This is a genomic window from Salinithrix halophila, assembly GCF_042650125.1.
GTDB lineage: Bacteria > Bacillota > Bacilli > Thermoactinomycetales > DSM-45169 > Salinithrix > Salinithrix halophila.
The window spans coordinates 516512-630269 of the sequence record NZ_JBHSAP010000007.1 but is presented as its reverse complement, the minus strand read 5'-3'; the positions used below and the strand labels follow the sequence as shown (position 1 = coordinate 630269).

118 protein-coding genes and 1 riboswitch (2 of these 119 cut by a window edge) are annotated in these 113758 nt (G+C 51.8%); of the genes, 87 read left to right on the top strand and 31 right to left on the bottom strand.

Translation table 11 applies throughout. The features are described from left to right. The 9 genes from ACFOUO_RS05190 to ACFOUO_RS05150 form a co-directional block, all read left to right on the top strand. On the top strand, window positions 1-429 hold the 3' portion of the coding sequence (locus ACFOUO_RS05190; protein ID WP_380702854.1) for a LysE family translocator. Its footprint begins 207 nt before the window's first position; the window shows 429 of its 636 coding nt (coding positions 208-636); its start codon lies off the left edge, out of view; it ends in the stop codon at window positions 427-429. Window positions 430-537: 108 nt separating this feature from the next. Further along, complete coding sequence (locus ACFOUO_RS05185; protein ID WP_380702852.1) at window positions 538-963, top strand: CBS domain-containing protein; 426 nt, start codon at window positions 538-540, stop codon at window positions 961-963. A gap of 145 nt (window positions 964-1108) precedes the next feature. Then, window positions 1109-1354 (top strand): hypothetical protein, encoded by a 246-nt coding sequence (locus ACFOUO_RS05180; protein WP_380702850.1) that lies wholly within the window; start codon window positions 1109-1111, stop codon window positions 1352-1354. 150 nt (window positions 1355-1504) lie between these two features. After that, entirely contained in the window at window positions 1505-2320 is an 816-nt protein-coding gene (locus ACFOUO_RS05175; protein ID WP_380702848.1) for a sulfite exporter TauE/SafE family protein, read from the top strand. Between the two features lie 19 nt (window positions 2321-2339). Continuing rightward, window positions 2340-3788, top strand: coding sequence for a bifunctional metallophosphatase/5'-nucleotidase (locus ACFOUO_RS05170; protein WP_380702845.1), 1449 nt, complete (start codon window positions 2340-2342; stop codon window positions 3786-3788). A 216-nt stretch (window positions 3789-4004) separates the two neighbouring features. Next, entirely contained in the window at window positions 4005-4262 is a 258-nt protein-coding gene (locus ACFOUO_RS05165) for a DUF6154 family protein (protein ID WP_380702842.1), read from the top strand. A 170-nt stretch (window positions 4263-4432) separates the two neighbouring features. After that, window positions 4433-4735: a YunC family protein gene (locus ACFOUO_RS05160; protein WP_380702840.1), complete on the top strand. Its 303-nt coding sequence runs from the start codon at window positions 4433-4435 to the stop codon at window positions 4733-4735. Between the two features lie 118 nt (window positions 4736-4853). Further along, window positions 4854-5186 (top strand): hypothetical protein, encoded by a 333-nt coding sequence (locus ACFOUO_RS05155; RefSeq protein ID WP_380702838.1) that lies wholly within the window; start codon window positions 4854-4856, stop codon window positions 5184-5186. A gap of 129 nt (window positions 5187-5315) precedes the next feature. Further along, a complete protein-coding gene (locus tag ACFOUO_RS05150; protein ID WP_380702836.1) occupies window positions 5316-5747 on the top strand; it encodes a hypothetical protein in 432 nt (143 codons plus the stop codon). 71 nt (window positions 5748-5818) lie between these two features. Here ACFOUO_RS05150 and ACFOUO_RS05145 read toward each other — a convergent pair whose 3' ends face one another. Next, on the bottom strand, window positions 5819-6751 hold the full coding sequence (locus ACFOUO_RS05145; RefSeq protein WP_380702834.1) for an RluA family pseudouridine synthase: 933 nt from the start codon (window positions 6749-6751) through the stop codon (window positions 5819-5821). 123 nt (window positions 6752-6874) lie between these two features. After that, window positions 6875-6984: riboswitch (TPP riboswitch) on the top strand. Window positions 6985-7062: 78 nt separating this feature from the next. On the opposite strand from ACFOUO_RS05145, the gene ACFOUO_RS05140 reads away from it, so the two are divergent. From ACFOUO_RS05140 to ACFOUO_RS05110, 7 genes are all read left to right on the top strand, one after another. Then, a complete protein-coding gene (locus tag ACFOUO_RS05140) occupies window positions 7063-7356 on the top strand; it encodes an MTH1187 family thiamine-binding protein (protein WP_380702832.1) in 294 nt (97 codons plus the stop codon). Next, a complete protein-coding gene (locus ACFOUO_RS05135; RefSeq protein ID WP_380702830.1) occupies window positions 7353-8141 on the top strand; it encodes an ABC transporter permease in 789 nt (262 codons plus the stop codon). The genes ACFOUO_RS05140 and ACFOUO_RS05135 overlap by 4 nt, the downstream gene beginning before the upstream one ends. Beyond that, window positions 8138-9148, top strand: a complete 1011-nt coding sequence (locus ACFOUO_RS05130) for an ABC transporter substrate-binding protein (protein WP_380702828.1) — start codon at window positions 8138-8140, stop codon at window positions 9146-9148. The genes ACFOUO_RS05135 and ACFOUO_RS05130 overlap by 4 nt, the downstream gene beginning before the upstream one ends. A 15-nt stretch (window positions 9149-9163) precedes the next feature. Next, window positions 9164-9913 carry an ABC transporter ATP-binding protein gene (locus ACFOUO_RS05125; RefSeq protein ID WP_380702826.1) on the top strand — a complete coding sequence of 250 codons (750 nt, stop codon included), beginning with the start codon at window positions 9164-9166 and terminating at the stop codon, window positions 9911-9913. 235 nt (window positions 9914-10148) lie between these two features. Next, a complete protein-coding gene (locus tag ACFOUO_RS05120; RefSeq protein ID WP_380702824.1) occupies window positions 10149-10892 on the top strand; it encodes a DsbA family protein in 744 nt (247 codons plus the stop codon). Window positions 10893-10911: 19 nt separating this feature from the next. Then, a complete protein-coding gene (locus tag ACFOUO_RS05115) occupies window positions 10912-11328 on the top strand; it encodes a disulfide oxidoreductase (RefSeq protein ID WP_380702822.1) in 417 nt (138 codons plus the stop codon). Window positions 11329-11557: 229 nt separating this feature from the next. Then, window positions 11558-12604 (top strand): hypothetical protein, encoded by a 1047-nt coding sequence (locus ACFOUO_RS05110; RefSeq protein ID WP_380702820.1) that lies wholly within the window; start codon window positions 11558-11560, stop codon window positions 12602-12604. A gap of 32 nt (window positions 12605-12636) precedes the next feature. On the opposite strand, the gene ACFOUO_RS05105 is transcribed toward ACFOUO_RS05110, so the two are convergent. Continuing rightward, on the bottom strand, window positions 12637-13146 hold the full coding sequence (locus ACFOUO_RS05105; protein ID WP_380702818.1) for a Crp/Fnr family transcriptional regulator: 510 nt from the start codon (window positions 13144-13146) through the stop codon (window positions 12637-12639). Window positions 13147-13251: 105 nt separating this feature from the next. Between ACFOUO_RS05105 and hmpA the strand changes: the two genes are divergently transcribed. Beyond that, on the top strand, window positions 13252-14505 hold the full coding sequence (hmpA, locus tag ACFOUO_RS05100; protein ID WP_380702816.1) for an NO-inducible flavohemoprotein: 1254 nt from the start codon (window positions 13252-13254) through the stop codon (window positions 14503-14505). A 60-nt stretch (window positions 14506-14565) separates the two neighbouring features. Here the strand turns inward: hmpA and ACFOUO_RS05095 are convergent, their stop codons facing one another. The 3 genes from ACFOUO_RS05095 to ACFOUO_RS05085 are packed head-to-tail and all read right to left on the bottom strand — an operon-like array spanning window position 14566 to window position 17007. After that, a complete protein-coding gene (locus ACFOUO_RS05095) occupies window positions 14566-16095 on the bottom strand; it encodes a pyridoxal phosphate-dependent decarboxylase family protein (protein WP_380702814.1) in 1530 nt (509 codons plus the stop codon). Between the two features lie 17 nt (window positions 16096-16112). Beyond that, on the bottom strand, window positions 16113-16667 hold the full coding sequence (locus ACFOUO_RS05090; protein ID WP_380702812.1) for a hypothetical protein: 555 nt from the start codon (window positions 16665-16667) through the stop codon (window positions 16113-16115). Between the two features lie 4 nt (window positions 16668-16671). Beyond that, a complete protein-coding gene (locus ACFOUO_RS05085) occupies window positions 16672-17007 on the bottom strand; it encodes a hypothetical protein (RefSeq protein ID WP_380702811.1) in 336 nt (111 codons plus the stop codon). 230 nt (window positions 17008-17237) lie between these two features. On the opposite strand from ACFOUO_RS05085, the gene yfkAB reads away from it, so the two are divergent. Beyond that, window positions 17238-18374 (top strand): radical SAM/CxCxxxxC motif protein YfkAB, encoded by a 1137-nt coding sequence (gene yfkAB, locus ACFOUO_RS05080; RefSeq protein WP_380702809.1) that lies wholly within the window; start codon window positions 17238-17240, stop codon window positions 18372-18374. Window positions 18375-18450: 76 nt separating this feature from the next. Here the strand turns inward: yfkAB and ACFOUO_RS05075 are convergent, their stop codons facing one another. After that, window positions 18451-18957, bottom strand: coding sequence for a hypothetical protein (locus ACFOUO_RS05075; RefSeq protein ID WP_380702807.1), 507 nt, complete (start codon window positions 18955-18957; stop codon window positions 18451-18453). Between the two features lie 162 nt (window positions 18958-19119). Between ACFOUO_RS05075 and ACFOUO_RS05070 the strand changes: the two genes are divergently transcribed. Continuing rightward, the gene (locus tag ACFOUO_RS05070; RefSeq protein WP_380702805.1) at window positions 19120-19884 is read left to right on the top strand and encodes a DUF3891 family protein; all 765 of its coding nucleotides are present in this window, start codon (window positions 19120-19122) and stop codon (window positions 19882-19884) included. A 23-nt stretch (window positions 19885-19907) separates the two neighbouring features. After that, window positions 19908-20300, top strand: coding sequence for a VOC family protein (locus tag ACFOUO_RS05065; protein ID WP_380702803.1), 393 nt, complete (start codon window positions 19908-19910; stop codon window positions 20298-20300). A gap of 61 nt (window positions 20301-20361) precedes the next feature. Here ACFOUO_RS05065 and ACFOUO_RS05060 read toward each other — a convergent pair whose 3' ends face one another. After that, entirely contained in the window at window positions 20362-20595 is a 234-nt protein-coding gene (locus tag ACFOUO_RS05060) for a hypothetical protein (RefSeq protein ID WP_380702801.1), read from the bottom strand. Between the two features lie 280 nt (window positions 20596-20875). Here ACFOUO_RS05060 and ACFOUO_RS05055 point away from each other — a divergent pair, with 280 nt between their 5' ends. The 4 genes from ACFOUO_RS05055 to ACFOUO_RS05040 all read left to right on the top strand — a co-directional run bounded on the left by ACFOUO_RS05055 (window position 20876) and on the right by ACFOUO_RS05040 (window position 23571). Then, window positions 20876-21430, top strand: a complete 555-nt coding sequence (locus ACFOUO_RS05055; protein ID WP_380702799.1) for a GNAT family N-acetyltransferase — start codon at window positions 20876-20878, stop codon at window positions 21428-21430. Window position 21431: 1 nt separating this feature from the next. Continuing rightward, on the top strand, window positions 21432-21998 hold the full coding sequence (locus tag ACFOUO_RS05050; protein WP_380702797.1) for a GNAT family N-acetyltransferase: 567 nt from the start codon (window positions 21432-21434) through the stop codon (window positions 21996-21998). After that, window positions 21958-22515 carry a GNAT family N-acetyltransferase gene (locus ACFOUO_RS05045; protein WP_380702794.1) on the top strand — a complete coding sequence of 186 codons (558 nt, stop codon included), beginning with the start codon at window positions 21958-21960 and terminating at the stop codon, window positions 22513-22515. Before ACFOUO_RS05050 ends, ACFOUO_RS05045 begins: the two co-directional genes overlap by 41 nt. A gap of 168 nt (window positions 22516-22683) precedes the next feature. Continuing rightward, window positions 22684-23571, top strand: coding sequence for a DUF3179 domain-containing (seleno)protein (locus ACFOUO_RS05040; RefSeq protein ID WP_380702792.1), 888 nt, complete (start codon window positions 22684-22686; stop codon window positions 23569-23571). Here the strand turns inward: ACFOUO_RS05040 and ACFOUO_RS05035 are convergent. Continuing rightward, the gene (locus tag ACFOUO_RS05035) at window positions 23527-24129 is read right to left on the bottom strand and encodes a hypothetical protein (protein WP_380702790.1); all 603 of its coding nucleotides are present in this window, start codon (window positions 24127-24129) and stop codon (window positions 23527-23529) included. The genes ACFOUO_RS05040 and ACFOUO_RS05035 overlap by 45 nt on opposite strands. Window positions 24130-24420: 291 nt before the next feature. Between ACFOUO_RS05035 and ACFOUO_RS05030 the strand changes: the two genes are divergently transcribed. From ACFOUO_RS05030 to ACFOUO_RS05020, 3 genes are all read left to right on the top strand, one after another. Then, window positions 24421-24567 (top strand): hypothetical protein, encoded by a 147-nt coding sequence (locus tag ACFOUO_RS05030; protein ID WP_380702788.1) that lies wholly within the window; start codon window positions 24421-24423, stop codon window positions 24565-24567. Window positions 24568-24749: 182 nt separating this feature from the next. Next, entirely contained in the window at window positions 24750-25061 is a 312-nt protein-coding gene (locus ACFOUO_RS05025; RefSeq protein WP_380702786.1) for a hypothetical protein, read from the top strand. Between the two features lie 196 nt (window positions 25062-25257). Next, window positions 25258-25395 carry a hypothetical protein gene (locus ACFOUO_RS05020; RefSeq protein ID WP_380702785.1) on the top strand — a complete coding sequence of 46 codons (138 nt, stop codon included), beginning with the start codon at window positions 25258-25260 and terminating at the stop codon, window positions 25393-25395. A gap of 175 nt (window positions 25396-25570) precedes the next feature. Here the strand turns inward: ACFOUO_RS05020 and ACFOUO_RS05015 are convergent, their stop codons facing one another. After that, complete coding sequence (locus ACFOUO_RS05015) at window positions 25571-25870, bottom strand: WGxxGxxG family protein (RefSeq protein WP_380702782.1); 300 nt, start codon at window positions 25868-25870, stop codon at window positions 25571-25573. A gap of 16 nt (window positions 25871-25886) precedes the next feature. Then, window positions 25887-26408, bottom strand: coding sequence for a DUF3231 family protein (locus ACFOUO_RS05010; protein WP_380702780.1), 522 nt, complete (start codon window positions 26406-26408; stop codon window positions 25887-25889). Window positions 26409-26643: 235 nt separating this feature from the next. On the opposite strand from ACFOUO_RS05010, the gene ACFOUO_RS05005 reads away from it, so the two are divergent. The 16 genes from ACFOUO_RS05005 (at window position 26644) to ACFOUO_RS04930 (ending at window position 46262) form a co-directional block, all read left to right on the top strand. Further along, window positions 26644-26973, top strand: a complete 330-nt coding sequence (locus tag ACFOUO_RS05005) for a hypothetical protein (protein ID WP_380702778.1) — start codon at window positions 26644-26646, stop codon at window positions 26971-26973. 192 nt (window positions 26974-27165) lie between these two features. Next, a complete protein-coding gene (locus tag ACFOUO_RS05000; protein WP_380702776.1) occupies window positions 27166-30456 on the top strand; it encodes a DEAD/DEAH box helicase in 3291 nt (1096 codons plus the stop codon). Between the two features lie 165 nt (window positions 30457-30621). Continuing rightward, complete coding sequence (locus ACFOUO_RS04995) at window positions 30622-31533, top strand: restriction endonuclease (RefSeq protein ID WP_380702774.1); 912 nt, start codon at window positions 30622-30624, stop codon at window positions 31531-31533. A gap of 248 nt (window positions 31534-31781) precedes the next feature. Continuing rightward, window positions 31782-35009, top strand: coding sequence for a type I restriction-modification system endonuclease (gene hsdR / locus ACFOUO_RS04990; RefSeq protein WP_380702772.1), 3228 nt, complete (start codon window positions 31782-31784; stop codon window positions 35007-35009). A 21-nt stretch (window positions 35010-35030) separates the two neighbouring features. Then, window positions 35031-36455: a class I SAM-dependent DNA methyltransferase gene (locus tag ACFOUO_RS04985; RefSeq protein WP_380702770.1), complete on the top strand. Its 1425-nt coding sequence runs from the start codon at window positions 35031-35033 to the stop codon at window positions 36453-36455. After that, entirely contained in the window at window positions 36452-38029 is a 1578-nt protein-coding gene (locus ACFOUO_RS04980) for a restriction endonuclease subunit S (protein WP_380702768.1), read from the top strand. Before ACFOUO_RS04985 ends, ACFOUO_RS04980 begins: the two co-directional genes overlap by 4 nt. 128 nt (window positions 38030-38157) lie before the next feature. Further along, a complete protein-coding gene (locus ACFOUO_RS04975; protein WP_380702766.1) occupies window positions 38158-39639 on the top strand; it encodes a DNA/RNA non-specific endonuclease in 1482 nt (493 codons plus the stop codon). Between the two features lie 5 nt (window positions 39640-39644). Beyond that, complete coding sequence (locus tag ACFOUO_RS04970; protein WP_380702764.1) at window positions 39645-40130, top strand: immunity protein YezG family protein; 486 nt, start codon at window positions 39645-39647, stop codon at window positions 40128-40130. Between the two features lie 86 nt (window positions 40131-40216). Further along, window positions 40217-40339: a DNA/RNA non-specific endonuclease gene (locus tag ACFOUO_RS04965; protein ID WP_380702762.1), complete on the top strand. Its 123-nt coding sequence runs from the start codon at window positions 40217-40219 to the stop codon at window positions 40337-40339. Between the two features lie 10 nt (window positions 40340-40349). After that, window positions 40350-40826, top strand: a complete 477-nt coding sequence (locus tag ACFOUO_RS04960) for an immunity protein YezG family protein (RefSeq protein WP_380702760.1) — start codon at window positions 40350-40352, stop codon at window positions 40824-40826. 258 nt (window positions 40827-41084) lie between these two features. Beyond that, a complete protein-coding gene (locus ACFOUO_RS04955; protein ID WP_380702758.1) occupies window positions 41085-42095 on the top strand; it encodes an HNH/ENDO VII family nuclease in 1011 nt (336 codons plus the stop codon). A gap of 2 nt (window positions 42096-42097) precedes the next feature. Then, on the top strand, window positions 42098-42541 hold the full coding sequence (locus ACFOUO_RS04950) for an SMI1/KNR4 family protein (RefSeq protein WP_380702755.1): 444 nt from the start codon (window positions 42098-42100) through the stop codon (window positions 42539-42541). A gap of 521 nt (window positions 42542-43062) precedes the next feature. After that, complete coding sequence (locus tag ACFOUO_RS04945) at window positions 43063-43980, top strand: hypothetical protein (protein WP_380702753.1); 918 nt, start codon at window positions 43063-43065, stop codon at window positions 43978-43980. A gap of 90 nt (window positions 43981-44070) precedes the next feature. Further along, window positions 44071-44391 carry a hypothetical protein gene (locus tag ACFOUO_RS04940; protein WP_380702751.1) on the top strand — a complete coding sequence of 107 codons (321 nt, stop codon included), beginning with the start codon at window positions 44071-44073 and terminating at the stop codon, window positions 44389-44391. Further along, the gene (locus ACFOUO_RS04935) at window positions 44388-45470 is read left to right on the top strand and encodes a hypothetical protein (protein WP_380702749.1); all 1083 of its coding nucleotides are present in this window, start codon (window positions 44388-44390) and stop codon (window positions 45468-45470) included. Before ACFOUO_RS04940 ends, ACFOUO_RS04935 begins: the two co-directional genes overlap by 4 nt. Next, window positions 45471-46262 carry a hypothetical protein gene (locus ACFOUO_RS04930; protein WP_380702747.1) on the top strand — a complete coding sequence of 264 codons (792 nt, stop codon included), beginning with the start codon at window positions 45471-45473 and terminating at the stop codon, window positions 46260-46262. It abuts the gene before it with no gap. A gap of 200 nt (window positions 46263-46462) precedes the next feature. Here the strand turns inward: ACFOUO_RS04930 and ACFOUO_RS04925 are convergent, their stop codons facing one another. After that, on the bottom strand, window positions 46463-46861 hold the full coding sequence (locus ACFOUO_RS04925; protein WP_380702745.1) for a PIN domain-containing protein: 399 nt from the start codon (window positions 46859-46861) through the stop codon (window positions 46463-46465). Beyond that, window positions 46861-47091, bottom strand: a complete 231-nt coding sequence (locus ACFOUO_RS04920; RefSeq protein WP_380702743.1) for a hypothetical protein — start codon at window positions 47089-47091, stop codon at window positions 46861-46863. Before ACFOUO_RS04920 ends, ACFOUO_RS04925 begins: the two co-directional genes overlap by 1 nt. A 467-nt stretch (window positions 47092-47558) precedes the next feature. On the opposite strand from ACFOUO_RS04920, the gene ACFOUO_RS04915 reads away from it, so the two are divergent. Next, entirely contained in the window at window positions 47559-47969 is a 411-nt protein-coding gene (locus tag ACFOUO_RS04915) for a hypothetical protein (protein ID WP_380702741.1), read from the top strand. 172 nt (window positions 47970-48141) lie between these two features. On the opposite strand, the gene ACFOUO_RS04910 is transcribed toward ACFOUO_RS04915, so the two are convergent. After that, complete coding sequence (locus ACFOUO_RS04910; RefSeq protein ID WP_380702739.1) at window positions 48142-50487, bottom strand: M14 family zinc carboxypeptidase; 2346 nt, start codon at window positions 50485-50487, stop codon at window positions 48142-48144. Window positions 50488-50728: 241 nt separating this feature from the next. On the opposite strand from ACFOUO_RS04910, the gene ACFOUO_RS04905 reads away from it, so the two are divergent. Further along, the gene (locus ACFOUO_RS04905) at window positions 50729-51367 is read left to right on the top strand and encodes an MFS transporter (protein ID WP_380702737.1); all 639 of its coding nucleotides are present in this window, start codon (window positions 50729-50731) and stop codon (window positions 51365-51367) included. A 392-nt stretch (window positions 51368-51759) separates the two neighbouring features. Continuing rightward, window positions 51760-55206: a pyruvate carboxylase gene (gene pyc / locus ACFOUO_RS04900; RefSeq protein ID WP_380702735.1), complete on the top strand. Its 3447-nt coding sequence runs from the start codon at window positions 51760-51762 to the stop codon at window positions 55204-55206. A 273-nt stretch (window positions 55207-55479) separates the two neighbouring features. Here the strand turns inward: pyc and ACFOUO_RS04895 are convergent, their stop codons facing one another. Then, window positions 55480-56085 (bottom strand): peptidase inhibitor family I36 protein, encoded by a 606-nt coding sequence (locus ACFOUO_RS04895; protein ID WP_380702733.1) that lies wholly within the window; start codon window positions 56083-56085, stop codon window positions 55480-55482. Window positions 56086-56345: 260 nt separating this feature from the next. On the opposite strand from ACFOUO_RS04895, the gene ACFOUO_RS04890 reads away from it, so the two are divergent. Next, window positions 56346-56909 carry a thioredoxin family protein gene (locus tag ACFOUO_RS04890; protein ID WP_380702731.1) on the top strand — a complete coding sequence of 188 codons (564 nt, stop codon included), beginning with the start codon at window positions 56346-56348 and terminating at the stop codon, window positions 56907-56909. 53 nt (window positions 56910-56962) lie between these two features. Here the strand turns inward: ACFOUO_RS04890 and ACFOUO_RS04885 are convergent, their stop codons facing one another. Then, on the bottom strand, window positions 56963-59116 hold the full coding sequence (locus tag ACFOUO_RS04885) for an ATP-dependent Clp protease ATP-binding subunit (protein WP_380702729.1): 2154 nt from the start codon (window positions 59114-59116) through the stop codon (window positions 56963-56965). 336 nt (window positions 59117-59452) lie between these two features. Here ACFOUO_RS04885 and ACFOUO_RS04880 point away from each other — a divergent pair, with 336 nt between their 5' ends. The 13 genes from ACFOUO_RS04880 to ACFOUO_RS04820 all read left to right on the top strand — a co-directional run bounded on the left by ACFOUO_RS04880 (window position 59453) and on the right by ACFOUO_RS04820 (window position 72218). Next, window positions 59453-59767: a hypothetical protein gene (locus ACFOUO_RS04880; protein ID WP_380702727.1), complete on the top strand. Its 315-nt coding sequence runs from the start codon at window positions 59453-59455 to the stop codon at window positions 59765-59767. A gap of 246 nt (window positions 59768-60013) precedes the next feature. Further along, window positions 60014-61714, top strand: coding sequence for a carbon starvation CstA family protein (locus ACFOUO_RS04875; protein WP_380702725.1), 1701 nt, complete (start codon window positions 60014-60016; stop codon window positions 61712-61714). Between the two features lie 61 nt (window positions 61715-61775). Continuing rightward, the gene (locus ACFOUO_RS04870) at window positions 61776-62051 is read left to right on the top strand and encodes a cory-CC-star protein (RefSeq protein ID WP_380702723.1); all 276 of its coding nucleotides are present in this window, start codon (window positions 61776-61778) and stop codon (window positions 62049-62051) included. Continuing rightward, window positions 61994-63037, top strand: a complete 1044-nt coding sequence (locus ACFOUO_RS04865) for an ArsA family ATPase (protein WP_380702721.1) — start codon at window positions 61994-61996, stop codon at window positions 63035-63037. The genes ACFOUO_RS04870 and ACFOUO_RS04865 overlap by 58 nt, the downstream gene beginning before the upstream one ends. 118 nt (window positions 63038-63155) lie before the next feature. Further along, entirely contained in the window at window positions 63156-64718 is a 1563-nt protein-coding gene (locus ACFOUO_RS04860; RefSeq protein ID WP_380703259.1) for an ATP-binding protein, read from the top strand. A gap of 16 nt (window positions 64719-64734) precedes the next feature. Further along, the gene (locus ACFOUO_RS04855; RefSeq protein ID WP_380702719.1) at window positions 64735-65442 is read left to right on the top strand and encodes a response regulator; all 708 of its coding nucleotides are present in this window, start codon (window positions 64735-64737) and stop codon (window positions 65440-65442) included. Between the two features lie 402 nt (window positions 65443-65844). Beyond that, window positions 65845-66792, top strand: coding sequence for a type I pantothenate kinase (gene coaA, locus ACFOUO_RS04850; protein ID WP_380702717.1), 948 nt, complete (start codon window positions 65845-65847; stop codon window positions 66790-66792). Window positions 66793-66898: 106 nt separating this feature from the next. Further along, window positions 66899-68704, top strand: coding sequence for a PAS domain S-box protein (locus ACFOUO_RS04845; RefSeq protein WP_380702715.1), 1806 nt, complete (start codon window positions 66899-66901; stop codon window positions 68702-68704). Window positions 68705-68889: 185 nt separating this feature from the next. Then, on the top strand, window positions 68890-69954 hold the full coding sequence (locus ACFOUO_RS04840) for a type III polyketide synthase (RefSeq protein WP_380702713.1): 1065 nt from the start codon (window positions 68890-68892) through the stop codon (window positions 69952-69954). Between the two features lie 19 nt (window positions 69955-69973). After that, window positions 69974-70555: an isoprenylcysteine carboxyl methyltransferase family protein gene (locus tag ACFOUO_RS04835; RefSeq protein ID WP_380702711.1), complete on the top strand. Its 582-nt coding sequence runs from the start codon at window positions 69974-69976 to the stop codon at window positions 70553-70555. A 183-nt stretch (window positions 70556-70738) separates the two neighbouring features. Continuing rightward, a complete protein-coding gene (locus ACFOUO_RS04830; protein ID WP_380702709.1) occupies window positions 70739-70996 on the top strand; it encodes a ChaB family protein in 258 nt (85 codons plus the stop codon). Window positions 70997-71172: 176 nt separating this feature from the next. Further along, on the top strand, window positions 71173-71406 hold the full coding sequence (locus tag ACFOUO_RS04825; RefSeq protein WP_380702707.1) for a ChaB family protein: 234 nt from the start codon (window positions 71173-71175) through the stop codon (window positions 71404-71406). Window positions 71407-71450: 44 nt separating this feature from the next. After that, window positions 71451-72218, top strand: coding sequence for a PRC-barrel domain-containing protein (locus ACFOUO_RS04820; RefSeq protein WP_380702705.1), 768 nt, complete (start codon window positions 71451-71453; stop codon window positions 72216-72218). 75 nt (window positions 72219-72293) lie between these two features. Here ACFOUO_RS04820 and ACFOUO_RS04815 read toward each other — a convergent pair whose 3' ends face one another. After that, complete coding sequence (locus ACFOUO_RS04815) at window positions 72294-73661, bottom strand: M20/M25/M40 family metallo-hydrolase (protein ID WP_380702703.1); 1368 nt, start codon at window positions 73659-73661, stop codon at window positions 72294-72296. Window positions 73662-73847: 186 nt separating this feature from the next. On the opposite strand from ACFOUO_RS04815, the gene ACFOUO_RS04810 reads away from it, so the two are divergent. Genes ACFOUO_RS04810 through arsC form a run of 3 tightly spaced genes read left to right on the top strand, consistent with a single transcriptional unit; the run spans window position 73848 to window position 75962 of the window. Next, window positions 73848-74189 carry an ArsR/SmtB family transcription factor gene (locus tag ACFOUO_RS04810; RefSeq protein WP_380702701.1) on the top strand — a complete coding sequence of 114 codons (342 nt, stop codon included), beginning with the start codon at window positions 73848-73850 and terminating at the stop codon, window positions 74187-74189. Window positions 74190-74205: 16 nt separating this feature from the next. Beyond that, window positions 74206-75507 (top strand): arsenic transporter, encoded by a 1302-nt coding sequence (locus ACFOUO_RS04805; RefSeq protein WP_380702699.1) that lies wholly within the window; start codon window positions 74206-74208, stop codon window positions 75505-75507. Between the two features lie 23 nt (window positions 75508-75530). Continuing rightward, on the top strand, window positions 75531-75962 hold the full coding sequence (arsC, locus tag ACFOUO_RS04800) for an arsenate reductase (thioredoxin) (RefSeq protein WP_380702697.1): 432 nt from the start codon (window positions 75531-75533) through the stop codon (window positions 75960-75962). Between the two features lie 75 nt (window positions 75963-76037). On the opposite strand, the gene ACFOUO_RS04795 is transcribed toward arsC, so the two are convergent. The 4 genes from ACFOUO_RS04795 to ACFOUO_RS04780 all read right to left on the bottom strand — a co-directional run bounded on the left by ACFOUO_RS04795 (window position 76038) and on the right by ACFOUO_RS04780 (window position 80831). Next, entirely contained in the window at window positions 76038-78137 is a 2100-nt protein-coding gene (locus ACFOUO_RS04795) for a heavy metal translocating P-type ATPase (protein ID WP_380702695.1), read from the bottom strand. An 84-nt stretch (window positions 78138-78221) separates the two neighbouring features. After that, window positions 78222-78551: an ArsR/SmtB family transcription factor gene (locus ACFOUO_RS04790; protein ID WP_380702693.1), complete on the bottom strand. Its 330-nt coding sequence runs from the start codon at window positions 78549-78551 to the stop codon at window positions 78222-78224. Window positions 78552-78689: 138 nt separating this feature from the next. Continuing rightward, window positions 78690-79157 (bottom strand): hypothetical protein, encoded by a 468-nt coding sequence (locus tag ACFOUO_RS04785; RefSeq protein WP_380702691.1) that lies wholly within the window; start codon window positions 79155-79157, stop codon window positions 78690-78692. 171 nt (window positions 79158-79328) lie between these two features. Next, window positions 79329-80831, bottom strand: coding sequence for an FAD-dependent thymidylate synthase (locus ACFOUO_RS04780; protein ID WP_380702689.1), 1503 nt, complete (start codon window positions 80829-80831; stop codon window positions 79329-79331). A gap of 312 nt (window positions 80832-81143) precedes the next feature. Here ACFOUO_RS04780 and yunB point away from each other — a divergent pair, with 312 nt between their 5' ends. The 9 genes from yunB to ACFOUO_RS04735 all read left to right on the top strand — a co-directional run bounded on the left by yunB (window position 81144) and on the right by ACFOUO_RS04735 (window position 91300). Continuing rightward, window positions 81144-81875 carry a sporulation protein YunB gene (gene yunB, locus ACFOUO_RS04775; protein WP_380702687.1) on the top strand — a complete coding sequence of 244 codons (732 nt, stop codon included), beginning with the start codon at window positions 81144-81146 and terminating at the stop codon, window positions 81873-81875. Window positions 81876-82337: 462 nt separating this feature from the next. Then, a complete protein-coding gene (hemA, locus tag ACFOUO_RS04770) occupies window positions 82338-83570 on the top strand; it encodes a 5-aminolevulinate synthase (RefSeq protein WP_380702685.1) in 1233 nt (410 codons plus the stop codon). Further along, entirely contained in the window at window positions 83567-84562 is a 996-nt protein-coding gene (locus ACFOUO_RS04765) for a DMT family transporter (RefSeq protein WP_380702682.1), read from the top strand. The genes hemA and ACFOUO_RS04765 overlap by 4 nt, the downstream gene beginning before the upstream one ends. A 145-nt stretch (window positions 84563-84707) precedes the next feature. Continuing rightward, window positions 84708-85724, top strand: a complete 1017-nt coding sequence (locus ACFOUO_RS04760) for an ABC transporter ATP-binding protein (RefSeq protein WP_380702680.1) — start codon at window positions 84708-84710, stop codon at window positions 85722-85724. After that, window positions 85690-86667 carry an ABC transporter ATP-binding protein gene (locus tag ACFOUO_RS04755; RefSeq protein WP_380702678.1) on the top strand — a complete coding sequence of 326 codons (978 nt, stop codon included), beginning with the start codon at window positions 85690-85692 and terminating at the stop codon, window positions 86665-86667. The genes ACFOUO_RS04760 and ACFOUO_RS04755 overlap by 35 nt, the downstream gene beginning before the upstream one ends. Before the next feature lie 93 nt (window positions 86668-86760). Beyond that, entirely contained in the window at window positions 86761-88377 is a 1617-nt protein-coding gene (locus ACFOUO_RS04750) for an ABC transporter substrate-binding protein (RefSeq protein ID WP_380702676.1), read from the top strand. Between the two features lie 104 nt (window positions 88378-88481). Next, window positions 88482-89492: an ABC transporter permease gene (locus ACFOUO_RS04745; protein ID WP_380703257.1), complete on the top strand. Its 1011-nt coding sequence runs from the start codon at window positions 88482-88484 to the stop codon at window positions 89490-89492. 5 nt (window positions 89493-89497) lie between these two features. Then, window positions 89498-90412: a nickel transporter permease gene (gene nikC / locus ACFOUO_RS04740; RefSeq protein ID WP_380702674.1), complete on the top strand. Its 915-nt coding sequence runs from the start codon at window positions 89498-89500 to the stop codon at window positions 90410-90412. A 132-nt stretch (window positions 90413-90544) separates the two neighbouring features. Then, window positions 90545-91300, top strand: coding sequence for a MerR family transcriptional regulator (locus ACFOUO_RS04735; RefSeq protein ID WP_380702672.1), 756 nt, complete (start codon window positions 90545-90547; stop codon window positions 91298-91300). A gap of 129 nt (window positions 91301-91429) precedes the next feature. Here ACFOUO_RS04735 and ACFOUO_RS04730 read toward each other — a convergent pair whose 3' ends face one another. Beyond that, the gene (locus ACFOUO_RS04730; RefSeq protein WP_380702670.1) at window positions 91430-93064 is read right to left on the bottom strand and encodes an SLC13 family permease; all 1635 of its coding nucleotides are present in this window, start codon (window positions 93062-93064) and stop codon (window positions 91430-91432) included. A 218-nt stretch (window positions 93065-93282) separates the two neighbouring features. Between ACFOUO_RS04730 and ACFOUO_RS04725 the strand changes: the two genes are divergently transcribed. The 4 genes from ACFOUO_RS04725 to ACFOUO_RS04710 all read left to right on the top strand — a co-directional run bounded on the left by ACFOUO_RS04725 (window position 93283) and on the right by ACFOUO_RS04710 (window position 97184). Next, window positions 93283-94230 (top strand): MBL fold metallo-hydrolase, encoded by a 948-nt coding sequence (locus tag ACFOUO_RS04725; protein ID WP_380702668.1) that lies wholly within the window; start codon window positions 93283-93285, stop codon window positions 94228-94230. Between the two features lie 128 nt (window positions 94231-94358). Beyond that, window positions 94359-94598, top strand: coding sequence for a glutaredoxin family protein (locus tag ACFOUO_RS04720; protein ID WP_380702665.1), 240 nt, complete (start codon window positions 94359-94361; stop codon window positions 94596-94598). Between the two features lie 965 nt (window positions 94599-95563). Continuing rightward, a complete protein-coding gene (locus tag ACFOUO_RS04715) occupies window positions 95564-97075 on the top strand; it encodes a sodium-dependent transporter (protein ID WP_380702663.1) in 1512 nt (503 codons plus the stop codon). Between the two features lies 1 nt (window position 97076). Continuing rightward, a complete protein-coding gene (locus ACFOUO_RS04710) occupies window positions 97077-97184 on the top strand; it encodes a MetS family NSS transporter small subunit (RefSeq protein WP_380702661.1) in 108 nt (35 codons plus the stop codon). 25 nt (window positions 97185-97209) lie between these two features. On the opposite strand, the gene ACFOUO_RS04705 is transcribed toward ACFOUO_RS04710, so the two are convergent. After that, complete coding sequence (locus ACFOUO_RS04705; protein WP_380702659.1) at window positions 97210-98250, bottom strand: M23 family metallopeptidase; 1041 nt, start codon at window positions 98248-98250, stop codon at window positions 97210-97212. Window positions 98251-98498: 248 nt separating this feature from the next. Here ACFOUO_RS04705 and lipA point away from each other — a divergent pair, with 248 nt between their 5' ends. Beyond that, window positions 98499-99386 carry a lipoyl synthase gene (gene lipA, locus ACFOUO_RS04700; RefSeq protein WP_380702657.1) on the top strand — a complete coding sequence of 296 codons (888 nt, stop codon included), beginning with the start codon at window positions 98499-98501 and terminating at the stop codon, window positions 99384-99386. 61 nt (window positions 99387-99447) lie between these two features. On the opposite strand, the gene ACFOUO_RS04695 is transcribed toward lipA, so the two are convergent. Beyond that, complete coding sequence (locus ACFOUO_RS04695; RefSeq protein WP_380702655.1) at window positions 99448-100101, bottom strand: YhcN/YlaJ family sporulation lipoprotein; 654 nt, start codon at window positions 100099-100101, stop codon at window positions 99448-99450. A gap of 195 nt (window positions 100102-100296) precedes the next feature. Here ACFOUO_RS04695 and ACFOUO_RS04690 point away from each other — a divergent pair, with 195 nt between their 5' ends. Further along, window positions 100297-100644, top strand: a complete 348-nt coding sequence (locus ACFOUO_RS04690) for a YutD family protein (protein ID WP_380702653.1) — start codon at window positions 100297-100299, stop codon at window positions 100642-100644. 33 nt (window positions 100645-100677) lie between these two features. Here ACFOUO_RS04690 and ACFOUO_RS04685 read toward each other — a convergent pair whose 3' ends face one another. The 6 genes from ACFOUO_RS04685 to ACFOUO_RS04660 form a co-directional block, all read right to left on the bottom strand. Beyond that, window positions 100678-100956, bottom strand: coding sequence for a hypothetical protein (locus tag ACFOUO_RS04685; RefSeq protein WP_380702651.1), 279 nt, complete (start codon window positions 100954-100956; stop codon window positions 100678-100680). A gap of 49 nt (window positions 100957-101005) precedes the next feature. Next, a complete protein-coding gene (locus ACFOUO_RS04680; RefSeq protein WP_380702649.1) occupies window positions 101006-101278 on the bottom strand; it encodes a DUF3055 domain-containing protein in 273 nt (90 codons plus the stop codon). Window positions 101279-101351: 73 nt separating this feature from the next. Continuing rightward, complete coding sequence (locus ACFOUO_RS04675) at window positions 101352-101996, bottom strand: MerR family transcriptional regulator (RefSeq protein ID WP_380702647.1); 645 nt, start codon at window positions 101994-101996, stop codon at window positions 101352-101354. Window positions 101997-102184: 188 nt separating this feature from the next. Beyond that, window positions 102185-103261: an acyltransferase family protein gene (locus ACFOUO_RS04670; RefSeq protein ID WP_380702645.1), complete on the bottom strand. Its 1077-nt coding sequence runs from the start codon at window positions 103259-103261 to the stop codon at window positions 102185-102187. 421 nt (window positions 103262-103682) lie between these two features. Beyond that, window positions 103683-104024, bottom strand: a complete 342-nt coding sequence (locus ACFOUO_RS04665) for a spore coat protein (protein WP_380702643.1) — start codon at window positions 104022-104024, stop codon at window positions 103683-103685. A 12-nt stretch (window positions 104025-104036) separates the two neighbouring features. Next, on the bottom strand, window positions 104037-104273 hold the full coding sequence (locus tag ACFOUO_RS04660; protein WP_380702641.1) for a hypothetical protein: 237 nt from the start codon (window positions 104271-104273) through the stop codon (window positions 104037-104039). A 122-nt stretch (window positions 104274-104395) separates the two neighbouring features. On the opposite strand from ACFOUO_RS04660, the gene ACFOUO_RS04655 reads away from it, so the two are divergent. From ACFOUO_RS04655 to ACFOUO_RS04630, 6 genes are all read left to right on the top strand, one after another. Further along, window positions 104396-104878 carry a DUF86 domain-containing protein gene (locus tag ACFOUO_RS04655; RefSeq protein ID WP_380702639.1) on the top strand — a complete coding sequence of 161 codons (483 nt, stop codon included), beginning with the start codon at window positions 104396-104398 and terminating at the stop codon, window positions 104876-104878. Continuing rightward, window positions 104875-105444 carry a hypothetical protein gene (locus tag ACFOUO_RS04650; RefSeq protein ID WP_380702637.1) on the top strand — a complete coding sequence of 190 codons (570 nt, stop codon included), beginning with the start codon at window positions 104875-104877 and terminating at the stop codon, window positions 105442-105444. Before ACFOUO_RS04655 ends, ACFOUO_RS04650 begins: the two co-directional genes overlap by 4 nt. Window positions 105445-105557: 113 nt before the next feature. Continuing rightward, window positions 105558-106289: a methyltransferase domain-containing protein gene (locus tag ACFOUO_RS04645; protein ID WP_380702635.1), complete on the top strand. Its 732-nt coding sequence runs from the start codon at window positions 105558-105560 to the stop codon at window positions 106287-106289. Then, window positions 106286-107062, top strand: coding sequence for a TIGR01457 family HAD-type hydrolase (locus ACFOUO_RS04640; RefSeq protein WP_380702633.1), 777 nt, complete (start codon window positions 106286-106288; stop codon window positions 107060-107062). Before ACFOUO_RS04645 ends, ACFOUO_RS04640 begins: the two co-directional genes overlap by 4 nt. A 27-nt stretch (window positions 107063-107089) precedes the next feature. Continuing rightward, the gene (locus ACFOUO_RS04635; protein ID WP_380702631.1) at window positions 107090-108049 is read left to right on the top strand and encodes an MBL fold metallo-hydrolase; all 960 of its coding nucleotides are present in this window, start codon (window positions 107090-107092) and stop codon (window positions 108047-108049) included. Window positions 108050-108170: 121 nt separating this feature from the next. Continuing rightward, the gene (locus ACFOUO_RS04630; RefSeq protein ID WP_380702629.1) at window positions 108171-109067 is read left to right on the top strand and encodes a DUF1028 domain-containing protein; all 897 of its coding nucleotides are present in this window, start codon (window positions 108171-108173) and stop codon (window positions 109065-109067) included. A gap of 41 nt (window positions 109068-109108) precedes the next feature. On the opposite strand, the gene ACFOUO_RS04625 is transcribed toward ACFOUO_RS04630, so the two are convergent. Both ACFOUO_RS04625 and ACFOUO_RS04620 read right to left on the bottom strand, forming a co-directional pair. Further along, window positions 109109-109681 carry a phosphatidylglycerophosphatase A family protein gene (locus ACFOUO_RS04625; protein ID WP_380702627.1) on the bottom strand — a complete coding sequence of 191 codons (573 nt, stop codon included), beginning with the start codon at window positions 109679-109681 and terminating at the stop codon, window positions 109109-109111. A gap of 71 nt (window positions 109682-109752) precedes the next feature. Beyond that, a complete protein-coding gene (locus tag ACFOUO_RS04620) occupies window positions 109753-109995 on the bottom strand; it encodes a DUF2621 family protein (RefSeq protein ID WP_380702625.1) in 243 nt (80 codons plus the stop codon). Window positions 109996-110081: 86 nt separating this feature from the next. On the opposite strand from ACFOUO_RS04620, the gene ACFOUO_RS04615 reads away from it, so the two are divergent. The 3 genes from ACFOUO_RS04615 to ACFOUO_RS04605 all read left to right on the top strand — a co-directional run. Next, window positions 110082-110867 (top strand): SDR family oxidoreductase, encoded by a 786-nt coding sequence (locus ACFOUO_RS04615; RefSeq protein WP_380702623.1) that lies wholly within the window; start codon window positions 110082-110084, stop codon window positions 110865-110867. A 129-nt stretch (window positions 110868-110996) separates the two neighbouring features. Then, a complete protein-coding gene (locus ACFOUO_RS04610; protein ID WP_380702621.1) occupies window positions 110997-112094 on the top strand; it encodes a phosphotransferase in 1098 nt (365 codons plus the stop codon). A gap of 270 nt (window positions 112095-112364) precedes the next feature. After that, on the top strand, window positions 112365-113758 hold the 5' portion of the coding sequence (locus ACFOUO_RS04605) for a sensor histidine kinase (protein WP_380702619.1). It continues 265 nt past the right edge of the window; 1394 of the gene's 1659 nt are visible here — the first part of the coding sequence; it begins with the start codon at window positions 112365-112367; its stop codon lies beyond the right edge, outside the window.

Genomic DNA, 113758 nt, shown 5'->3' with positions numbered 1-113758 from the left:
TGGATTCTTTGGTTAGGTGGCTCTGGTATGTTGCTTTATTTATGTGTACGAATGTTTTGGGAAACGTTCACTGCTAAAGCAGTTACGGCTGATGACTCCTCACCAAAAGAACTAACCTCTTCTTCTAACTTTTTTCAAGGTATTGTTCTTGCTTTAGCTTCACCGACTGCGATTTTGTGGTTTGCTGCCGTTGGTGGAAGTGTTATTGCCGCCACAAATCAAGACCAGACACAGTCCGCATTAATCCTTTTCTTTTTGGGTTTCTTTTCAGCTGGTCTTTTATGGGCAGTTTTTCTTGCACTTTTGAGTGGATGGGGAGGACGGGTCGCCGGTCCAAAGCTGGTTCGGATTTTTTCTGCGATTTCCGCGATTTTATTTTTCTACTTTTCCGTTAAGGTATTCCTTAATGGTTATCAACAACTGTTGTAAGGTAGACGATAAGTTTCTAATTATTAGGAATAAACCGGCTTTGCGTTTGGGTGATAGGAAGAGGGGATAAAGACAGGATAACCCTTTCGAAGACAGGAGTGATCGAGCATGAATGTATCCGAAGTTATGACGACGGATGTGAACAGCTGCACTCCCGAGAGTTCCCTTGAAGAAGTGGCCCAGAAGATGAAGGAGATCGAAGTGGGGGTCGTTCCGGTTTGTGATCAGGGAAAGTTGAAAGGTTTGGTGACTGATCGGGACATCGTTGTCAAAGGGCTGGCGGAACAATTGCCTTCTAACGCAAAAGTTTCCGAGGTGATGACAACCGAACAAATTACGGGAACCCAGGACATGTCAGTGGAAGAAGCCGCTCGTTTGATGTCCGATCATCAGATTCGTCGATTGCCCATCATGGAGAATGACAAGTTGGTGGGGATCGTTTCCCTTGGGGATTTGGCTGTTGAACATCCATCCAACGATAAAATTGGACGAGTTCTTGAGGAGGTTTCACACCCGGCGAAGCCTAACCAATAATTCAGGGTCGGCTTCAAAATCAGCAAAAAGCCCACTCTCAAAGTTAGAGAGTGGGCTTCGTTGTATTCGCCTGATGAAAAAGAGTCGATTAGGAGGAATCCGACCTCCCAAGGTCCAATAGTACCCGTCATAAGGGGTGAGCGCGATGGACGAGATGAAGGATATGATGAAAATGCTGCTGGAAGGGCAAAGCCGTCTTCACGAGCAGCTTTCGTCAATGGATCGGCGGATGGAGTCGTTAGAAAAGCGGTGTGAACGTTTGGAGGGAAAGATTGACAAGCTGGAACACCAGCTCAACGACGCCGCAGAGTCGATCAACCATCTTGTCTGGCGCTCCGCCAGCCAGGAACGGGAAATCCGCCGGATCAAAGTCCGGAAGCGGGAGGCGTAGTTTTGGAAGGGCATTCTCTTCTGTTCCGCTTTCGCCTCTGCTATGATGGAGGTAAGAGAAAAGAATGGTGCCGGAGAAGCCCTTCTCGGAGAGGGGTCCTTCTTTTTGCCAGAAGAGGGAAGATCGTTTCATGGGGAGGACACGATACTGTTGGAATGGTGGATATTGATTCTGGTTGGGTTGGTCTCCGGGACGGTGGGGAGCCTTGTCGGATTGGGCGGGGGCATCATCACGGTGCCGGCCCTTTTGTTTTTGGCTTCGACTTTCCCGGAGTACAGCCAAATTACGCCCCAAGTTGCCGTTGGGACCTCGTTGGTCCTAGTGATTATCACTGCTTTGTCCTCGACTTTCTCCTACCTCCGCCAGAAGCGGGTCGACTTTAGCAGCGGGTTAGTCTTTTTCGTCGGGAGCGGTCCTGGGGCGGTTTTAGGTGCTTACTTAACCAATTTTTTCAACCCCGAATCCTTCAACATCGGCTTCGGTATCTTGATGATCCTGGTCGCTGCCCTGCTCACCTTCCAAAATCGGCTCAAGCCGCCGGAGGTCAAATGGAGTGTAGAGAGGAAGTTTATCGACGCAAAGGGGAACATCTACCGATACGGATACCACCGTCCTACTGCTCTCGGTATGGCTTTTGTTGTCGGAACGGTGTCCAGCTTGTTTGGAATTGGCGGTGGTGCTCTCATGATGCCGGTCATGGTGCTTCTCTTCCGTTTCCCGCCCCACGTGGCCACGGCGACATCGATGCTACTGATCTTCCTCTCATCGGTGATGGGCTCGGTGACGCACATGATCCAGGGAAACATCGACTGGTTGGCTGTTCTTCTAATTGCCCCCGGTGCCTGGTTGGGTGGGCAAGCCGGTGCCTGGTTGTCCAACCGGATGAGCGGTAACGGGATCCTGATTACGCTTCGCTTGATGATCATCGGTATTGCTATCAAGATGGTTGTGGACGGTTTATCCTAACTTCGGAGGGAGGATGTCTGTGAACCGGACTCTTATACACATTCTTCATACCAATGATATACATAGCCACTTTGAGGAGATGCCCCGTATTCAGACGGTTCTCGACGGCCTCCGACGGGAGCTGAGTAAGACGGATGCAGTTTGCTTCACGGTCGATGTGGGGGACCATATGGATCGTGTCCGTGTGGAGACAGAAGGAACAAGGGGAAGGGCCAATCGGGCGGTGATGGAAACGGCGGGGTACCAGATGATCACCTTGGGTAACAATGAACTTCTCACCTTTTCCAAACCGGATCTGGATGCTCTCTTTACGGATGCACCCTTTGAAGTGCTGGCCGCCAATGTGGAAGAGGCGAAGGGGGAGCAGCCTCATTGGCTCCGGCGATGGACGGTGAGGGAGGCTGAGGGATTCCGGATCGGCTTTCTCGGCGTTACGATTCCTTTTCAAAATTTTTACCGCCTTTTGGGATGGAATGTATCCGATCCCTTGAGCTTACTGGCCCAAGAGGTGGCCCGACTGCGCCAGGAGGTGGATGCCGTCATTCTCCTCTCCCACCTGGGGTTGGGCAACGACCGCCGCTTGGCCGAGGCGGTTCCGGGAATTGACGTCATCCTGGGTAGCCATACTCATCACCTGTTGGAGGTGCCGGAACGGGTTGGCCCGACCCTGATTGCCGCAGCGGGTAAATTTGGCGGCCATGTCGGTCATGTTACTTTGGAGATGGACCCCGTGACCCGGAGGGTAGCGGCGTTGTCAGGCCGTTGTCTCCCTGTCCGAGAGGCCCCAGCCGATGAAAAAGTGCGGGAACAGATCCGTCGTTTCCGCCTGGAGGCAAAAAACACGCTCTCTGAGCCGATTTTAGAGTTGTCTGAACCCCTACCTGTGGATTGGCATCGGGAGTCCCCCCTTGGCAATCTCCTTGCCGACGGGCTTCTCGACTGGGTGGGGGCGGATTGTTCCCTGGTCAATGCGGGTCAGCTCCTGGGCGGTCTAAAGGCAGGGCCGGTCTCCCGCGGACGACTACATGAGATCTGTCCCCACCCGATCAACCCCTGCCGCATCCTGCTCTCCGGGGCATCCATTCGCTGTACGTTGGAAGAATCCCTTCTGCAGGAATATCAGGACAAAGGTATCCGGGGCTTCGGCTTCCGAGGCAAGCAATTGGGCACGATCAACATGGCCGGGATCAAGGCGGTTTTCGAACCGGCAGCTCCTCCGATGGAGAAACTGCGGGAAGTGAGGGTGGCAGGGGCTCCCCTTGAGGAGGACGAGTTGTACCGGGTGGCTACCATCGATATGTTTACCTTCGGGGTGGGTTATACCGAGATAAAAAAAGGGAAGGAAATTGAATATTTCCTCCCCGAATTTCTAAGGGACATCCTGGCCCACCAACTTCATCGACCAGGGGCCCTTCGGCAATGCTGGATCCCCCGTTGGCAACTTCAGGAAAGGGACACGGCTTTGTAGGCGGTTTTGGGCACCGGGAATCCGATCTCAGATGCAGTCAGGTTGCGTGCAGACATGGGATCATTTCCTCCTCATCTGTGCCGGTTTATTATACACGGGGGTGCGGCATGTTTTTCCATCCTCCGGGGCAGGTTATAACAACGGTGGATAAGGTTCCTCTCGCAAGCGGAGAGGAGTTGAGTTAGAATAAGCTGAAAGAGAAGGAGGTTATTACCGATGCGGTTCGTAGATGATATCTACTCCCTTTACCGAGAGCAACTGGGGGAGGACGAAGACAATGCGATCTCCGTTGTCCTCAGTATCCTCGAGGATCATTCTCGAGAAGATATGATGACGCTGATCAAGGAGATGGACGACGACGAAGTGATGCAGATGGTCGGTGTCTATCTGGTGGAGATGTTGAAGATGAAGATGGCCCAGGATGGCAAGCTGAGTGAATGGGAGTCCTCCCTTAACCCTCCCCGTTATCACTGAGGTAGTAACTTTCAGTGGAATGCCCCGACCTGCACCATGAGGCCAACGGCCAATTTATAAGGAAATTGTGCTTTCCCAATTGGTACTTATCCTTTTTTATCTTGAACACCCGCACCACGCGCTTCTTTCCATCATAACTTATAAAGACTTGGTGGATGGGAGGGGATCATGTGGTCCGTCTGCAACCTCTCGATGTGGAGGGGCGTCAGGTTTTAGGGGTCGAGGTGGCTTTGCCCAAGACCAATCTGCTGGTGGTCTCGACAGAGAAAGGCTACATCATGTGCGGGGCACTGGATGTTGCCCTACTCAACGAAAAACTGGCCGACCGGGGAATTCTGGCCGGGCGGGCCGTCGGCGTCCGTACCTTGGAGGAGCTCTTGAACGCCCCACTGGAAAGTGTCACCCTTTATGCACAAGAGCGGGGTATCCGACCGGGGATGACCGGGCGGGAAGCCATTTTGAAAATGTGTTGACCTTTATGGAGGACACCCAAAAGAGGTGCCCTTTTTTATTTTCGAAAACTCCGGTATACTGAAGCCGTCCAAGTGCATGAACGTTCAACTAATCAACAGAAAACAGGAGGCACACGGGATGACCACGCGGATTGACGGGAGGAGCCCCCAGTGGGCGGCAGTATCTCCTGAAGATTTTGAAACCCTGGAAGTATTTTTCACCCGTATCCTCAGTAGTAAGAAGGTAACCAAGGGAGAAATCAAAGTGATGGGTTACCTCGTCAGGAAAGCCCTCCACCTCGGTGAAAAAGGGGCCTATTCGGCTCGGATTCGGGAAAAGGACTGGGTGGAAGAGGCCGGTCTTTCTAAAAACGAAGTGGACAAGGTCCTGGCCAAATGTGAGGAGAAGGGATGGATCACCCTCGACAAACAAGCGAAACCCGTGGCGGTGGAACTCCGGTTGCACGGATGAAAAAGGGGACAATCGGATAGATAATCGGTCCATTTTTTTCACATGAATGCCATCCTCCGATAATGCTGTCTGTCCTCCGTTCGGTATAATGAAGATAGATCGTCAAAAAAGAGTGGAGGACCGGCATCAATGCTAAAAAAATGTTGCGGATTGGCCGTTGTCGCTTTCATCGGCACCGTTTCTGTCACCGGCTCTTTTGCCGGAATACAGCGAGATTGGGACAAAAGGTTATCGCAGGAAGCGGCGGGTCCGGAAACCGACGGGGATATAGCGAGACAGGAAACGCGATCTGACCGAACAGAAAGACGACAGCCGGGTAGCCCGGAACGGAAGGTAGCCGGTGAAATCACTCAATCCGCCCTCGACGTAAAGGATGCCATTCGCATCGCCCGCAGCAAATTACATTACCGGGGTAAAGTCGAGCGAATCCAAAAGGATGAATGGGATGTCGGGCCTGTTTATATCGCGGATGTGAAAGGGCTCAATACAAGGGGAAAGCTGACCATCCACGCCAAGACTGGCTCCTTAGTTGCCGTGGAATTCAGCGATGTGAGGGTTTAATTTTCTAAAGAAAAATATAAATGAAAGCGGCTCCTGTACCGTCACAGGAGCCGCTTTCATTTATACACACCTTAAACTTCCTCCGGCTTCTCCAATTCCAGGTGTCGGAGGAGCCGGTCCATCTCCTCCGGAAGCGGGGCGGTGATGTTGATTTTGGCTCCCGTGAGGGGGTGGGTGAAAGCAAGACGGAAGGCGTGGAGAGCCTGGCGGCGGATTTCACTGGCCGGACCGCCATAGAGGGTATCCCCGAAGAGCGGATGTCCGAGGTGGGCGAAGTGGACACGGATCTGATGGGTTCGTCCTGTTTCTAGTTCTGCGTGAACGAGGGTAGCTTTGTCGGTCCGAGATAGTACGCGGTAGTGGGTGACTGCATGATCGCCCGATGGAGTCACCTTCCGTCGCAGAGAATGGCTGGAATCCCTTCCGATCGGTGCGTCGATCGTTCCTTCCGAGGGATGCTCCCCATTCCCCATCCGTCCCTGGACGATGGCCACGTAATGCCGTTTAATGCGGCGGTTACGCAACTCTCGATCCATCAGCTGGTGGGCATAAGCGTATTTGGCTACCAATAGCAGTCCAGAGGTATATCGGTCCAGCCGATGAACGGGGCGTACCTTTCCTTCAAACCCCTGTTCTTTCCAACGGTGGAGAAGCCCGTGAGCCAGGGTTCCCGTATCTCCGGGCTTCACCGGATGGACATTGATTCCGGCCGGTTTGTCTATAACGATGAGATCTTCATCTTCCCATACGGTTCCGAAGGGGACGGGTTCCGGCTCCAGGTCGGCTTTTTCCCGGGGGCGAACCGCCACCTGAAGACGGTCTCCCTCTTGTAGTACCCGGTTGAGCCAAGGCATGGTTCCATTCAATCGGAAGCCCCGGGAGCGGGTGAGGCGGTTGATCATCCGGTTGGAGAGGAGGAGTGGCCCTTTCAAAACCTCGGCCACTGTCCGATTGCTCCACTCCGCGGGTACAACATAGGTGATCCATTTGGAATGAGGTTTCATTTCACGTTCCTCCGCAATCCATTCAACTTCATTCCATCGTAACCGATCCAGCGTTTCGGCAAAAGCTTTTTCCCCAACGTGAAATTTGTCAGTCTGGTTGGGGTGTGGTATAACTGGAAGCGGAACTCCACAATGGGGAACCGGGAAACCGGTTGAGAGGGCGCTGAATCGCGCCGACCCGACGAACCTGATCTGGATGATGCCAGCGTAGGGAACATAGGAAACGACGGCTACACCAAAGAGGCCGCTTTATGTGACCAACCGCCAATCCGATCCGGATTGGTTTTTTTATGAGGATGGGAGGAATTCGGATGGCCAATGCCAACGTCAGCCTTCAGGTTCTACCCCGAGCCTCCGGGGATAGGGAAATCTATGACCTGGTGGACGAAGCGATCCGAGTGATCCGGGAGTCCGGTGTCAAATATGAAGTCGGACCGATGGAGACGACGATGGAAGGGGATTACGATGAATTGATGGCTGTGGTAAAAAAAGCCCAGGAAGCCGTTGTCACAGCCGGTAGCGGACGGGTAATTTCCATCATCAAGGTCGATTATAAACCCGACGGCATTTCTATCGAGGAAAAGGTGGGTAAGTATCGCCGATGAGACAAGGGAGAGAGTGGATGCCCCCACTGGCGACGGTCCTCTTGTTGCTGGCGGTATGGGAGGTAGGTGTGCGGCTTTTTTCGGTGGAGGAGTGGTTACTGCCCACTCCGAGTCGGATTGCGGCCACTTTCATGGAAAGCGGTGATCTGCTTGTTCGGCATACGGGACCCACGCTGATAGAAGCCGGCCTCGGTTTTATTCTGGGCATCGGCATAGCACTCCTGCTGGCGACTGCGATCGAACTCTCCACTTGGCTGCGCCGGGGGATTTACCCCCTTCTCATCACCACCCAGACCGTGCCGGTGATCGCCGTAGCTCCGCTGTTTATCGTCTGGTTCGGCTATGGGTTGCTTCCCAAGGTGTTGATCGTGGCCTTGGTCACCTTTTTCCCTGTCGTGATCAGTACGGCTGATGGGCTTCGGTCGGCGGATCCGGAGATGGTTCGCCTCCTCCGGTCGATGGGGGCGTCAGATTGGCGCATATTCCGATTAGTGCGCTTTCCCCATGCGTTACCCGGTTTTTTTTCTGGAATGAAGATTGCCGCCACCTATGGTATCCTGGGCGCCGTAATCGCCGAATGGCTGGGGGCAGACAAAGGGTTGGGGGTTTTCCTGGTAAGGGCGCAAAATTCTTTTGCTGCCGATAAGGTATTTGTTGCCATCTTGGCGATCACCTTCTGGAGCCTTGTTTTATTCGGCCTTGTTCGGTTGGCGGCTAGATTGGCGGCCCCCTGGGCCTCTATGCATCCGAAACAAAAGCATCGTGAAGGAGTGGATAGAAGATGAACCGATGGAAACATGGAGCTCGGACTGCCTTGCTGACGGCAGGTCTGGCCCTTCTCCTGACTGCCTGTGGAGGTGGGGGAGGAGCGGATGAATCTGGAGACAAGAAGGTGAAGCTGCTCCTGGATTGGGTTCCTAACACCAATCATACCGGCCTCTACGTGGCCAAAGAGAAGGGTTGGTTCTCTGATGAGGGACTGGATGTAGAGATCGCCTCTCCTCCGGAAACGTCTGCCAATCAACTGGTGGGAGCGGGCAAGGCGGAATTCGGGATCAGTTCCCAGGAATATGTGACCCAGGCCAGGGCTGAAGGGGTGCCGATTGTCTCGATTGCCGCCGTTTTGCAGCACAACACTTCCGGCTTTGCGGCACCCAAGGAGAAAAACATCCGCTCTCCTCGGGACTTTGTCGGCAAAACCTATGGCGGATGGGGCACACCGATGGAAAATGCTTTCCTGAAGACGGTGCTCGCCCTGGACGGAGTGAAAACGAAAAATGTCGAGGATAAGGTGAAGGTAGTCAACATGGGAGAAGCCGATTTCTTCTCCGCCACCAAACGGAATGTGGACTTTTCCTGGATCTATTATGGATGGACGGGAGTGGAAGCCAAGCTCCGGGGGGAGCCTGTGGATATCCTGTACCTTAGAGACTTGGATCCAGCTCTGGACTTCTATACCCCGACGATCATTACCAACGAGAAGATGATCAAAGAGGACCCCGACACGGTACGTAAACTCGTGCGGGCCGCGGCTAAGGGGTATGAATATGCAATCGACCACCCTCGTGAATCGGCAGATATTCTCCTGAAGGCGGCTCCGGAAACGGATAAGAAGCTGGCCCATGCTTCTCAGAAATGGATGAGCCGTCAGTACCGGGCAGATGCTGATCAATGGGGGGTTCAAAAGAAAAAGGTTTGGACGGATTTCACCGATTGGATGTGGAAAAACCGGCTGATCAAAAAGAAAATCGACCCTGACAAGGCCTACACCAATCAGTTTTTGCCGAAGTAATCCGAGGGGTGACAAATGGTGACGAAACTCCAAGTGGAAGGACTGGTGCAGGCATACCCTTCTTCGGAGGGGGAGCGGCCAGTCTTGGACGGGGTCGACCTCTCGGTGGGGGAAGGGGAGTTCGTCAGTCTGATTGGCCCCAGCGGATGCGGGAAGAGTACACTCTTTAACGCTGTCAGCGGGTTGGAATACCCAAAAGAAGGTCGTATTCTACTGGATGGCCAGGAGATTACAGGGGAAGTGGGCCATGTGGGTTACATGATGCAAAGAGACGCCCTCTTCCCCTGGCGGACGGTGCTGGAAAACGCGATCCTGGCTGCCGAGGTAGACCGCCGTTCCCGCCGGGAAGCATTGGCCCGAGCCCGGGAGCTTCTTCCCGCCTTTGGCTTAGAAGGGTTCGGGGAGGAGTATCCCGCCCGTCTCTCCGGGGGAATGCGGCAACGGGCAGCCCTTCTGCGGACCGTCATGTCAGAGCGGGAGGTGTGGCTTCTGGACGAGCCTCTTGGGGCTTTGGACGCCCTTACCCGGGAACGAATGCAGGATTGGCTTCTTAGCATCCGGGAACGGTTTCCCCGTACGATCCTGTTTATTACGCACAGTATCGACGAGGCTGTCTACCTCTCTGACCGGATTCTTGTCCTCTCTCCTCGCCCCGCCCAGGTTCGGGGGGAGGTGGAGATCCCGCTGCCCCGCAAGCGGTTCCGTACATTAGAACGGGAGGAAACCTTCCTCCATTGCAAAGAAGAAGTTCGTCAATGGCTGTAGTATCTCGGCTCCCAATTGATTGAATCAGCTCCCTGCCACTTTTTCTGGGGGTTGTTTTTTTGGAGGTTTTCTTCGGTCTGGTGGAGAAAGGTTTCAGGACTCTGTTCACAAGACATTTAAATTGTGCGGAATCCGCCTTTTTACCCACTTCTTCTATCATTGAAAAGGGATAGGGACAAGGGTATGATGGGGATGGCAAAGGGCTGTAGGATGATTGCGAGACGGGAGGAGAACCATGGCCAAGAAGAAAAAAAGCCAGAAAAACACGAAGGATAAGATCCGGGAGAAACAAGCTCGGGAAAAAGCCCGGCGGATGAAGAGTTTGACGGTTACTACCTTGGTTGTTCTGTTGCTGGCGGCAGGAGTCTTCTACTTGGTTCAGTCGGCTTCCGATGGTGGGAGTGACAATCGGGTGGAGGCATCGGTTTTTCAGTATGACAAGCAACCAGTAATCGGCAATGACAAAGCCAAAGTGAAGATTGTGGAGTTTGGGGACTATAAGTGCCCGGTCTGCAAACGATTCAAGGACGAGATCTTCCCTCAACTGAAAAAAGACTTCCTGGACAACGATAAAGCAGGATTTTATTTTATCAATAACCAATTCATCGGAGAGGATTCCATCACGGCAGGGATCGCCGGGGAGGCCGTCTACCGTCAGAATAAAGAGGCATTCTGGAAATATTACCAAGCCGTTTATGACCATCAGGGTTCGGAGCAGCAGACCTGGGCCACGCCGGAGTTTCTCGTTGGGTTAGCCAAGAAAGAAGTGCCTGGTATCGACCATGGCAAACTAGCTAAGGACATTCAGCATAAAACCTATGAAGAGAATGTAAAGGCAGATAAAAAGATCGGCGAAGAAGCCGGGGTTAGCGCGGTGCCGGCCCTGTTCATCAACGGGAAGCCGGTTGAACTGGAAGTGATCTTCGATTATCCGAGGTTGAAGCAGATGATCGAGGATGAGCTGGAGAAAGCCCGGTAACGGTCGGGAGCGTATGCATATGACCGGATTGAGAAACTACAGTTTGTACCTGGCATGGCTGGTATCCTTGGTGGCCGTCGGAGGTAGCTTGTATTTTAGCGAATATGCCGGTTATATCCCCTGCCAACTGTGTTGGATCCAGCGGATCTTCATGTATCCGCTCGTTCTGATTTTAGGGATTGCCTCTTATCGAGAGGACCGGTCAGTCATTCCCTATGCCTTGTCGATGAGCCTGCTTGGAGGAAGCGTTTCTCTCTATCATTATCTTCATCAGATGGTTCCAGGCTTGGCCAGTTTAGCTCCCTGCAGAGAGGGAGTCCCCTGTAACACCGCCTATATCGATTGGTTGGGTTTTATTACCATACCACTCCTAGCGTTAGCTGCCTTCACACTGATTTCCGTGCTGCTGTTTCTCGAAAGGAAAAGGGTTGAATAAGGGAAGGGCGCCGGACAGTGCCGGGGCCCTTTTTTCCATCCTTACAGGCCTAACGAGGGGTGTTTGGGTGCTAATTTTTGTCAGTTGTGTTGCTGGCGTGGATTCTCTTTGATAAATTAAGTTTACGACTGACGGTTTTTGTGGCTATGATGAACGAACATTGCGGGATAACCCCCATTCTATAAATCGATCATATTGCCTACCATTATTTCAAAAGGAGAGGTGCAAGGTGAGTGAGGAAAAACCTCTGCAAGTTTTGCGCGTCAGCGATTTCCATACATCCCTGACCTTTTATCGGGACAAGCTCGGGTTTGAGGCGGAACGGATCGACCTCGAGGCCGGAGCAGCACTCCTCGTCGCTCCAGGGGGATCGTTGTTGCTTGTAACGGAGAATCCTGATCTGGATGCGGCGGCTTACCTAGCGGAAACAACGGTACCGGCCCAACTGTTTACCCATCGGGAGGAACCGGAAGGCGGAGACAACCCAGCTCTGCAGGAAGAGGATGCACCCAGCGAATTGCTGGAGGAGGATGGAGAGCCGGTAAGCCAACCGGTTCAAGCCGCAGATGAAACCTTTGCCGAGGAGAAAGAACCGGGGGAAAGGGAGGAGACTCCCGCCCCCCGGATCGTGGAAGTTGGACGAGAGGATCGGCTGGAGTTTCCGGGGGAAAACCTCTTATTCCATCAGGAGCGTCTGGCTGCCCTTGGTATCCGAGACATGCTTCTCGAGGAGTATCCAGCCGTTGAGCAAATTTTACTCCTGAAGGATCCCGATGAGTACCAGGTCGCTTTTCACGAGAGCCTTCGCCTCAGCGATGAAGAACTTCTCAGCCTCTATACGAAAGGGCCGGATTTGCTGGAAGGGGCCATCCTCGGTATGTTGGACGAGGATTTGGATCTCCCGGTGGAAGAAGGTGGGGAGACCATCCGCCGCATCATCCTCCAACTGGTTGACTTTGACCTGGAGATGACACAGCGGATCAAATGGGCCCTCGCCGAACCAGGCCACTCCTACCCCCTGCCCCTCTATGACCCCGATCAATGGGCGGAGTCTCTTCGTTATGAATCCCGCCCGATCCACGTGGAAGTGGGGATGTTACGCCTGCTTCGGGATCATATCCTGATTCTGTGTGAACAGATTCCAGACGCTCTGGACCGTCACCTGGTCTCTGAGCGGGGGACAGTGGAAGTTCGTACCATGCTTCAGGTCGTCGCTGAGACATCCCGTGAACAGATCCAGACAGTCCTCGACGTCCGGCATCAATACGGAAAATGATCTGAACTGCGGTCCCGTAAGGGGCCATTTTTTTATGAAGAAGACGCGCGTCGTTCCTCCCGCACCAATCGATTAACTGTTTCCCGGGTGAGGCCGAGGAGCTGGCCCAGTTCCTCCTGGGTGAGGAGGTCCTCGACGGGTTTGGAGGAAAAGTGATGATGGAGCCACTCTCGCAAGAGCCGGAGGCGGTTGGAAGAAGGGGCTGTCAGAAACCCGATCCGTTGCTGGACGGTTCGGAGAGTGTACTGGAGGGAGAGGGCGACTTCACGATACTTTTCCGGGCAGGCTTCCAGTTTCCGATACCAGTCTTCCGCAGGAATCCGTTCCACTTCACTGGTGGTGAGAGCGACCGCTGTCGCATAGTAAGGTTGCGGTGTCAAAAGCGAATGGTGGGGAAAGGTTTCACCCGGAACCAACAGGTTAAAAAGGAAAGAAGTTCCGTCGGGTTGCAGGCGGCTCACCTTGAACAGGCCGCTTTTCAGATGAAAGAGATAGCCTTCCTCTCCTTGGCGAAACAAGATTTCTCCCCGATGCAGGATCACAGTGTTCATCTCCTTGTCATAGGTGCTGTGATTTCGGTCACAGTGTCGGACTATCCTCCTATTGTATCCTTTACTTGGAAGCGATCCAATGAGGAGGAATGAGCCATGGATGCGAAAACGATTGAAATCGTAAAGAGGACTGCCCCTGTACTGAAGGAAAACGGCAAGGCGATCACCTCTTGCTTTTATCAACGGATGTTTTCCCGTCATCCCGAGTTGCATCACTTGTTTAACCGTTCCAATCAGCGTCAGGGCAAGCAGCAGCAGGCACTAGCCAATGCCGTCTATGCAGCTGCGGCTCATATTGATCGTTTGGAAGCGATCCTACCGGCGGTAGAACCGATTGCCCATAAACATCGGGCCCTCGGGGTCAAACCGGAGCAGTATCCCATCGTCGGGGAGAATCTGCTGGCGGCGATCAGGGAGGTGTTGGGTGAAAATGCAACAGAAGAGGTATTGGAGGCGTGGGGAGAAGCCTATAAAGAAATCGCCAGGGTGTTTATCCGAGTCGAGGAAGGCATGTACCGGGAAGCGGTGGAGCTTCCCGGAGGGTGGGCGGATTTCCGGCCCTTTCGCGTCACGAGGAAAGTGAAAGAAAGCGAGATTATTACTTCCTTTTATTTAAAAGCGGTAGACGGGGGCCCTTTACCTGCGTATCTACCCGGACAGTACATCACGGTGCGGATGAATATACCGGGAGAGACCTATACCTTCCATCGCCACTATAGCCTCTCCGATGCACCTCGTACGGACGAGTGGCGGATCACCGTCAAACGGGAAGAAGGATCGGAAAAGCATCCTCCTGGGGTAGTCTCCAACTATCTCCATGACTATGTAGAAGAAGGAGATAACCTCCATCTGAGCGCACCGGCTGGCAGTTTCGTTCTTGATATGGAAACGGATCGGCCCCTCGTCTTTCTCAGTGGCGGTGTTGGTCTCACGCCCCTGCTCAGCATGGCTACCCACCTTGTTCAAACGGGCTCCCGACGGGAAATTACCTGGATTCATGCCGCCAAAAACGGACGGGTTCATGCCATGCGTAAACCGATTGAACGGCTGGCTCAGGAACATGCCGCTTTCCGTTCGTTCGTCCTTTATGAATCCCCTACAGAGGAAGACCGGATCACCGGTGCTTTTGACAAAGAAGGGCGGATTGACGGCCCTTTGTTGGAACAAATCCTTCCCCGGAAAGAGGCGGACTGTTACCTCTGTGGGCCGCTTCCTTTCATGAAGGTGGTCTTCGGTGTGCTCAAGGAGCAAGGGGTGGACGAAGGGCGGATTCACTACGAGATGTTCGGCCCGTCTCATTCCTTGGACGACACGAAAAACGTCGGTGGGAGCCTGCAACCAACCCTATAACAATGCGTACGAAAGGCTCCCTAGTCTGATCCGGGAGCCTTTCGTGATCCATAATTTTTGTTACTGTTCCAGTGGGGAAGGCAGGTTCTCCCTTACCTTGGAGCCCAGTTCCTGCAGCATCTGCCATAGTTTTTGGATGTCATCCTCGGTGGTATGGATGTTTCCAATGGAAATCCGTATCATGTATCCATCCCGGATGACCCCATGGGAGGCAAAGGTGGATCCGGACTCGTTCAGTCGTGCCAGCAATTTCTTGTTGAGCTGGTCCACATATTGGCGGAGAGCAGCTCGCTGTTCCTCAGTTGCCTGTTTCCATGCTGCCTGAATGGACTGTGGCACATAGCGTAGGCAGACCAGGGCAAAGGGCGAGGTAGCAGGACAGATGAAATCCGGATGTTTGTCGACCTCCGAAGCCAGCCAACGGGCAAGTCGAAGACTCTCTTGCATCCGGTCGGCCAGTCCTTCCCGGCCAAAACTTCGAATGACCCACCAGAGTTTTAGGGCGCGAAAGCTCCGTCCCAATTGCAAGGAAAAATCCATATAGTCGATGCTGCCATCCTTTTTGACCGTTTGCAGGTATTCCGGGACAAGGCGGAAGGTGTTGGCAAGGGCATCCTTGCGGCGGCAGTAAAGTGCCGTCACCTCTAGGGGGGTATAGAGACACTTGTGAGGGTTGACCACCACGGAGTCTCCTAGGCTAAGATCTTCGGCATTTTTTCTAACTTCCGGCACTAGATTCCAGAATCCACCGTAGGCCGCATCGATGTGAAGCCAGATCCCATGGCGTTGACAGATGTTCGACACGGGAGTAACCGGGTCTGCTGCGCCTGTAGCGGTTGTCCCGACAGTCGCCACCACAGCCATCGGACGGTAGCCCCTCTGAAGATCGGACTGGATGGTTTCCTCCAGCTTAGCCGGGATGAGTCGGTAGTTCTCATCTGTCGGCACTCGGACGACATTTTGCGTGCCTATACCGAGGGCGATGGCCGCTTTATCTACCGAACTATGCGCCTGATCCGAGGTATAGAGGCGCAGGCGAGGGATCGTGCGGCCGGTCAACCCTTCTGTGCGAACGTTTAGGTCGGAGTGTAAGTCCCTCGCTGCTGCCAGCGCATAGAAGGTGGCGAGAGACGCTCCGTTGATCAGCACGCCATCTTCAGAAGGAGGATATCCAATCATCTCCGCCATCCAGCGGAGGACGACGGTTTCAAGAGCAGAGGCTGCCGGCGCTGATTGCCAGACCATGGCGTTGACGTTCAAAGAAGATATCAACAAATCTGCTAGAATCCCAGGGAAGCTCGCCGAGATGCTGAAGTAGGCATGAAAGGACGGATGGTTCCAGTGGGTTAGGTGAGGGATGACCTTGGACCATGTTTCATCGAGGGTGGATGAAAAGGGTTCAGGCTTTTCCGGTAGTGGTTTGTCAAAGAGACCGATAAGCTCTTTGGGTGAGATGTCGCTGGTAACAGGCAGGTCACGGATGTGTTCGAAGTGATCGCGAATCATGCGTAGCAATTCCTGACCGTGTGCTTCAAAGACGTGTGGATCCCAGTCTCCCAGGTTTATAGGGTGTGATTGCAATTCGGTCATAGACGATCCTCCAGTTTTCATTGAAGTCCGTCCTTCTCTGTTTCTTTCTTGTTAGCATAAAAATCCTTCAGGAGCGAGGCACCATCTTTGACAAACTTCTGACAGACGAGGGCATGGTGTTTTCGACTGTAAGCCTGAGCCGATAACAGGCGTGTCCAGGATTTTGCCACAGGAGTGGGCCATTGCTCCCGATTTCCCAGTTCTTCTTTCATCCTGCTACGAAGATGCTGAAAGCCCTCAAGCATCATCGTATGCTCGGTATTTAACTCACCGCTGAAGCCTGGGCTGATGAAGGGAGGCATCATGGACGGGCGGATTAGCTCTTCGTAGAGCGTGACAGGAAAGTCTGCAGCGTATTTCATGGTGGAGGTAGAGGCCTTATAAAGGGCGGTCAGCCGATCCAGAGAAGCGGTCAGCCGGGGCCAATCGCGTTGCTTCAAAGCGTCCATGCTCGCCTCTAGCATGGTATTCATCGTCACCAGAACCACATGAAAGACGTGGTGGCCCTGCTTCCAGCGGAGTGCCGCTTGTTGGTAAACGGAAGGGACGGAAGCCGTGGTGGTTTGTTCCATGGTGTTACCTCCTTTCCTCTTCGATTTCATATCCTTGAACCCATCTTTCCAGCGTCACTTGGAAAACGTTGATCCACCCTTTGAGGATCTGATACTTATCGGCCTCATCAAGGCTAGTCATGTCTAAATCCCGAAGGTGATTCTCGTATAAACCGAGGCAGGCTTTTGACCAATTGGCGAGATCGGGGGAGTTGCGTACCAGACGGAAGTACTGATCGTATTCCTCTGCTGTGGAATTTCCATGAAAGGGGTCGGGAATCTTTGATTCCGGCGGAATGGTCAGAGGCTGGATTAATCCATAGTCAGACGAACATTTCTTTTGGTTTTCATCCATCTCCAAATCGTACCTCCTTTAGGTTGCATAAATCTTTCCTTTGGCCAACTTAATTTGTTGAAGCCATTTTTTTTGTGCAGTGCCATTATATCGGAACAAGTAACATCTGTATACAATTACCAAAAGTTTTTTTGGGGAAATTCCCAACCCGCACGTTCATCCTCCCTGCATTGACGAAAGGGAGGCGGATGCGCTATACTTTTCCATTGATTTGATTGCAGAAAGGGGGCTGAACCGTGAAGGAAGCGGGGAGCAAGACAGCGGGTGACAAGCCGGGTTCGATTGAATGGGACCCCTGGGATCCGTGGCATATCCGAAAAGAAACAGGACAGCATCAGCTGACCAGTGTCGAATTTACCGTCACCCAGTTGTGCAATCTCCGATGTGAACATTGTGCCGTGGGGGAGATGCTAGTGGCAGAGGAGGGTGTCTCGATTCCGGTGGAGCGTTTGATTCACCGCTTGGACGAAGTGGATACCCTGCAGACGCTCAGCATCACTGGAGGGGAGCCTGTCCTTAGCCCACGGGTGGTGAAGGAAACCATTCGACCTCTCCTCCGTTACGCCCGTTCACGAGGGATCCGGACCCAACTCAATTCCAATCTCACCCTTCCTCTCTCCCGGTATGAAGGCTGGGTGGAGGACTTGGACGTTTTACATATCTCGTATAATTACCGAGATGCAGCCGATTTCCATCGGATCGCTTTCGAAAAGTACGGGCGGGATGTTACGCCGAAGGCGGCGGAAGCTCTGTTTGATCGCATGTTGGACAATGCCCGGGCCCTCTCCTCTGCCGGAGTTTTTGTTTCGGCGGAAACATTGCTTTCCCCCTTCACTTCGCCCCATATCGGACAGATGCACCGGGACGTGGCAGCGATGGGGTGTCGACGCCACGAAGTACACCCTCTTTATCCCAGTGATTTCGCCAAGGGGATGAACCTGGTTACGCTGGACACCTTCCGGGAAGCCATCCTCACCTTGGTGGAAGAGCGAGACCCATCGGTCTGGATTTTGTTTGGAACACTGCCTTTCTACCCCTGTAGCGACCGGATCGAGGACCGGGAACTGTGGCTCCGCCTTCACCAGGAGGAGAATATCACTGTCCGCCAGGACCCTGATGGGCGAAATCGACTGAACGTTAATGTCTTTAATGGCGATGTAATCGTTACCGACTTCGGGGATGTTCCACCCTTGGGTAACATCGAAACGGATTCTCTCCCCGTCATTTTCGACCGGTGGCTAGGCCACCCACTCGCCAAGAAATATCACTGTTTCTGTCCGGAAGCCCGTTGTACCGGTCCCAACATCCTGGTGGCCGACACCTACTATTCCGGTTGGAACTTCCGGGAGAGACGGGCGAAGATCCGACTGTAAAGGGGAAAACTGCAAATAAAAAAGAGCCTCCGGGAGAGTTCCGGGGGCTTTGTTGTTGTATCAGTGTCCAATCCGATCAGTAGGGACGGCGGGGACGGCGGGGAAAGCGGGGGGGATAGCGGAACGGTGGGCGGCGAAAGGGTGGGAAAAAAGGAGGGTAAAAGATGGGTGGGAAAATAGGGGGATAGTAGATGGGCGGGTAATAGGGAGGTGGATAATAAGGGGGTGGATAGTACTGGGAGGCATCCGCTTCCTCTTCAGGCAGGAAAGACGCCTGAAAGTTCCCGGGGTCCTGGTTGAAGTCGTGTGGTGCGGTCGTCGGGTCTTGATCAAAGCTGTACGAGCCGGCTCCCGGGCCCTGACCGTATCCGTATGGATCAACCGCCGGGCTTTGGCCAAAGCCATACGGGCTTGGGGTGGGATCGTAACCGAACCCATACTGGCTTACCGTCGGATGGGCCCATTCGTATCCATAGGGGAACGGAGCGCCGTAGTCCTGGGGCTGTTGTTGGCTACTCGTTTCCGCCTGGTTCGCCGTCTCTTGGTTATTTGTTGTTTTCGGTTCAAAATCTTGCTGGGACATAAAACCTCCTCCTCGGTCCAATCATAGTTCCTACACCACAAATGTATGTGTAAGATGCCGGTTTTTGTTTGTCCAGCCTAAACTTCTGCTTGTCCCTTTTCAAAAAGTGGAACAAGGAATTCTGGTGTATAAATCCGTGATACGGTATCGTGGAAGAGAATCATGAACCAGAAGCCTCCAGCCGGGGGATTCCGGCTTTCTAAATCCGGTGAGAAGGGAGAGGAGAACGTGATTGTACAGGAGACGGAGACCGGTTTTATACTGATTCGCCAGCATGACCACGGTCAGATATCCGGCGATTTTGCCGATCATTGGGTGGACGGGGGACGACCGGGCCCCTCTCTGCGGACGGCGGTTCGTTACCATGATGTGGGGTGGGAGGAACTGGACGGCGAGGTGCGGCGGCTCCATCCGAAAACGGGGAAGCCCTATTCCTTCGTGGATTTCCCGATGGCGGAGAAGCTGACTGCATACCGGCATGGGATAGACCGGGTGGAAGCGATGGATTCCTATGCCGGATGCCTGTGCAGTATCCATTACGCTTCCTTTTTCAAAGGGACGTCCGACCCTTTGGAGCTTCGTTTTCTGGAAGAGGAAAAAAGGCGACGGGAGCGGTTGAAAGAGAGGATGACGGAAAGGGAAAGAGAAACTCTTGAGAAAGACTGGGATTTCCTGCGTTTGTGCGACGACTTGTCCCTTTTCGTCTGTCTGAACCCTCCTGGGCGGAATGTTCATCCATGGTACCAAGAAGGGATCCGGTATCAGGAAGGGAAGCTCCTGCCCGAGTGGGAGGATGAAGGGACTCTTCGTATGAAGGAGGGCTTGATCCGAGGCTCCTTTACTATACGTATTCCCTTTTGCCAGGTGGATCACAGTGGTCAGCCTGAAGGGAAAGGGGAGCACAGAGTAGTGGTGAAAGCGGGATAATCCAGTAGAAAAGGGGAGATTCTGTGAGGGTGACGGGCTTTAACCATGTAACGATCCGAGTTTCCCATTTGGAGGAATCCCTTGCTTTCTATCAGGATATTCTTCAGATGGAGCTTGTCCATCGGGGTCGGACCGACGCTTACCTGGAGTGGGGAGAGGCGTGGGTCTGTCTCGTAGAGAAAAAAGGGGAGAAATCGTTAGCAGAGTCCTCTTTGGGTGTCGATCACGTGGCCTTCACCATCGATGAAGAGGACTTTGACAGAGCCGTCCACCGTCTCCATACTTGCCGTGTCCCCATTGTCCGAGGGCCGGAAGAACGGGGTGGAGGCCGGGTTATCAATTTTCTCGATCCCGACCATACCCAACTCGAGCTCAACACCGGCAATCTTCGGGAACGGATGAAGGTTTGGGTGTAAAGGCGTAAAACAGGCATGCTTCGCAATCGTTGCGGAGCATGCCTGTTCTTACAAGAGAGGTTCATTCGATAAAGAGCGTAATACGAGCTGGATCGTGGGGGTCAGGCCACAGGTTGATTACAGGGTAGGTGGTTCCTTTGCCCCCTTCGAACTGGACGAAGAGCTCTTGGCGGGAGAAGGCGTCCTTCATCTCTGTACTTTCTTCTTCGGCCAATCCGTGGACTTCTAGGCTGCGGCTCATACCAGGCAGGGCCAAGGGATTGAGTAGTTTCCGGGGCAGGGTGACGATCTTCATGATCTGCCTCCTCTTAGAGTGGTTTCAGCTGCCTTCGCAGTCATCTACTCCATTCCCCCTTAGTAGGAATTTTAAAAGATGGCTTCCGATGGGGAAGGGAAACCGACCTGGTGACTCACTCGTTTACCTGTTGGCGGCTTTTTGGACAAATGACAACAACCGGCTGGTTCAATTGTTCCCCGCTCATAATTAAGGTAGAATAAGAGCGATTTCAGGGTGGGAAAGTAGAAATAATTTTTACATAGCCTGTAGTCTTTGTAAAAGGGAGGGGTGGCTCGGAATGTTTGCTCATGTGATCGATGACCGGGTCTGTCTGCAGTTACTGGAGCATCGCCATGCTGAAGAATTGTATGGGTTGACGGAAGCCAACCGGGCACATCTTACTCCCTGGTTCCCTTGGGTGGAAACCATTCGCTGTTCGGCGGACAGCAGGACCTTCATTGATGGTGCGTTAAAAGGGTTTGCGGAAGGGAAGGGTGTGCACTGTGGCATCCGGTTAGACCGAAAGTTGGCTGGGGTGGTCGGTTCTCATACAATCGATCCTGTCGAGGGAAGTGCGGAACTGGGCTGGTGGTTGGGAGCACCCTATCAGGGGAGGGGCATAATGACCCGTGCTTGTGTAGCCCTTATCGGTTATCTGGTAGAACAACGGAGTTTACACCGTATTGAAGCGCGTTGTGCTGCTGGTAACCAGCGCAGCCAAGCGGTCATGGAGAGCCTTGGGATGCGCCATGAAGGGACACTGAAAGAAGGCTCACGAATCGGGGATACATTCGATGACACGCTGATCTATGGCCTGCTGGCTTCTGAATGGAAGAAGCAGAGGTGTTCCTAGGATGGTGAATCTTGAGCCGCTGTTACCAAAAGATTTTTCTCTGTTGATCCAATGGACCGACACCCCGATGTTTCTCCTTCAGTGGGCAGGTCCCGGCTTCCGTTTTCCCCTGACACGAGAACAACTGTTAGAGCACTGGGAGGGAACCCGTGGAGAAGATCCTAGTCGCCGCTGTTTTAAAGCGGTCCATCCGGAAACCGGCCAGATGGTGGGGCACATCGAGTTGAATCGTATCAACCGGACACACCGATCCGCCACCATCTCCCGGGTGCTCCTCGATCCACAAGTTCAAGGAGGGGGATTGGGAACAGCGATGGTACAAGAAGTGGCCCGGGTCGGGTTCGAAGAGATGAACCTTCATCGGATCGATCTGTATGATTTCGATTTCAATGATTCTGCCATCGCTTGTTACGAGCGAGTGGGGTTCCGGATGGAAGGAAAACTGCGGGATGCCCGGCGTATAGACGACCGATACTGGACGGTCTGTATCATGGGGATGTTGGAGCAGGAATGGAGGGAGCGAAGGGATGCTATTTCAAAAAGATCAACTCTTGGTTCGGGGAGTTGAGGTGACAGATGCCAAACTCCTCTCCAAATGGCTGTCCAATGAGCGGGTCCTGTTTTTTTTCGGGGGGAGGGATCAACCTCACGACGAGGAGATGATCCGTCACAAGTACCTGGCCAAGCGGGAAGGCTCCACTTATCGCTGTATTGCGGAATGGAAGGGGAAACCCGTCGGTTTTCTTCAATTTTATAAACTGGATGAAAACCGGTTGCGACTGTTTGGGTACCCTCTGGAAGTCCCTGTGTGGGGGATGGATCAGTTTATCGGGGAGCCGGATTGCTGGAACCAGGGGATCGGTACGCAACTCGTCCGGATGGGGACAGATTTCCTCGTTGAAGAGAAAGCGGCTGAAATCGTGATAATGGATCCCCAGGTTCGGAATACTCGAGCGATTCGCTGTTATGAAAAATGTGGGTTCCGAAAGGTACGGATGTTACCGAGACACGAGTTGCACGAAGGCGTCTGGCAGAGCTGCTGGCTGATGGAGTACGACAGTGAATACCCGGAATATTCCCGTTGATGTGTCCCCTCCATCGGAAGAGGGACTTTTTTGTTTGAGGGGCAGGGCAGGATGGACATCCGGGGTCGAAAGATGCAAAAATAAGAGGGGATGAACAGAGAATATTCAGGAGAAAATTTCCCCAGCTGCACTGTTTAATCCGTAATGGTTCAAAAGGAGTGACAGATTTTGCTGCAACCTGAAGAGTTTGATGTCAAACGGATCATCAGAGATAATCATTTTCAGCGGTTTGACGTCGTCGCTTCCGAACCGCTTGCGGATGTGGTACAACGAAAAAAAATCAAGCCAAAAGACGAGGTTCTGATCGTAGAACGGGCGGGTCAACGGCTGGCATTCTCTCTCTATCAGATGACCTACCATCACGTCGCCCAGGGTGAACTGGGGGGACAACCCTTTATCCTGGCTTTCTGTGCGATCTGTCATGGAGCGACCACGATGGTCCCCGTCCTAGATGATGGGGCTTTACACCACTACTCATGTATCGGGGTTTACAACGGGATGGCCTTGCTGCAGGATGATGAGACGGGCTCCTACTGGGATCATATTTCCGGAGAGTGCCTTCATGGCCCGATGAAGGGCGCCGTCATGCAACTGGTTCCTGTGGAGCATATTACCGTGGCCCAGGCTTTGAAGCGCTGGCCCGATCTAAAGATCGCCCTTTCCCAGCAACCTTGGTACCGCAAGCTATTCCTGGAACCGCTAATGAACTTCTTCGGGGACAGGGGCATTTTCCCGCCGTATTTCCGTTTTTCCATGGGGAAAAGGGATACCCGACTTTCCGACATGGTCAGTGGATTGGGCATCTATACCAAGAACACTAAACGCTTTTATACCATTCGTACCATTCAGGAAGCTGGTGGGGCAATCAACGATCGTATCGACGGACGAACTGTCTCGATCACTCTCAATGTGGACGGGCACCCTCAGGCGGTCTTTGACGACACGGGAGAAAAACCGATGCAGCTCTACTCCCGTTGGTACGGTTTTGCCTATACGTTCCCCGGTTGCGAACTATACGGAGATCCACCGGAAGCGAAGGAAGAGAAGGCCTCTTGAAAAAGAAAAGTCGGCACGGAGGGTGCCGACTACGCGTGATGGAACAATGGGTTGAGACCCTTCGACGCTCCAGCTGAGAAGGGAGTTACCGGTATGGCCCAAGCTTGTCATAAGGCCTGGAAGGGGCGAACCACCGGTCGCCGGTCTGGAACCTCGTCTATCGGAAAAAACCGAAGGGGGCTCCTTGTTCGGAAGAAATGGGTCTCCCGTCATAAGCATGGGGCCTTCCGACACCCGGCTGGCCAAAAGCGGGTAACCCAATACCAGGCCCGCCGAACCCAGGGCCAAAGCCAGGCCCGCCGAACCCAGGGCCAAAGCCAGGCCTGCCGAACCCAGGGCCAAAGCCAGGCCTGCCGAACCCAGGGCCAAAGCCAGGCCTGCCGAACCCAGGGCCAAAGCCAGGCCCGCCGAACCCAGGGTCAAAGCCAGGCCTGCCGAACCCAGGGCCAAAGCCAGGCCTGCCGAACCCAGGGCCAAAGCCAGGCCCGCCGAACCCAGGGCCAAAGCCAGGCCTGCCGAACCCAGGGCCAAAGCCAGGCCCGCCGAACCCAGGGCCAAAGCCAGGCCCGCCGAACCCAGGGCAAAAACCAGGCCCGCCGAACCCGGGCCCAAAGGGGAACTGGTTGGTATAAGCGGTGGAGCGGGGTTGGCCAAAGGCAGTGTTGGATTGGATCATGGGGAATTCCTCCTTGTATTCATCTACCCCTTCATGTTATGCATCGTTGAAAGGTGGGTGTCTGCGGATATCTACCCTCAGGATTGGATCTGGTTGGGTGCAGGAAGGTTCGAAAGTCTTTTCTGTCGAAGAATGAATATAAAGATGGGCAGGATCTCGATGGAGGGAAAATTATGATTGAACTGGTTGGCAACTGTGCACGATGCGGCAAGCCTGTTTTCTGTACCGACGGCTTCATCAACGGGGTCACCCAGGCGGACGGAAGTGTTCTTTGTTTCGAGTGTGATGGGGAGGAGTCGGTACAGGAGAAGAACGGGTGAAAGCGGGATCTTCCCGTAATTGAAGGGACCTGGGAGGAATCTTCCCGGGTTCCTTTTTGTATTAATGGAAAAACGGGCTTTTCCAATAAGTGATAAGAGGATCCGTATCATAAGGGGAAGGGTATGCTGAGAATAGGGAGCATTGAGCTCGCGGATTACCGACTCTCGGGGGGAATGAAGAGTTGTCAGCTGCCCGTATCATGAAATGGATCACCGGAGGCTTAGAAGCCTTGCTCGGCATCCCAATCCTCGGAGGCCTGATCGTCCTTGGAGGAAGTTATGCGCCTCTTGGTGTGATGCTCCTCCTCCATATTATTACCCTCATTATCAGCTCCAGCCGCAAGGTCGATAAGCATGGTAGTATTCTGGGTATCATTACATCTTGTCTCGCCTGGATCCCCATCGTCGGATGGCTCCTTCACATGATCACCGCCGTCATCCTGCTGGTGAACGCTTCTAAACCGGAGCCAGCTGATAAGGAGAGAACCGACTGACAAGCTGCAGCTATGCCCTTTGCCCTTGTTGAAGGGCAAGTCGAAGCTTGACCTGCAAAATCCGGGCAGGGTTCATTCCCTGTCCGGATTTGACATTGGAAAGCTTGAAACTCCAGCTTGGAACAGTAATTTCGGAAGGGTATGTACAATATGATCAAGTACAGGATCGGCTTAACCAAAGAGGAGGGTTTTGTTGATGACACGAAGTAAGAAAATGCTTCTTGCCCTGTCCTTGTCTTGTGTTTTAGCAGTCGGGGTTTGTTACGAAGTGCTCGCTTCGACTCACCAATACATCGCCAAGATGGCCTATCACGATGAACCGAAAGGTGGATGACGAGTGACAGCCGCTTCCACACTTACTTTAGGTGGTTTGGGTTGGAGCGTGACATACAAAAGCCGGGTAGGAGGGAATGAACCCTCACCCGGCTTTTCAAATGATCTTTTTCCCGAAGTGCTCTTTTTGTGTCTGTCTTCCTATCAGTTCCGGTAAAGGGGGGCTTTCTCCTGGATCAAGCTTCCCGCCTGCGGCGACCGGCCAGTCCGAGCAATCCGAGTACTCCGAGCCATCCCCAGTTGAAATCATTGCCATTATCGGCGGGGGTGGCCACTCTCCGGTAATCCCCATAGTCCGTCGTGCGGTTGATATTGGTTGTACCCCGCATGTTTCGGTTGATGTCCGTTCTGCGGGTCGTGACATTGTTATTCTCGCCGACCGGTGCCGCATTCACGTGGGTGTCGATTATTACAGCCTGGGTTCCCAGGGAGAAGGTCAGGGCGAGAGCGATCAGCAGGATTGTTTTTTTCAACATGGGCATATCTCCTTTTTCAGGCGTGAACCGGTTCCTGATGCTTTACGTGCATCGGAGGCAGAACCAGCCAGCCTTTTTCCTTGTTCATTCTAAGGATGCGATCCCCGTATTGGGCTTTTCTCATGTGGAAGGCACCGAACATGGCTCCGATGTCCTCGCGGGTGCACTGTCCCATGATCTGGCTGCACATCACCAGACCAGCGGCGAAATCCCTGGAGACCGCGGCGGCGATTTCCGGATCGTTGAACCGGGCCCCCGGAGGGATATCTTCCAGATTAGCGGTGGGTCGTTCCGGCGGGGCCGGAGGGAGAGCGATGCCATTTTGCTTCAGGAGCTCGGTTGTTTGCTCGATTTCCGGCCGGATGACGTTTTGGATGGTATCCTGCAAGAAATTCTTCAAGTCCTGGTCCCCGGCGTGGTTGATAAAGGTCTGGTAGCCAGCCACCATGGCTTGGGAACCCAAGGCAAAGCTCCAAACACCGAAGATTTCACCATAATGCATCGGTTCCTTTTGTTGGTTGCCACTTAAAATACCCATTATATTCCTCCTTGGTTTGTTGAATGTTGAGCACATCTCTATCGTGTGTTGGCCGGCTCTTCTTTATCCGCGAAGGATAAAAATGTTCCATTCGGAAAAAGGAATTCTTGACCCCGTGTAGAAATAGGATCAAGTCCAGACGTCTTCCCACTTTCCACAATTCCAAGGGAAAGTGGGTTGATTCTTTCTTAACCATCTGGATAAAAGCATCCACGATAGAAGGAGGAATTTTCATTTGTCATCCGTTCGGTTAATGAAGTGGATCACGGGAGGCTTGGAGGGAGTTTTGGCCATCCCCGTCCTGGGTGGTTTGATTGTGATTTCTATGGGATATGTTCCCTTGGGCCTCATGCTGATCTTACATATCGTCACCCTAGTTCTTTGTATTAAAAGCCAGGCTCCCAAATACGGAAGCATTCTAGGTATCGTCACATCCCTGCTAGCCTGGATCCCTTTTTTAGGTTGGATCATGCACGTGGTTACGGCCATACTCCTCATGGTTGACGCAGCGAAAAAAGAGGCCGTCATCGAAATCACGAACAACCAAGCAGGTACTCCGTCATGAAGAAACCCCCCCGCCAACATTTCAATTGGCGGGGGGGTTTTGCTTAGACATGACATAGTATTCACTGATATACAGAAAGTTATCGCCGTGGATCAGATTTAGACTATATTTTATTAGATGAAAGGCATGGAAATCACAACGAAAAAATATTATCATTATTTTTATAATGATTTTCGGGAAAGGGGATGGCTCTTGGATTACGCAAAGAAAGTGCTGAATTATTGGCGACAAAGCGTGGAAGACGGTGACCGATTGGATTTTAATGAAAAGGATATTGAGAAGGACGCTGTTCAACTTCCATTGGAGGAGATCCAAGCCGGGGAGTTGTCTCATTCTTCTTTCGAGAAAGTGGAGAAGAGTGCGGATTGGGGCAAAAAAACGGCGCTCGAGCTGATGATTTGCCCGTTCCCTTTGTTTCAGAAGAAAAAAGGCGAGAAAAACGACGTTCGTTTGTTTCCCTTAGTGATCCCTGCTTCGTTGGAAGAATATGGTTCTCTGCATCCGCAAAAGGATCATCCTCCGTTCATTCCGCGAAAGTACCTGGAGCCCAACGAACCCTCGTCTGAGGCTGTGGGACAATTGGCGGTAGCGGAGAAATTTCGGGATAAGCATCCCCACTCTCAAGAGGGAACGTGGGAGATGGTTTGGCGGGATGCCGAGCAATTGTTTAAAGCCGTGACCGGAAAAAAGCCCGAACGTTTCGAACTTCGAGCTTTTCAACCGGATTCAAAACCCTTCGTATGGTTTGGGAAGACGGCCAGTTTCGCTTATTGGCACATTGCTTCCAGTTACGAAAACCTCTCTAGACAAACGGAACTTCCCCAGTTGTTTGAGACGGTTACCGGTGCCAACCAGAAGAAGCAAACCTATCTATCCGATCACCATAAGTACGGGGTCCGCCATTACGGCCAGATGACGGATCAACATCCCCTGACCGAATCTCAGCGCGAAGCGCTCCATCACTTTTTGGCCCTTGACGAAGGGAATGTTCTCGGAGTGAATGGTCCACCGGGGACGGGGAAAACCACCCTGCTTCAAAGCGTGGTCTCTTCTTTGTGGATTCAGCGGGCGTTGGAAGAAGGTGAACCTCCGGTCATTTTGGCTGCATCCAGTAACAATTTGGCTGTGCTGAACATCCTGGACAGCTTCAAAAAAGCGGGGGCCTCCAAACCGGAAGCAGAAGACCTGCGACCTTTGGCTTCTCGCTGGCTTTCCGGAGTCGACAGCTATGGATTATTTTGTGCCTCAAAAACGCAATTTGATAAAAAGCAAGACAAATACCCTTGCATCAAGCGGGATTATAATCAAAGCCGTAACAGAAGCGAATGGGCCGGCTTTCATCCCGACTTGGAAAAAGGGAACAAACAGAGAGAAACGGACGATTTTCTCAACGAATGTACCCAATTTTTCGAGGAGCCTATCACTGAACTAAGTCAAGCACGATCGCGATTACACCAAGAGCTTGCCTTCACTTGCACCACCATCGAGGAGCGGGTGATCCACTTTGATGAGCGTCAGCGTCTCCAGCATCGCTTAAAGGAAGAATTTCAAACGAAGGAAGGATTGGAAGAAGCACTCTCCGAGATTACGGCCAAGGAAGAAAAAGCATGTGAGAACCACCGTCGATGGAGTGGTATCTACTCCGATTGGCTGGATGAGGTCAATCAGCGCTCGATATGGCGACGGTTATTCTCGTTTTTGCAAGGCTCGGCCAATGAGTCGTTTTTACGTAAAAAACAAGTGGACGAATCGTTCTCTACCTACAAAGATACGGATGTGAAGGTCGTTTTGTCCCGGAAGGACTCTGAAGCCAAGCAAGAACAGGAGTATCATCAACAGCGCCTTCACGAATTGAAAGATTTCCGAGACCGTCTGACAGAACTTGAAGCAGAGTGGGAAGCATGGACGAAGGATTACGAATCGCCGGAAAAAGACTTTTTTCACGAGCTGGATACATACTGGCGCTATCGGGCTTTTCTATTGGCTACTCACTATTGGGAAGCCCGTTGGTTGGAAGACCTCCAAGCAGAGGACAGGCCTTCCGTGGAACATGACGAAACCATCTGGAGACGTTACGCCAAGTTGACACCCTGCTTGGTCGCCACCATGTTGAGTGCCCCCAACTTCTTTCGCCGACTTCGCAAAGCCAATGAGTATTTGTATAGCTTCATCGATCTCCTCATCGTCGACGAGGCGGGCCAGGTGACTCCGGAACAAGCGGGGCCGGTGTTTGCCCTGGCGGATCAGGCATTGGTGGTGGGGGACACCGAACAATTACAACCCATTCCCCGCGTTCATGCCCAAGTAGACATCACCAACCTCAAAACATGCGGACTGATAACCGACGAGGAAGCGTTCGACCGCTACTGTGACAACGGGATGGCGGCTTCCAATGGCAGCGTGATGAAAATCGCCCAACACGTCAGCCAGTTTGGTAAGCCGGATTACTTAGGGGGCATGTTGCTTACGGAGCATTTCCGTTGTGCGGAAGACATCATCCAGTATTGCAACACCCTTTGCTACGACAATCAATTGGTCCCCTGCAGAAAAAATCCCATCCCCGGAAAAGAACTATACGGTGATTTACCCCGATTGGGTTTTCTCCATATTGAGGGAATCGCCGAACATACCGGAGGTAGTTGGGAAAATCACCGGGAGGCGGCCACCATCGCCTGGTGGATTTATCAGATGAAGGACGAATGGACGAAGCAGGGCCAACGACGTCTGGAAGATATCATCGCCGTGGTTAGCCCCTATCGTAAACAAGCGATCCTTATTCGCCGCTATCTGAAAGACGAATATGACATTCAAGGCCTGACCGTCAACACCGTCCACTCCCTTCAAGGAGCCGAAAAAGACATCGTTCTTTTCGCCGCCACATTGGGAGGCGAAGTCGAAAGAATCCCCTTTTACGATACTACCCGCTTCTTGCTCAACGTTGCCGTCTCCCGGGCGAAGGAATCCTTTTTGGTCTTCGGGGATATGAATTCCTTTGGAAAAGCCCAACGAAAACCTTCCGGACAGCTAAAGCCCCACCTGAACCCCATGCCGGAAAGCAGGGCGAACATCCCGGAGAAAGAGATCGAGTCCATGGTTGCCAAGATGAAAAAGAAGATGGGGAGAGAGAAGAAAATGACGAAGAACTATAACATTAATACCACGATCAATAACAATAACAACAGCACGATTAACAACGGCACAATTACCAACATTCATGGTGATCAAATAAACAATACGTACAATGGCCATTCAGAAGAACTGGGTCGACTGATCCAACAACTTCGCGAGGTCATGGCGGACATCGACAAGGTTCCCGAATCGCAAAAGAAAGAGACCTATGCAATGTTGGAGGATGTGAGACGAGGAGAGAAAAAATCTTTTAAAGGTAAAGTCTTGAAACGATTGGATAGTTGGCAGGGTCTTTGTGGAGCCACGTCTGCTGTCGGGCAAGTGATCTCCCTGGTAATGGATGCGGTGAAGTAATTGTAAGCAAGCGAGTAAATGGAAAGTGGGTGAGAAAAGAGCTCCATCGATTTCTTTTCATTTGGAGAAAATTGAGGGGGTGTAGCGATTGAAACCACAACTCCATCCGATTGCTAAAGCTTTTTTGTTAATGCAGTCTTTTATATAAAGAAAGGAGGAGTCGAGATGGCAGTACCAGATTACCAGAGTTTCATGTTGCCATTTCTGAAGATACTGGGTGATAACCAGGTACATACTTTATCCGAAATCAAGGAATGTCTCGCTAAGGAATTTTCATTAACGGAAGAGGATAGAAAGGAGTTTTTACCTAGTGGACGGCAACGAACTTTTGATAACCGTATCGGATGGGCTCGAACATATCTAAAGAAAGCACTGTTGTTAGAGAGTCCTGAACGAGCCAGATTCAAAATCACCTCCCGGGGACAAGAAATATTGGGGATGAATTTAGAAAAAATTGATGTTCAATTTTTGAGTCGATATCCTGAATTCCAAGAGTTTAAAAATGGATATAAGACAAATCAGATCGGTTCGGGAGTAGCTGAATCAAAGGAAAATGATAAAACTCCAGAAGAAAATCTAGAAGGAGTATACAAGGAATTGAGGAAAGAGTTAAATAAAGAAGTTTTGGAGGTTGTAAAAGAGTGCAGCCCTACTTTCTTTGAGAAGCTGGTAGTCGATGTGTTAGTCTCCATGGGATATGGTGGATCAAGGGCCGATGCCGGGCAAGCGATCGGACGAAGTGGGGATGAAGGGGTCGATGGGATTATTAAAGAAGATAAATTGGGCCTGGATGCTATTTACATTCAAGCTAAGCGGTGGAATGGAACGGTTGGGCGGCCGGAAATTCAAAAGTTTGCCGGTAGCCTAATCGGGCAGGGGGCCCATAAAGGAGTATTCATTACCACCTCTAGGTTTACAGATGGAGCTTTAGAATACGTAGAACGGATTGATAGGAAAATTGTACTTATCGACGGGGAACAGCTGGTGGAATATATGGTCGATTATGATATCGGAGTGAACGAATACGCTCGATATGTTATCAAGCGAATTGATACCGATTATTTTGTTGAAGATTGATTAAGTCGGGTGTGGCGGCAATTGCTGATACCGTGCCAACGTTCCCATACACATGAACATTCGGTTCAAGAAACCAAACAGTGAAAGGAAAGTAACCCTCCCGATGATAAGAAATCCGATATGGCCCTTCCTGTAGTAGGTTCTTTTATCTGTGGGTTAAATTTGTCAACCCATAAAAAATTGCCATTAACATGTTATAATGCATACAGACAACTATTTAGAATTACATAATGGGGAGCGGAAGCGTTATGATGGAGAGCAATTTTTCTTTTCTTCAAAAACGGTGGCCTCTTCTTGCTCATTTGGGAAAAAGGGCGGAAGAGAATTTGCACCCCGATCCCAATGGTACCCTTGTGAAATTGCGAATGTTTGGGGAAAGTATGGCCCGGATCATTTACGCGGAAGAAAAACTGGAAAAGCCTGAGCCTACGGAGCAGTTTAAGCGGCTGAAAAGGCTTCATCTTGAAGGAGAATTGCCGCAAGAGGTACTTGGCATGTTTCAATCGCTCCGTAAAAAGGGGAACAAGGCTGTCCATGACTTCGTCGGCACCTTTGAGGAAGCCCGTGAATTGTTGAAGATTGCCTATAAACTGGGCGTTTGGTTTATGCAGACCTATGGCGATTGGAAGTTTGAACCCGTGGGGTATCAAGAGCCTGAGCCGGTACCCGAGCCGGATGAGGTTCGACGGGAACTGGAAGCAAAGTTCCAGCGGGAAAAGGAACAACTAGAGAGAAAATATGAACGGGAATTAGAACGAACCCGGGAGAAGAACCGCACCCGACAAGATATCTTGGAACGGCGAAGGAAAGCTCGTTCGGCAGTCAATTCACTGGATTTGACCGAAGAGGAGACGCGCCGGATCATTGACAGCCAACTGCAACAGGCCGGATGGGAGGCGGACAGCCGCCACCTTCGATATGCTTCCGGTGCTCGTCCCCAAAAAGGGAAGAACCTTGCCATCGCTGAATGGCCTACCGCTCATGGAGAGGCGGATTACGCCCTTTTCGCGGGTTTGAAGTTAGTTGGCTTGGTGGAAGCGAAAAAAATGAGCAAAGACATCCCCTCCTATTTGGAACAAGCCAAAAAATACGCCCGAGCGGTCGTGCCCATATCTTCGGAGGAGATCACCGGACCTTGGGGGGACTATCGGGTTCCATTCATCTTTGCCACCAATGGCAGGGAGTATTTTGAACAGGTGGAAGAGAAATCGGGTATTTGGTATTTAGATCTCCGTCGACGGAGTAATCAATCACGTGCTTTGCCTGCTTGGTTTTCTCCCCAGGACTTGTTGGAAAAATTGGAGCAAGACGAAGAACAAGCACAATCTCTTTTGAAAGATGAACCGTTGAGTTATTTGGATTTGCGTCCCTATCAATATGAGGCGATCCAAGCGGTGGAAAAAGGGATCCGGGATGGACGCCGTAAAATTCTGTTGGCGATGGCTACTGGGACCGGGAAGACACGGACGGCGATCGGATTGGTGTATCGATTGATCAAGACGAAAGCCTTTCGCCGTATCCTCTTCCTCGTTGACCGTAACGCCTTGGGAAAACAAGCCGAAGATGCCTTTGCCGAATCGCCCTTGGAAAACTTCCGTTCCTTTACACAAATATTCGAATTGCAAGGGTTGAAGGACAAGGAACCTAACCCGGAAACCAAGGTTCACATCCAAACGGTTCAGGGAATGATCCACCGTCTATTCAAAGATCCGGAACAGAAGCGGGTCCCCTCTGTTGGGCTTTATGATTGCATTATTGTCGATGAAGCCCACCGCGGTTATAAGTTGGACAAAGAGATGAGTGAGACGGAGATCCTGTTCCGTGATCAACAGGACTATGTCAGCCAATACCGACGGGTGTTGGATTACTTTGATGCGGTCAAAATCGGGCTGACTGCTACTCCCGCCTATCATACACAACGGATCTTTGGCTCTCCGATTTACCAATACACCTACACGGATGGCGTAGTTGAGGGCTTCTTGATCGACCATACCCCTCCCCATCAAGTGACTACGAAATTGGCGAAAGAGGGAATACGCTGGGAAGTGGGAGAGTCGGTCGAGGTGTTTGACGCAGATCGCTTCACCGTCGAAACGATTGATGCTCTGAAAGACGAGGTCAATATTGAATTGGATCAATTCAATAAGGCTGTGCTTACCGAGTCGTTTAATGATACGGTGTTGGATGAATTGGCCCAATATATCGATTTGGAAAACGGAAAGAAAGCGTTGATCTTTGCCGCAAGTGACAAGCATGCCGATCAAGTGGTGAAAATCCTCAAGAAAAAATTGGCGGAGTATGAAGGTGAAGAAGACGACCGGGCGGTGATGAAAATCACCAGCTCCATTCACGATCCCCTCGGGACCCTAAAACGCTTCCAGAATGAAGAGTATCCCAAAGTGGCGGTGACGGTCGACCTATTGACCACGGGAGTCGATGTGCCGGAAATCTGTACGCTGGTTTTCCTCCGCCGGGTAAAATCCCGTATTCTATATGAGCAGATGATGGGACGAGCCACCCGTCCTTGTGAACGGGTGGGGAAGGAACATTTTGAGATTTGGGATCCGGTTCGCCTATATGAAGCATTGGAGCCTTTCTCCCAGATGAAACCGGCCACGGCAAAGCCGCAAACCTCCTTCTCCCAATTGGTGACGGAGATGCGGGAAGTCGATGACTTGGAGGCCAAAAAGCAGTATAGTAATACTTTGGTGGCCAAACTTAGCCGCAAGCGCCGATTTTTCCAGGAGGAGGATCGTCAAAGATTTCGAGATTGTTGCGGTCAGGATGTAGAGGAAGTATTAGGTTGGCTGAGGGAGGCGGATCCGGAAGAGATCGCCGACAAGTTGGTACAGGAGGAACTGCTCCTGGAGTTTCTGGATCAACGAACGCCCCAGCCTCGTCGCCAATATATCTCCAAGCATGAAGATCAACTGCTTGCTCACGGTCGAGGTTACGGGAACGCAGAGAAACCGGAGGAATATTTGGAAGGATTTCGCCGCTTTCTTCAGGAAAATGAAAACCGGATCCCCGCTTTGCGACTGGTATGTCAGCGTCCCTCAGACTTGACGCGGGAATCTCTCAAGGATTTGACCCGGGAATTGGCGAAGGCCGGGTACAAAGTGACCAAACTGAGAACTGCTTGGAGCGAAGTGACTAACGAAGAGATCGCCGCTGACCTCGTCGGTTTTATCCGCCAGCAGATGCTGCGGGAGCCTTTGGTCTCCCATGAAGAGCGGGTTCGTGGCGTCATGAATCGGATCCGTCGATCCCGTTCCTGGACTCCGAAACAGAAAAGATGGCTCGGCTGGATTGAAAAAATACTGATTCATGAAAGCGTATTGGGGCCCAAAGCCGAAGAGGTTTTCGACGATAAACTCTTTGAGGAATACGGCGGTTTTCAGCGAGCGGAAAAAGTGTTTGGCAAAGGAGAGGTACAAACCCTCCTTAACCAGATCAACCGTGATCTTTTTGCATAAGGAAAGGAAGGGCATCAGCGAATGACAACTCGAGAGATCGTCCAGAAATTGTGGAACCTGTGCAATGTCCTGCGGGACGACGGGATTACCTATCACCAATACGTCACCGAACTCACCTACATTCTCTTTCTCAAGATGATGAAAGAGCGGAAACAGGAGGCGGCGATCCCCGAGAAATACTGTTGGGACCGTCTTCGTGCCCTTCACGGGGAAGAGATGTACCGGCATTACCGAGAATTGCTCACCCATCTGGGGACAGAGGCCGAGGATGAACTGATCCGACAAATCTATCACAATGCCTCTACTAATATCGGTGAACCGAAAAACTTGGAAAAAATCATTCGCTCCATAGACGATCTCGATTGGTACAGCGCCAGGGAAGAGGGCCTCGGCAACCTATACGAAGGATTGCTGGAGAAGAACGCCAGCGAGAAAAAATCGGGTGCGGGACAGTATTTCACCCCCCGGCCTCTGATTAACGTGATGGTGAAACTAATCGATCCTCAACCCGGCGAACGGTGCAACGACCCCGCCGCCGGTACCTTCGGCTTCATGATCGCAGCCGATCAGTACTTAAGAGAGAAAACGGATGACTACTTTGAGGTACCGAAACTGAAGCCGTTTCAGATTAATCAAGCCTTCACCGGATGTGAGCTGGTTCAGGAGACCCATCGGCTCGCCCTCATGAATGCCCGCCTTCACGGAATCGAAGGGAAGATTTACTTGGGGGACACCCTTTCCAGCTTAGGTACGCAGATGGGGGGCATGGACGTCATCCTAACGAATCCCCCCTTCGGCACCAAACGGGGAGGGGAGCGGCCTACACGGAACGACTTGACCTTTGTGACCACCAACAAACAGCTCAATTTCCTGCAACACATCTATCGCGCGCTGAAAAAAGATGGGAAAGCCCGGGCCGCCGTTGTCTTGCCAGACAATGTCCTCTTTCAGGAGGGGGATGGTCGCCGGGTACGGGAGGACTTGATGGACAAGTGCAATCTGCACACCATCCTCCGCCTTCCGACGGGAATCTTTTACGCCCAGGGCGTCAAGACCAACGTCCTCTTTTTCAATCGGGGGACCAACGACACCGGCAATACGGAGGAAGTGTGGTTCTACGATCTGCGTACCAACATGCCCAGTTTCGGCAAACGGAACGCCTTGACGGAGGAACACTTCGGCGACTTCATCCGCGCCTACACCGCCGAAGACCGGACTCAGGTGAAAGATCCCCGCTGGTCCCGCTTCACCCGGGAGGAGATCCGCGCCAAAGGAGACACCCTCGACCTGGGCCTGATCGCCGACGAATCCCTCTCAGCCTACGAAAACCTTCCTGACCCCATCGAATCCGCCGAGGAAGCCATCGGTAAATTGGAACGAGCCGCGGGGTTGTTGAGTGAAGTGGTGGAAGAACTGAAAGCGGCGGAGGGGGGGAACCGCAAATGAGCCGAAAGAAGAAACAGGCGAAGTCGTTGGAGGAACTGGTGGAAGAGGCACTCGTTCCGGAAGAGGAACAGCCCTATAAGGTGCCGGAGAATTGGGTGTGGGTGAGGTTGGGGTCCCTTTCTTTAGTCACTGGAGGTGGAACGCCAAAATCTAAAAATGAAGAGTATTACAGCGATGAAGGGGGTATCCCTTGGATAACCCCTGCTGATCTTTCGGGGTATAGAGGAAAGTATATCAGCAAAGGAAGGCGTAATATTACTAAACTCGGTTTTGAAAATAGTTCTACAAAAATTCTTCCGAAATATTCGCTTTTATTATCGTCTCGGGCTCCTGTAGGGTATGTTGCATTAGCTGCAAAAGATCTGTGTACCAATCAAGGGTTTAAAAGCTTTCCTCCTACAAGGGCCTATAAGCCCGATTTCGGTTATTGGTATCTTCGCTACGCTAAGCGGATTATTGAAAGTTATTCCAGTGGCACTACATTTAAAGAGATTTCAGGAAGTAAAGCTACTAAAATTCCCTTTCCCCTCCCTCCTCTCCCCGAACAAAAAAGAATCGTCAACCGGGTGGAGTCTCTGCTGGAAAAGGTCGACGAGGCGAAGCAGTTAATCGAGGAGGCTCGGGAGACCTTCGAACAGCGCCGCGCCGCCATTCTCTCCCGCTCCTTCCGCGGTGAACTGACACAGAAATGGCGGGAGAAACACTCTGATGTCGAACCCGTTGATCAATTGCTGGAACGGATTCGGGAGGAAAAGACTCGCTCGGCAGAACCAAAGCGAGCGAGAAAGAAAGTTACCGATCTTCCTCCTATTGATCCGCCCTACGAGTTGCCAGAAAGGTGGAAGTGGGTGAGGTTGGCTGATATTGTAGAAAGTACAACTTATGGTACTTCTGCAAAGGCAAATGATGAGGGTGGGACCCCAGTGTTACGAATGGGGAACATTCAACAGGGTGAAATAGATATATCCAACATACGTTACCTTCCTACAGATCATCCGGATGTAAAAAAGTATACATTGGAAACGAATGATTTGTTGTTTAACCGTACAAATAGCATCGAGCATGTTGGAAAAACAGGTATGGTTAGTTCTGAATATGCAGGGGAGATGACTTTTGCTTCTTATCTGGTAAGAGTGCGTTTATTTGATAAAATAGTGTTAGCTCCATATGTTTGCAATTATATCAATAGTGCCGACGGTCGGGGTTATTTACTTTCAACTGTTACTCAACAAGTAGGTCAAGCAAATATCAATGCCAAAAAGCTACTTAGCTTACCTGTTCCATTGCCCCCGACGGGAGAGCTGATACAAATTAACTCTTTGCTGAAAAAAATTTCTGAAGCAGAAGAGAAAAGTAAAGGCTATTTAGCTGGTGAGGAGACAATTGATTCCCTCACCCAATCCATCCTCTCCCGCGCCTTCCGCGGCAAATTGGGAACCAACGATCCACAGGAAGAGAGTGCGTTGGAACTCCTGAAAGAAACCTTGGCTGAACAGCACGGATTTACCTATGAGCGCCCCCAAAATGAAACCTTGCAGGTGGCAGAACAAGGGGCCCTCTTTACCACGTCATGATCCACAGAGCCGATGATTCGGCTCTGTTTTTTCTATAACCAAAGTAGTAAATTGCAATAACATTGCGTTAAATGCTTTTCCTCCCTTACCAATTATCGTAAAGTATCTGGTGAGGGAGGGGTGCATATTTGAATTGGTTACGACGGATGGTAGAGTTTTTGCAGGATAGGAAAGGCGCTTCGACAATCGAGTACATCATCACGATGGCTGTAGGGGCATTGTTCGGTACGATTCTGCTCAATATCTTCTTTACATACGCTGTCGAAAAACCGATGAAATACGTTATCGAAATGCAGATTCATTGCATTAACCAAGACCCTGAATGTAGAGCCACTGATGCCGAAGATGGAGGGGACGCTCGGGGAGGTAGCTCGTCAGAGGGATCAGCATCCAACCACGACAAACCTTCCGAGGATGAAGGCTTTTGGGACAAACTGATGCGAGAAGCCGGGGAGAAATGGGATGGTTTTAAAGAGTCCACTTCCCGCATGGCTTCCGATGTGAAAAAGGACGCCCAAGAGTTTGCGGATCATCCGTGGGAGAGTGTGAAGAATTTTGCCTCCGACACTTGGGAAGGTATGAAGTACGCCGGGGAAGTTACCTGGGAGTGGACGAAGGAACATAAAGAAGAAATTGCTGTGGCAGCTACTATAGCGGCAGGAGTAGGGTTACTCTTTGTTCCTGGCGGTCAGGCATTTGGTGCGGGGATATTAATCGGTGCAGCTACTTCCGGGGGGATCGCTTACTTCTCTGGTGCAGATTCGAAAACCATTGCCCGTGAGATGACGTTTGGCGGTATAACCGGAATCATCGGTGGTGGAGTCGGATTTGGATTAGGTAAGGTAGCAGTGGTTGGTGCCTCACGAATGGCGACGAGCAGTTTTGCTCGTCGTATGTTTCCAAGGATTTTTGGTGTCGGTGGCGCTGGTGGTGCGGAGAGTATTGCAGATGATCTCCTGCATGGACGACGTGTTAATTGGAAAAATGCGACCATAGCTACCCTCACTGCGATAGGTGTATTTGGGGGCTCTTTCATCGGCGGTAAGATGCTGGGTGATCCGGTTGGGCCGATGGCTGGGATGAGGGCAGCTAATCAAGCAGATACTGCCCAAAAAACAGTAGGTAAAGTCCAAACAGTCGAATACGGACAGCAATTTACCCGCGTGAATCGAAAAAAGGCTTTAAAGCCAAATGTTAAATATACTCACCCTAAAGGATATTCTTATAAAACAGATGGTTCCGGACGAATAAACAGCACGAAGGGTGAGCTAACTCTAGAAACATCTAAGAGAAAGCCTTACTCTCAAAGAATAGTGGGCCGAGAAGACCGGGCGTCGAATGATCACGGAGGTCACTTGATCGCTAGTATTTTCGGAGGTTCAGGAGACATTGACAACCTTGTTCCGATGAACCAGAATTTAAATCAAGGGAGATGGAAAGCGCTCGAGAACAAATGGGCAGACTCTTTGAAAGCAGGAAAAAAGGTTGAAGTAAATATTAAACCAAAATACAAAGGTGACTCGCGCCGACCGGATCGGTTTGAAGTACGGTATAGAATGGATGGGAAAGATTGGATAAAGACTACACTCGAAAATTCACCGGAGGGATAAATCCGATGGATGACACAAAGATGGATCGTATTGTTGGGCACTATCAAAAAGTTGGCCAATTAGTGCATGAGATGATCCCAGAAGAATGGGAGAAAGTTTATATCTATGGAGAAATGGAGGCAGACGGAGGAGCAATTTTTTTTTACTACTATCCTTCGGAAAGCGACAAACCTGTATATAGTCTTGATATCCCTGAGTTGTTTGAAGTGGATGAAGAAGCATTTGAGGAGCTAGAAGACCAGCTCTATCCTACTTTGAGAGCTTCGTGGAAGGAGTTTAAAGACAGCCCCCAAGAACCGTGGTCGACTTTTACTATGATCATGGATCGGTCAGGAAAATATGAAGTGAAAAATGGTTACGAAGACTTATCTGGGATTGACTTATCTGACAGATACTTAGCATGGCGATACAAATATTTGGGCATTGGGCCGAAGAGTGATTATGAAAAAAAATGCTTGGAACAGTATTTGAAGAAAGTCGAGAATAAATAGAAAGAGCAGTTAATCAATTTTTTATTATTTATGTAATATACTGATCTTCACTCCGATTGTAGCATGAAAAGACCTAAGCGGATCTCTTGAAATGGCTCCTGTCCACAGGAGCCATTTCCTTCCTTTTCGGAGATTCAGGGGATATTGATAACCTTGCCCCAATGAATCAGAACTTGAATCAGGGGAAATGGAAACAGATGGAGAAATGAGGTTGTTCCGATGGATGATGAAAAGCTGGATCGTATTGGACATAAGTATCAACAAATTGCCCAATTGGCTCATGACATGATTCCTGAGGAGTGGGAAAGAGTCTATATCTGTGGAGAAATGGAAGAAGGCGGCGAAACCATCTTCTTTTACTATGTTCCAAAGGGAGGGAGAGACTCCATATACAGCTTGGATATTGCGGGCTTGTTTCAAATAGATGAAGACGAGTATGAAGGAATGGAAGATCAACTTTTTCAAACAATGGAAGACTTGTGGAACGAGTTTAAATATAGTAAACAAGAACCTTGGTCAACGTTCACTATGACTTTTGACAAATCAGGTAAGTTTGATGTGAAACATGGTTATGAAGATCTATCGAAAAGCGGACCCTTTCAAAGGCTGTTGGCGTTCAAATATAAATATCTGGGTATTGTTCCTACAGATGATTATGCAAAAACAGTACTGCATGAGTACTTGAAGGGAGAATGAACAGCAAGGCCTGTAAAACTATTTCTGGAACCATTTTTGTTTTGTGTACCCAATTGATATTGTCCCCTTTGAGTAGACAGTGCCTAAGAAGAGCACTACCGTTTACTTGGAGGGGATTTTTTCAAAGAGGACGCTCGGGGAGGTAACTCGTCAAAGGGATCAGCATCCAACCATGGCTCTGAGGATGAAGGGTTTTGGGACAAGCTGATGCGAGAAGCAGGGGAGAAATGGGAGGGTTTTAAAGAGTCCACTTGCCGAATGGCTTCCGATGTGAAAAATGACGCCCAAGAGTTTGTGGACCATCCGTGGGAAAGCGTAAAGGATTTTGCCTCCGACACTTGGGAAGGCATGAAGTATGCCGGGGAAGTTGCCTGGAAATGGACGAAAGAACATAAAGAAGAAATCGCTGCAGGAGTAGGGTTGCTGTTTGTCCCTGGCGGTCAGGCGTTTGGTGCAGGGATTCTGATCGGGGCCGCCTTCGGTGGCGGCCTATCCGCTGCCCAGGGGAACGACTTAAAAACGGTGATGTTGGACGCCACTATCGGAGGCCTAGCCGGAGCCGTTGGCGGTGGCGTTTCAGGAGGCGTAGCCAGCGGAATTCGGCGGTATGTCGGGCAAAAGGCTGCGCAGCTCATGGGGAACTCTATCGGTGGGGCTGCTGGTAGTATTGCTGACAACGTTTTCCGAGGGCATAAGATCAACTGGAAGAGTGCCCTTGTATCTGCTGTTTTGGCAGGAGCGATCACAAACGGCATTCATGCAGCTCAAAAGCCACCAGTATTCGGAATTACTCCAAAGGCGGAACAGGCAGCCAGTCAAGCGGCAACTAAAACTGAAAAAGTAGGTTTAGTCTATCAGGGCTTAAAAAACTCAAAAACATACAGCCCAGCTGACTTTGAAGGTACAGTTAAAGTAGGAGGTCAGGTCCGAGATGTGAGTCGGAGGGTATACCAAAGAAAGGATATCGATTGGAATGCTATGGACCCTGAAACAGGGTTGACAAATTTTCAATTAGCAAAAGCGGGAAGGCCACCCATAGGTACTGATGGAAAGCAAATTGAACTGCATCATGTTATCCAAAAGGAAGCAGGGCCTATGGTAGAGATCATGGAATTAACTCATGATCAATACCATAAACAATTACACGGGTTAATTGGGAATGGAAAGAGTTTCAGAAATGATCCGGTGTTGGGCAAACAGTACAATAACTTTAGAAAAAAATATTGGAGATGGAGGGCAAGACAAATGCAAGAGGAAGGAGGTAATTAAGCGTGGAAAAAGAAAAAATCCTAGAGATGATCCGTGAGTATGGGGAGAGTCATGATTTTACTGGCTCTGTAGATGAAACGCGGATTGAGCAGATCGAAAAGATGCTGGAGGTTCCTCTTCCCGAAGATTATAAATGGTTTGTTCGGAATTTTGGCCATGGAGGCATTGCTGGGGTTGAAATCCTTGGTGTTGCAAAAACAGAAATACCTCCCTGTGTTAGATATACGCATAGATACAGAGAATATGGTTTGCCTCATTCTTTGGTGGTCATCGAGAACTGTGACGAATGGGTTTACTGTTTGGAAACAAATGAAATAAGTAATGGAAAGTGCCCTGTTATTGACTGGGATCGTTTGGGTAATATTGGAGTGCAAAAATATGAGAACTTCTATAAATTCCTGCTTGATGAGTTTACTGAAGCGGTAGACAATCTAGATGATGATTAACTCTCTAACCGTTCCTTAAAGAGGAGCGGTTTTATTTGGCGCCAAGCGGGCACGATGCTGAATAAATGTATCGGGAATAAAAACAAAATGGCAAGTGTAAAACACTTGCCACATTTGCTCTTTACTCCTCTTTTGGCACAAAATCAATAACGTTCGCTGATATCCTCAATTTCCAGGACATCCATCATCTCGGGTGTCCTTGATTCATGGGGTTACTTTTCCCGGGCTGACGGTTGCTTCTCGCATTATTCCTAACTATTTCTAATTAAAATGGAAATCATTGACGCATGAATGATTCAAGTGGTATAGTGTATTTTAACGAAAGGTTATATTTATTCAAATTAATTTGAACTCAGCGGACAAAAAGAAAGCCCGGCAACGCCGAGCACCAGACACACAATTACAAAACCTTGTGCCTTCATGATACCGAAAAAGATTCGGACTTGCAAGGCATTATTTTCACCGAGTGAGATTTTGTGTCTGGCAATGGCTTTCTTTTTCGCGGAAAGCGGAGGGGAATAGTGAATCAGCGGACAAGTGTATATTACGCCGAAATGGCCCGGTCCTCGCTCTTTGATAGCGTGGCGCAGTTCAATGCGTTCATCAAGGACGTGCGGTACTATTTTGCGGATCAGTTGAACGAGACGGACCGGATGTTGCTAGATTACATGAGCAGTCATGCCGTGAAGTATCTGGGTGTGTTTGGGCAGAAGATTGCTACGATTGGACAAGCCTTGGAGAAAGGAACGGCCACGGTGCGGCGCAGTTTAGCGAAGATGGAGCGGTTGGGTTTTTTGAAGCGGGTGCCGTACATCCGTCCCAAACGGGGAGGAAACGGGGCCAATCTCGTCGTATTCGACCCGGAAGCCGTGCCCAGTGAAGCGGATGAAGCCAATGATTGGGCGACTGATTGCCCGGGTGATTGCCCGTCACTGATCGCCCGGCCAACGGGGGAAACTGTATCGGCCACAGGTAGAGAAGTGTCGAATGCCGTCGATAAAACTCATGATTCTTCCAAACCCCCTGATAAGGCTCCGGTAAAGAGAAAACGTTTTACGTATAGAGACACGGGTGGATTACATAGAGGAATACAGGATGAAGAAATGGATTGGAGTTACGCAGGTTACAACATTCCACCATCGTTTTTCAGGGCGATGGCTCCCATGGGGCGATCTCCGCGCTTTATCGCTTTTGCGTGGTCTAAGGTTCTCCTCGCTTATCGAAAGAGTAAGCTTAAGGTCTTCTACAGTCTGGAAACTATCCTGATGGATGACCGGTTGGTCACCCAGATGTTAAGCCGGACGAAGGCTGCTGTGGGGGCGGTGAAGTTTGGCAGGATTCGAAAGGATTTCGGAGCGTTGCTCTATGGAACGATGTTACAGTTGTTTAATGACACCGCTAAACCTTTGCAGTTGGAAATGGCCTTGATTCCCTTTTAAATCGGAATGGTAATTTAACCCATTGGTCGTATGGTTTGATGTCAGTATTTTCGATACAATCGCACCCGAAAAAGGGAGGGCTCCGATTGGTTGAAGCATTGTGGCAGTGGGGAACAACGCTTTTGGAATATGCCCCTACTTCCCGGTGAGCGTTTGTTGGAACCGCTGACGGAGTTGCTCACTATCCTGCAGGCGATTCCCCGAGGTCGGCAGGTATGGGCCCACATGATGCTGTTTACTCGGGAGAGGAGGCAGCTTGGCTTCTCCCTACTGGAGCCACCGATGGAGGAAACGACTGGTGAGAATGAAGGCTTGCGCCAGTCGCTACACCAACGATTCCTCGTCCTGAGTGGTGCTTTGGCAACCTTTTTGTTGCTATGGGTGACAGCGGATTTGGCTTCCATTCCATGAATGGAATAGAGGCGTATTTCACCGGTCTGTTGGACCGCCTCTCCGATTGGTGGCAAGGGTTGAACGGATGGGAAAAGGCCGGGGTGATCACCGCCGTTTCTGTGCTGGGCGGGATTCTAACGGTAGCGACGGGAGGCGGCTTCCTCGCAGGGGGATTTACTGCCCTGGGTGCTGCCCTCACGGCCAACGACATCCTGGAAAACCCCGATCCGACGAAGTCCTTCATCCAGGACCCCATCGGAACGATGAAGCGATGGGGAAAGGACCTGCTGAAACTTCCGCCCCAGGAAGCCGCTGTTGTGGTCCTGGCCGTGGCGGTGGATCAACTCTCCCGGCGTATCCCTGTGATCCGGGCCCTCGACGAACTCATCGATCGAGGGAAATCCACGCTTCAGCGATCCGCCCGCAAATGGATGCCTGGCGGCCAAGTGCAAGAGGCGGGTACCGGGGCACGGATGGATGGGAACGAGCCGGATGTGAGGCACTCTCGTGGGCCAGGCGATTCCGGTGGATCGGGAGGAGATGGCGGGAAGGAACCGAAGAAGAAAGAGAACGCCTGGGAACGGTTTGAGAAAGAGGATCTCTTGCCGGGGAGTGTGGGGGTTAATAAGACGAAGAGTTTGTTTAAACAAGTCCTGGATATGGCGTATAAAGAAGATCCAACGCGAAAAACCACTTATGGAATCCCGGATGATATTGTGATTAAAGATGGGCGTATTACGATTGTTGAGGAAGCGAAGATGTATTCGAAAAAGGATTTTGAGAGACTGGCTGAATTGGCAAAGGAGAATCCTGATAGATTTATTAAACGAGGAATTCCAGCAGAAAGCGATTTAAGACAAAATCGATATATCCAGTTTGCGAAGCATAAAGAGTCGGTAAACTATCTACTAAAAAACCTGGACAATATTTCTAAGGCAAAGGAATTGGGGATCACTAGTTCTGATTCAAAGGTGGAATATATGTTAAAAGTGCCAAAATGGGCCTCCGAAGAAAAATTGGAGATGATGAAAAGGGCATTTGAAGAGGAGCTTAATATAACCGTAAAATACCGTAAAATTGATTGGGGTGGGAAATGAATGGAAGAGGTCGAAAGGTGGTTAATGTTCTCCTATTGGGGTTCCTATTTGAAGAAGGATTATATGCAGGTCGGCTTAGATGTGACGGAAATCCTCATGAAACACTGGGGTCAAGCTAAATGGTTAAGGGGAGTTGCTTTTAGCTATAATGAAGGGCTTAGAGATGTCGATTCAGTTGATGTAATAAGAAGGGAAGTATTACATGATCGGGATCGTTATAAATTATATGATGTTACGTATTTTAACCCTTCTGTCACAGAAGAAATCTACGTAAATCGACTACATGTTGATGATGCAATGTTAACAGTTGAAGAATACGACGACTTGAAATATTTTCAAACCGACGATCCTAAACTTAATAAGCACCGAACCCAATTACTATTGGAAGTATTCACCGATATAGCAAGCCTTCGTACCATTGAAGAGCTGTGGATGATTAATCATGATCGAAATGCTTTCATGGGCAACCCCGCTTATCTGTACCGCCCTCGTCCTCTATATGAACAGGTCGAGGATACCCTCTGTACAATGAAAACACAAGACGAGGTTGCCCGGTTGGTAAACGAGTTTGAAGCTAACGTCCCGACAGACTGGGTGATCGATTATCTAAAGAATCGTCTTGGAGTGGACGCTGTCCAGAAGATGGCAGACGGCAAGCTTCTCATTTTGTTCTACGATGGGGAATTGACAAAAAGTAAAGTGAACACCCGAGAGTTTCTCCGTACCTTTGAACGAGATGTAGATTCTTTTTTGCTGGAAAAAGGGGTTCGGTTGTACAAGGGAGAATCCTGAGAATCTACCGATCTGAAGGCAGTATCGCTGTCCCTTTGTTTTTTGGATAACGCCCAAGTTGATGGCTGTTTTATCAGCCCATCTCATGCAGTAATGCGCTGAACGCCCGTTACCAGTGTTCTCCTTCCCAAAAGGTAAACGTCATCTTTGGAGTAGACTCATATAGCTATGTAAAGCCCTCTCAACAGGGGGCTTTATAGCTATAACTTCAAGAGTGGGAGGTTGAGTTCACTCTCAACAAAATTCATATCATTGTCTCGCGAAACTAGTGTGAGCTGATGTTCTAAAGCTGTAGCGATAATTAATGCATCAGGTGTTTTAAGTTTTCGGCTTTTCTTTCTCTGGTGTCGACGGAGATGTCCCGCTTGTTGTGCAATTTTAGAGGTAACATCTAAACATCTTTGAGAAGTGAATAGTTTAATTTTATGCAGTTCCAGATCGCTTTTTAGGCCACTCAAGACCTCGCATTCAGTAATTACTGAAAAAAATAAGGGTCTTTTGGCTTGGTGAGCTTGCTTGACAAAGTTAATGGCTGCTTCTTCATTGGCCAAAATAGCGATTGCGATATTCGTATCTACCAGATAGCCTTGGGTGGTCATCAGTCCCATTCCTCGCGCGATTTCTTGAGTTCCTGTTGCATCTCTTCAGCTCGTTCTGGTGTCAACGCGCCTGCAGATTCAAGAATGTCATCAATAGAATAATCATCCACTACTTCAATGGTGTCATTTTCTAAGTCAATCGTCACTTTGCTTTTTTTAATATTTAATTTAGACAAAAGGGAACGAAGTTCATTTGCTATTTGTTTATCGATTTTGCGAGGAATCGACATATAATCCAAACCTCCTTGGTTCCCGACCAATATAAAAATTAGGCGTAGGTTTTAGGATAGATTACCATGGGGCATAAAGCAAGTCAAATCATTGATGCTAATTGTTTATCCAAATAGAAAAGCATGCCAATGCAGTCCAATACCTCCAAGGAAACCTCTATCAACTCCCTGAAGCCAAAAAGATGGGCATCCTAGAAAGCAATCAAGATATTCAATATATGATTAAAGCACCGGATTTTGCATCGGATAAATCTTTAGCGAAGATTAAAGCCGCCTTTCAAGAGTATGGCTATCCGGTGAAGTGATTCAGCGATAAGGAGAGGTGACTGCCATTGTTTGTCCATCCTACCATAAGAAACGTATTATGATTTTCACTTTGGTTCTGGTTGTGTTGGGTGCCGTTATGAGCGGTTGTGGGATCAATAGACTAAAGGCCTCCCATACTTCCTTGGGGGAGGAACACCTGAATGAGATTCGCCTGGATCAGTCGATTGACGATCCAGCGATTTCGAAACAGGGACCTCTTCAATCAGGGACCTCTTCAATCAGGGCCAGTAATTCCTGAACATGGAGATTCCTATGCTATAGGAAAACTCCATTTGCTTGCAGATGAGAAAGGAACGATCGATTTGATCGAAACACGAGACGAAGCAAAAAAAATCAAAACAGCTAAAGGAATCCAGGTAGGAAGTTCGCGCAAAGAGATCATATCAAAATATGGGGATAACTATTACACGTATACAGGTGAACAAGTGGGAAATAGTTTTGGTTATGTTGATCAAAAACAAAAGGTTTATCTCGAGTTTGCACTGGATGATCACGATAAAGTCTATCATATCCAATTGGGTGATTTGGAAAAGTATCCAGATGCTGATTGATTATAAGCGATAAACCTGTTGATCGGGTAACATCTGGATCAACAGGCTGTATCGTCAGGGTAGATTACCGTGGGTTATAAAGCAAATCAAATCATTGATGCTAAAGTCGTTCACGGCTGTTCCAACCAAAAAACGCCTGCCCTTCTATCTGAAGAGCAGGCGTTTTGCTATTTCATTCCCATACTGCATTAGACAGCAATCGGTACAAATAATCCGTGTGGCCGCGGAAGCCGGGTTCGAGTCCGATCAGGGTGACGTCTTTTCCTTTCTCTTGCACGATGACAGGTTTGCCTTGAGCAGGCTGCCGGTTTTTCCAGTGGCCGGAGTGAAAAAAGTCCGGGCTATCCTTGTAGGAGGCGGCGACGGTTTCACCGTGGGTGGGAGTGTACCAGGCAGGCCGGTAGACAAATCCGATGTCCTGTTTGGCGTATCCGAAGGTTAAAGGCGATTTCTTGGTATCCACCTTTACAATCCCGTTGCTGTTTCCTCCGCCCGCGTGGACGGTGATATCGGTCAATCCGAGGGTACGGGTAGCCTGGGAGGCAGAAGAGCCGACGGCGATATATTTGCCGCCTTTCTTCACAAACTGGGTGACCTGTTTCTTGAATTTGCGAACCTGTACCTCATCTTTTAAACCAAATTCTTTGTTCGCCTTGCTGAGACGGGAAGTAATCATTAACGAGGTTCCGCTATAGACAAAGACGTCATAAGCGCCTAACCCCTGTTTCGCCACTTGCCGGGGGTGCAGTTCGGTCACCTGGAAGCCGAGGCGTTCCAAGGCTTCCCGGGTTCCGGCGTGGGATTGGGCTTTGTATATGCCGCCGTCTTTCAGGATGGCTACCTTGAGGTTTCGCAACGGTTGGGCTTGTTTGGGAATGGCACGGGAGCGAATCCTAAGGCCGGAGGCCCGGACCGCTTGTTTCAGCATGGAGCGCTTGATTCGATGGACGTAAAAGTCTCCCTTGGAATCTCTCCATACAGGGATTCCATGCTTGAGAAGAGTGTTTACCAGGTATACGGCTTCCACGGTCTGGTTCGGGATATGGTAGGGTCCCTTTCTGGACAGGGCTCCCTGCGGTTTACCCTTTTTCACCGGTCCGGAAGTGACCGCAATGTCCTGGTCGATTCGATCTGCCTGGAACCCCCACAGTTTGGGCAAGCTCCAGGAAGAGATGTCGTACATCGAGGGGATGGTATCGGTGATGTCTTCGCCCTCCCATAGCATGGTGTTGGCCAATCCCGCTTTCGCTTGATTCATCCGGACGATAAAGGTGCCGGCGGGATAGGTTTTACCTTCCGCCTGGAACGGTTTTTTTGCCTGCTCAACGGTGATATCGTTGGCGATCAGGTGGTTGACGGCTTTGAAGGTGGGGGTTGGACGTTTGGGATCGACAGGGAGGATATAGGCTTTCGGGAAAAATCCTTCTTTATGATATGGGTGATCGAATTGGATTCCGCGCCGAAACATCTCCAACTGATCGCGGAGCATCTCATCCTTGTGCTCGGTTGCAAAGGTGAGGGCTCCCATGACGGCGTCTTCCTGCCAACGGACTCCGTCCCAATCGTTGGTGGGGGCCTCGAGGGTGTAGGCGTAGGACCCATGGTACATCGCGTACATCGGGGTGAAAATGGGGGGGTAATCGTCCCAGCCATCGGTGTCGTCCCGTTGAGGGATAAAGGTGCCGGTCATGTTGCGGTACAGGTCGGATTGATAAGCGTCGCGGTTGTTCACCAAATAGGTTTCCATCGCTTTTGCCTGATCCAGCGCCCATTTGGAGAAGAGGTCATATTCGTAGTTGGGGTTATGGGGCGGAGTGCAGGGCTCGATCAGACCGGGTTTGGCTTTGCCACCATATTGGACATAACCGTGCAGATCCAGCATCACCATCGGATTCCAGCGTGTGATCAGCTCGACCATCTGTCGCGTTTCCGGCTGGGAGCGGGTGATAAAATCCCGGTTGAGATCGAAACCGTTGGCGTTAAACCGGGTGGCGGACCAACGTCCGTCGGGGTTGGCGACGACATTGAAGATCAGGATGTTGTTATTCAGAATCGATTTCGTTTTTGGATCGTTCTGGGTGGCAAACCGTTCCATCAGCCGCAAAACGGCGTCACTGCCGACGAACTCGGTACCGTGGATCGAACCGTTGATCAGGATGGGAACCTTGAAGTCCGCGTCCTTACCGATGAGGCGTTGCGCTTTCATAGAATGTTTGAACATCTGGCGACGCATTTGTTGATACTGATTGAACTTCGGCTTCGCACCGGGTTCGGAGATGGTGACTACATACATGGGGTGGCCTCCGGCAGACATTCCGTACGGTTTTACGGTAACCCGATTGCTTTTTTTCTGCAGCTTCTTCAGCATTTTTCCCATCTTGGAGTATTTCACGAAATCATAGTGTTCGCTGTTAAAAAGGCTTTTGTCTGCTTCCGGTCCGTCATGATGCGCCCAGGTAGCAGCCGGTGCCAGGGCTATCATGATCGTCAGCAACAACAGGATGATTCGTTTGTACATTCAGCTTCCCTCCGAGTCAAAGAAATGGCCGGGGAGACGAGCCCCGAACGGATGCCTATTTTCTTCGACCGATAGGCAGGAAAACCTTCTAATTTTTGAAAATTTTCGGGCGGTAGACGGTTGTTGTTATTCGCAGTGGATCGAACTCAAGGAGTTGTTTTTAAAAAATAGGTCAGATCAGTCGCTGGAAATATGACGTTATCATATGAAAATAGTGCCTTCAAAGTAAGGGTGGCGGGAAGTGCGAAGGAACAAACGGATGGAATTCCGCAAGGACATCCGGGAGGGCTGGGATTTCGTTTCCCGCAAACCAGGGATGTTGTACCTCCTCTTCCTGTCGATGGTTTCCAGTTGCAGTTTCCAGATGATCAATACCATACTCGCGCCTTTTGTCACCAGGGAGTTGCAGGGCTCCAGCGTCCTCTTTGCCGCCCTGGACATCTCCTTTACCGTTGGCGGAGCGTTAGCCGGACTCACGATCCATTGGGCCCTCTCCCGCTGGAAGCAGTACGTGGTGATTGGTTCCCTAGTAGGGATGGGAAGCTCCGCAGCCCTATGCGGTTTCAGTCCGAACCCAACGGTTGTCGGGATCTGTTTGTTCGGCCTCGGTTTTTTCACGATGGTTCACTTTGTTACCATGCAGACACTTGTGCAAATTAACACCCCCAAAGAGATGATGGGTCGTATGGTGGGCTTCCGTTCCATCGCCGTCTCCTTTGCCAAAATCGCCTCCGCACTGATGACGGGGTATCTCTCCAGCCTGATTCCCCCGCAGGCGGTGTTTTTGATCTTTAGCGGCTTGGTTGCCATCGTCCTGTTTACGGTGGGTCGGGTAAAAGGAATCCCAGTTCCCACTGTGTTTCTCCAACGGGCCTCCTAGTGCTCACGAGGCACAAATTTTCACTTCTGATAAGCCCCGAGAATGGGGCTGTTTTCGGTAGCTAATCCCATCCCGTCGGTGGCTGGAGAAACCTGCCGGGAGGAGCAATCTTGACGAAATGTTTTTTCTTTTATACGGTAATGAGATACAAGAGTCCATGGAAGGATTGTGATCATGAAGGATGCCGTTTGGTGTGGGTGATGATCGACCGGATCTGACAGGGCGTCCGGGCGTCATTTTCCAGCACCCCTTGTTGTTTGAATCTTCGAGGCATCTTTTGCAATCCGAGGGAAGAGGTATATAGAGAAAGGATAAGTCTTTCATGGGCAGAAGGTCATGATCAGGGAAGAGGATTCGATGAAATAGGAATGAAGGAGAGGAACTGGTTACTTATGAGGAACTTCAAAAAAGTACTCGTCGCCAACCGGGGAGAGATCGCCATCCGGATCTTTCGGGCTTGCACCGAATTGGGGATCCGGACGGTCGCCCTTTATTCCGAACAGGACAATACGGCCTTGCACCGTTTCAAGGCAGACGAGGCCTACCTCGTCGGTGAAGGAAAGGGTCCGGTCGAGGCCTACCTGGATATCGAAGGAATCATCGAGATCGCCAAGCGTCATGATGTGGATGCCATCCATCCCGGATACGGGTTGTTATCGGAAAATGCGGAGTTCGCGAGGCGGTGTCGGGAGGAAGAGATCGTCTTTATCGGCCCGTCGGCGGAACACATCCAGATGTTTGGGGACAAGGTGGATGCCCGGGCGATGGCCGTTAAGGCAGATATCCCGGTCATCCCGGGTACGCCGGAACCGATCGCTTCCTTGCAGGAGGCTATTCTGTTCGGTAAAGAGCACGGATATCCCATCATTATCAAAGCGGCCTCTGGCGGAGGCGGCCGGGGGATGCGAATCGTCCGGAACCAGGAAGAGTTGGAAGAGGCGCTGGACCGAGCTCGTTCCGAGGCCCGATCCGCCTTTGGGAATACGGCGGTCTATATCGAAAAATTCCTGGAAGAACCGAAGCACATCGAAGTGCAGATCTTGGCTGACCACAAAGGACAGGTGGTTCACCTCTTTGAGCGGGATTGCTCGATTCAGCGCCGGCACCAGAAGGTTGTGGAAGTAGCTCCGAGCGTCTCCCTGCCCGACGAATTGCGCCATCGGATCTGTGAGTCGGCGTTACAGCTGATGAACACATCCGGCTACGTGAATGCGGGGACAGTGGAGTTCCTCGTGACCCCGGACCAAAACTTTTATTTCATCGAGGTGAACCCGCGGGTTCAGGTGGAACATACCATCACAGAGCTGATCACCGGCATCGATATCGTTCAGTCACAGATTCGAATTGCTGAGGGGTACAGCCTGAACGATCCCGAGGTGGGTATCCCTCCTCAAGAGGAAATCACCACCCATGGATACGCCATCCAGTGCCGGGTGACTACCGAGGATCCCGCCCAGAACTTCTTCCCGGATACCGGCCGTTTGCTCGCCTATCGTTCCGGCGGCGGGTTCGGGATTCGGCTGGATGTGGGGAACGCGTACCCTGGGGCAGATATCACGCCCCATTATGACTCGCTCCTGGTCAAGGTATCTTCTTGGGCCGTCAATTTCGAGCAGGCGGCGAGCAAAATGTTGCGGACGTTGCGGGAATTCAGGATCCGGGGGGTCAAGACCAATATCCCCTTCCTGGAAAATGTCGTCCAACACCCGGATTTCCTGAGTGGGGAATATGATACCTCCTTTATCGATAGCCGCCAGGAGTTGTTTGAATATCCGAAGAAGCGGGACCGCGGGACGCGGTTGCTCACCTATATCGCCCAAACCGTGGTCAATGGCCATCCCGGTTTGCCGAAGGGGAAAAAACCGGCTTTTCTATCCCCCCGGATTCCCGTCACCTCGGTGAAGCAACCCTATCCGAACGGCACCAAACAAATTCTAGACAAGCTGGGGCCCGAAGAATTGGCGGAGTGGATTCGGAATGAACAGCGGCTTCTCCTCACGGATACCACCTTCCGGGATGCCCACCAGTCCCTCTTCGCTACCCGGGTGCGAACCCATGATTTGCTGCAAATTTCAGAAGCTACCGGCAAGCTGGCTTCCGGGTTGTTTTCGCTGGAGATGTGGGGTGGTGCAACCTTTGACACCAGTATGCGGTTTTTAAGCGAAGATCCCTGGGAGAGAGTCCGTCTCCTGCGGGAACGTATCCCCAACATTCTGTTCCAGATGCTTTTGCGCGGGGCGAATGCTGTCGGTTACACCAACTACCCAGACAACGTAATCAAAAAGTTTGTCCAGATGTCCGCCGACGCAGGGATCGATGTATTCCGGATCTTCGACAGCTTGAACTGGACGGAAGGCATGGGAGTGGCCATCGATGCCGTCCGCCAGACCGGCAAGGTCGCAGAAGCATCGATCTGCTACAGCGGGGACATTCTCGATCCGAAGCGGGATAAATACACCCTCCGTTACTATGTGGATCTGGCGAAGGAATTGGAGAGAATGGGAGCCCATATCCTGGCGATCAAGGATATGGCAGGGTTGTTAAAGCCTTATGCCGCGTATGAGTTGATCCGGGCCCTCAAGCAGGAAGTTGGCCTTCCCATCCACTTACACACCCACGACACCAGCGGCAACCAATTGGCTACTCTGGTCAAAGCCTACGAAGCCGATGTCGACATCGTGGATGCCGCCTTGAGCCCCATGTCGGGGCTGACCTCCCAACCCAGCCTGAACGGGTTGGTAGCGGCCCTGGAGGGGACGGAACGCGAAACCGGATTGGATCCAACGAATTTACAGCAGATGGCCGATTACTGGGAGGATGTCCGCCACTATTACGCCGGGTTTGAGAGCGGCATCAAGTCTTCCACTGCCGAAATCTATACCCACGAAATGCCTGGGGGACAGTATACCAACCTCCATCAGCAGGCGAAAGCCGTCGGGCTCGAAGACGGTTGGGACAAGGTGAAGGAAGCCTACCATACGGTCAACCGGATGTTCGGGGACATCATCAAGGTGACGCCTTCTTCCAAAGTGGTCGGGGATATGGCTCTGTTCATGGTGCGCAACAATCTGACCGAATCCGATATCTATGAAAGAGGCTCACGCCTTGATTTTCCAGAGTCCGTCGTCCAGTTTTTCCAGGGTTATCTGGGACAACCGCCGGGAGGATTCCCCGAAAAATTGCAGCAGATCGTTCTCAAAGGTCGGGAACCCTTTACGTGCCGCCCAGGAAAACTGCTTCCCGCTGTCGATTTCGATCAGGTGAAACGAGAGTTGGAAGAGAAGGCCGGACGGTCGGTTAGCGAGTGGGACGTGATGTCCTATATTATGTATCCTCAGGTCTTCCTGGATCGAGAGAAGATCATACGGGAATATGGGGATGTTTCGGTGCTGGATACGCCCACCTTCTTCTATGGCCTTCGTTTGGGAGAAGAAGTGGCCGTAGAGATTGAACAGGGAAAAACCCTGATTGTTAAACTGATGTCCGTCGGGGCTCTCGGTCCGGATGGAAAGCGTACCGTTTATTTTGAGATGAATGGTCAGCCTCGGGAGGTCGCGGTTCTGGACCTCTCCGCCGAGGTGACGGCAGAGATGCGGCGTAAAGTGGACCCCACCGATGAAGGGCAGATCGGAGCCTCCATGCCGGGGAAAGTGCTCAAGGTGATGGTGGAGCCGGGTGATGAGGTGAAAAAAGGAGAACATCTCATTGTGACCGAGGCGATGAAGATGGAGACCACGGTCCAGGCCCACTTCCAGGGGAAGGTAAAAGCCGTCCATGTGAAAGCTGGTGACCCGATCGAGACAGAAGATCTCCTGATCGAGTTGGAACCGAGCAAATAAATAACGCGAATGAACCCCGTTACCAACAAGGTTGGCAACGGGGTTTCTTATCCACGCTCGCTTCCAGGATCCTTGTCTTTTCATCAGGATGTGATTCATTCCTGCTGGGGTTAATCAATGATTCATTTTTTGGTTCTTTTTACGTCGTTTGATGACGACTCTTACCGTGAAAAAGATGAGAGCGAAGGCTCCCAGAGTGATGGCTATACCGGAGGGATTGTAACAAATAGAAATCCGGGAGGGATACCCCTTCCGGATTTCCTTACATAAAGATTAATAGACGTAGATGGAAGAGGCTTTGTCATTCCAGTTTCCGCCGCTTCCATCCGGCACATCGACCAGATTGGATCGACTGTACCCGGATTTGAGCCAATATTGTTTTCCGCGGTAATTGCTGTGTTCGTAAAGGATGGTCCAGTTTCCCCCGGAGGCGGCAGACAGGGAGGAAATCCGGTCATTCCAGTAGGAGCCCAGGTAAGAACTGGCGTAGCCGAGTTGGATACTAAACCAGCTCCCTCCGAAACCGGCATGTTCAAAGAAATACGAGGATGTGGCGGTGGGCGACGGTTTTCCCTGTTGGGGAGAGATCGGAAGGGAAGTTTCTTTTTGGATAGGGGAGACGCCTTCTTTTAGGTATTTTTCAGCTTTGGCCTTACTGGAAAATCCAAACACCACCCCTTGCTTTTGTGCCTTGTCGTCCTCTACAAAAATTTTCGCCTTATCGACTTTCGGACTATTAGGGGAAACCTTCGTGCCGTCCAAAACCACAGGTAGGCGGTTGTCCTTCGTTTCCGCCGATGCAGGTTGCCCGAAAAGCGTCGAACCGATCATACCGACTGATAGAACCAAGCCCAATACAGCGATGGATGCTGTCTTCATCTTCCTATCACCCTCTCCAAGTGTAAATTCGTTACAAAGGTATTATCCAGTATTTGTATTAGGATTTTGTGGATGATTTATTAATGTTTGTGAGAAGGACTCGATGTTCGAAATGGGAGAGCCGCGTTTATCCGGAGATTGAAAGAAAAAGGCCACCCGGTTGCTCGGATAGCAGCCTTTTTGTTTACAGTGGCTTTTTCGCGGGCAAAAATTGTTGTACGGTTGGTAAGAGAGAAAGCACTGAAAGGATGATGGTATTCATGGCACGGACAGAGTCTACGATGCTTCCCCTCGGGAGCCAAGCCCCGAACTTTTCCTTGCCGGATGTGGTATCGGGGCAGACCTGCTCCCTGAACGACCTCCGCTCGGAACACGCGACAGTGTTGATGTTCATCTGCAACCACTGTCCTTTTGTAAAACATGTCCAGGACCAATTGGTCCAGCTGGCGAAGGACTACCAAGCTAAAGGGATTTCCTTTGTCGCCATCAGTTCGAATGACGTGGAGGCGTATCCGGAGGATTCCCCGGAGAAAATGAAGGAATTAGCAGAGGAAATGAACTACCCCTTTCCATATCTCTATGATGAAACCCAGGAAGTGGCGAAGGCTTATCATGCAGCCTGCACCCCGGACTTTTTCGTGTTTGACGGCGGGCTCCGGTTGGCTTACCGCGGGCAGTTGGATGATTCCCGCCCGGGAAATGACATCCCGGTCACCGGGGAATCCATCCGTAAGGCGCTGGATCACCTCCTGAAGGGAGAGCCCGTACCAGAAGAGCAAAAGCCGAGTCTCGGATGTAACATCAAATGGAAGAGCGAAGGATAAAGGGTAAGACGAAAAACCCCGCCGGATCAAATTCCGGCGGGGTTTTGTTACGGTCAATCCGCGTTTTTCACAATGATTTTCTCATCCTTTGCATCCACGACAATTGATTGCACCTCATCCTCTTCCAGCATTCGGTCTGCGATGCCGTCTTCCACTTGTTCTTCGATGACCCGGCGCAGGGGACGGGCACCGAAGGCAGGATGGTAACCGAGATGAGCCAATTGGTTTTTGGCGGCATCGGTGACGGTGAGTGTGAGTCCTTGTTCTTCGGTGGCTTGATAGATGTCGGCCAGCATGAGGTCGACGATTTTTACGAGGTCTTCCCGCGTGAGGGAACGGAAGGGGATGATGCCATCGAAGCGGTTAAGGAACTCAGGGCGGAAGTAATCGGCGAGAGAGTCGAGAATATCGGGGATCCTCTCTTCCGTCCCGTCTTTTCCGAAACCGATGGACGCTTTCGGTTTGACGGTAGCCCCGGCGTTACTGGTCATGATCAGGACGGTATCTTTAAAGCTGACGGTGCGTCCCTGGCTATCGGTGAGGCGACCGTCTTCCATGATCTGTAGGAATAGATGCTGCACATCGGGATGGGCTTTTTCGATCTCGTCCAGCAGGATGATGCTGTAGGGTTTGCGACGAACGCGTTCCGTCAATTGACCGGCTTCTTCATGGCCGACATATCCTGGAGGGGAACCGATCAATTTGGAGACCGAGTGTTTCTCCATGTATTCGCTCATGTCGAGGCGAATCATGGTCTCTTCCTTCCCGAACATTTCGCGGGCCAGGGTTTTGGCCAACTCGGTCTTCCCGACACCGGTGGGGCCGACAAACAGGAAGGAGCCGATGGGGCGGGTTCCCTTGCGGAGCCCAGCCCGATTGCGGCGGATCGCTTTGGCCACTTTACGGACCGCTTCCTCTTGTCCGATCACTTGGGCGTTCAAGGTATCGGCCAGATGTCTCATCTTCTCTTGTTCTGCTTTTTGTAGTTTGCGGACGGGGATGCCGGTCTTGTTTTCGATAAGCTGCCGGATCATCTCCACATCGACGACAGCACGAGTTTCTTTGCCCTCGGCCTCTTCCAGCTGTTGTTCCAGTTTCCGTTCTTCGTCCCGGAGGCGGGCGGCTGACTCGTAGTCTTCCTCGCGAGTAGCTTCATCCTTTTCGGCAGCGATTTCCCGAAGGTGTTCGCGCAAACTCTCCGTATCACCGGTCTCGCTCGCCAGATTGACTTTGGAACCAGCTTCGTCGATCAGGTCAATCGCCTTATCCGGCAGGAAGCGGTCCTGGATATAACGGCTGGATAGGGTGACGCAAGCACGCAGGGCATCATCGGTGTATTGCACCCGATGGTAGTCCTCATAGTTTTTGCGAAGCCCCAGAAGGATGCGGACCGCTTCTTCCACAGTAGGCTCTTGAACCATGACCGGCTGGAAGCGGCGTTCCAGAGCGGCATCTTTCTCGATCTGGCGGTATTCCTTCAGAGTGGTGGCTCCGATGACCTGGATCTCACCCCGGGCCAGGGCCGGTTTCAGGATGTTCCCGGCATCTTGCGAGCCTTCAGCGGATCCGGCGCCCACCAATTGGTGGATTTCGTCGATGAACAGAATCACGTTTTTCCGTTCTTGCAGTTCGGTGATCAGCTGTTTCATCCGTTCTTCGAACTGCCCGCGGATCCCGGTATTGGCTACCAAGGAGGAGACATCCAGCAAGTAAACGTGTTTATCCTTCAGTTTGTGGGGGACACGTCCTTCCGAAATTCGCAACGCCAACCCTTCGGCAATGGCTGTTTTCCCGACCCCAGGTTCTCCGATCAGGACGGGGTTGTTTTTATTGCGCCGGTTCAGAGTTTCGACGACCCGTTCTACCTCTTGGTCACGTCCGATAACCGGATCGATAAGCCCGGCCTTAGCGGCATGGGTCAGATTTTTCCCCAGTTGATCCAAGAGGCCGCCGTTACGGGCCCCATCTTGGCCAGTCTGTTGCCGCAAGTCCTGGGATGGGTTTTGGTCAAACCCGCTCGATTGCGGCCCGATGAAATGGCGGAACAAGTCATCGAAGGAAGAACCATGAAAGCCCGCAGGGAATTTCATCTGGTCTTTTACTTGGTTGTAACAGTCCCGGCATAGATGAAGGCGGAGTTGTCGACCGTTCACTTTCACATGGAGTTCCACCTCAGCCGGCTGCTGTTTGCATTGGTTGCAGTGCATAACCAAACCCTCCTTCAATCGCGTTTTTATTTCAAAGGTTATGGGTGTAATCAGGATGCATCCGGTCTGACTTTTGACTTTGACTATCTTTGATCTTTATTATACGATCTCTTGTTCGAACTTTCAAGGGGGTGGGTTGAAACTGGAATAGAGCGTTGAAATTCACGGATCGGACAAAGGGGACAGCATTTTCCCACCTATGAATGGAAAGTTTGGATGGAGGGTTTTTGTTGGGAGAAAGGTCAAATTACCTGGAGAGAGGCTGGGCTTTCTACTGAGATCTTTCGTATAAACCGGGGAAAAAGGTGGCATCCTGGGAGCCAAAGGAGGGATACCATGCAGGGGAACCAGCGTGAGTATCAGTTGTCCAGTGTAGATCAGGCACTAATGGATGAGCTAACCAACCGGGTGCGGGAGTGTTACGAGGAAATGACCCGGATTTCGACCCGGGTAATCAGCAGTGAGTCACTGGCTGATACGGAGTTTAGCCGACCCGTCGGGGAGGTGCTGGAAGAAGCTCAGGGCTACATGGAGCGAACGTCAGAGTCTTTTCATGATCAGGAAGTCTGCTGGCCGGCAGGACCGGATCAAGAGATGTGTTATAAGAAAAGTGGAGGCAAGGTGATGATCCGCCCGAGGAGAGAGCGGTAACCGAGTAGGGCGATCCGGTTTTAGGTAGCAGTCTTCAAACAGGAAACTTTATCAATACCCTCTCGGGCTCTTTTTTGAGAGTCCGTTTTTTTGAAAAAGAGGCGAAATCTTGCAACTTCCAAACCCTCCCGGTTGAATAGCCTCTCATCCTCCTTTAATATAAGATTAGATGGAATTGATTAATCTTTCTGGCTATTCCCTATGTCTGATTGTGGAAGCGATTACACAGCTTGAGGGGGCGAATGCATGACTGCACCAGTGTTGCTGACGTTAGGGGCGCTAATCCTGTTTTGGATGGGGTACCGGTTTTATTCCCGGTTCCTGGCGGAACGGGTCTTCCGGTTGGATCCGGAATTCCAGACCCCGGCCCATGAATTCCGGGATGGGGTGGATCACCTGCCGACCAATCGGTTCGTCCTTTGGGGGCATCACTTTAGCTCTGTTGCGGGGGCGGCACCGATTGTGGGGCCGGCGATTGCCGTGATCTGGGGCTGGGGACCCGCTCTCCTGTGGGTGGTTTTGGGAACCATCTTTTTTGCAGGGATGCATGATTTCGGAACGTTATGGGCTTCGGTGCGCAACAGAGGAAAGTCCGTCGGTGTCATCACCCAATCGGTGATTGGTGACCGGGCAAAAGGACTCTTTCTCCTAATCATCTTTTTCCTCTTGTTGTTGGTGAATGCTGTCTTCGCTGTCGTGATTGCCAACCTGTTCACCGGATTCCCGGAAAGCGTTCTCCCCTATTGGCTGCAGATTCCGGTAGCGATGGGGATTGGGTTCCTGGTGTACAAGCGAGGGATGGGACTTTTCTGGCCCTCGATCGTCGGTTTGGTGTTGCTGTTCACCTTTATATTTGTTGGGTCGGCGTTGCCGGTGAAGCTCCCAGAAGTGATCGGCGGGCTCCCGACGACGGGCTGGTGGGTGATCGTGATGCTTCTCTATGGAGCGATTGCTTCCCGTTTGCCGGTATGGTTGTTACTTCAACCGCGAGATTATATCAACTCCCATATGCTGTTCCTCGGGCTGGGAGTTTTGTACCTCGGTCTATTTCTGACTCAACCGCAGTTCAATGCCCCTTTTTTCAATACCGCCGTGCCGGAAGGAACGCCCCCGCTGGTGCCGCTCCTCTTTGTTACGATCGCTTGCGGGGCGATCTCGGGTTTTCACGGACTGGTCAGCTCCGGAACGTCCTCCAAACAGTTGGATAAAGAAACAGACGCCCGGTTTGTCGGATACTTCGGGGCGATGGGGGAAGGGTTGTTAGCCTTGGTAGCGATCATGGCCACAGCAGCAGGCTTCGCTTCCATCGATAAATGGAATGAGCACTACGGGATGTGGGAGACGGCTAGCGCGGGCGGTGTGAAGGCTTTTGTTCTCGGAGCGGGCAACTTCCTCACCACACTGGGCATTCCGACGACGGTGGGGACAACCTTCATCTCGATCATGATCGTCGCCTTCGCAGCCACGACATTGGACACGTCGATGCGCCTTCAGCGCTTCATCCTGTCGGAAATTGGGGAACAGTATAAAATCGCTCCCTTGAAGAACCTCAACATCAGTACAGTGATCGCCTTTCTCTCCTGTGTAGCGTTGGCCTTCCTGGCTGACCCAGCCAACCCAGGGCAAGGGGGGATGGTCCTGTGGCCTCTCTTCGGGACCACGAACCAACTAACAGCAGGCCTCTCTCTGATTGTCCTTACCCTCCTCCTGTGGAAGTGGGGGCGCAACTTTTGGGTGGCGCTGGTACCCCTGGTGTTCGTGGTCGTTATGACCACCTGGAGTATGGCGCTCAGCATCTCAGGGTACATCTCTCAAGGGAAAACCCTGCTGGTCGTGGTCGGGGTGTTAATTCTTGCTCTCAACGTGTGGTTGGTTTTGGAGGGAATCCTGGCTGCGAATCGGCAACGGGCCGACAGGATTTCCCGAAACGGCGGTGCCTCTCTCTGAGCACGTCCGAAGATCGGGTTGACCAAGGCGGAAAGGGACACGTAAAGGTAGGTGTACATCGATGGAGATCACAACGAAAACGAAGGCAATCTGGAACCAGTTGAAGCACTTTTACGATGAAATGTATTTCGCCCCCTACCGGCGAACGATGCTCAAAGAGGTCCGAAACGAAGAGGACGTTTTTAAACTGCTCGCCTTTTCGGAGGTGCTGGGGATCCCCAACCCGGTTTCCTACTACACCTTGGAGTTGACACCCTTCATGCTTGAAGAGTTCCATGAATGGCACATGCGAATGGGAATGGAGAAATCTCCCCTCGATGGCTTCCGGTGTTGCTGATGAGGCTATTCAAAAAGAAGGCGGTCTCCAAAGCAGAAACGATTGCTTTTTTCGGGGGGAAGGGCGGTGTAGGAAAAACGACCTGTTCAGCGGCCTATGCAGCCGCTCTCGCCCGGCGGGGGATTAAGACTCTCCTTGTTTCAACGGATCCTGCCCATTCCGTCGGTGACCTGTTGGATATCCAGGCAGGACCGAAACCGGTAGAGGCAGCGAATAACCTGTGGGTGCGAGAGATTGACCCGGAAGAGGCCTCCCGACGATACATGGATGAGGTGCAAGGCAATCTCAGAGGGCTGGCCGACCCCGGTTTGTGGAAGGAAGTGGAACGTCAGATGGATTTCGCCGCTGCTTCTCCGGGGGCGGATGAAGCGGCGCTCTTTGAGGATATGGTGACGACCCTTTTGTCGGCGGAGTCGGAGTATGACCGGATCGTGTTCGATACGGCCCCTACGGGCCATACCCTTCGCCTGCTGTCTCTGCCGGAGCTGATGGGAGTCTGGGTAGAGGGAATGCTGGCCCGGCGGCGAAAGACCCAGGAGATGCACCGGATGCTTCATCATGTGGCAGGCGTCTCCGAGGAATCGAAAGAGCCGAAGGATCGGGTCTTTGAGCTGCTGGAACGACGAAAGCACCGGTTTGCCGCTGCCCGGGAGCGGATGCTGGATCCCAGGATTACCTCTTTTTACTTCGTTCTCAATCCGGAACGCCTCTCTATTTTGGAATCGGAAAAGGCGATGGATCGATTAAAGAGATACGGGGTTCCAGTGGGGGGGCTGGTTGTCAATCGAGTGTTGCCCCCTGAAGCTGCCGGGGATTTCCTGAACCAGCGTCGAGTTCAGGAAAAAGAGTACTTGGAGGATATCGCGGATCGGTTCAAGGGGTTTCACCAGGTGAAAGTACCGATGAAACCGACGGATATTCGGGGGCTTGACGGAGTGGGAGCCATCGCCGACTTGCTGGAGGAAAAAAGGTTTGGCGGCTTGTGACGGGCGTTTCCATCGGAGCGCCCTTTTTTCGATCCACTGACAGAGAGGAGAATGAGTCGTGAGACAGCGAGGGAAGCTGAAATTGCAAACCCGGATCATCTTGCTAATCCTTGGTTTGATGATGCTGATCGTTGCCGAGATGACCCTCACTTTTTTCTCCTCTCTGGAGGAAACGGTGGAAAAGAAGATCGGTGAGAAAGCCCTTAGCGTCGCCGAGGTGACGGCAGGGATGCCGGAATTGCGCCAGGCGTTCTCCGAGAGTGAGCCTTGGGTCAAAATCCAGCCGATTGCGGAAGGGGTCCGGGAGCGGACCGGGGCAGAATTCGTTGTGGTGGGAAATAAGAACGGCGTCCGGTATTCCCACCCGGTTCCCGAGCGGATCGGACGTGAGATGGTCGGTGGAGATAACTCCCCGGCCCTTCGGGAGGGGAAAGCTTATGTTTCCAAGGCGGAGGGGACTCTGGGGCCATCTCTGAGGGGGAAGGCACCTATCTTCGATGAGGAGGGGCGGGTCATCGGAATCGTTTCCGTCGGTTTCCTCCAGGAAGATATCCAGGAGGAGGTCTACGGTTATTTGCGGAACATGATCTTCCCCTTCCTGTTGCTGGCTATGGCTATCGGGACGGCAGGAGCGATCTTGCTGGCACGCAATGTCAAGAAGGCTACCTTTGGATTGGAGCCGGAGGAAATCTCCTCTCTCTACCAAGAAAGGGATGCCGTGATCGAGTCCGTACGGGAGGGGATCATTGTCACCGATCGGCAGGGGAAGATTACGTTGGTCAACCAGGCGGCCGGGCATATCCTTTCCATTGATTCAGCTCGCCCGTTAACTGGACGCCTGATCAAAGAGGTGCTTCCTACCACCCGGATACCAGAAGTGTTACGCAGTGGAGAGACGGAACTAGACCGGAGCATGAGTCTGGCCGGGAGAGAAATCGTTGTCAACCGCTACCCGATCCGACAGGGGGATACAGTTACCGGGGCTGTCGCCAGTTTCCGCCTCAAATCGGAGATGGACGAACTGACGCGCCAGCTATCCCAGGTTTCTCGGTATGCGGAGGCCCTTCGGGCCCAGACCCATGAGTTTAACAATACATTGTACACCTTGTCGGGCCTCATCCAGTTGGGCTCCCAGTCGGAGGCGTTGGAGTTGATCCATCGGGAGGCGTTGGAGAGCCAGGATTGGATTCAGTTGATCGTGAAACGGATCCCCGACCCATGGCTGGGAGGGATTCTCCTTGGTTTCCACAGCCGGGCGCGGGAATTGAAGGTCGATCTCACGATCGACCCGGATAGTCGACTGGGCCCGCTCCCCGCACACATCCAGCGACAAGGGCTGGTTACCATCCTGGGTAACCTGATCACCAACGCCTTTGAAGCTGTGGAGCATCGGCCGGAGGGAGAGCGGAAAGTGAGGCTGTACATCGGTGAGGCAGGGCCGGATATCTTGCTGGAAGTGGAAGACGCAGGGCCTGGAGTACCGGAGTCGCAAGTTCCCCATCTCTTTGAACAGGGCTTCTCCACCAAAAAAGGGGAGAAGAGAGGTTATGGTCTGGAAAAGGTACGGGAAGCGGCGGAGGAGATGGGGGGTTATGTTACCGTTGAAAGCGGGGAGTGGAACGGAGCCGTCTTTTCCGTTTCCCTCCCTCGAAGGGAGCGGCTTCCGGCGGTCAAAGCATGAAAGAGGAGGGGTGGAGGTGGATGGCCCATTGGAAGTGCTGATCGTGGAAGATGATCAACGAATCGCAGAGATTAACCGGCGATTTACCGAAAGAGTCGAGGGTTTCACGGTTGCCGGAACTGCCCACAACGGGGAAGAAGCCAGAGAATGGCTGGAAGTGCTACAGCCCCAGCTGGTTTTACTGGATATTTATCTGCCGGATATGAAAGGGATTGATCTCATTTGGCACATCCGCCGGTACTACAAGAATACGGATATCATTTTGATTACAGCGGCGGGGGAGACTGATGTGGTTCAGGAAGCGATGCGGGGAGGCGTCATCGACTATATTGTGAAACCGATTGCCTTTGATCGGTTTCGACGGAGTCTGGATAACTATCGAGACTACCGGCGTCAGTTGGAGCGTTCGGACCGGATGGATCAGGGACAGATCGACCGTTTATGGACCCGGGCGAATGAAGGTGCGGCGTCGATGTTGTCAAAAGACCCCGAACTAATGCCAAAGGGAATCGATCCGATCACACTGAAGAAGGTGACGGAGGTTTTTGAAGAGGCTGGTGAAGGGGGTCTAACTGCAGAAGAAGTGGGTAAAGAGATCGGAGCAAGCCGTTCCACCGCCCGCCGGTACTTGGAGTACCTCGTCTCCTGTCAGTCTCTGAAGGCAGATGTCTCATACGGGGCTGTCGGACGCCCAGAGCGTCGGTATTTTTCACAGGGTAACTAAATTCAGGAAACCGAAGCCCAACCTTCCATGTGAAGGAAGGGGCTTTTTCTATGGATTGGAGTAGGGAAGTGGTAGAATACCTAGAGGGAAATGGGAGAGGATTTGAGGTTAATTGACAAACCCCGGCGTGGGCGTGTGCCGGATTTCCGACTCCGCACAGATGTTCTTCCCGCAGATGTGGGGCCTGTCCGCTCCGTGCCCCTGCTCCAATCAGCGGTCAAAGGAAAATCGTGTGGTTGGAGCCTCTGGACACTCCGCTGGGTTGTTGGTGCCAACAGGCGCTCCACTAAATCGACCCATCTTCATGATATGGAAAAGCTTTGTCAGTAGTCTTGGATTTCCCAGCAATTTTTTCTGATTTTCAAGATATCATTCATTGTTTGTAAGTGAGGAGTCGATCCCATGCCAGCCTATTCACCGTTTTCTCCATATCTCACTTTTTCCCGAGAGGAATGGAAGGCGCTTCGCGCTTCGGTGCCCCAGACCTTGGATGAGGAAGACCTGGAGAAATTGAGGGGAATCAATGAAAAGATTTCTCTGGAGGAGGTCTCGGACTTTTATCTTCCTCTCTCCCGGCTTCTTAACTTGTTGGTTGCGCAAAGCCAGGATACGTATCGGGCTACCCGCCTCTTTTTAGGGGATATCAGTCCCCAGGTCCCATTTTTGATCGGGGTATCCGGCAGTGTCGCCGTCGGCAAGAGCACTACTGCCCGTCTTCTGCAAGCACTGCTCAGCCGTTGGCCTCATCATCCCCGGGTGGAGTTGGTGACCACGGACGGCTTCCTGTACCCCAACCGGGTACTGGAGGAACGGGGATTGATGCATCGCAAAGGTTTCCCGGAGAGTTACAACCGCCGGAGCCTCATCCGTTTTCTTTCCGACCTGAAATCAGGGCGCCCGGAAGTGAGAGCGCCTGTCTACTCCCATCTTACCTATGACATCCTTCCTGACAAGCAGAAAGTGGTTCGTCAGCCTGATATTGTGATCGTGGAAGGACTCAACATCCTGCAAAGCCTCAACATCGATGGCGAGGCACGTCCGACTCTCTTTGCTTCTGATTTTCTCGATTTCTCCATCTATGTGGATGCTGAAGCCAAAGACATCGCCAACTGGTATGTAGACCGTTTTCAGGTTTTACGCCGGACAGCTTTCCGTGATCCCCGTTCCTACTTTCGCCGTTATGCCGATCTCACCGAAGAAGAGGCTACAGAGACTGCCCGGGGCATCTGGAGGGAAATCAACGAAGTCAATCTGGTGGAAAATGTGCTCCCAACAAAAAATCGGGCTCGCCTCATTCTGGAAAAAGGTCCTGATCATTCCATTCGCCGTGTGAAGCTGAGGAAATTGTAAAGATTGACCGGCCAGGGGAAAGAGGAGATGCCTCCTTTGTTAGCGTATTGTATTGGTATTCACATCTGAAAGAGTTGCAGATCGATAACGCAGGGGGGAGAGTCGCATGAAACGGGATCCATTCCTTCAAGAGGAACCTCTTCTTCGTTACGGTCATTGCCTGTTCCAGCATGTATCCGAAGGAATACTCCAGTTGGATCCTAACGGAGTGATTCAATACGCCAACCCTGTTGCTCACCGCCTCTTTGGTCGTGAGGAACTGCGGGGACTGTCGGTATCCCGCCTTTTCTCCATGGTTGGATCCTCCTCCGTCACCTCCCATTCAAAAGGAGGGCCGCTACCGTATCGGAAGCCGGATGGAACCTCTGTTTGGTTGCAATGGAGACGTATTCCTTATCCGGAGAGCGGCCCGCCGGAAGGATTTTTCCTTACCGTACAGGACGTGACGGCGTCAATCCAGGTAGCGCAAGCGGAAAAAGACCTGGAACGGTCAGATCGCCAATGTGCCCAAGCGGCACGCCTGGCCCGGCTGGGCTATTGGGAGTGGGATCTTTCCCGGAACCGGATCCAATGGTCTGAGGAAGTCAGCCGTATGTTCAGCATCCCCCATCAAAGGGAGCGAACACTGAAAGAATGTCTTCAGCTGGTTCACCCCGATGACCGGGAAAGGGTATACAGGCGGGTTCAATTCGCCTTGAACGGCGGTAGCTGGGAGATGGAGTTTCGTCTCCTTCACCCGGAGGGGGGCAGCCGCCATATCCGGCAGACGGGTGAACTATCCTGTGATGCCGATGGTTTCCCTGTACTGGCTTCGGGAACCATCCAAGATATTACTTCTCAAAAAGCAGCGGAAGAAGCGCTTCAATTATCTGAAACGAAATTCTGTTCGGTATTGCAATCCGCCAAAGACGGTATCATCATGGCGGATTACCACGGACGGATTCTCTCTTGGAACCGGGGGGCGAAGGAAATCTTCGGATATACCGAGGAAGAGGCATTAGGGCAGCCAATCTCGGTTATTTTTCCAACCGTGATTCATTCGGATTATCAGAAAGAGCTTCGCCGTCACCAACAGGATGCTCGAATGATCTATCCCAGCCGCACGGTGGAAATGATGGGATTGAGAAAGGACGGTACAGAAGTTCCGGCGGAAATCTCCTTTACTTCCTGGGAAAGGGAAGAGAACCGCATTTTCGTTGGGATCATCCGGGATATTCGTGAGCGGAAAAAGACGGAGGAGTTGCTTCGCCAATCCGAGAAACTGATGGTGGTTGGCCAGCTGGCGGCGGGAGTCGCCCATGAGATCCGAAATCCTCTTACCGCTCTCAGGGGTTTTGTGCAACTCCTGTTTCGAGAAGAGGATTATCGGGGCGTCATGTTGTCCGAGTTGGATCGGATCGAATGGATCTGCCGCGAATTCCTGTTGTTAGCCAAGCCCCAACCGGTGCAGTTTGTTGACAAAAACCCGGTGGATATTCTGGAAGATGTACGAATGCTCCTCCAAAGTCAGGCACTTTTGAACCGGGTCGTCATTATTACCGAGATCGATGAACCTCTCCCGACGATCACATGTGAAGCCAATCTGTTAAAACAGGCCTTTACGAATCTATTGAAAAATGGGATGGAAGCTATGCCCGAGGGAGGAACGCTCTATGTCCGGCTCACCAGTGAACCGGACGGGATCCGATTAACCGTCACCGATGAAGGAGACGGCATCCCCCGGGAGGATCTTCCCCGTCTGGGAGAGCCCTTCTTTACTACGAAAGAAGAAGGGACGGGCCTGGGGTTGATGATTACCCGTCAGATCATTCATCATCACAAGGGGACCCTCAGCTTTTCAAGCGAAATAGGCAAAGGAACGTCAGTCACCCTTCGCCTGCCGGTGAAACCAGATACTGACGAGCAGGAGTAGGCCAGTAATACCTGATGGCAGGCTGCCTGTTTTACAATGGCAAGGAGCACCTATCAGGTGATGTCCACGGATGAACCAAGCGGACGTCGCTTTTTTTCTTTGGTGGGTAGTTGGTGCATGTTCCCAATTTGGAAGGGAAAGCTAAAGCGGTAACGGCCAGTAGGTCCAGAATGGAGGGAACCGATTTGCCGTATATCGTTTCCGTTGGGACCGCGGTCCCCGACCATACGTTGCAGCAGGAGGAGGCCCGGGAATTTGCCCGCGAGTTGTTTCGGGATGCTTTCCAGGATATCACGCGCTACCTGCCTATTTTTGATCATGCGTCCATCCGTACCCGACGCCTCGCTCGTCCGAGGGAATGGTTTGAGGAGGATCGCTCCTTTGCGGAACGAAATGATGCCTACACCGAGACGGCCTGCCGGTTGGGCGAGGAGGCGGTGAAGCAATGTCTCGAGAGGGCCGGTGTTCATCCGGGGGAGGTGGATCACCTGTTTTTCGTGTCCACCTCGGGTTTGGCAACTCCCAGCATCGATGCACGGATGATCCATCGGTTGGGCTTTTCCCGTCATGTAAAACGGACGCCAATCTGGGGGTTGGGTTGCGCGGGCGGTGCTTCAGGTCTGGCACGAGCATACGAATATACGCTTGCATTTCCGGAAAGCAGGGTTATCCTGTTGGCAGTAGAACTGTGCAGCCTTACCTTTCGCAGGGGGGACCATACAAAGAGTAACCTGGTGGCTACTTCCCTTTTTGCTGATGGTGCGGCGGCGGTGTTGATCATCGGGAATGAAGCTCCCTTTCCCGCTGGCCTCTCCGGACGGCCCCGGGTACTGGATACGATGAGTACCACATGGCCTAATTCCCTTGATGTTATGGGGTGGGAGGTGGAAGATGATGGGTTGAAAGTGCTCTTTTCCCGGGACATCCCCAGTATTGTGCGCCGGGAAGTTCCCGCTGCTGTCGAAGGGTTCCTCACGCGCTCGGGACTGGACCTAAACCGAGTCGGGCGGGTGATCGCCCATCCTGGCGGAATGAAAGTGCTTACCGCCTATCAGGAAGCGTTATCTCTTCCCGAAGAAGCCTTCCGCCACTCTCGCTCCATTCTCGGCGAATATGGCAACATGTCATCGGTGACGGTATTGTTTGTATTGGAGAGGGAGTTACAGGAGGAACACCAAGCGGGAAGCTATGGTCTGGTTACTGCGCTGGGTCCCGGGTTTAGTTCCGAGATGATGCTTCTCCAATGGTAACGAAAGGAGGGAGGAAGGGATGAATCCCTGGTTCGGGTTGGTACTAATCGGGTTACTTTTTCAGCGGGGGGTAGAATTAGCGATCGCCAAGAGGAATACCCGATGGGCGATGGCCCGTGGAGGATACGAGGTCGGTCGGAGGCATTACCCGCTGATCGTCGCGGTCCACGCGCTGTTTTTCGTTGGCTTGATTGCTGAGGTAAGCCTGGGAGGCATCCACCCTCCCCTCTGGTGGGAGCTTCCCTTCCTCCTATTCGTTACCGCTCAAGGGCTACGCTTCTGGTGCCTCTGTACCCTCGGTCCTTACTGGAACACCCGCATCCTGGTCATCCCCGGTCAAAAGCCAGTGGTACAGGGTCCCTATCGATGGGTGCGCCACCCAAACTATGTGGTGGTCGCTATGGAGCTTTGTACCCTCCCCCTGGTTTTTGGCTCCTGGGTGACAGCCATAACGGTGTCCCTATTGAATGCCTTGGTTCTGCTCCGGGTACGGATTCCGGCGGAGGAGCGGGCCCTTACGGAAGCTGTCGCTTATGGGGAAGTGATGGGCGCCAGGCCCCGCTTCATCCCTTGGCACCCCAATGGTTCGGAAAAAACATGAATTTCCCGCGCCCGTCCCCTTGGACGGTTTTTTTATGGACTAATCCTGAAAGCTCGCTAGTATGTTGAAAGAGAGAGCAGTTAATAGAAAGGCCTTGTTTTTCGATTGGAAATCCGTTTTAATGTTTACGAGGATGAATGAACGTTGTGAAAGCCTTTATTAAAAACCATGGGAGTGAGCCGGTTGGCACAGGAAGTGGAAGAGCTGCCGTTACGGGATGCGATAAATGATCACTTATCAGACCGGGCCAAAGAGATCTACAGCTCTGCTTACAACATGATCTGGATTCATACAGAAGGCGAAAAAGAAGAGCGGGAATATCTGGCCCATCAAGTGGCTTGGGACAGATTGAAGCAGGAATATAATAAAAAACAGGCACGGATTCGTTTTGAACTAAATCTGAGTCAGGGTTTTTCCCGGCTCCATCCTGGTAAGAAGTAAATAAGCGTACAGCCGTCCCTCGATGGGGCGATTTTCTTTTCCCGCCTAACGGTGGGATTTTTGTTTGGTGGAGGAGAAGGATCAAGAGATGTTTGGTGGAGAGATCAGCCGGGAAAAGGGAGTACCACAACGGTTGGAACATCATGGAGAAACCGTCCCGTAGGAGGGTCAGGAAAATGTCCTATGATCAATTGCAAGACCTGCCAAAACAGGTGCGGGATAACCTGCCCAAACACGCCCAGGAAATCTACAAAGAAGCGTTCAACAACGCCTGGGAGGAATATGCCGATCCAACAGATCGCCGGGGGGATGCCTCTCGGGAGGAAACGGCTCACCGGGTTGCCTGGTCCGCTGTAAAGGAGAAATACAAAAAGGAAGGCGATCGCTGGGTTTCCAAGAAAAAGCATTGAGAGAAGGGGAGAGAGAAACCGGAAATCCAAGGGAGGAAAAAACCATGTTGGTCAGTGCCAAAGGAATGGAAGGGACGACCGTGGTGGCTGTGGAAGGTGAAATCGGCAAGGTGGATCGGCTCCTGATCGATGATGAAACCTGGACCGTCCGGTATTTGATCGTTAATGTGGGCTCCCTGTTTCACCGGCAACGAGTCTTGATTTCTCCGATCCCCGTGAAACAGGTGGATTGGGAGAAGAAAGAGGTCCGCCTGTCCTTAACTCGGGAACAAGTAAAAGACAGTCCCGACGTGGATGCGGAAGCCCCGATTTCCCGCAAGTCCGAGGTGGAACTCCATCGGCATTACGGCTGGCCTGTCTATTGGGGGGGGGCTGGTCTCTGGGGAGGAAGCATGGTTCCTGGGAATCTGGCTGTTAACCCCTTGCCAGAAGAGCTGTTGCGCCCGTCTCCCCCACAGGATGGTGACCTAAAAGATGAGAACCTGGCAGAATCGAGGCTACTATCTGTCAATCAACTGACCGGATTTACCCTGAAAACCCACGACGGTGAGTTGGGACAGGTGGATGATTTCATTATCGACGATCACAGTTGGACCGTCCGTTTTTTGGTCGTCGATGCCGGTAGCTGGCTGTCTAGCAAGAAGGTGATGATTGATAAGGACTCTGTCGAGGATGTGGATATGGCAGATGCCCGTGTACACGTGGATCTTGTGAAAGATAACATTAAAGGATCGCCGGAATATGAACCCAGCGATCCGATCAATGAAGAGGGGGAGAAAGGCCGGTTTGATTACTATGGAAGGCCCCGGTGATCCCCGTTGTTCTCTCCGGGAACTCAGTACAGGAAAAGCCGCCGCCCTTCACGTAACGGGCGGCGGCTTTGTTTTTTACTTCTGTTTCCATTCAGGGTTGTCAGATTTTTGCTTGTTGAGGGATTTCATGCTAGACGGGTTCGAAGATTTCAGCTTAGGGTCGTTGGCCAGATTGTGCGTAAGTAAGGTGGCTAGCATGCCCATCCGATGTAAGTTGTTTTTATCGATCTTGTCCGGGGCATCCTCGTCGGTGTGATAGTACGGGTCTTGGTGATAGTTGAGGAAGGCAACCGGGATACCCGCTGCTTCGAAGGGAGCATGGTCGCTCCGGGTGGAGTCATAGCGTTTATAGGAGTATCCATAGGTCTTCACATAATCCTCAGCCCGGTCAGCGACGAAAGATTTGGCTTGCGGATCGGCGGTCATGATACCGATGGTATCACCGACACCCACCATATCCATGTTGATCATGGCTGCGGTTTCGGCTTTCTCCTCCGGACTCATCGCTTTCACATATCGAGTAGAACCCACCAGCCCTACTTCTTCGGCACCGAAGAAGATCACCTTCACGTTGTGACGCAATTTCTCGTCGGAAAGCGCTTTGGCCGTTTCCAGCAGCGTGGCAGTGCCGGAGGCGTTATCATTGGCGGCAGGGGTGTCTACACCGTCATAGTGGGCACCGACAATGATGGTTTTCGCCTTGGCGGGGTTCCCTTTTTTCGCCTTGATAGTGCCGATGACGTTTTGAGAGTAACTGGGAGTCAGTTCCACGTCAGCTTTTATTGTTACGGTCACTGGTTGATCGCTCTCAACCAAGGCCTTTAGTTCTTCCCCCTCGGCCTTGGGAAGGGCGAGAGTGGGAACAGCCCCTTGTTGCCCTAGGGTTCCACTCAGGCTGCCGTCGGTGTTGTTGTAGATGAGAACCCCGGCTGCTCCTGCTTTGGCTGCATTCTGGGATTTTTCATAGAAGGTGATGTCCCCGCGCCGGATGAGGGCGATTTTGCCTTCCAGGTTCATACCCTGGAAGTCCTCGGGTTTGCCCATCCCTGCGAGGACAACCTTGCCGCTTAGCCCTTCTTGAGGGGTGGCGGGAGTGTAGTTGAAGGGTTTGGAAGTCAATGTTTTTTGTAGAGGGGTGTTCACCTTCACTTCCGAACCGCGTGCCAGAAAAGCCATGATCGGAAAGGTCTGCCGTTCAACTTTGATCCCGTATTTCTTCAGGTTTTTGGCGATGTAGTTGGCCGCTCGGTGTTCTCCGTCAAAACCGGTTACCCGGGCGTTGTCCCGATTCGCGAGCTTGGTGATGTGCTTGTAGATCCGATCCTTGGAGATCTCCTGAGCGATTTGATTGATATGTATGGGAGCGGCGTAGGTAGTGGTGCTGAAGACCAAAGCCAGGGTCAGTGCGAAGGCGAAGACAATACGGTAACGATGGTGTTTCATTTCTCTCCTCCTCCAAAAAATTTTTCCTCCTCTCGTAGTTTATTGGAAATTTTTCATTATTGTCAATAGATTGATAGGATTTTTGTGGAAAAATAGATGAAGAATCAGGCTTTCAGTCCTGAAGCATGGAATGATTTTGACAAGTATATAAGGATATGCTTATATAAAATTGAGGTGATGTATATGATGCGGCTCGAACTTGGATGGGAAGAACTTGCTGAATGTAACAAGGCGATGGGGGATCCATCCCGCCTTCGAATGTTGGCTCTGTTGAAAACAGAGGATCTCTGCGTCTGCGAGCTGGTTGAAATATTAGGTATGTCGCAACCGGCTGTTTCCCAACACATGCGTAAACTGAAAAATGCCCAGCTGGTCAAGGAACGCCGACGAGGACAATGGGTCATTTATTCCCTCGATGGCGAGCGGCTCCCCTATTTCCAATCGGTGGTTGACCACTTACCGGACCTTAGTGATGAGATCAGAGCATTGAAAACGAGCGGAAAAAAAGTCCTATGCGACAAAAGATAACGAAAGAGGCAAAACGATGACGTCTTCAGCTTGGCTATCTTTTATCATTTTTGCGGTCACCTTGGTGTTCGTGATCTGGCAACCCCGAGGGTTGTCGATCGGTTGGTCGGCGACAGGCGGGGCGATCTTAGCCCTCTTATTCGGGGTTGTCAGCCTGCCGGATGTTTGGATTGTGACGGGAATGGTCTGGAATGCCACTTTGGCGTTCGTCGCCATCATCCTCATCTCTCTCATCATGGACGAGATTGGTTTCTTTGAATGGGCCGCTTTGCATATGGCCCGTCTCGCTGGAGGAAATGGGCGAAAAATGTTTGTCTACGTGGTCCTGTTAGGGGCTGCAGTGGCTGCCTTCTTCGCCAACGACGGAGCAGCTCTGATCTTGACTCCCATCGTGTTGGCCATGGTTCGAGCTCTGCAATTCGAAGAAAAAATGATTTTCGCCTTTGTCATAGCGAGCGGATTTATCGCGGATACGACATCCTTGCCGCTTGTAGTGAGTAACCTCGTTAATATCGTCTCCGCAGACTTCTTTGGGATTGGGTTTGTGGAATATACGACTCGCATGATTGTTCCCAATTTCTTTGCTCTGGGCGCTAGTATTCTTGTCCTATTCTTCTTCTTCCGGAAGCGTATTCCGAAAGACTATGATCTAACCCAACTACCAAAGCCCAGGGGAGCAATCAAGGATATGCGTCTGTTCCGTCTTTCTTGGGGGATTCTGGGGATCCTGCTGGTAGGGTATCTCTTTAGTGAACCTTTGGGCGTTCCCGTGTCGATCATCGCAGGTGCAGCGGCCCTTTGGTTTCTTTTGGCGGCACGTAGCAGTGCTTTCATTCAGACAAAGCAACTGGTGAAAGAGGCCCCCTGGACGGTGGTCGTCTTCTCTATCGGAATGTATGTGGTGGTCTACGGCCTGAAGAACGCGGGTCTTACTGACGCTCTTGCTGGTGTGATTCAGTGGATGGTGGGCCAGGGGCCCCTTGTAGGGACGGTGGGGATGGGTTTTATCGCCGCTTTTCTCTCCTCTATTATGAACAATATGCCGACAGTGATGATTGACGCGCTGGCGATTCAAACCATCCAGACGAAAGGACTCATGCACGAAGCGTTGGTATACGCGAATGTCATTGGTTCTGATCTAGGCCCTAAGATCACCCCGATTGGCTCGCTGGCGACCCTTCTCTGGCTCCATGTCCTCTCTCGTAAGGGTGTGAAGATTACCTGGGGTACTTATTTCAAAGTGGGTATTGTGCTAACAGTCCCAACCCTATTGATTACCCTTCTCGGCTTGTATATCTGGCTGATGCTGCTCTATTAAATCCATTTCTAGGAGGAATCACGATGACTGCCGATAAGAAAAAAACCATTTATTTTCTCTGCACCGGAAACTCCTGCCGTAGCCAGATGGCGGAAGGATTCGGTAAACATATTCTTGGGGATCGTTTTAACGTGTACAGCGCCGGGATCGAGGCGCATGGTCTTAATCCCAAGGCGGTGAAGGCGATGGAGGAGAAGGGGATCGACATCTCAGATCAGACCTCCGACATCATTGATCCTGAAATCTTGAATAACGCGGACTACGCCGTCACGCTATGCGGGGACGCCAACCACAAGTGCCCCATAACTCCCTCCCATGTCCAGCGGATGCATTGGGGCTTTGATGATCCTGCCAAAGTCGAAGGTACGGAGGAAGAGGTATGGGGAGTCTTCCAAAGGGTGCGTGATCAGATCGAAGAGCGGATTCACCGTTTTGCCGAAGAAGCGAAGGAGTGATTTGGGGTTACAGGGGTTTACAGCTTTTGGAGAAAAATATAGAGGCCCATTCGATTGAATGAGCCTCTGCTTTCCTTAATTTTGCGGGTTAAGAGAAGGCTTTTTCCGTTGCCACAAGATGGTCAGACTGATGAGGGTGACCAGGATGGTAGCTCCCATATCCGATAGGATGGCGATCCATAGGGTTAATAAGCCAGGGATGGTCAGCAGAAGAGCGATCAGTTTCAAGCCCAGAGCCAGGGAAATGTTTAGCCGGATGATTCGGTTGACCCGTCGGGCAATCCGGATGGCAGAGGGCAGTTTGCCCAGATGATCTTGCATGAGGACGATATCAGCGGTTTCAATGGCACTGTCGGTCCCTTTGCCCATCGCGATTCCGAGATCGGCGGCGGCAAGAGCGGGTGAATCATTAATCCCATCCCCCACCATGGCTGTTTTCGCTTGAGTGGTGAGCTTTTTCACCTGTTCTACCTTGCCTTCAGGGAGGAGACCGGCGTGAACGGTCGTGACACCAACCGCTTCCGCCACTTTTTCCGCCGAACGAGGGTGATCCCCCGTCAGCATGACGGTCTTGGTGATCCCCGTTTTGTGGAGGGACCGGATGACGCTTGCGCTCTCTTCCCGGATCTCATCCGCCAAGCCAAAGAAACCGAGGACTTTTTCCTCATCGGCGATCAGGACCAAGGTGTATCCCTGTTCTTTTAGTCGTTGAATATCCGCTTGAACATCGGAGGGGATTGTCAGATGGGAAAGGGCACGCTCGTTGCCCGCCCAATACCTTCGTCCGTCGACGACTGCCGTGACCCCGCTCCCGGCAGTCGTTTCTAAATCGACAGCCTTTAACGGCTCTATGCCGGCTTCCTTCACCTTCTCTATCACAGCCCGGGCCAATGGATGGGAGGAGTCTTTCTCTATCGCACCGGCGATGGGCAGGAGATCCGAGTGGTATTGCAGGGTTTCACCCACGACCGGACGTCCTTTGGTTAAAGTTCCAGTCTTGTCAAAGGCGACGGTTCGAAGTTTCCCCAGTTGCTCTAAATGGACAGATCCTTTTACGAGGATCCCGTTCCGCGCGTTACGGGTGATGCCGGCGATATTGGCGATGGGCGAGGAGAGAATGAGCGCACAGGGGCAACCGACGATGAGAACGGCCAACCCCTGATAAAACCAGCTCCCCCACCCAGAACCGGCAAGAAGAGGTGGAACCGTCATGACTAGGGCGGCGATGGCCATGATCATCGGGGTGTAATACTGGGAAAAGCGGTTGATAAAAAGTTCTGTCGGTGTTTTGGCTTCTTGGGCTTCGCGGACCAGTTGCAGGATGCGGGAGATGGCCGAATCTTCAAAGGCACTGTCGATCCGGATCTTCAAGACCCCTTCGTTGTTGATGCTGCTTCCGAATACAGTTTCCCCCACTGACTTTTCGACGGGGAGAGATTCTCCGGTAATCGCGGCTTCGTTAACCGAACTGCGCCCTTCATCTACTACACCGTCGGAAGGGATTTTTTCTCCGGGGCGGACGAGAACCCGGTCGCCGGCACGGAGTTCCCCAATTGAAACGATGCGTTCTCCCTCTTCCTCGATACGGGTGGCTTGCAGGGGGGCAACCGCCAGCAGTTTTTCCATGGAGTTGCGTGCTTTCTCCATTCCCAGTCCTTCCAGGTATTCGTTCAAGCCGAACAGAATTGCGACCAGCGTTCCTTCTTTCCACTCTCCGATGGCGACTGCTCCCACGAGGGCGATCGTCATCAAGGTCTCGATATTGAATTTCAAACGGAAGAGGTTACGGATCCCTTTTAGGAACGTCCGATATCCACTGAGAGCCATCGCGACCAGATACAGCCCGATGGGAAAGGGATCTACACGGCCCTCTAAAACGATGGCGAGACCGAACAGAACCGTCGAGACAGCGAGGGCGATCTTGAGGTTCAATCCGTTACCCGAGCCATGGCTGTCTTCATGCTCCTCGGCTCCGTTCTCGGAGGAAACCAAGGCGACTCCTTCTCGGGCGAGGGCTACTTTCACTTGTTCCAGATCCACCTGTTCGTCCAACATGAGCGTGCCGCTGGAGTACAGGATACGAGCTGATTCTCCATGAGTAATCCTGCGGATGGCCCGTTCCAGGTCGGCGGCGCATCCGGGGCAGGACAAGCCTTTTAACCGGTACTCTGTCAAGCTGTTTCGACTCCTTTTCCGGTAAAATGGGGCGCAGAGGTGGGCGAGCCCAGATACTCCGACGGGTTGGCCCGATATCACAAACTAATCATGTTGGGCGTGGTTGATGGATTGCTTCAACAGGGTCATCACATGCTGATCCTCCGGTGAGTAATAGAGAGTGGTGCCTGCTCGACGAAATTTGACCAACCGTAGGTTCTTCAGGAACCGCAATTGATGGGAAACTGTCGATTGGGATAGGGAAAGCGTCTCGGAGATCTCCGTGACGGAAATCTCTCGGTCTGCCAAGAGATGCAGAATCCGTACCCGGGTTGGATCGGCTAGTGCTTTGAACGTCTGCGTCACAATGAACAGCGTTTCATCATCAAGGGGATCGTACGAGGTGGACTGTGATTGATTTTCCTGGCCATCCATGGGAGTTCCTCCGTTTTCCTTCTCTTATATGGTCATATGTTCATGTTGTGATAGTTGCATTATATGCGCAGTCATTCATGTATGTCAATGAAAAAAACCGGCTTACCAAAAAGGCAAGACCGGTCATTGAAAATGAGCTCAGCGGTAGAGAGTCCCGTCGTAACGGACATAGCCGAGGGGGTCATGGGTAAAATGGATGACGGCGTCACAGCAGTTGTGGGGTGTCTCGTAAGCTTCTTCCTCGGGGATAAACTCCCCTTTGATCTCGATTGGGGCACCAGCACGAAGGTTGGGGATTTCTTTTTCAGTTCCCTGCTCGTCAATACGGATGGATACGAAGGCCCGGTTCGGAATGTCGTCAGCGGATCCGTTTTCGATTTCCTGTACCCGGATGTCATCGACCAGGAGATGTTGGTGTTCGCGATCCTCGTCATAGCCACGCACTTCTTTTATGGTGGCATCGACGGTAACGACGGCTTTGGCTGTGGTGCGGACCTCTCCATAAGCCCCGGTGATGGGAGCGGCCTGGGTTGGCACAGTGCCGAAGGGAAGTAGGATCGACGTAGCTAGCATCAGGGAAAGAGACAGTTTTTTGAAGGTGTTCATGGGTTCCTCCTCTACTATATGGGAAAAGTTAGACCAGATTGGTACACAAAACCAGTATACAATGAAATTCGAATTATTGGAGAAAATAATGAACAAATAATGTAAATTATTTGTAAAGAGAGATAGTAAAAAACGACGGACCCCATCTAAGGGCCCATCGCTTGTTTGAGTTCATACCAGCCGCCGTTTTGCTTGGCGAATGAGGGCAGGATGGTTCGCCTCCAATTGAGCGCTCAGCTGTTCGAAAGCGGCCCGGATATCCCATTGGGCTTCGGGGGAGGTACGTAGATTGATGAGATGATAGAGCTCCCATAGGCTGGCAGTAGCTGTCACCTGCCGATGGTGGGCATTGGTGACACAATAGGGGGCAGCTTCGGGGCAGCGTTTCTGCATCTGTTCTGTCAGCTGATCCGCCTCTTCCATCAACCGGGTGAAGGTCTCTGTCAATCCCGCCTCCTGGATGTGGGGTGGAACCGTATATCCCAAGTTAACCGTCGGTTCTCCGTAGGTAAAGCTCGTGCCCCGGTTGTGGCGCAGGAGTTGGTGCCAGTTGGCTTCCGACAGTTGTATTTCCATATGGTAAGTCAGGTGGCGGAACGCGTCTAGTGGGTTGTCGAAGAAGCGTAGCCCCGAGAGAGCAGCATCTACCCTGTTTTCTTTATCCGATCGGGATAGGCCTTGTGCTTCGGTTTCAGCGGCTCGGTAGGAGAGCCCATGCCTTTCTATAAGTAGCTGAATGGTTAGACGAGTGAGGGCGGTGTCGTAGTCAGGCAAGTCGACGAAACGAGCACGGGGGCCGTTAAAAGCGTGGCCTCGCAGGTGCCGATCCGCGGCGGGAGCTGGTTGCTTGGCAAGGGCTGTACGGCACTCCGCTAGATAATCACTGGGTCGGACATGTTTCAGCAGCGTAGGGATCACCTGGCTGATTTCCCGCTCCATGCTCCGGGCCAGCTCCTGTGATTCCCTGTGGCGGCTGGAGAGAAGGCGCACCAGTGTGTCCCGTAGGGCGCGACCATTACCAGTCAACCCGAGGCTGGTACAGGTGGCTAGAGTCAGGACGTAACGGGCGTCTTCGAAGGCGATTTTCTCCACACGGGAGCGGAACCGCTTGTCGCTTTCCCCTTCTTCCCGGGGCATCTTCTCCATTAGATGGGGGATCAATCCCTTCAGCAGGGATTCATAGGTATCAAAGGCGCGTTCCTGGTGGCGAAGATAGGCCGATCGGGTCTCCCCATCCTTGTCTAGTTCCGGGGGGGTGTAGAATTGTCCCCGTTCCGGCCGTTGGTAGCGTTGACTGTATTCGGTAAAGCTGTTGAAGGTATTGGCTAGTTCCAACTCCGCCGACGCAAGTCGGCTGATTTTTTCAACGCCCAGGTGGGCAACGGCGTGTTCCGCGACGCTAGAGTGGCCGTAGCCTACGACCCATTTCTCGTGAAAACGGGCCGCTTTTTCTGAATAAGCGGTAGCCATTCCTCCGGCAGATCCGCTCACTCCCAATTCATCATCAGCCAGAAGCTTGGCCAAATTTTCCCGAAAGCCGGCGGAGCTGCGGCTTACATAGGCAAAAATGACCGCGATCACTTCTTCGGGAAGGTTGAAAATCGCATAAACGTTTTTATCCAAATTGGATACATAGCGGGTAAGGTCGACCGTTCGCTCTCCAGGGTAGTTCATAAAGTTGTCCTCCGTTCTCCTCATGATCCGTGTCGATTCCACTTCTCCTATTCTATCAAGGAATGGGCTTGGGGTGGATATCAAACAAAAAAAAGAGCGTGGAAGGTTCAGGAGATTTCCCTTAACGGAAATACATTTGTCTCATTCAAGGTGGCGTGAAGCTCAAAACAAAAACATGGATTGGATAAGCCGCTCATAAAATGGGTTTGGGAAGGTAGATCGGTAAGGTCCTTGATGACGTTCACCGAATGAACGGGAAGGAGGAGCGCCAGAGTGGGGTTCCGTCGGTGGAAGGTCCGTAGGAGACAGTCGTTGATCCGTTTTCGCAGGAGGGGCGGTATTTGGTTTTTGACCTTCGCCCTCCTGTTTGGCCTCCTCTTTCAAGTCATCTGGTTACTGGAAGAGAATCTGGAGCCCACGCTGGTACACATCGCTCGAATGAAAGTGAAACAGATCGCCAACGAGGCGGTGTTGGAGGCTGCAAGGGAACAAGTGAAGGCAGGTAATGAGCTGAACGGAATCATGAAAGTGGACAAAGACAAAAATGGGGCCATCCGATCCGTTCAGTTTGACGAGGAGAAGCGGTGGAGGATGTATGAACGGACGACCTCCCGCATGCAGGAAGTGCTTCACCGATTAAACCGCAAAGACATTGGGGTTACCCTGGGTCAGGCGATGCAGAACAACATTCTGGCCAGCTACGGACCGGAGATCCCTATTGAGATCTGGCCCAAAGGAACACCGCAGGTGGAGCTTGTACCCCGGATGGAGTCGGCGGGTGTGAACACCGTGTCGATCACTCTCATGATGGAAATCCACGTCGAGATGGAAGTGGTGGTACCCTTTACAGAAGAAATGGTGCCCCTCGACACGGAAATTCCTGTTGCCCAGGCGGTAGTGGTAGGCGAGGTGCCCCGTTTCTATTACTACAACGACATGGGGGGCAGTATCCAAAAAGGGAAGCCGGGTAAAAACACGGGAGGAGAGCAGAATTCCCCCGGAAATCAACCGATGCCGGTGCTCCCCCCTATTCAGGTTGATTAAAAGTTTTGGGTTACAGCTGAAGTGGATGATGGTTACCCATCTCCCTAGATAAGATAAGGGGTCGCGCTGGAAAAAGAGCGGCCCCTTAAACCATTGGTTTTTTAGTTGAACTTTTCATTGAAAAATACACAAAACGGTAAAAATAAAATAACATGAGGTTATATTGACCTTTTGGTCCATATAACTATATAATCAAATAGAAAGGTGCTTTTCGTTGACGTAACAATTATAATTGTCGGTATAATGCTGGTAATGATAGCTTGGGGTCTTTTTCATGCTACTTACCCTTCGGGAAGATGCTTTTTCGCTTGAGAAATTGGTTGGATCAGCGTGATGCTTGTATGCTTTTTTTTGAAGGGATTTTCTTTCAAGGGTTATTCCTTCTTTTTTTTGGTATCTATATGTATATTTTTGGAATATAGAGAGTCATTGGGGGTAGTAAAAATTCCGGGAGGTTCTATGATGTATGCAGAAATGGTTAATAAGAAGCTCACTGCGCTAAAAGAAAGCGGACAGTACCGCGAATTCATTACGATCAACCGGATACGCGGTCAATACCCTTTGGCTCTGTTGAACGGTCAGGATGATGCACAACCCGTTGTTGTCTGGTGCAGCAATGACTATCTGGGAATGTCTCAGCATCCTGCCGTAACCGAGGCGATGCATGAAGCCATCCGTTTGTTCGGTGCCGGTTCAGGCGGGTCACGAAACATCGGAGGGACCCATTATCATTATGCTGCACTGGAATCGTCACTCGCTGACTGGCATGGCAAAGAGGCCGCATTGGTTTTCCCGACTGGTTACGGGTCGAATGATGCGACGTTGCAATGCTTGTTACGTCTGTTCCCCAATTGCATCGTACTCTCTGACGAACGGAACCATGCTTCCATTATCAACGGAATACGAAGCACTCCAGCTGAACGCGGGATATTCCGGCATAACGATGTCGACCATTTGGAGGCGTTGCTTGCTGCGCAACCGCGGGATCGAGCAAAAATCATCGTATTTGAGTCGGTCTATTCCATGGACGGTGATATTTCACCCATCGAAAAGATTACAGAGCTTGCTCAGCAATATAACGCCCTAACCTTTCTTGATGAAGTGCATGCAACGGGTATGTACGGCCCACGCGGAGCAGGAATCGCTGCAGAACGGGGTATTGCGGATCGCTTGGATATTATTCAGGGAACCATGGCAAAAGCGATTGGCGTGATTGGCGGGTATATTGCTGCCTCATCGTCACTCATCGATGCCGTTCGTTCCTTTGCATCGGGTTTTATCTTTACGACCTCGCTGCCGCCGGCGGTTGTCGCTGCTTGCCATGCAAGCGTGGAACACTTGAAATCCTCGGATGAGGAGCGGAACGCCCTGCACAGCAAAACCGACATACTCAGAAAAGCTCTCACTCAGGCACACATTCCGGTTATGCCATCGAGTGAAACACATATCCTTCCCGTGCTGGTAGGTGATGCGAAAAAATGTAAGGCTGCGGCCCAGCGATTGCTTAAACAGCATCATGTCTACCTGCAGCCGATCAACTCGCCGACGGTCCCTGTCGGTACCGAACGTTTTCGAGTCAACGTTACACCGAATCACACGGAAGCACAGATTGGACTCCTGATCGATGCCTTGACGGAAGTTTTCCAACACTTTGACATTCCGTTTGCCTCTTCGTTGGATGCTGAATACGCATGAGAGTCATATGGATGTATGGATTTTGCCTCGTGGTATGGGGGCTGAATTTTATTGCAGTCAAGATACAAGGCACCCCCGTCAGCCTTGAAGTGTCATTGAGCTATCGTTTGGTAGGGGCTGCCTTGATATTTCTCGTCTTCGCGTGGGGGATCCGTCCCACGGGTCAGCCCTCTCGCAAAGACGTTTGGCCGCTCGTTACCTTTGGGGTGTGCAACTTCGCTTTGAGTTATCTGTGTCTGTACTATGCGACGATTTGGATTTCTGCTGCTTTGGTTACGCTGTTGTTTTCCCTGAAGACAGTTTTAACACCGATCGCACTCCGCATATTCCTGGGTGATCGTCTGCATCCTCGAATTCTGCTCGGTGGCGTGATCGGCTTCACGGGTGTTTGTATCTTGATTTACCCCTTGCTGGAAGGAAGTTCAAGTACAACCGATTTAAAAGGAATAGGGCTTGCCCTCTTGGGCACCGTGCTGACAGCGGTCGGTGATGCGAGCTCGGCTCGGAACGCACGACACAGGATTAACCCGATTTATTCAAATAGCGTGGGGTTTGTCGTGGCGGCATTGCTTCTGCTTGTCATTTGTGCCTTCCAGGGGCAGAGCTTTCACTTGCCTATGTCGGTCTCGTATCTTGGTGCATTGGTTTATCTTACCGTCGTGGCATCTTTTGCGGCATGGATGTTTTACCTGAAGCTGGTTGAGGAAATCGGTGCGGCATTGAGTAGCTATATGGTCGCGCTTTTTCCTGCTGTAGGTGGGATTGCCTCCGTTATCATCGGGGACTCGAAACCAACGCTCTATTTACTGTTCGGGTGCCTCCTCGGCTGTATAGGGGCGGCAATCGCTTTAGGCGTTCGGCTGCCATCGCCGAGATCGGTTCTTCCTCGGAGATCCTACCCGGCACTGCAAGGGGGAGCGGTGGAAACAGCCGCGGGAGCAGAAACCGAGAGAGATAGGAAGATCGAACGTCATGGAACAGACCACCGATAGGGTGGTTTTTCTTTGTAAAAAACATCCATTAGCTTAATCTTGAAAGGATTTTGTCAATCTTTATCGAATATAAACACTCACAGGAGTTTTCATATCATTCATTCCATTCGATCACCCGAACTTTTTACAGATTTGAGGTGTCTTCATGGCTGAAACATTACTTGAAATTGAAGGATTCCGGATGCATTTTCACACGGATAAAGGGGTCGTGAAGGCGGTGGACGGAGTAGACATCACCGTGGGGGAAGGGGAAATCGTCGGCTTGGTCGGAGAATCCGGTTGCGGCAAAAGTGTGACGTCTCTATCGGTGATGGGGTTGGTCCCTCAACCTCCCGGCAAGGTGGAGGCAGGGGGAATCCGCCTGTCGGGGCGTGATTTGACTCGACTGCAACCGAAGGACTGGCAGAAAGTGCGGGGAAATGAGGTCGCGATGATCTTCCAAGAGCCAATGACCTCTCTCAACCCAGTATTCACCATCGGTAACCAGTTGGAGGAAGCGATCCGCCAACACCGGAAGATGGGGAAGAAAGAGGCCCGGCAACGAGCGTTGGAGGCTCTCGAGGAAGTGGGTATTTCCCGGGAAGGAATCTTGGATGAATATCCCCATCAACTCTCGGGAGGGATGCGGCAACGGGTGATGATCGCCATGGCGATGGTATGCGAGCCCAAACTGCTGATTGCCGATGAGCCTACCACGGCATTGGACGTCACCATTCAGGCTCAGATCCTGGATCTGATGCGCCGTCTCAACCGAGAAACGGGGACCGCCATCCTATTAATTACCCATGATTTGGGGGTGGTGGCGGAAATGTGTGACCGAGTGGTGGTGATGTATGCAGGGCAGGTGGTAGAAGAGACGGATATAAAGACCCTCTTCCGGGAGCCGAAGCATCCTTACACCGTTGGTCTTCTCCAATCCATTCCCCAACTGGACAGGCCGGGTGGGCGCCTTTATTCCATCCCGGGAAATGTCCCCAACCCGAGGCGGATGCCAGAAGGCTGCCGGTTTGCCCCGCGTTGCGAACATGCTTTCCAGCCTTGTCTGGAACAGGAACCACCTCTTTTCAGCTGTACAGAAGGTCACATCAGTAGGTGTTGGCTTCATGACGGAGATAAGGAGGATACGGATGGTGACACCCGAGGCCTTGCTTCAAGTTCGTAACCTAAAGAAATACTACCCGATCCGAGGCGGGGTGTTCAGCCGGAAGGTAGGCGCTGTGAAAGCGGTGGATGGTGTTTCCTTCGACCTAAAAAAGGGGGAGACCCTCGGTATCGTGGGGGAATCCGGCTGCGGAAAATCCACTACCGGGCGCAGTATCCTTCGCTTGGAAGAGCCGACGGAAGGTTCGGTGCAATTTGAAGGAACGGAGTTGACCAGCCTTTCTGGAGAAGCCATGCGCCGGATGCGGCGGGAGCTGCAGATGGTATTTCAGGATCCCTTTGCCTCCCTCAACCCGCGCAAGACCGCTGGAGAGGCGATAGCAGAACCCTTGGAGGTACATGGGCTTGGAAATCGCCGGGAACGAAAGGAAAAGGTGAAGGAACTCTTATCTGTGGTGGGATTGGATTCCTACCATGCCGCCCGTTATCCGCATCAATTCAGCGGCGGACAGCGCCAGCGGATCGGCATCGCCCGTGCGTTGGCGGTAAACCCCAAATTGATCGTAGCGGATGAACCGGTGTCCGCCTTGGATGTATCGATCCAATCTCAGGTTCTTAACTTGATGGAGGATTTACAGGAGAAATTTGATCTGACGTATCTCTTTATTGCCCACGACCTGAGCGTGGTCCGTCATATCAGTGACCGAGTAGGAGTTATGTATCTCGGGCGAATGGTGGAGCTTGCCGACAGGAATACCCTTTACGAGCGTCCGATCCATCCCTATACCCAGGCGTTGCTATCTGCTGTGCCGGTCCCCGATCCCGAGGCGAAGCGGGAGCGAATCATCCTTACCGGGGATGTCCCCAGCCCCAGCAACCCGCCCAAGGGATGTGCCTTCCACACCCGCTGCCCTCATGTTATGGACATCTGCCGGGAGATGCGCCCGGATTTCAGAGATCACGGAGACGGCCATTTTGCAGCTTGTCACCTGATGGATGCCTGAGATTTTAATGAGGAGGTGTTGCCTGGAAGTGGATAAAAATCGCCCTCTGGGCGACGGCAAGATCATTTCGAACTCAAGGGGGTCAATCGACCGATGAATGGACGAATATCCGGGATCGTTGTACTCGCATTGATTTTTGTAATCGCTTCCACCCTTGTCGCCTGCGGCGGAAATAACGATGCGGCGGGGAATGGAAAAACGCTGATCTGGGGCCGCGGGGCCGATACCAAGTCCCTCGATCCGGCTCAGGTGACGGATGGCGAGTCGATGAAGGTGACCAAGAATATCTACGAAACGTTAGTGGACTACAAAGAGGACAACACCGAAGTGGAACCGGCCCTCGCCGAAAGCTGGAAGACCTCCAAGGATAAGAAGACCTGGACGTTCAAGTTGAAAAAAGGCGTTAAGTTCCATGACGGAAGCGATTTTAACGCTGATGCTGTCGTCTTGAACTTCGAACGTTGGATGGATAAGAAAAATCCCTACCATAAAGGCGGAGACTTCCCTTACTACAGCTATATGTTCGGCGGCTACAAAGGGGACAAGGGGCACATTATTGAAAGCGTTAACGCAGTGGATGAATATACGGTTGCGTTCAAGCTGAAGGAACCCCAGGGACCATTTTTGGCGAACCTAGCTATGCCCAGTTTCTCCATCGCCTCTCCCAAAGCGATCAAAAAGGATCCCGAGGGGTTAAATAAAAACCCGGTGGGCACCGGCCCCTTTAAGTTGGAAAAGTGGAAGAAGAATGACACCATCACGTTGACCAAAAACGAGGATTATTGGCAAAAAGGGTTACCCAAGCTGGACAAAGTGATCTTTAAATCCATGCCGGATAACAGTGCCCGCTTCACCGCTCTTCAATCCGGGGAAATTGATATTATGGACGGTCTGAACCCAGACGACGCTAAGACGGTAAAGCGAAACGATAAGCTGGTCCTTCATGAGCAGCAAGGGATGAATGTTGGGTATCTGGCTTTCAATGTGAGTAAGGATACGCCCCTGAAGAAGAAGAAAGTACGGCAGGCGCTTAACCACGCCGTTAATAAAAAAGCGATCATCAAGAGTGTTTATGCTGGTCTCGCCGTCCCTGCGGTAAACCCGATGCCGGAATCCATCTGGGGCTTCAATAAAGAGATCAACGATTATCCCTTCGATTTGGATAAAGCAAAGAAGCTTCTAGAGGAAGCCGGATATAAAAAAGGATTTAAATTGGAGCTTTATGCCCCCAGTGACCCACGCCCTTACATGCCTGACGGCCGCAAGGTGGCGGAATATATTCAGTCTGATTGGAAGAAAATCGGTGTCGATCTGAAGATCGTTTCCTATGACTGGCAAACCTACCTTGAAAAAACCGGTAAAGGCGAACACGAAGCAGCCCTCCTTGGCTGGAGCGGAGATAATGGGGATCCGGACAATTTTCTCTACGTGCTGCTTGATAAAGACAACACCCGTACCCCGGATGCCGGGAATATCTCCTTCTACAAAAGTGACCGGCTCCACGATAAGCTGATCAAAGCCCAGCGCAGCACCGATCGGGAAGAACGGACGAAACTTTATGAAGAGGCACAGGAAATCATCAAAGAGGACGCGCCGTGGGTACCGCTGGTCCATTCGACTCCCGGAATTGCCACCCAGTCCTATGTAAAAGGGAAATTCACCCATCCGATCAACAACGATAAATTGGTCAAGGTGGATATCCAGAAATGATGAAGGGGCAGAGGGCGGCGTTGCCGAATGCAATGCCGCTCTTTTCCATCTTTATATGGTGATCCCGCCTGTTGTCTCGAAGAAGAAAGGTTGGTGAAACGGCCATGTTCGCCTATACGATCCGCAGACTTTTGATGTTGGTCCCGGTTCTGATCGGGATGTCTATCATTACGTTTTCCATCGTTCACGCCATCCCCGGCGACCCGGCCAAAGCGATTCTAGGGGAGAAGGCTACACCGGAAGCGGTTGCCCAACTGCAAGAGAGCTTGGGGTTGAACAAACCCCTTTACATCCAATACTTCAGTTATATCAAAGGACTGTTGACTGGCGATCTGGGCACATCCTTTATAACTAAGTCCTCGGTGGCAGAGGAGATTGGTCCCTATCTTGCCGCTACCATGGAGCTGGCTTTTGCCGCGATGTTGATCGCTGTCTTTTTCGGGATCAATTTGGGAATTTTGGCTGCATGGAAACATAATACCCGCTTTGATTACTTGGCGATGGTCATCGCTCTGGTCGGAGTCTCGATCCCTGTTTTTTGGCTCGGCCTGATGGAACAGTGGCTCTTTGCCCAGGAATTGGACTGGTTCCCCTCCCAGGGACGAATCGATCCCCGGATGGGATTTGAGTCGATCACGCATTTTTATTTACTGGATTCCTTACTCCAGGGGGATATGACGGCCTTCGAAGATTCCGTCAGCAGGATTGTTTTGCCCGCGGTTGCCCTGGGAACGATCCCAATGGCCTATATCGCCCGGATGACCCGTTCCAGTATGCTGGAAGTGATGCGTTCCGACTATATCCGGACCGCCCGGGCTAAAGGGGTAGGGGAGTTTTTCATCATTTATAAGCATACCTTGCGTAATGCTTTTATTCCGATTTTGACGGTTTTTGGCCTGCAAATGGGCCTGCTTCTGGGCGGAGCCATCCTGACGGAAACAATCTTCAGTTGGCCCGGGATTGGTCGTTATGTCTATGATGCTATCAACAGCAGGGACTACCCGGTGGTCCAATCCGGCATCCTCGTGATCGCTTTTATCTTTGTCATGATTAACCTGATCGTCGATCTATTGTACGCCTTTGTAGATCCACGCATCCAATACGGGAAGGAGTGATTCCCATGTCGACCCAATCGGTACCCCCATCTATCCCAACCCCAAATCCATTACCGGAAAGCCCACAGAATGAGAGGTTGGACAGCCCGGTCAAAGATCTCTGGCGATCCTTCTTTAAACATAAATCTGCCGTAATCGGTGCCAGTGTTATCCTGGTTGTTATCTTTATTGCCTTGGTTGGTCCGTTACTCCTGCCTTACGGCTATAACCAGGTCGATGCGGATGCGAGGTTGCAGTCTCCTTCGGCGGAGCATTGGTTCGGCACCGATGATTTGGGGCGGGATATCTTTGCCCGGGTTGTCAATGGTGCCCGGATCTCCTTGTGGGTCGGTTTTTTCGCCGTCACCGGCTCCATCGTGGTCGGCTCGCTGCTGGGGCTGTTGGCGGGATACTATGGGCGTTGGCTGGATGTGGTGATCTCTCGTCTCTTCGACATTCTACTCGCATTTCCGGGGATTCTCCTTGCGATTGCCATCGTGGCTATGCTTGGCCCCAGCCTAGAAAACGCCATGTACGCGATCGCCATTATCAATATTCCTACCTTTGGCCGCCTCATGCGATCCCGAGTATTGGCTGTCAAGCAAGAAGATTTTGTGATGGCGGCGCAGGCGATCGGGATGAAGGACCGACGGATTCTTTTCAAACACATCCTGCCCAACTCCTGGACGCCAATTATGGTACAGGGCACCCTCAACTTCGCTACTGCGGTGATCGAAGCAGCGGGCCTTGGCTTTCTCGGGCTCGGGGCCCAACCCCCGGATCCCGAATGGGGAAAGATGCTCTCGGATTCCCGCCAGTATATCCAATCCGCTCCTTGGACGATGATTTTCCCTGGATTAGCGATTATGTTTACCGTCCTCGGCTTCAACTTGCTGGGGGACGGTCTTCGGGATCTGTTGGATCCACGAATGAAACAGTAACGAGCCTGCTGACAAAGTCCTTTTACACCTCAGGGTTTGTCAAGAACCTCAGTAACCCCCTTTTCAAAAATAAAAGGCTTGCAGGTGACGTTACGTCATCTTTTACACTGGAGTTGGAAAGGGGGGAACACCTTGGATCGAAAACTCTACCGGACCGGAGAATTCGCTGCTAAAGCATCAGTCACCGTTCGTACCCTGCGATGGTACGACCGGGTGGGCTTGCTAAACCCGAGCTGCACCAGTGAAGCGGGACATCGGCTTTATACCGATGCTGACCTCGTGCAGCTGGAACAGATTCTCGCTTTGAAATTTCTCGGCCTCAGCCTCGAAGAAATCCGTGAATGCCAGGCAGTGGGGCCGGAGAGCCTGACGGAATCCCTCGCCGTTCAGAAAGAGATGCTGAAGGATCGTCGGGCGCAAATCGATCGCGTGATCGGAGCGATTGAATGGATCGAGAAGCTGAGCTCTGGGGGTGAACCGGACTGGCAATCTATTATTCAAGTGATCCGGGTGATCCAGATGGAAGAGAAGAAAGATTGGTGGAAAAAATATTACTCCGACGAGGCGGTAAAAAAGCTGGAGGAACGACAGAAAACGTATTCCGAAGAAGATGCCCTGCAGGACGCCGCCCGTTGGAACGAAGCCATTGCCGACATGAAAAAAGCCGTAGCCGAAGGCAAGGACCCCGCCGCACCCGAAGGCCAAGACATCGCACGCCGTTGGTGGAATTTGATCGAGGAATTCACGATGGGGGACGAAGAAATCCGGGAGGGGCTCAACCAATCTTATCAGGCTGACGATGGCCCTTTTTGCAAACCGTATACGGCCGAGGAAGAGGCATTTATCAACCGGGCGTTGGAGATCTATAAGAAGCAACAGGGTATATGAAAAAGGAACCCCTGCGGGTTCCGAGACTGCTAAGAAAGTCCCTTCCTGTACCACAGAGTCGGAAATCCGGCCCTCCACCCCTGCTTCGGAGTTTGTCAATAACCTTGGAACCCCTGCGGGTTCCTTTTTTTATGCCGGTTCCTTCAAAGGGCTCATGAGGTCGAACCCCCACACTACCGGGAGCAGGAAGTAGACGGCAACCGTGATGAGGAGAATCGAGACAAGATTGAGCCAGAGGCCGGTTCGCACCATCTGGCCGATGCGGACAGAACCCGAGGCAAAGACCACGGCGTTGGGTGGAGTAGCAACGGGTAACATGAAGGCACAGGAAGCGGCAATGCCGGCAGGTACCATCAGTCCATAGGGATGGATACCGAGGGTGACGGCGAAAGCAGCCATAATCGGGAACATCATGGTCGCAGTGGCCGTGTTGGAGGTGACTTCCGTCAGGAAGTTAACCAAGGTGATCACCACCACAAGGATGAGTAGAATGTTCAGGCCGGAGAGGACCGTAAGCTGCTCACCGATCCATTTGTCCAACCCGGAACGAGTGATGCCTGCTGCTAGGGCTAGGCCGCCCCCGAAGAGAAGGAGGATGCCCCAGGGGATGTTCTTGGCTGTATCCCAGTCAAGGAGGGACTGGCCTGGTTTCCTTCGGGAGGGAATCAGAAACAGGAGAAGGGCGGCGCCGATGGCGATCACCGTGTCGTCGATACCGGGGAGCATTTTCTTCAGAAGAAGATCCTTAGTCATCCAGGAGAGAGCGGTTAGGATGAACACGGTCAAAACGGCCTTTTCCTCAGGGCTGATCCTCCCGAGTGCGTTCTTTTCCTGCTGAATGATCGTGCGTCCGCCGGAGATGGGTTTGATAGGCATCGGGTAAGCCACTTTGACAAGGTAAAACCATGTGGATGCCAACATCACCACCACCAGTGGTATACCGAAGAGCATCCAGGTGGCAAAGGAGATTTCCACATTAAACAATTTTTCCGCCTGAGCGGCGAAAATGGCGTTGGGGGGTGTCCCGATCAGGGTACCCAGCCCTCCGATAGACGCGGAATAGGCGATGCCTAACATCATCGCAGTCCCGAAAGGGAAATCATCTTTCCCATTTTTGGGTAAATTCCCGCTCTTTTTAGACGCAGCGAAATGTTCGGTTACGGCCATTCCGATGGGAGCCATCATCATTGCTGTTGCAGTGTTGCTGATCCACATGGATAGAAAGCTGGTGGCTACCATCGACCCCAGGATCAGTTGTTGTGGTTGGGTGCCAATCCTGGAGATGATCCCAAGAGCCATCCGCTTGTGCAGGTTCCATTTCTCCATGGTAAGGGCGATCATAAAACCGCCCAAGAACAAGAAAATGTTTGGATCCCCGTAAGCGGAGGTAGTTTCTCCAATCTCCAGCGCTCCTGTCAACGGGAATAGAATGATAGGAAGAAGAGAGGTGGCGGGTATGGGAATCGCTTCGGTGATCCACCAGACGGAAATCCACAGGGTACAGGCAAGCACCTTCTGGGCAGCAGGGGACATTCCTTCAGGAGAGAAAACAAGAAGGGTTAGCAGGAACAGGAAGGGCCCGAGAAGAAGACCGGCTCTTTGCCTTCGGCTGTAAAAGGGTGGACGTCCCGTTTCCGATTGCTTCTCAGCCGGGCTTCTTCTTCCTGAAGAAGAGGAAGCCATGCCAGCCGCCAGCCGGAGTGTTGCTTTCAGTTCATGGTTCCATGTCCACATTTGGTTCCACATCTGTTGCCAAGGGTTCATTTTTCGTCTCCTTTTCAAAAGAAAATCAATAGAGGCTTGCGCTTTCGATAACCATAAAAACCCAGCATCTAGGTGGCTGTCAAGGGAAATCGATGTAATATGGGATCTATTCGGATAAGTATGCGCTTTCCCGGAAAAGGAAGCATGAGGTAAGATGGAGAGGACGATTATGAATGGCCTGAAATCCAATGGGCGAAAACCTGGGACAGGAGGCGCATATGAAGCCGACTCGCTTGTATGATTGGGGATTTAACACCAAGATGATCGAGGGTTATGACTTGGGCCTGCCGGGCCGGACGGGGATCTATGTACTGGAAGGAGAGGAGCTGACCCTGATTGAATCAGGTCCCAGCCCCTCGGTTCCTTACATCCTGAAGGGACTGGAGGAGTTGGGTTACTCCCCCGATGTGGTAAAAAATATTATCGTCACCCACATTCATCTGGATCACGCTGGCGGAGCGGGCCTTCTCTTGCAGAGCTGCCCGAACGCACGGGTCGTCGTCCATCCCCGGGGGGCGCGTCATCTGGCTGACCCCTCCCGGCTGATCCAGGGTGCAAGGATGGTATACGGGGATCATTTTGAGCCGCTGTTCGATCCGGTGGTACCCATTCCAGAAGAACGGATCTTCGTACGGAAAGACAATCAGACGCTCGCGATCGGGAAGAACCGCATATTGCGATTCATCGACAGTCCGGGTCATGCCGCCCATCACTTCAGTATTTTCGATTCCGGATCCATGGGACTTTTTACAGGAGATACTGCGGGTATCCACTACAGCCAGACAGAAGAGTACGGATTTACCTTCTGCCTACCTTCTACCTCCCCCAACCAGTTTGATCCGGAAGCGATGCGGGAATCGATCGGTAAATTCCGTATCTTGGGGCCAGAACGGCTCTTCTTCGGGCATTTTGGCATGTTGGAGAATCCGGAAGAGGCTTACTGCCAAGTCCTTCGAGGGTTGGATGACTTCATGGATGACGCCAAGGAAGCAATGACCCGTGGTGAGGGGGGCAAGGGCATCGAAAAGAGGTTGAAAGAACGCTATCAGCGGCTACTCAGAGAACGAGGCGTCCCGGAAGAGAACCCCCTGTTTGAAATCCTGTACCTCGATTTAAGCGTCTGCGCCATGGGGCTTGAACATTATTGGAATACGAAACGAGAGTGACCGGTCCTTCAATTCCCTTTGCATTCTACATTCAGCAGGGATATGATTTGGTCGGGGCCAAAGAGTCACCCTAATCTCTATTTATGAAGCGAACAAATCACAAGGATCGGAAGGAGGTGCACGGAGGGGTGGAAGTGATTGTTTACTCTAAACCGCATTGTATGGAATGCAACCTAGTCAAACGGTTTTTGAAGGATCATCAGGTCTCTTTCGAAGTGCGGGATTGTAACAGCCGACCGGAGTATCTGGAAGAGGTGAAAGAAATGGGCTTCCTCGGTGTGCCGGTCACGCTGGTGAATGGAGAGCCGATTCACGGCCTGCAACCGGCTGAGATTCTCAAACAATTGGAAAAGGCGTCCCGCACCTGAGCCTCCCTCTTTCAATGGCGAGAGAGAAAGTTCACACGGGATGAGCTCGTCGAGAGGCGGGCTTTTTTGGGTCTATTTACCGATATGTGGTATAAGTTCCTCTAATTTATGAATGGAATATGTCCAAATATGTAGACAAAGCCATGGCTTTTGGGGTAAAATTTCTTAAAAAAGAGAGTCAGTCATTTGGATTTGTCAAACCATTCACGCTTATCCGCACTTATCATCGCGACAAAATCAGGGGGTTTAAGCTATCTGGGAAGAGAATAGTGGAGTGCTAAGATGGTTTTTTCGTTAGCGGGAGGGCCTTTCTGGTTCCGTATGTTGGAGCCTTGCTGGTATGGGAGTCCTTATTCTGAAGGGATTCCGGTGATCGATTGCAGGGCTCAGCTCCTTATGCTTTTCGGCCATGGTCGAAAATGTTGCAATGGCTCGGTTGGCGGAAGATGCTGATCTTATTTTTCATTTGCCACGAATTTTGTCCTCATGTGCTGACCGTGACCGGCCATTTTTACAGTTTTGCATAAAGGAGTGAGACGGGGGATCGAGAGGGCCTCCAACTTGCTGTGTTCATCCTCACCTCCCCGGCGCCGTGCTTACTCGATCAGTGGCTGGCGTCGAGCTTCGGAATGTACAAACTCCAAATGATGGACGCCTTCCTACCTCGACTATCTTCACCAGGATCCGCGAGGAGGACTTACTGCAAGGGAGGGATGTGAAACAAAAACACAAAAAGCGGATTCCGTATAAGAGGACACGAAGTCATCATTTTCCGCTCTTCCATCTGTTGTTTGAAAATAGCGATATTATCGGTGGTTTTTCCACCAGTTAGGCAAAGAAAGCCCAACCCTTTTTGCCTGTCCCAAAGATCAAAACAGAGGATTAATTCTGAAAACGTCGAATATATGTAAGGCGACAATGCAAGCTTGTCGTATCACAGTCTTTTTTTTCAAGGGGGAAAAATGATGAATCAAGCAAAGGAACAGTGGGCTTCAAGAGCCGGGTTCATTTTTGCGGCTGTTGGCTCGGCTATTGGACTGGGTAACATTTGGCGTTATCCTTATGTCGCCTATGAAAACGGAGGCGGCGCCTTCCTTATCCCGTATTTCTTCGCGCTGTTGACGGCGGGGATCCCGATCCTGCTCCTAGAGTACTCTTTGGGACATCGCTTTAAGGGCTCTGCCCCGCTCACCTACCGTCGACTATCCAAGAAATTTGAATGGCTCGGTTGGTGGCAAGCGCTTCTCGCCTTCGCCATTTCCACCTATTATATGATAATCCTCGGCTGGGCGCTCAGCTATACGTATTTCTCCTTCGGTACCCAGTGGGGGAAAGACACGGAAAAATTCTTCCTCAACAATTATCTGGGCATCACCGACTCTTTCTGGAATATTGGCGGCATTCAGTGGAAAGTCTTAATCCCTGTCTTTCTTTTATGGGCCTTTATTTACTTCGTTATGCGGCAACAGGCACACAAAGGAATCGAGCGTCTGACCAAAATTCTGATGCCGATCTTGATCGTGATGATGATCATTATCACGATCCGGGGGGTCTCACTGAGCGGGGCCTCCGCTGGTTTGAACGTGTTGCTCACCCCCGATTTCGGTGCGTTGAGTGACTTTAAAGTCTGGATTGCGGCCTACTCGCAAATCTTTTTCTCCCTCTCCATCGGTTATGCGACGATGCTCACTTATTCCAGCTATCTTTCTAAGGATACGGATCTGTCCAACAGTGGCTTAATCGCCGCCTTGGGGAACTCCGGTTTTGAGTTCATGGCAGCCCTCGGTGTCTTTGGTGCTCTTGGTTACCTTGCTACACAGCAGGGTATCGGCGTAGATGAAGTGGCCACTGGAGGCGTCGGTCTCGCATTCATCGTTTTCCCGAAGATTATCAACCAGTTCCCAGGTCTCAACGACCTGTTTGGGGTTCTCTTCTTCGGCTCCCTGGTCTTTGCCGGGTTGACCTCCATCGTCTCCCTGCTGGAGCCTGGTGTTGCCGCTATCCGGGATAAATTTAACATCAGCCGGAACGCTGCAGTGAATACGATTGTCGGCGGTTCCGCCTTTGTCAGCATTCTTTACGCCACGAAAGGCGGTCTCAACTATCTCGATGTGATCGATCACTTCCTCAACAATTATGGACTCTTGATCGGTGGATTCTTCATGACTGTGGCGACAGCCTGGTTTGCTAAAGAAGCGAACAATATGCGGGCTCACATTAACAACGTATCCGATGTTCATATTGGTTCCTGGTGGATCATCTGCGTTAAATATCTGACCCCGGCCTTGTTGCTGGTAATGGCAGGGCTGAACATCATCGATGAATTCAAAGCTCCTTATGGAGGTTTCCCTTACAGTGGCCTGATCTCCATGGGCTGGGGTGCGTTGTTTGCCACACTGATCGGTGGATTCCTCTTGCAAGCAGCTCGTTGGAAAGAGGAAGACTCCATCTCGGGCAAAATAAAGGAGGGCGCGTAACATGGGAACAGGAGCATGGGTGATGTTCTTGATCGGTGCCATCGGACTTTGGGGAGGGTTCGCTTACTTCCTTTGGTTGGCTTATAAGAATAGTCGTACCGATTCTTAATAACTGATCAGAGAAAAAGGCCCGCTTAGCGGGTCTTTTTTCGTTGGGAAGCCCGTTTTTTCTTTCGTTCCTCCCGGAGTTTTTTGTAGGCCTTCCTTTCCCATGCTTTCAGGTAGGGGTAAGGGTCAAAGGAGAAAGTGGTGCGGCCGTTGAATTTGTAGATTCCATAATGAAGGTGGGGAGGGAATTTACCTGAAGTTCCAGGGGAGCCGTAACCCGAGGAGCCGACATAGCCGAGTACATCACCGGGTTTGACGATGTCGCCTTTTTTTAGCCCCTTTCGATAGGAGGCCAAATGAGCGAAATAATGATAATTATTTTTCCCATCGCGGATTCCTAAGCGCCATCCACCAAAACGATTCCATCCCTTTAATTCAACATAGCCGTAACTCGTGGAAAGGACGGGGGTTCCATAGTCGGCGAAAATATCCGTCCCTTCATGGATGCGAAGCCCACCGAAACCCCTTCGATCCCCCCAGGTGTTGTGGTATGTGTAATTATAGCGGAGAGGGATTGGGAAGGCGTGTTTATCGAGTTTGATCGTATCAAAGGTCTCATAGATTTTGGCCAAATGGGTGATGAGGTCCACAGTGACCGGATGTTGATAATAATCCCATAACCCGATGCGAATATCGTTCCGTGACAAACCTCGTTCCCGGAGAAAACGGGTAATCGAATAGAGCACGTCCAAAGGGTCCTTGGGATCGGCTTTGCCGTCCCCGTTGCCGTCCATACCGATTCCGCCGAAAAAACGGATTGACTCAGGGATGACATCCTGTTGATCCGGGTTGATGGATCCGCACCACTTGTCCGATGGAACAGCGATTGCAATCAACCCTTTACGTTTATTCAAGTCTTTCCGGACTCGCTGGATATTTCGTTCGTATTGGTCCACCGCTGCCAGATAAGCCCAAGGTACCCCTGTTAATGTCTCCATCCTCTCCAGCAGTTGCTGTCGTTCGGCGTCCTCGTCGACCGGAGGATTGGATCCAGCCTGGGCAAAAGAGGGGAAAGATCCAGCAAGCATAGCGAAGACGATCAGATAAGCCATGATTTTTTTTCCCATATCCAAACCCACCGTTTCTGTTTCGGTTGCGTACGAATAGTTTGTCTCCCCTTCCAACTTTTCATGATCTTTTTGAGCACATGAACCACAGATTTTGAGGGTAAACTCCTGAACAGAGTTGCGAGAAACTTTCGAATCCGTTGCCCGTTTGCTGATCCCGACGTAAAAAGGGTGATTTGTGATATGATATCAGTGGGCATGTAAGGTTGACCGGGAAGAGAACAGGCAGCAATGAAGGAGGGTATCCATTGCCTTATCAACATAAGAAAAAGCCGGAATGGCTTAAAACAAAATTGCGGGTGAACGAGAATTACCGCGAATTGAAAAAAATGATGCGGGGGAAGACTCTGCATACGGTGTGTGAAGAGGCAAAATGTCCCAACATCTATGAATGCTGGGCTGTTCATCGCACGGCTACGTTTATGATCCTGGGGGATATCTGTACACGGGCCTGCCGATTCTGTGCAGTGAAAACCGGTCTTCCCACGGAGCTGGACTGGCAGGAGCCGGAACGGGTGGCGGAAGCGGTGGAACAGATGAAACTGAAACATACCGTGGTCACCTCAGTGGCCCGGGATGATTTGCAGGACGGGGGAGCTGCGATTTTTGCCGCCACGATCAAAGCCATTCGCAAACGGAATCCTTTCACCAGCGTGGAAGTGCTGATTCCGGATTTTCAAGGCAACTGGGAAGCATTGCAAACCGTGATGGACGCTCGACCGGATATTCTGAACCATAACATTGAGACCGTCCGCAGTCGGTCGGACCGTGTTCGATCCAAGGCAAAATATCCTCGCTCCTTAGAGCTCCTAAAACAGGCCAAAGCGATGCAACCTGAAATCCCCACCAAATCCAGCATTATGATTGGAGTCGGGGAGACCTGGGATGAAATCCTGGAATCGATGGATGACTTGCGAGATGTCGACTGCAACATCATGACCATCGGGCAGTATCTGCAGCCAACGAAGAAACACCTGAATATCGAGAAATACTACACACCTGACGAGTTCGCTCGGTTGAGGGAAGAAGGACTTACACGTGGTTTTGATCATGTAGAGTCGGGTCCCCTGGTACGAAGCTCCTACCATGCACACGAGCAAGTGAAGTCAGCAAAATCAACAGCAGCCGCTCAGTAGTTAAAAACAGCCTCCGTTCCTCCCGGAACGGGGCTGTTTTCCTTCTTCGTTTCCCTATCTTTTAGCGGTTTTTCACCCTTTGATTTTCGATGATTTTGTCCCTCCGGTTATCCTTATCGAACAGGCGATTGATGTCGGGTGGAGCGCCGTCTCTCATCTCGTCGACCAGCCGTTCCATTTCTTTTCGCTGTGTTCCGATTTTTTCAGGCGTCCCCAGGGTACGTTGGCCAATCTGATTGATTCGGTTTCGAAGCTTTGGATCACCTGTCACATGAACATGGTAGTAGCGGGGAGTTAGGCTGAGAGCTGTTCGTTTGGCCTCATACAGGGTTTTGCGACTCACTCTTTTTCCGTTTCCCTTGACGCCGATCAAAACTTGGTCATCCGTGACGATTACCGAACAATCCTCCACTCGGGGCAGCTTCGTTGTAAGAAAAGCGATCTGACGAGCCAGAACGTTCCGGTCAATATAGACGTCCGGGCCAGGAACGGCACCCCCGTCCGTGGCGTTGTATAATTCGTTGCCTTTTTGCCGCCCGAAGCCGACCTGGTTGTAATCTCTTCCTTGGGGACGCTGTTGTCGGATAAAATCGACCCCTTTTCGGTTATCATTTCGGTAAAGGGATTCATCATAGCCGTCATCCGGTCGTTCCGCAGGCGTGCAAGCCGTGGATCCGAGCAGAAGGACAGCGAGGATACCTGCTATTCGTTTCATTGATCGGTTCACCTCCTGTGATTAGCATCCCCAGTGGAAATGGGGTAAAAAGAAGGATTTTTTGCCAAGGTTCCCGAAATGGGGGAGAGTGAACCAAGGTGGTCCGATATGGTAACATAACGATAAGAACCTGCCCCGACTGATATGGGGCAGCTTCCCCGCTCGATATTAATAGGAAATCTGAGGTTGAGCGACATGAGCCGCTTTGAAATTCAGGGAAACAGTTATGAACTGATCAAGAACCACAAGAACGGTTGGAACCCCGAAGCATTCAGCAAACGATTCAGCGAGGTTTTAGCGAAGTATGATTATATCGTTGGGGACTGGGGTTACGGCCAATTGCGTTTAAAGGGATTTTTTTCCGATCAGCACCCGCGAGCCACTCGCGAAACACGGATTACCCATTTTGAGGAATATCTCCATGAATACTGTAATTTCGGCTGCGCGTATTTTGTGCTACACCGCCTTAATAAACCGAACCAGCCTCCGCGGGAGAAGAGAGGTCGGCCACGGGAGCGGAAAGCGGGAAGCAGTCGCCCATGAAAAAGCCAAGGGCTTCGAGCCCTTGGCTTTTTATTAGGGTTCCTGATTGAGTTCTTCGTCCCGATCGGGATCATCATGGGTAGGATGGCTGCCTGGCACCTGCCGGGGAATCCCTTCGTGGAATTGTCTCATTTCATAGGTGAACTGGGGGCCGGCGTGCTGAGACGCCCGCCAGGGGGATTCTTTCCCCAGTACGTCTTCATTCGTAGACGCCCCGTAAGGACCTTCGGGGAACTCTTCAGGGACGAGTTCATTGCGCTGGGATTCCACTGTCCCCACGTCATTGTAACGGGTGTTCCTGCGTCGGATCATGTGATCACCTCGTCCCTAATCTGTACCGAGACAGAGGGGCTTATACGAGTTAGAAGAGGGTATAAAGGAATTGCTTCAGTTCTTCTGCCTCTCCTTCATCGATTCCATACACATGTTCCAGATAGCCCGGTTCTTCCAGGTCATCCTGTCCGATGATGGCAAAACGGTTGGATTGGATATTGAACACAATGAGTTTGCCGTAAAAACGGTTCGTGACCGTGATACCCAGATCGAACCGGCAGGTTTCGCCAGCAAAACTGACAAACCGGGTTTTGGTTTCCTCGGCATCGTCATACAAAAAAAAGAGGTCTTCGTTGGACATATGGAATTTCCCCTTTGTTCAACGTTTCCTCTTCATTATACATGATTTAGGCTTTCCGACCGGCATGATATAATCAGAAAATGCCCAGGAATCGGGCCCGCTTTTGGCGGCGAGGGGTGAGTTGGTTTTCGTTGGCGGCGGAAGCCAACCGATGGGCGAAGGTGGCATTTCGCAATTCTACCCGCAGTTGTTCCTGTTTTTTACCGATCTCTTCAACCATCTGTTGAACAGCTGTGGATGGCACCATACTCTGGCGAGGTTGGTTGACCAGCTTGGTTTCCAATTCTTCCATGACATCAAACATGGTAAAAACATGATCCTCCAACTGGTCCAGGCGGGTAAAGACGGTTTCCATCATTTCTCCGATCTCATCCAGGCTACCAATGAGGCGGTGGATGGGGTAGTCATTGCCGAAGGGCATCTTTGGAGCTTCTTCATCCGCCGCAGGGGCTGTCTCGGAGACGCGTTCCACCTCCCACTTTCCTTCTTTCAGCAGATCCTGGCGGATTTGCCGCATCGATTTGTTGGTTTCCTGAAGTCGTTGCTGGATATCCAACAGCCGACGAAACCCTTCTTCCGTCAGCATATAGTGGCCACGGTCATTCACCTCGGGAGCGATATACTCTTCGAAGGAATCGATCCATTTTCGGACCGTGCGAGCGTGGACGTGGAGGCGTTGGGCGGCCTCCCGGGTGGATATACGCGCCTCTTCGACCATTTGAAATAACCTCCCTGGAATTGGTATTACCCACAAGTTCGGGGAGTCCTTGCGGAATCCTTCCCCCCCGACAAAGGATGCCACCCTGTGACAAACAAAGTCGTCGATTGACAAAAAGGGGTTGTTTTACCAGTTTTCGCTACAAAAAAAGCCCAGCGTCAGAGCTGAGCAGGTTGTAGATCGTTCAATCAGCCGGGGACATTATCCAGCTTTCTACTTTCGGTTTTTTTTCGAAAAAACCAGTGAACCTTTGGCTGCAATAGGGGGTGGGAAATCTGTTGCACCCAGCGGGAGCCGAGGAGGAAGGCGAGGGCGATGCTAGCTAATGTAACGCTGATATAAAGGACCGGCCCAGGGAATTTGTCATCCAGATCCATAGCGTCATAAGCCTTGATAAAGAACCCGTGTAATAGGTAGACGTAAAGGGAACGGCTTCCTATCTTGCTGAAAAAGGTTTTTCTGCGGGGGGTGAGCGCCAGGACGAAAATGGATGCAAGGAAGGCGAGAGCGATCATGGCTAGACGAATTCCTCCTGCGTACCATTCGGGGTATCCGACGTCTTCATAAGGAAAGACGAAATAGAGCCATTTCCGGAAATTGAGATCAATGGAAGTGTGGAAATCCAAATAGAAAAACATTGGAACCAGCGCCAAGATTCCTATTCCCGACAGGAACCGCATCCAGCTGGAGAACAACTTTTCAAAATGGTGACGCTGTAAGTAAAAGCCGGTCAGGAAGAACGGGAAAAAAGCGACCGTTCTGGAGAGGCTCATAAACTGGTCCGCGTCGTCGACGTACCCGATAAGAATAGCAAGGGCGAAAGACGTCACCAATGGGTACTTCAGATTGACGAAATAGGGGAGGATCAATCGCCATAGAAAGAGGCTGAACATAAACCACATGATCCAGTAGGGTTCCAGGATGGAAAAATTGATGGCATCTGTCTCGTAGACGAAATGGTCATACAACGAATAAAGGATCTGAAAGATGATGTACGGAATCAGGATGGTTGCTATGACCTTTTTGCTCTGTCCTTCTTTGTTGAAGCTTTTGGCAAAATAACCGGAAATCAAGATCATTAAAGGCATATGGAAGGTGTAAATGGTCAGGTAGACGGATTTGATGATTGGGCTTTCATCGATCAAAGGGCGATAACCGTGTCCCAGGACCACTAGCACAATCAAGATGAACTTGACATTATCAAAGAAGTAATCCCTTGAATTCGGTGTCTTCGATTTAGCCTGTTCAGGGTTGATGGTTCGCATGGTGGATGAAAATCCCCCCTTGTTGCGGAATAAAAGAAACCCCGACGCAATTTCAGGGATCAAAAGAATTTATGGTATGAAGGATCAATTTCAAACGCTGATGTCAAGACGGCTTTATAGTAACATACCCCGACAAGTGCCGTCCATAAACAAAAGGGGAGAGTACCTTAGGTGATCCAGTCTATATCCTTCGTCCATGTTTTCTCTTCAGTTTGTTAACGACTATTATGGAAATCTCGTGTCTCCTCCAAGGGGAGAAGGTAAAAAAACCTTATCCCGAAAATATCTGGATGGGGGAGAGTTGTCATGCTTGAATGGGTTGCTTTCATCTCCATTTCAAAACAGTATTGGTTTGATACGGCCTGACACGGATATAAAAAAGGCCGGATGTTGGGGATCCGGCCCGAGCCATTGGGGCTTTTTAGTAGGGGAATTGGCTTGAATAGTTACTGAACTGTTGAAAGGCTTTGTCCACCTTTTGCATGTCAGCGGGCTCCATTTTATACCATCCCTTGGCGTGCATGGCGTTGAAAAGGTCGCGTTGTGCTTGGTGGAGTTCGGTCAGGATGCTCATCTGGGTCTGATAAAGCGAATCATTGCTCGCCTCATTGACCGCTACGTTGTAGGACATGGTCATGTACTTTTCCATCGCTAGAATATCGTTGAGCCGATCCCGGTCATTCATTTCCGGCCCTTTCACTTTGGGCAAACCGGTGGACTGTTGGGGCGATGGTTGTTGTTGGCCTGGGTTTGCTTGTTGCATAGGGACGCCTCCTTATTGGGTCATTGTGCCGCTGGCCATACCCTGGGAAGGCATGACGTTGCCCTGGGTGTTCAGGTGGTTCAGGATCTGCTGGTAGTGACGCTGATGCATTTGACCCACCTGGTCGATTAGTTGCTTTACTTCGGTGTCCTGGCATTCCTGGGCATAGTGGTGGCACTTCTTAAATGCTAACAATTGCCAGGAAAGCTCATCTTTCAGATAGTTGAGGTCTTTGGTGGTCAGTTGCACGGGAAATCCTTCCCTTCCTTAAAATTGACTCGTTTTCATTGTGCGGAGTTTGATTGATAATATGCATGGTTCGGCCCCTATGGAGGGATGAGGTATAATGAACAAGAGGCTTAAACGAAGGAATGATCGGAGACGAGGTGCGGACAATGATTTACGATGTCGATACCCAACGAATTGAAGCACAGCTGAAGGTGCTTCAAACTTGCAGTGAGGTCATGGAGATTACAACACCTCGCCTACAAGAAGAGGATCGAGTAGCTTTTTTCGCCGCTTCCCGTGCCCTCCATCTTGCGGTCGAGTGCGTGATCGATGTCGGCAGTGTCATGATAGACGGTTTTATCATGCGGGATCCGGGGGGATACCTGGATATTGTCGATATCCTGGAGGATGAAAAAGTGGTGCCCGCCTCCGGAGCAGTCCGGTTGAAGGAGTTGGTCCGGGTGAGAGATCGCCTGGTTCGTCATTATGCAGAGGTAAATCGGGAGGAAGTGACCAGGGAATTGGAAAACGTAGAGGTGTTCCGAGATTATGTCGCTTGGGTGCGGGATTATTTGGACCGAGAGCTAGGATCAAATGAAGTCCGACAAGGCGGGGGACATCTGTGAAATATGCCGATCTTGAAGTGACCCGGTTTGCCGATGAGATGGCACAACGGCGAATTCCTTCTCCCGCTGCCGGCAGCAGTTTGGCGGTCTCCCTGATCATGGCCTGCTCTCTTTTGGAAATGACCGTCGCCGAAGCGGAGGAGAAAGGGAAGGCGCCGGCTGGACGCCAGCCTGGGGAAGATCGGGAACAGATTCAATCCTGGCGGGAAGAAGGAAAAAGGCTGATCGATGCCGACATTCAGGCGGTGGAGAAGATGCTCCGGGAAAAAGGGAACGGTAATCCCCAAGAACTGCTCGCCCCCGTTCTCCGTCTCCACCGATTAGCGGTTGAGGCGGTAGAGACAGCACGGGACTATCTCGTCTTTTCCGGGCCCAAAGTGAGCGACACCTTCACAGCGTTCCTTCACCTCCGTACCGTGGCGGCGGGGGCATACCACATCGCATGCTTCAACGAAACCTTCTACGACTGGAAACATCCCCTGCCTCGAGATTTCGGGGAGTTGTTGGAGGGGTGGGATCGGGAAGCAGCACGGGCTCTCCGCGAGACAGGGGATTCCGTACGGTAATTCATAGCTTCGCAGATGGGAACCCGACCGAGTCGAAGGACGGCACGCGAGGTGTCGTTTTTTACTGTGGTAGAATAAATAGAATCGTGTTTTTACGGACTGGAGGGGACGGAATGCCCTGGTACGAAGAAAGTTTCGGAGAAGATTATATGCTTGTCTATCGTCATCGCAACAGGGTAAACGCCGACCGGGAAATCCGGGAGGCGGCCCGGTGGATCGGGCTCGGGGAGGGGGATGAGGTCCTGGATCTTTGCTGCGGGACAGGACGCCATTCCATCTCCCTGTCCAAGTTGGGATGCCGAGTGACGGGAATCGACCTGTCACGGGTTTTGTTGGATGAGGCTGTCCTATCTTCTGAAGGGTTGGATATCCGGTACGTCCGGGGGGACATGCGAGACCTCCCCTTTCCGGACGGGTCATTCGACGCGGTTGTGAACCTGTTTACCTCCTTTGGCTATTTTGTTGAGGACGCGGAAAACGGTAAAGTATTGTCGGAAATCCGGCGGGTGACTCGGCCGAAGGGTCGGTTCTTAATCGATTTCCTCAACCGGGAGACGGTAAAGAAAACCTTGGTTCCGGAAAGTGAACGAATCGAGGAAGGGATACGGATCCGGGAAGAGCGCTGGATTGATGGTGAATTCGTGCGTAAGAAGATCACCCTTTCCGATGAGAAAAGGGATCGTACCTACCAAGAACGGGTAAAAATGTACACCCGCAGCCAGATGGAAGCCATGATGGAAAGCGCCGGGCTTTGGGTGGAGAGGGTAAAGGGAGACTTTGATGGAAATCCCTACTCCGAAATGGAGAGTCCGCGCATGATTTTCACGGGAAGGGTGGCCCTATGAGAAATTATCGTTACAGAGGATATCTGATTGATTTGGACGGAACGTTATTTCGCGGAAAGGAAGTGATCCCCGAGGGACTTCAGTTTATCGAAAAGTTGGAAGAGAGAGGATTGTCCTACCTCTATCTTACCAATAATTCCTCCCGCCGCCCGGAACAGGTGGCGGAGAAGTTGCGGGGTTTTGGGTATCCAGCCCACCCGGAGCAAGTGGTTACTTCTTCGGCTGCTACTGCCCGCACCTTGGTGGAATCCTTCGGTAGGCCTCCCTCTGTCTATCCGATCGGAGAAGAAGGGCTAGTCTGTGCCCTGGAGGGTGCGGGCTGCCGTATTGTAACGGACAGACCCGATGCAGTGGTCGTGGGGATCGACCGGACTTTTTCTTATGATAAGATGAAAACGGCAGTGCTAGCGATCCGAGCGGGCGCTCGCTATTTCGGGACCAACGGGGATTTGGTGCTGCCTACCGAAGAGGGTCTTTTGCCTGGGAGCGGTTCTCTCTGCACGGCGGTAGCCGTTGCGTCGGGCGTGAAACCGACGTTGATCGGGAAGCCGGAGAAGCCCATTGTCGACATGGCTCTCAAGCGGTTGGGCCTCCCTCCGGAAGAAACCGTGATTGTCGGGGACAACCTTGCGACGGACATCCAAGCAGGGGTGAATACCGGCATCGATACCTTGCTGGTATTCACCGGGGTGACAACGCCTAAGGAGCACGCTGGGGCGGATATTTCTGCTACATATACGTTGGACAGTCTAAAGGATTGGGATTTCATCTGAGGGGATGACCCCTGAGGAGGGTGTGCGATGAATCGCTGGGACGATATATGGGAAGTGCCACTGCCTTTGCCTTTTCCACTCAAGATCATCAAATCTTATCTGGTCAAGGGAAGCCAAGGCTACACTCTGATTGATACCGGCCTCCACTATGATGGAGCATTGGAAGCTTGGGAAGGCGCTCGCAGGGAAATTGGCTTTAACTGGCCGGAGGTGGAACGAATCGTTCTTACCCACTATCATCCGGATCATTACGGGCTGGCGGGCTTATTACAGCAGCGCACGGGGGCTCCCGTTCTGATCTCGGAAACGGACGTTGGACAAGCTCGTCTCTTCTTTGATCGGGACAGTGAGCAGCCTGATGAGATGGGCCGCTTTTATGAGGGTCATGGCTTGCCCCGGGAATGGGCGGAAAAGATTCCAGATCATCTGCGCGGCTTCAGCCAATGGGTGGAGCCTCATCCGGAACCGGAATTCATCCGCTCCGGGGAAAATATCCACCTGGGGGATCAGGAATACCGTATCCTTCATACTCCCGGCCACGCCGACGGTCACCTCAGCTTTTACGATCCGGAAAGACGCTGGCTGATCGGCGGCGATTTCCTCCTGCCCAGGATCACGCCCAATATTAGCTTGTGGCCAGGGTGTGACCCCAACCCTCTTCGCTCCTATCTCACGACGTTGGAACAGATGAAGGAATTGCCGGTTGAGCGGGTATTTCCTTCGCACGGGCCGGTTTTCGATTCCTACCTGGAACGGATCGAAGAGTTGGAACGGCATCACGCCGAGAGGTTGACAGAAATGAAGGATTGGGTCGCTGGGGAGACCCTGACAGCTACTGATGTATGTTTTCGTATATTCGGTTCGGACTTATCCATCCACAACCTGCGATTCGCTCTCTCGGAAACCCTGGCCCACTTGGAATATCTCCGCCAACAAGGAGACGTTCGCCGGGAAAAACGGGGTGACCGTTGGCATTATATGGGGTGAATCAGATCGCACCACAGCCCTCCCGTTTTAGGCGAGGGTGTTTTCATATCGAAGGCCGAAAGCAGGATCTTTGGGCATCGATGCCTAATCCCTCATAGTAGGGAAGAAAGGAGAGATACGGATGAAACGCTCTTTTGTGAAGGAAGGGATTCCGTCGGTCTCCACCTTTTCGATAATCGCTTACGACGAAGCGGCGGGAGAATGGGGAGTGGCTGTTCAGTCTAAATTTCTGGCAGCGGGGTCCGCTGTCCCTTGGGCCGCCGCGGAAACAGGGGCGATCGCCACCCAATCCTTTGCCAATACGTCATTTGGTCCGAGAGGACTTCGGATGTTGGAAGAGGGGTTAGAGCCTGAGGCCGTATTATGGGAATTGCTCTCCGATGATCCCGATCGCCAGCTTCGCCAGGTGGGAATTGTCGATGCGAAGGGACGGAGTGCCGCTTTTACAGGCTCAGACTGTTTCTCTTGGGCTGGGGAAATTACTGGCCCAGGCTTCGTATGCCTGGGGAATCTCTTGGCAGGAGAATCCGTTCTCGCTGACATGGTAGCCTCCTTTCGCTCCTCCCCTGACCAACCTTTGGCCGAACGATTGGTGGACGCTCTGGTATCCGGCCAACAGGCTGGAGGGGATAAACGGGGGATGCAGTCTGCCTCGTTATTAATTGTTAAACCCAATGGGGGGTACGGGGGATTCAACGATCGGGCAATCGATCTGAGGGTGGACGATCATCCTCGCCCTCTTGAAGAGCTAAGCCGGTTGTTGAACTTACACCACCTGTATTTTGATCGCCCCCGTCCTGAAGATCTGCTGCCTCTAGAAGGAAAGTTACTGGAAGAAGTGCGGGAACGCCTTCACCAGGCAGGATATAAACCCGGTGACGGGGAGGGTTATGACGGGAAAACGGAACAAGCGCTCAAAGCGTATTACCTGACAGAGAACTTTGAGGAACGCTGGATGTCCGACCCGGTGATTGATCGCAGGGTGCTGGAATATATGCGGAACCCTTCTATCCCATAAGAAAATCCCGCCATAGGGCGGGATTCCTTCCATGAAGGTTCCTATACCGGAGGATGGTTCCGGGGATCTTGCCGGGGGATGACCATCTCTTGACGTTGATGATCTTTAGTTTGTTTTCGGTTATGGGAGAGGCGGGCGGCGGCGGCTGAGGCGAGAGCGCCTACCATATCATCGAGGAAGGTGTGGACCTGCCCGTTCTCATGATTGTTTAAGCGACCGAGGATGTGGGGTTTCACCCGGTCGATATAGCCATAATTGGTCATCCCGATACTTCCGTATAGATTGAGAATAGAAGTGGCCATGACCTCATCGATCCCATAGAGGCTATCGTCCTGGCAGAGCATACTTACCAAAGGCTCCTCGATTTGGTTCCTTTCCGCCAACTTGTCGAGTTGGATCCCCGTCAGGATGGCATTTTGCACTTCCCGTTTGGTTAGAACATGTTCCACGTGCTTTTGGCATTCATCGAGGGTAATGTCGGGATAATAAGAATGCTGCAAGTAATGGACAAGTACGGCAACATCGGCGAGTTCAACCCCTCGCTCTTGGAGCCAAGCGAGGGTTGTTCGGTGAATGATGTCGTCGGTAATGTCCTTGGTGTTATCCGAAATCATAGGTATTCCTCCCGGTAAAGTCCATGGAGTTATTGTAGCCGTCATTCGGGAGAATATGACAGGAAGTTGGATTAACGATCTAAGGAAATCCCTTGCTTGCGGAGCCAGCGAATGGCTCGTTCCCGACTTTCCCCGTCGGCGAAGGCTAGGTAACCCCTGGCCACATGTCCAGGGGTGATTTGCTTGACTGTGGAATCGTCGGTGTCGGCTTCCACCTTTTTCTTCAGCTGCTGTTTGACGGCGGGACGTTCAAGGACCGGAACCGGGCTGATCAATTCGTTCAGCAGGTCTCGGGCCGGGGTCGTCCATTCCATGAGAACCCCTCCTTTTTTAACCAGCCTGTACCCATTGTATACCGAGTTAAAGAAAAATATGAGGAATCCGCTAAAGGAGAGATACGATGCAATACACCCACAGGGGGGTCGCCTTAGTGACGGGTAGTTCCCGAGGGCTGGGGAGGATGACGGCCCTGGTATTAGCTGAAGCCGGGTGGGACGTGGCTGTTCACTATCGTTCGGGTGAACAGGAAGCGCGGTCCCTGGTGGATGGGTTGAAAAAGAGAGGGGCGCGGTCGGAACGATTCCAGGGGGATGTCAGCCGTCCATTGGAGGCTCGCCGTGTAGTGCAACAGGTGATCGAGTCTTTTGGTAGGTTAGATGTACTGGTCCATGCGGTCGGCCCTTTCATCCGTGACCGGCGCCGTTTTAGTGACCTGACTATCGCAGAAATCGAGGCCATGGTGGATGGTAATCTGAAAAGCGCCCTACATACCATTCACGCTGCTCTTCCAGCGATGAGACGGCAGAGAGTTGGGCGGATCGTTCTGTTCGGTTTCGGTCGATCCGGGGAAGCCCCCTCCTGGCCCGACCGTTCTGCTTATGCCGCCGCCAAGACCGGGTTGGTCTCTCTGACGAAATCCCTGGCTGTGGAGGAAGCTCCCTCGGGAATTACGGTCAATATGGTCTGCCCTGGAGATATCGTCGGTGACAATAAAGAGAAGCGAATTGCCGATGTGCGAGAGGAAAGGGACGAGGAAACGCCTCGAGGCCGACCCGGCTCCGGTGAAGACGTCGCCCGTGTCGTGCGCTTCCTGTGTGAACCGGATTCTGATTTCGTTACCGGCAACATCATCAATGTCACCGGCGGCCTAGACGTTATCCATCCTGTTTCCAAAGCAGAAAGATGAAGATTAGGCAACTTGCTGAGGGCGCGCCCCGTGGGTTGTCGTTTTCGTCCCCATGGCCTTGTCCGGCATAGGTTCCTTCCTCCCCATCTATATATAGGGTAAGATCATGGATGACAATGGGGGATGAAGATGGGCGATGCAGCGAAACAGATAGAGGAGTGGACGGGGGAGCCCCGACTGGCGGAGATGCTACACCATCATTACGGTCTTCGGCTCATTGAAGCGGAACCCAGGGGCGGTGTGTTCTGTCTTACAACCGACCGGGGCCACTACGCTTTGAAACGGGTGCGGGAACGGGAGGAGATGCGCTGGTCCCTGGTTGAGCAGGTGGCTCAGCATCTTTCGGAAACGGGAGAAATTCGTATCCAGGCCCCTTTGAAAAACCGGAGGGGAAAGCTGACGTTTGCCGGGTTGAAGAACCGGTTTGTCCTCCTTCCCTGGATTGAGGCAGAAGTGAAGGATTGGAGGAAAGATGCTGCCTGCTGGCCTCGAGTGGCCCGGGCCCTCGCCCGGTTTCATATCGACACACGAGGTTTTCATCCGCATCGTAGTGCAACCTCTTATACTCATACCGGAAAGTGGGAGAAAATTTGGGGGCAAATGGAACAAAGCTTGACCATGTTCAAGATGGCGGCCGATATCAGTGATCAACTTACCCCCGTCGATCGGGTATGGATCCGCCAGTGTACTTTTGCGGAAGGAATGGTTGATACAGCGCTCCGCTACCTGAAACGGGTGGGGGGCGATGCGGTTGTGTCAGCTTCTCGCAAAAGCGGGGAGGTTTGTCATTGTAACCTTCACCGGAAAAACGTGCTCTGGGACAGGCACGGAGGTGTCCATTTCATCGATTGGAATTGCATTACCCTGGATGTTCGAAGCCGAGATCTTGCCCGGTTGAGTTTGTATGCCTACGGTCGAACGGGGCGGAGTGAAGCCGTTTTTGCTCTCCTGAAAGGGTATCAGGAGATCGCTCCCCTCGACGAAGCGGAGTATGGTCTGATTTACGCTCAGCTCCTTTTTCCTCACCAACTAATCCATTCTCTCCATCAGATCTACCAGGAGCAGAAAGTCCCTTCTCATTTGGCTAAGGGTTATCTCTCTTCCACCGTCGAGCGAGAAGAGTTGAAAAGCGGGTTGTTACGGGATTTTCCCGCTCAGGTGAAGGCCGTCTTCGGTGTTTCGATCCCTCGTGTCGATTGGTTGGATTCAGAGGGTTCGGGTCAGTGAGTTCGGTATACGGGAGCCGATTCAGCAAAAAAAGTGTCCGGTTTATTTCATCAAAAACAGGTTTGAAACATAAAATAAAAAGGTACATGTGTAAGTGGTAAGGATGATCGATTGGTGTGCGGATCGGTCGATCGTCGAGGTTTTCAGGGGATAAGCCTGTAAAATCCCCTGACCACAGATAAGCCCCCCTTTTCTAGGGGGGCTTTTTACGTCTGGAGAAGGACAAATCCGGTATAATGAGGAAAAACAGAAGGTTCGGGAGGGGAAGGAATGAAGGAGGATGTACAAGACCGACAGTGGAGAACACTCCGTACCATTGCTGAGACGCTGAACCGCTCCACGGATGTCCGCCCGATGCTTCAATCGGTGTTGGAGGAACTGCTTCAGGTGACCGGCCTAACCACAGGATGGATTTTCCTGGTGGAGAAAGAACCAAACTTTACCCCCGTAGCCCTTTATAACCTGCCTCCTGCCCTCTCCTGGGGCGAAGGGAAGCCGATGTGCCGAGGACGCTGCTGGTGTCTTGATCGCGTCTGGGACGGTCGATTGAAAAAAGCCGTCAACATTATCGAATGCAAGCGACTGGAGGATGCGGTGAAACAGCAGTGGGGAGACACGAGAGGGATCACTCACCATGCCACAGTGCCGCTGTCCGTGGGAAGCGAGCTGATCGGTCTCCTCAATGTCGCTTCCCCAGGGAAGGAACGTTTTTCCGATGAGGAGTTGGCCCTCCTACAATCCGTCGCCTATCAGATCGGAACTGCGGTAAAAAAGACATGGTTGTACGAAGCCCAGCAGAAGCGAGCGGAACAGTATGCCCGGCTGGATGAGGCGAGCCGCCTGATCTGGGGAAGTCGGGACCAGGACGATTTACCGGAAAAGGCGGTCTGCCACCTGGCACGGATTTTCGACTGGCCGCTGATCGCCTGCTGGATCCGACGGGGCCATAAGCTTACCCTGCGCTCCTTGTCCTTGAAAGGGGAATGTATCGCTCCGGCGGTTTCTTTCCCCTTGGAGACACTTGGGGCGGTAGGGAAGGCTTTCTCTCTTCAGAAGGCGGTAAGGTCAGAGGAAGGACTGGAGGAGATTCGTTCATTGTGGTCGGACTGTACTGTGATAGCAGCTGCCCCGATCTCGATCCGGGGAGAGAAGACAGGCGTGATTTCTGTCGGCAGCCATCACCGTCGTGATCTGGAAGAAATCGACCTGGAAGTATTAAAGGCTTTGGGGGAGCACATTTCCCTAGCGATGGAGAGCGCTAGGCTGGAGGAGGAACGGCAGCGCCTCCTCATCTCTGAGGAAAGAAACCGGCTAGCGAGAGATCTCCACGACTCCGTCAGCCAGAAACTGTTTTCCCTTTCTCTGAACGCACGGGCCTCCCAAGACGTTCTGACTGAGCCGAATGCACTCCTGCTGGAATCCCTACGGGATATCCAGACCTTATCCGGGGAAGCCCTGAAGGAAATGCGATCCCTTATCTGGCAGCTTCGTCCCGCAGGGCTGGAGGAAGGGGTGATCTCGGCTCTAAAGAAGTATGGAGAACGTCTCGGGCTGACGGTTAGGGAACGGATCGAGGGGGTCATCCGTCTTTCCCGCCGTAGGGAGGAGACTTTGTGGCGGATCGGACAGGAAGCCCTAAACAACGTGAGTAAGCATGCGGGTAC

Excerpts from the sequence above, each read along its gene's own strand:
- ACFOUO_RS04960 (WP_380702760.1), top strand. The coding sequence starts at position 40,350 with ATGGATGATGAAAAGCTGGATCGTATTGGACATAAGTATCAACAAATT.
- ACFOUO_RS05045 (WP_380702794.1), top strand. The coding sequence starts at position 21,958 with ATGCTATTTCAAAAAGATCAACTCTTGGTTCGGGGAGTTGAGGTGACA.
- ACFOUO_RS05135 (WP_380702830.1), top strand. The coding sequence starts at position 7,353 with ATGAGACAAGGGAGAGAGTGGATGCCCCCACTGGCGACGGTCCTCTTG.
- ACFOUO_RS04880 (WP_380702727.1), top strand. The coding sequence starts at position 59,453 with ATGCAGGGGAACCAGCGTGAGTATCAGTTGTCCAGTGTAGATCAGGCA.
- ACFOUO_RS04645 (WP_380702635.1), top strand. The coding sequence starts at position 105,558 with ATGCCCTGGTACGAAGAAAGTTTCGGAGAAGATTATATGCTTGTCTAT.
- ACFOUO_RS04910 (WP_380702739.1), bottom strand. The coding sequence starts at position 50,487 with ATGTACAAACGAATCATCCTGTTGTTGCTGACGATCATGATAGCCCTG.
- ACFOUO_RS05185 (WP_380702852.1), top strand. The coding sequence starts at position 538 with ATGAATGTATCCGAAGTTATGACGACGGATGTGAACAGCTGCACTCCC.
- ACFOUO_RS05075 (WP_380702807.1), bottom strand. The coding sequence starts at position 18,957 with ATGTCCCAGCAAGATTTTGAACCGAAAACAACAAATAACCAAGAGACG.
- ACFOUO_RS05115 (WP_380702822.1), top strand. The coding sequence starts at position 10,912 with ATGACCGGATTGAGAAACTACAGTTTGTACCTGGCATGGCTGGTATCC.
- ACFOUO_RS04780 (WP_380702689.1), bottom strand. The coding sequence starts at position 80,831 with ATGAACTACCCTGGAGAGCGAACGGTCGACCTTACCCGCTATGTATCC.
- ACFOUO_RS05060 (WP_380702801.1), bottom strand. The coding sequence starts at position 20,595 with ATGAAGATCGTCACCCTGCCCCGGAAACTACTCAATCCCTTGGCCCTG.
- ACFOUO_RS05020 (WP_380702785.1), top strand. The coding sequence starts at position 25,258 with ATGACACGAAGTAAGAAAATGCTTCTTGCCCTGTCCTTGTCTTGTGTT.
- ACFOUO_RS05010 (WP_380702780.1), bottom strand. The coding sequence starts at position 26,408 with ATGGGTATTTTAAGTGGCAACCAACAAAAGGAACCGATGCATTATGGT.
- ACFOUO_RS05090 (WP_380702812.1), bottom strand. The coding sequence starts at position 16,667 with ATGGAACAAACCACCACGGCTTCCGTCCCTTCCGTTTACCAACAAGCG.
- ACFOUO_RS04865 (WP_380702721.1), top strand. The coding sequence starts at position 61,994 with ATGGCACATGCGAATGGGAATGGAGAAATCTCCCCTCGATGGCTTCCG.
- ACFOUO_RS05055 (WP_380702799.1), top strand. The coding sequence starts at position 20,876 with ATGTTTGCTCATGTGATCGATGACCGGGTCTGTCTGCAGTTACTGGAG.
- hmpA (WP_380702816.1), top strand. The coding sequence starts at position 13,252 with ATGGATGCGAAAACGATTGAAATCGTAAAGAGGACTGCCCCTGTACTG.
- ACFOUO_RS04655 (WP_380702639.1), top strand. The coding sequence starts at position 104,396 with ATGATCGGAGACGAGGTGCGGACAATGATTTACGATGTCGATACCCAA.
- ACFOUO_RS04925 (WP_380702745.1), bottom strand. The coding sequence starts at position 46,861 with ATGACCACCCAAGGCTATCTGGTAGATACGAATATCGCAATCGCTATT.
- ACFOUO_RS05140 (WP_380702832.1), top strand. The coding sequence starts at position 7,063 with ATGGCCAATGCCAACGTCAGCCTTCAGGTTCTACCCCGAGCCTCCGGG.
- ACFOUO_RS04615 (WP_380702623.1), top strand. The coding sequence starts at position 110,082 with ATGCAATACACCCACAGGGGGGTCGCCTTAGTGACGGGTAGTTCCCGA.
- hsdR (WP_380702772.1), top strand. The coding sequence starts at position 31,782 with ATGATGGAGAGCAATTTTTCTTTTCTTCAAAAACGGTGGCCTCTTCTT.
- ACFOUO_RS04935 (WP_380702749.1), top strand. The coding sequence starts at position 44,388 with ATGAATGGAATAGAGGCGTATTTCACCGGTCTGTTGGACCGCCTCTCC.
- ACFOUO_RS04670 (WP_380702645.1), bottom strand. The coding sequence starts at position 103,261 with ATGCGAACCATCAACCCTGAACAGGCTAAATCGAAGACACCGAATTCA.
- ACFOUO_RS04760 (WP_380702680.1), top strand. The coding sequence starts at position 84,708 with ATGGCTGAAACATTACTTGAAATTGAAGGATTCCGGATGCATTTTCAC.
- ACFOUO_RS04635 (WP_380702631.1), top strand. The coding sequence starts at position 107,090 with ATGAATCGCTGGGACGATATATGGGAAGTGCCACTGCCTTTGCCTTTT.
- ACFOUO_RS04765 (WP_380702682.1), top strand. The coding sequence starts at position 83,567 with ATGAGAGTCATATGGATGTATGGATTTTGCCTCGTGGTATGGGGGCTG.
- ACFOUO_RS05030 (WP_380702788.1), top strand. The coding sequence starts at position 24,421 with ATGATTGAACTGGTTGGCAACTGTGCACGATGCGGCAAGCCTGTTTTC.
- ACFOUO_RS04805 (WP_380702699.1), top strand. The coding sequence starts at position 74,206 with ATGACGTCTTCAGCTTGGCTATCTTTTATCATTTTTGCGGTCACCTTG.
- ACFOUO_RS04730 (WP_380702670.1), bottom strand. The coding sequence starts at position 93,064 with ATGAACCCTTGGCAACAGATGTGGAACCAAATGTGGACATGGAACCAT.
- nikC (WP_380702674.1), top strand. The coding sequence starts at position 89,498 with ATGTCGACCCAATCGGTACCCCCATCTATCCCAACCCCAAATCCATTA.
- ACFOUO_RS05015 (WP_380702782.1), bottom strand. The coding sequence starts at position 25,870 with ATGTTGAAAAAAACAATCCTGCTGATCGCTCTCGCCCTGACCTTCTCC.
- ACFOUO_RS04705 (WP_380702659.1), bottom strand. The coding sequence starts at position 98,250 with ATGGGAAAAAAAATCATGGCTTATCTGATCGTCTTCGCTATGCTTGCT.
- ACFOUO_RS04890 (WP_380702731.1), top strand. The coding sequence starts at position 56,346 with ATGGCACGGACAGAGTCTACGATGCTTCCCCTCGGGAGCCAAGCCCCG.
- ACFOUO_RS05050 (WP_380702797.1), top strand. The coding sequence starts at position 21,432 with ATGGTGAATCTTGAGCCGCTGTTACCAAAAGATTTTTCTCTGTTGATC.
- ACFOUO_RS05155 (WP_380702838.1), top strand. The coding sequence starts at position 4,854 with ATGACCACGCGGATTGACGGGAGGAGCCCCCAGTGGGCGGCAGTATCT.
- ACFOUO_RS04710 (WP_380702661.1), top strand. The coding sequence starts at position 97,077 with ATGGGAACAGGAGCATGGGTGATGTTCTTGATCGGTGCCATCGGACTT.
- ACFOUO_RS05125 (WP_380702826.1), top strand. The coding sequence starts at position 9,164 with ATGGTGACGAAACTCCAAGTGGAAGGACTGGTGCAGGCATACCCTTCT.
- ACFOUO_RS04665 (WP_380702643.1), bottom strand. The coding sequence starts at position 104,024 with ATGCAACAAGCAAACCCAGGCCAACAACAACCATCGCCCCAACAGTCC.
- ACFOUO_RS04790 (WP_380702693.1), bottom strand. The coding sequence starts at position 78,551 with ATGGATGGCCAGGAAAATCAATCACAGTCCACCTCGTACGATCCCCTT.
- ACFOUO_RS05120 (WP_380702824.1), top strand. The coding sequence starts at position 10,149 with ATGGCCAAGAAGAAAAAAAGCCAGAAAAACACGAAGGATAAGATCCGG.
- ACFOUO_RS04930 (WP_380702747.1), top strand. The coding sequence starts at position 45,471 with ATGGAAGAGGTCGAAAGGTGGTTAATGTTCTCCTATTGGGGTTCCTAT.
- ACFOUO_RS05095 (WP_380702814.1), bottom strand. The coding sequence starts at position 16,095 with ATGACCGAATTGCAATCACACCCTATAAACCTGGGAGACTGGGATCCA.
- ACFOUO_RS04690 (WP_380702653.1), top strand. The coding sequence starts at position 100,297 with ATGAGCCGCTTTGAAATTCAGGGAAACAGTTATGAACTGATCAAGAAC.
- ACFOUO_RS04895 (WP_380702733.1), bottom strand. The coding sequence starts at position 56,085 with ATGAAGACAGCATCCATCGCTGTATTGGGCTTGGTTCTATCAGTCGGT.
- ACFOUO_RS04725 (WP_380702668.1), top strand. The coding sequence starts at position 93,283 with ATGAAGCCGACTCGCTTGTATGATTGGGGATTTAACACCAAGATGATC.
- ACFOUO_RS04620 (WP_380702625.1), bottom strand. The coding sequence starts at position 109,995 with ATGGAATGGACGACCCCGGCCCGAGACCTGCTGAACGAATTGATCAGC.
- ACFOUO_RS05070 (WP_380702805.1), top strand. The coding sequence starts at position 19,120 with ATGAACCAGAAGCCTCCAGCCGGGGGATTCCGGCTTTCTAAATCCGGT.
- ACFOUO_RS05150 (WP_380702836.1), top strand. The coding sequence starts at position 5,316 with ATGCTAAAAAAATGTTGCGGATTGGCCGTTGTCGCTTTCATCGGCACC.
- ACFOUO_RS04685 (WP_380702651.1), bottom strand. The coding sequence starts at position 100,956 with ATGATCCGACGCAGGAACACCCGTTACAATGACGTGGGGACAGTGGAA.
- ACFOUO_RS04715 (WP_380702663.1), top strand. The coding sequence starts at position 95,564 with ATGAATCAAGCAAAGGAACAGTGGGCTTCAAGAGCCGGGTTCATTTTT.
- ACFOUO_RS04955 (WP_380702758.1), top strand. The coding sequence starts at position 41,085 with ATGGCTTCCGATGTGAAAAATGACGCCCAAGAGTTTGTGGACCATCCG.
- ACFOUO_RS04845 (WP_380702715.1), top strand. The coding sequence starts at position 66,899 with ATGAAACGGGATCCATTCCTTCAAGAGGAACCTCTTCTTCGTTACGGT.
- ACFOUO_RS04610 (WP_380702621.1), top strand. The coding sequence starts at position 110,997 with ATGGGCGATGCAGCGAAACAGATAGAGGAGTGGACGGGGGAGCCCCGA.
- coaA (WP_380702717.1), top strand. The coding sequence starts at position 65,845 with ATGCCAGCCTATTCACCGTTTTCTCCATATCTCACTTTTTCCCGAGAG.
- ACFOUO_RS05165 (WP_380702842.1), top strand. The coding sequence starts at position 4,005 with ATGCGGTTCGTAGATGATATCTACTCCCTTTACCGAGAGCAACTGGGG.
- ACFOUO_RS04810 (WP_380702701.1), top strand. The coding sequence starts at position 73,848 with ATGCGGCTCGAACTTGGATGGGAAGAACTTGCTGAATGTAACAAGGCG.
- ACFOUO_RS04875 (WP_380702725.1), top strand. The coding sequence starts at position 60,014 with ATGACTGCACCAGTGTTGCTGACGTTAGGGGCGCTAATCCTGTTTTGG.
- ACFOUO_RS04980 (WP_380702768.1), top strand. The coding sequence starts at position 36,452 with ATGAGCCGAAAGAAGAAACAGGCGAAGTCGTTGGAGGAACTGGTGGAA.
- ACFOUO_RS05180 (WP_380702850.1), top strand. The coding sequence starts at position 1,109 with ATGGACGAGATGAAGGATATGATGAAAATGCTGCTGGAAGGGCAAAGC.
- ACFOUO_RS04870 (WP_380702723.1), top strand. The coding sequence starts at position 61,776 with ATGGAGATCACAACGAAAACGAAGGCAATCTGGAACCAGTTGAAGCAC.
- ACFOUO_RS04680 (WP_380702649.1), bottom strand. The coding sequence starts at position 101,278 with ATGTCCAACGAAGACCTCTTTTTTTTGTATGACGATGCCGAGGAAACC.
- ACFOUO_RS04630 (WP_380702629.1), top strand. The coding sequence starts at position 108,171 with ATGAAACGCTCTTTTGTGAAGGAAGGGATTCCGTCGGTCTCCACCTTT.
- ACFOUO_RS04820 (WP_380702705.1), top strand. The coding sequence starts at position 71,451 with ATGTTGGTCAGTGCCAAAGGAATGGAAGGGACGACCGTGGTGGCTGTG.
- ACFOUO_RS05130 (WP_380702828.1), top strand. The coding sequence starts at position 8,138 with ATGAACCGATGGAAACATGGAGCTCGGACTGCCTTGCTGACGGCAGGT.
- ACFOUO_RS04785 (WP_380702691.1), bottom strand. The coding sequence starts at position 79,157 with ATGAACACCTTCAAAAAACTGTCTCTTTCCCTGATGCTAGCTACGTCG.
- ACFOUO_RS04835 (WP_380702711.1), top strand. The coding sequence starts at position 69,974 with ATGAATCCCTGGTTCGGGTTGGTACTAATCGGGTTACTTTTTCAGCGG.
- arsC (WP_380702697.1), top strand. The coding sequence starts at position 75,531 with ATGACTGCCGATAAGAAAAAAACCATTTATTTTCTCTGCACCGGAAAC.
- ACFOUO_RS04640 (WP_380702633.1), top strand. The coding sequence starts at position 106,286 with ATGAGAAATTATCGTTACAGAGGATATCTGATTGATTTGGACGGAACG.
- hemA (WP_380702685.1), top strand. The coding sequence starts at position 82,338 with ATGTATGCAGAAATGGTTAATAAGAAGCTCACTGCGCTAAAAGAAAGC.
- ACFOUO_RS04745 (WP_380703257.1), top strand. The coding sequence starts at position 88,482 with ATGTTCGCCTATACGATCCGCAGACTTTTGATGTTGGTCCCGGTTCTG.
- ACFOUO_RS04815 (WP_380702703.1), bottom strand. The coding sequence starts at position 73,661 with ATGAAACACCATCGTTACCGTATTGTCTTCGCCTTCGCACTGACCCTG.
- pyc (WP_380702735.1), top strand. The coding sequence starts at position 51,760 with ATGAGGAACTTCAAAAAAGTACTCGTCGCCAACCGGGGAGAGATCGCC.
- ACFOUO_RS04755 (WP_380702678.1), top strand. The coding sequence starts at position 85,690 with ATGGTGACACCCGAGGCCTTGCTTCAAGTTCGTAACCTAAAGAAATAC.
- ACFOUO_RS04860 (WP_380703259.1), top strand. The coding sequence starts at position 63,156 with ATGATGCTGATCGTTGCCGAGATGACCCTCACTTTTTTCTCCTCTCTG.
- ACFOUO_RS04885 (WP_380702729.1), bottom strand. The coding sequence starts at position 59,116 with ATGCACTGCAACCAATGCAAACAGCAGCCGGCTGAGGTGGAACTCCAT.
- ACFOUO_RS04985 (WP_380702770.1), top strand. The coding sequence starts at position 35,031 with ATGACAACTCGAGAGATCGTCCAGAAATTGTGGAACCTGTGCAATGTC.
- ACFOUO_RS04695 (WP_380702655.1), bottom strand. The coding sequence starts at position 100,101 with ATGAAACGAATAGCAGGTATCCTCGCTGTCCTTCTGCTCGGATCCACG.
- ACFOUO_RS05145 (WP_380702834.1), bottom strand. The coding sequence starts at position 6,751 with ATGAAACCTCATTCCAAATGGATCACCTATGTTGTACCCGCGGAGTGG.
- ACFOUO_RS04995 (WP_380702774.1), top strand. The coding sequence starts at position 30,622 with ATGGCAGTACCAGATTACCAGAGTTTCATGTTGCCATTTCTGAAGATA.
- ACFOUO_RS04970 (WP_380702764.1), top strand. The coding sequence starts at position 39,645 with ATGGATGACACAAAGATGGATCGTATTGTTGGGCACTATCAAAAAGTT.
- ACFOUO_RS04675 (WP_380702647.1), bottom strand. The coding sequence starts at position 101,996 with ATGGTCGAAGAGGCGCGTATATCCACCCGGGAGGCCGCCCAACGCCTC.
- ACFOUO_RS04915 (WP_380702741.1), top strand. The coding sequence starts at position 47,559 with ATGAGATTCGCCTGGATCAGTCGATTGACGATCCAGCGATTTCGAAAC.
- ACFOUO_RS04625 (WP_380702627.1), bottom strand. The coding sequence starts at position 109,681 with ATGATTTCGGATAACACCAAGGACATTACCGACGACATCATTCACCGA.
- ACFOUO_RS04920 (WP_380702743.1), bottom strand. The coding sequence starts at position 47,091 with ATGTCGATTCCTCGCAAAATCGATAAACAAATAGCAAATGAACTTCGT.
- ACFOUO_RS04825 (WP_380702707.1), top strand. The coding sequence starts at position 71,173 with ATGTCCTATGATCAATTGCAAGACCTGCCAAAACAGGTGCGGGATAAC.
- ACFOUO_RS04750 (WP_380702676.1), top strand. The coding sequence starts at position 86,761 with ATGAATGGACGAATATCCGGGATCGTTGTACTCGCATTGATTTTTGTA.